General features: G+C 63.9%; 98 protein-coding genes (1 of these 98 running past the window's edge). 33 read left to right on the forward strand and 65 right to left on the reverse strand.

Features of this window, described 5'->3' with window-relative positions:
* Positions 1 to 547 precede the first annotated feature (547 nt).
* Genes HUS66_RS10505 through HUS66_RS10515 form a run of 3 tightly spaced genes read left to right on the forward strand, consistent with a single transcriptional unit; the run spans position 548 to position 2,455 of the window.
* Positions 548 to 1,339, forward strand: coding sequence for a pseudouridine synthase (locus tag HUS66_RS10505; RefSeq protein ID WP_175070869.1), 792 nt, complete (start codon positions 548 to 550; stop codon positions 1,337 to 1,339).
* Positions 1,336 to 2,229 carry a tRNA cyclic N6-threonylcarbamoyladenosine(37) synthase TcdA gene (gene tcdA, locus HUS66_RS10510; RefSeq protein ID WP_175070870.1) on the forward strand — a complete coding sequence of 298 codons (894 nt, stop codon included), beginning with the start codon at positions 1,336 to 1,338 and terminating at the stop codon, positions 2,227 to 2,229. The genes HUS66_RS10505 and tcdA overlap by 4 nt, the downstream gene beginning before the upstream one ends.
* The gene (locus tag HUS66_RS10515) at positions 2,219 to 2,455 is read left to right on the forward strand and encodes a DUF1653 domain-containing protein (protein ID WP_175070871.1); all 237 of its coding nucleotides are present in this window, start codon (positions 2,219 to 2,221) and stop codon (positions 2,453 to 2,455) included. Before tcdA ends, HUS66_RS10515 begins: the two co-directional genes overlap by 11 nt.
* 109 nt (positions 2,456 to 2,564) lie before the next feature.
* Here HUS66_RS10515 and bfr read toward each other — a convergent pair whose 3' ends face one another.
* The 5 genes from bfr to lptF form a co-directional block, all read right to left on the reverse strand.
* Positions 2,565 to 3,041 (reverse strand): bacterioferritin, encoded by a 477-nt coding sequence (gene bfr / locus HUS66_RS10520; protein WP_175070872.1) that lies wholly within the window; start codon positions 3,039 to 3,041, stop codon positions 2,565 to 2,567.
* A 217-nt stretch (positions 3,042 to 3,258) separates the two neighbouring features.
* The gene (locus HUS66_RS10525; protein WP_175070873.1) at positions 3,259 to 3,459 is read right to left on the reverse strand and encodes a (2Fe-2S)-binding protein; all 201 of its coding nucleotides are present in this window, start codon (positions 3,457 to 3,459) and stop codon (positions 3,259 to 3,261) included.
* Positions 3,460 to 3,595: 136 nt separating this feature from the next.
* Complete coding sequence (locus HUS66_RS10530) at positions 3,596 to 4,075, reverse strand: RDD family protein (RefSeq protein ID WP_175070874.1); 480 nt, start codon at positions 4,073 to 4,075, stop codon at positions 3,596 to 3,598.
* 60 nt (positions 4,076 to 4,135) lie between these two features.
* Positions 4,136 to 5,200 carry an LPS export ABC transporter permease LptG gene (gene lptG, locus HUS66_RS10535; protein ID WP_175070875.1) on the reverse strand — a complete coding sequence of 355 codons (1,065 nt, stop codon included), beginning with the start codon at positions 5,198 to 5,200 and terminating at the stop codon, positions 4,136 to 4,138.
* The gene (gene lptF / locus HUS66_RS10540) at positions 5,200 to 6,279 is read right to left on the reverse strand and encodes an LPS export ABC transporter permease LptF (RefSeq protein ID WP_175070876.1); all 1,080 of its coding nucleotides are present in this window, start codon (positions 6,277 to 6,279) and stop codon (positions 5,200 to 5,202) included. Before lptF ends, lptG begins: the two co-directional genes overlap by 1 nt.
* A 209-nt stretch (positions 6,280 to 6,488) precedes the next feature.
* Between lptF and HUS66_RS10545 the strand changes: the two genes are divergently transcribed.
* The 5 genes from HUS66_RS10545 (at position 6,489) to HUS66_RS10565 (ending at position 14,329) form a co-directional block, all read left to right on the forward strand.
* Positions 6,489 to 8,012 carry a leucyl aminopeptidase gene (locus tag HUS66_RS10545; protein WP_175070877.1) on the forward strand — a complete coding sequence of 508 codons (1,524 nt, stop codon included), beginning with the start codon at positions 6,489 to 6,491 and terminating at the stop codon, positions 8,010 to 8,012.
* A gap of 141 nt (positions 8,013 to 8,153) precedes the next feature.
* Positions 8,154 to 9,254, forward strand: a complete 1,101-nt coding sequence (locus HUS66_RS10550; RefSeq protein ID WP_175070878.1) for a branched-chain amino acid aminotransferase — start codon at positions 8,154 to 8,156, stop codon at positions 9,252 to 9,254.
* Positions 9,255 to 9,620: 366 nt separating this feature from the next.
* Positions 9,621 to 10,073 (forward strand): DNA polymerase III subunit chi, encoded by a 453-nt coding sequence (locus HUS66_RS10555; RefSeq protein WP_175070879.1) that lies wholly within the window; start codon positions 9,621 to 9,623, stop codon positions 10,071 to 10,073.
* Positions 10,074 to 10,284: 211 nt separating this feature from the next.
* Entirely contained in the window at positions 10,285 to 13,134 is a 2,850-nt protein-coding gene (locus HUS66_RS10560; protein ID WP_175070880.1) for a valine--tRNA ligase, read from the forward strand.
* A 298-nt stretch (positions 13,135 to 13,432) separates the two neighbouring features.
* Positions 13,433 to 14,329: a phosphatase PAP2 family protein gene (locus HUS66_RS10565; RefSeq protein WP_217487988.1), complete on the forward strand. Its 897-nt coding sequence runs from the start codon at positions 13,433 to 13,435 to the stop codon at positions 14,327 to 14,329.
* A gap of 80 nt (positions 14,330 to 14,409) precedes the next feature.
* On the opposite strand, the gene HUS66_RS10570 is transcribed toward HUS66_RS10565, so the two are convergent.
* Positions 14,410 to 14,859 carry an META domain-containing protein gene (locus tag HUS66_RS10570; protein ID WP_175070881.1) on the reverse strand — a complete coding sequence of 150 codons (450 nt, stop codon included), beginning with the start codon at positions 14,857 to 14,859 and terminating at the stop codon, positions 14,410 to 14,412.
* Between the two features lie 197 nt (positions 14,860 to 15,056).
* On the opposite strand from HUS66_RS10570, the gene HUS66_RS10575 reads away from it, so the two are divergent.
* Positions 15,057 to 15,461 carry a DoxX family protein gene (locus HUS66_RS10575; protein WP_175070882.1) on the forward strand — a complete coding sequence of 135 codons (405 nt, stop codon included), beginning with the start codon at positions 15,057 to 15,059 and terminating at the stop codon, positions 15,459 to 15,461.
* A 23-nt stretch (positions 15,462 to 15,484) separates the two neighbouring features.
* Here the strand turns inward: HUS66_RS10575 and gloA are convergent, their stop codons facing one another.
* Positions 15,485 to 15,925, reverse strand: a complete 441-nt coding sequence (gene gloA / locus HUS66_RS10580) for a lactoylglutathione lyase (RefSeq protein WP_175070883.1) — start codon at positions 15,923 to 15,925, stop codon at positions 15,485 to 15,487.
* Between the two features lie 216 nt (positions 15,926 to 16,141).
* Between gloA and HUS66_RS10585 the strand changes: the two genes are divergently transcribed.
* A complete protein-coding gene (locus HUS66_RS10585) occupies positions 16,142 to 16,675 on the forward strand; it encodes a DNA-3-methyladenine glycosylase I (RefSeq protein ID WP_175070884.1) in 534 nt (177 codons plus the stop codon).
* An 84-nt stretch (positions 16,676 to 16,759) separates the two neighbouring features.
* Positions 16,760 to 17,860, forward strand: a complete 1,101-nt coding sequence (locus HUS66_RS10590; RefSeq protein ID WP_175070885.1) for a metal-dependent hydrolase — start codon at positions 16,760 to 16,762, stop codon at positions 17,858 to 17,860.
* 150 nt (positions 17,861 to 18,010) lie between these two features.
* Here HUS66_RS10590 and HUS66_RS10595 read toward each other — a convergent pair whose 3' ends face one another.
* From HUS66_RS10595 to metE, 3 genes are all read right to left on the reverse strand, one after another.
* Complete coding sequence (locus HUS66_RS10595; protein ID WP_175070886.1) at positions 18,011 to 18,628, reverse strand: FMN-dependent NADH-azoreductase; 618 nt, start codon at positions 18,626 to 18,628, stop codon at positions 18,011 to 18,013.
* A 281-nt stretch (positions 18,629 to 18,909) separates the two neighbouring features.
* Positions 18,910 to 19,740 carry an MliC family protein gene (locus HUS66_RS10600; protein WP_175070887.1) on the reverse strand — a complete coding sequence of 277 codons (831 nt, stop codon included), beginning with the start codon at positions 19,738 to 19,740 and terminating at the stop codon, positions 18,910 to 18,912.
* A gap of 135 nt (positions 19,741 to 19,875) precedes the next feature.
* Positions 19,876 to 22,185 carry a 5-methyltetrahydropteroyltriglutamate--homocysteine S-methyltransferase gene (gene metE / locus HUS66_RS10605; RefSeq protein WP_175070888.1) on the reverse strand — a complete coding sequence of 770 codons (2,310 nt, stop codon included), beginning with the start codon at positions 22,183 to 22,185 and terminating at the stop codon, positions 19,876 to 19,878.
* 133 nt (positions 22,186 to 22,318) lie between these two features.
* Here metE and HUS66_RS10610 point away from each other — a divergent pair, with 133 nt between their 5' ends.
* Positions 22,319 to 23,233: a LysR family transcriptional regulator gene (locus HUS66_RS10610; RefSeq protein WP_175070889.1), complete on the forward strand. Its 915-nt coding sequence runs from the start codon at positions 22,319 to 22,321 to the stop codon at positions 23,231 to 23,233.
* Here HUS66_RS10610 and HUS66_RS10615 read toward each other — a convergent pair.
* Together HUS66_RS10615 and HUS66_RS10620 are read right to left on the reverse strand one after the other, a co-directional pair.
* Complete coding sequence (locus tag HUS66_RS10615) at positions 23,220 to 24,869, reverse strand: ATP-binding protein (RefSeq protein ID WP_175070890.1); 1,650 nt, start codon at positions 24,867 to 24,869, stop codon at positions 23,220 to 23,222. The two genes, HUS66_RS10610 and HUS66_RS10615, sit on opposite strands and share 14 nt — an antisense overlap.
* On the reverse strand, positions 24,869 to 25,615 hold the full coding sequence (locus HUS66_RS10620; protein WP_175070891.1) for a response regulator: 747 nt from the start codon (positions 25,613 to 25,615) through the stop codon (positions 24,869 to 24,871). Before HUS66_RS10620 ends, HUS66_RS10615 begins: the two co-directional genes overlap by 1 nt.
* 388 nt (positions 25,616 to 26,003) lie before the next feature.
* Between HUS66_RS10620 and HUS66_RS10625 the strand changes: the two genes are divergently transcribed.
* Positions 26,004 to 28,907 carry a ribonucleoside-diphosphate reductase subunit alpha gene (locus HUS66_RS10625; protein ID WP_175070892.1) on the forward strand — a complete coding sequence of 968 codons (2,904 nt, stop codon included), beginning with the start codon at positions 26,004 to 26,006 and terminating at the stop codon, positions 28,905 to 28,907.
* 162 nt (positions 28,908 to 29,069) lie between these two features.
* Entirely contained in the window at positions 29,070 to 30,320 is a 1,251-nt protein-coding gene (locus HUS66_RS10630; protein WP_175070893.1) for a ribonucleotide-diphosphate reductase subunit beta, read from the forward strand.
* A 112-nt stretch (positions 30,321 to 30,432) separates the two neighbouring features.
* On the opposite strand, the gene HUS66_RS10635 is transcribed toward HUS66_RS10630, so the two are convergent.
* Positions 30,433 to 33,180: a putative bifunctional diguanylate cyclase/phosphodiesterase gene (locus tag HUS66_RS10635; protein WP_175070894.1), complete on the reverse strand. Its 2,748-nt coding sequence runs from the start codon at positions 33,178 to 33,180 to the stop codon at positions 30,433 to 30,435.
* Between the two features lie 828 nt (positions 33,181 to 34,008).
* Between HUS66_RS10635 and HUS66_RS10640 the strand changes: the two genes are divergently transcribed.
* On the forward strand, positions 34,009 to 35,829 hold the full coding sequence (locus tag HUS66_RS10640) for a monovalent cation:proton antiporter-2 (CPA2) family protein (RefSeq protein WP_175070895.1): 1,821 nt from the start codon (positions 34,009 to 34,011) through the stop codon (positions 35,827 to 35,829).
* A gap of 180 nt (positions 35,830 to 36,009) precedes the next feature.
* Here HUS66_RS10640 and HUS66_RS10645 read toward each other — a convergent pair whose 3' ends face one another.
* From HUS66_RS10645 to HUS66_RS10690, 10 genes are all read right to left on the reverse strand, one after another.
* Positions 36,010 to 38,343: an ATP-dependent DNA helicase gene (locus HUS66_RS10645; RefSeq protein WP_175071000.1), complete on the reverse strand. Its 2,334-nt coding sequence runs from the start codon at positions 38,341 to 38,343 to the stop codon at positions 36,010 to 36,012.
* Between the two features lie 58 nt (positions 38,344 to 38,401).
* Complete coding sequence (locus HUS66_RS10650; protein ID WP_175070896.1) at positions 38,402 to 40,144, reverse strand: VRR-NUC domain-containing protein; 1,743 nt, start codon at positions 40,142 to 40,144, stop codon at positions 38,402 to 38,404.
* A 44-nt stretch (positions 40,145 to 40,188) separates the two neighbouring features.
* Positions 40,189 to 42,069, reverse strand: coding sequence for a putative bifunctional diguanylate cyclase/phosphodiesterase (locus HUS66_RS10655; protein ID WP_175070897.1), 1,881 nt, complete (start codon positions 42,067 to 42,069; stop codon positions 40,189 to 40,191).
* Between the two features lie 155 nt (positions 42,070 to 42,224).
* Positions 42,225 to 43,619 (reverse strand): MFS transporter, encoded by a 1,395-nt coding sequence (locus HUS66_RS10660; RefSeq protein WP_254628793.1) that lies wholly within the window; start codon positions 43,617 to 43,619, stop codon positions 42,225 to 42,227.
* A complete protein-coding gene (locus HUS66_RS10665; RefSeq protein WP_175070898.1) occupies positions 43,616 to 45,253 on the reverse strand; it encodes a sensor domain-containing diguanylate cyclase in 1,638 nt (545 codons plus the stop codon). The genes HUS66_RS10660 and HUS66_RS10665 overlap by 4 nt, the downstream gene beginning before the upstream one ends.
* 271 nt (positions 45,254 to 45,524) lie before the next feature.
* The gene (locus tag HUS66_RS10670; protein WP_175070899.1) at positions 45,525 to 47,657 is read right to left on the reverse strand and encodes a CocE/NonD family hydrolase; all 2,133 of its coding nucleotides are present in this window, start codon (positions 47,655 to 47,657) and stop codon (positions 45,525 to 45,527) included.
* A gap of 214 nt (positions 47,658 to 47,871) precedes the next feature.
* Complete coding sequence (locus HUS66_RS10675; protein WP_175070900.1) at positions 47,872 to 49,176, reverse strand: ATP-grasp domain-containing protein; 1,305 nt, start codon at positions 49,174 to 49,176, stop codon at positions 47,872 to 47,874.
* Between the two features lie 238 nt (positions 49,177 to 49,414).
* Positions 49,415 to 50,740, reverse strand: coding sequence for a toxic anion resistance protein (locus HUS66_RS10680; RefSeq protein WP_175070901.1), 1,326 nt, complete (start codon positions 50,738 to 50,740; stop codon positions 49,415 to 49,417).
* Positions 50,741 to 50,839: 99 nt separating this feature from the next.
* Positions 50,840 to 51,772: a cobyrinic acid a,c-diamide synthase gene (locus tag HUS66_RS10685; RefSeq protein WP_175070902.1), complete on the reverse strand. Its 933-nt coding sequence runs from the start codon at positions 51,770 to 51,772 to the stop codon at positions 50,840 to 50,842.
* Between the two features lie 118 nt (positions 51,773 to 51,890).
* The gene (locus HUS66_RS10690; RefSeq protein WP_175070903.1) at positions 51,891 to 53,330 is read right to left on the reverse strand and encodes a PLP-dependent aminotransferase family protein; all 1,440 of its coding nucleotides are present in this window, start codon (positions 53,328 to 53,330) and stop codon (positions 51,891 to 51,893) included.
* 225 nt (positions 53,331 to 53,555) lie between these two features.
* Between HUS66_RS10690 and HUS66_RS10695 the strand changes: the two genes are divergently transcribed.
* Together HUS66_RS10695 and HUS66_RS10700 are read left to right on the forward strand one after the other, a co-directional pair.
* Entirely contained in the window at positions 53,556 to 53,780 is a 225-nt protein-coding gene (locus tag HUS66_RS10695) for a DUF1127 domain-containing protein (RefSeq protein ID WP_175070904.1), read from the forward strand.
* A 58-nt stretch (positions 53,781 to 53,838) separates the two neighbouring features.
* The gene (locus tag HUS66_RS10700; RefSeq protein ID WP_175070905.1) at positions 53,839 to 54,708 is read left to right on the forward strand and encodes a PhzF family phenazine biosynthesis protein; all 870 of its coding nucleotides are present in this window, start codon (positions 53,839 to 53,841) and stop codon (positions 54,706 to 54,708) included.
* Between the two features lie 40 nt (positions 54,709 to 54,748).
* Here HUS66_RS10700 and HUS66_RS10705 read toward each other — a convergent pair whose 3' ends face one another.
* A complete protein-coding gene (locus HUS66_RS10705; protein ID WP_175070906.1) occupies positions 54,749 to 54,952 on the reverse strand; it encodes a hypothetical protein in 204 nt (67 codons plus the stop codon).
* Between the two features lie 97 nt (positions 54,953 to 55,049).
* Between HUS66_RS10705 and HUS66_RS10710 the strand changes: the two genes are divergently transcribed.
* Both HUS66_RS10710 and HUS66_RS10715 read left to right on the forward strand, forming a co-directional pair.
* Positions 55,050 to 55,637, forward strand: coding sequence for a YqaA family protein (locus HUS66_RS10710; RefSeq protein WP_175070907.1), 588 nt, complete (start codon positions 55,050 to 55,052; stop codon positions 55,635 to 55,637).
* A gap of 158 nt (positions 55,638 to 55,795) precedes the next feature.
* The gene (locus tag HUS66_RS10715) at positions 55,796 to 56,806 is read left to right on the forward strand and encodes an LLM class flavin-dependent oxidoreductase (RefSeq protein WP_175070908.1); all 1,011 of its coding nucleotides are present in this window, start codon (positions 55,796 to 55,798) and stop codon (positions 56,804 to 56,806) included.
* 65 nt (positions 56,807 to 56,871) lie between these two features.
* Here HUS66_RS10715 and xylB read toward each other — a convergent pair whose 3' ends face one another.
* The 10 genes from xylB to HUS66_RS10765 all read right to left on the reverse strand — a co-directional run bounded on the left by xylB (position 56,872) and on the right by HUS66_RS10765 (position 68,075).
* Positions 56,872 to 58,359, reverse strand: coding sequence for a xylulokinase (xylB, locus tag HUS66_RS10720; protein WP_175071002.1), 1,488 nt, complete (start codon positions 58,357 to 58,359; stop codon positions 56,872 to 56,874).
* A 24-nt stretch (positions 58,360 to 58,383) separates the two neighbouring features.
* The gene (locus tag HUS66_RS10725) at positions 58,384 to 59,859 is read right to left on the reverse strand and encodes a mannitol dehydrogenase family protein (protein ID WP_175070909.1); all 1,476 of its coding nucleotides are present in this window, start codon (positions 59,857 to 59,859) and stop codon (positions 58,384 to 58,386) included.
* Between the two features lie 112 nt (positions 59,860 to 59,971).
* Positions 59,972 to 60,604, reverse strand: a complete 633-nt coding sequence (locus HUS66_RS10730) for a nucleoside triphosphate hydrolase (RefSeq protein WP_175070910.1) — start codon at positions 60,602 to 60,604, stop codon at positions 59,972 to 59,974.
* 155 nt (positions 60,605 to 60,759) lie between these two features.
* Positions 60,760 to 61,551 (reverse strand): L-iditol 2-dehydrogenase, encoded by a 792-nt coding sequence (locus HUS66_RS10735; protein WP_175070911.1) that lies wholly within the window; start codon positions 61,549 to 61,551, stop codon positions 60,760 to 60,762.
* A gap of 73 nt (positions 61,552 to 61,624) precedes the next feature.
* The gene (locus tag HUS66_RS10740) at positions 61,625 to 62,320 is read right to left on the reverse strand and encodes an HAD family hydrolase (protein ID WP_175070912.1); all 696 of its coding nucleotides are present in this window, start codon (positions 62,318 to 62,320) and stop codon (positions 61,625 to 61,627) included.
* Positions 62,321 to 62,330: 10 nt separating this feature from the next.
* A complete protein-coding gene (locus tag HUS66_RS10745; RefSeq protein ID WP_175070913.1) occupies positions 62,331 to 63,476 on the reverse strand; it encodes an ABC transporter ATP-binding protein in 1,146 nt (381 codons plus the stop codon).
* A gap of 108 nt (positions 63,477 to 63,584) precedes the next feature.
* Positions 63,585 to 64,469: a carbohydrate ABC transporter permease gene (locus tag HUS66_RS10750; protein WP_175070914.1), complete on the reverse strand. Its 885-nt coding sequence runs from the start codon at positions 64,467 to 64,469 to the stop codon at positions 63,585 to 63,587.
* A gap of 16 nt (positions 64,470 to 64,485) precedes the next feature.
* Positions 64,486 to 65,376, reverse strand: a complete 891-nt coding sequence (locus HUS66_RS10755; protein WP_092525970.1) for a carbohydrate ABC transporter permease — start codon at positions 65,374 to 65,376, stop codon at positions 64,486 to 64,488.
* A 63-nt stretch (positions 65,377 to 65,439) separates the two neighbouring features.
* Positions 65,440 to 66,750, reverse strand: coding sequence for an ABC transporter substrate-binding protein (locus tag HUS66_RS10760; protein WP_175070915.1), 1,311 nt, complete (start codon positions 66,748 to 66,750; stop codon positions 65,440 to 65,442).
* Between the two features lie 371 nt (positions 66,751 to 67,121).
* Positions 67,122 to 68,075, reverse strand: coding sequence for a sugar-binding transcriptional regulator (locus HUS66_RS10765; protein WP_175070916.1), 954 nt, complete (start codon positions 68,073 to 68,075; stop codon positions 67,122 to 67,124).
* A gap of 243 nt (positions 68,076 to 68,318) precedes the next feature.
* On the opposite strand from HUS66_RS10765, the gene HUS66_RS10770 reads away from it, so the two are divergent.
* Positions 68,319 to 68,684 (forward strand): hypothetical protein, encoded by a 366-nt coding sequence (locus HUS66_RS10770; RefSeq protein WP_175070917.1) that lies wholly within the window; start codon positions 68,319 to 68,321, stop codon positions 68,682 to 68,684.
* Positions 68,685 to 68,720: 36 nt separating this feature from the next.
* Here HUS66_RS10770 and HUS66_RS10775 read toward each other — a convergent pair whose 3' ends face one another.
* The 10 genes from HUS66_RS10775 to HUS66_RS10820 all read right to left on the reverse strand — a co-directional run bounded on the left by HUS66_RS10775 (position 68,721) and on the right by HUS66_RS10820 (position 78,647).
* Positions 68,721 to 69,824, reverse strand: a complete 1,104-nt coding sequence (locus HUS66_RS10775; RefSeq protein WP_175070918.1) for an ion channel — start codon at positions 69,822 to 69,824, stop codon at positions 68,721 to 68,723.
* Positions 69,825 to 70,133: 309 nt separating this feature from the next.
* On the reverse strand, positions 70,134 to 70,289 hold the full coding sequence (locus HUS66_RS10780) for a hypothetical protein (RefSeq protein WP_175070919.1): 156 nt from the start codon (positions 70,287 to 70,289) through the stop codon (positions 70,134 to 70,136).
* Between the two features lie 170 nt (positions 70,290 to 70,459).
* Positions 70,460 to 71,092 carry a protocatechuate 3,4-dioxygenase subunit alpha gene (gene pcaG, locus HUS66_RS10785; protein WP_175070920.1) on the reverse strand — a complete coding sequence of 211 codons (633 nt, stop codon included), beginning with the start codon at positions 71,090 to 71,092 and terminating at the stop codon, positions 70,460 to 70,462.
* Between the two features lie 40 nt (positions 71,093 to 71,132).
* Positions 71,133 to 71,873, reverse strand: coding sequence for a protocatechuate 3,4-dioxygenase subunit beta (pcaH, locus tag HUS66_RS10790; RefSeq protein WP_175070921.1), 741 nt, complete (start codon positions 71,871 to 71,873; stop codon positions 71,133 to 71,135).
* A gap of 143 nt (positions 71,874 to 72,016) precedes the next feature.
* Positions 72,017 to 72,940, reverse strand: a complete 924-nt coding sequence (gene pcaQ / locus HUS66_RS10795) for a pca operon transcription factor PcaQ (protein WP_175070922.1) — start codon at positions 72,938 to 72,940, stop codon at positions 72,017 to 72,019.
* A 16-nt stretch (positions 72,941 to 72,956) separates the two neighbouring features.
* Positions 72,957 to 74,141, reverse strand: coding sequence for an alpha/beta fold hydrolase (locus tag HUS66_RS10800; protein WP_175070923.1), 1,185 nt, complete (start codon positions 74,139 to 74,141; stop codon positions 72,957 to 72,959).
* 59 nt (positions 74,142 to 74,200) lie between these two features.
* The gene (gene pcaF / locus HUS66_RS10805) at positions 74,201 to 75,409 is read right to left on the reverse strand and encodes a 3-oxoadipyl-CoA thiolase (protein WP_175070924.1); all 1,209 of its coding nucleotides are present in this window, start codon (positions 75,407 to 75,409) and stop codon (positions 74,201 to 74,203) included.
* A 60-nt stretch (positions 75,410 to 75,469) separates the two neighbouring features.
* Entirely contained in the window at positions 75,470 to 76,258 is a 789-nt protein-coding gene (locus HUS66_RS10810) for a CoA-transferase subunit beta (RefSeq protein ID WP_175070925.1), read from the reverse strand.
* Positions 76,258 to 77,076, reverse strand: coding sequence for a CoA transferase subunit A (locus tag HUS66_RS10815; protein WP_175070926.1), 819 nt, complete (start codon positions 77,074 to 77,076; stop codon positions 76,258 to 76,260). Before HUS66_RS10815 ends, HUS66_RS10810 begins: the two co-directional genes overlap by 1 nt.
* 230 nt (positions 77,077 to 77,306) lie before the next feature.
* On the reverse strand, positions 77,307 to 78,647 hold the full coding sequence (locus tag HUS66_RS10820; protein WP_175070927.1) for a class-II fumarase/aspartase family protein: 1,341 nt from the start codon (positions 78,645 to 78,647) through the stop codon (positions 77,307 to 77,309).
* Positions 78,648 to 78,799: 152 nt separating this feature from the next.
* Between HUS66_RS10820 and HUS66_RS10825 the strand changes: the two genes are divergently transcribed.
* Positions 78,800 to 79,579 (forward strand): IclR family transcriptional regulator domain-containing protein, encoded by a 780-nt coding sequence (locus HUS66_RS10825; protein ID WP_175070928.1) that lies wholly within the window; start codon positions 78,800 to 78,802, stop codon positions 79,577 to 79,579.
* A 167-nt stretch (positions 79,580 to 79,746) separates the two neighbouring features.
* Here the strand turns inward: HUS66_RS10825 and aroQ are convergent, their stop codons facing one another.
* The 6 genes from aroQ to HUS66_RS10855 all read right to left on the reverse strand — a co-directional run bounded on the left by aroQ (position 79,747) and on the right by HUS66_RS10855 (position 86,285).
* Positions 79,747 to 80,187, reverse strand: a complete 441-nt coding sequence (aroQ, locus tag HUS66_RS10830) for a type II 3-dehydroquinate dehydratase (RefSeq protein WP_175070929.1) — start codon at positions 80,185 to 80,187, stop codon at positions 79,747 to 79,749.
* The gene (gene glnE, locus HUS66_RS10835; RefSeq protein WP_175070930.1) at positions 80,184 to 83,192 is read right to left on the reverse strand and encodes a bifunctional [glutamate--ammonia ligase]-adenylyl-L-tyrosine phosphorylase/[glutamate--ammonia-ligase] adenylyltransferase; all 3,009 of its coding nucleotides are present in this window, start codon (positions 83,190 to 83,192) and stop codon (positions 80,184 to 80,186) included. Before glnE ends, aroQ begins: the two co-directional genes overlap by 4 nt.
* 190 nt (positions 83,193 to 83,382) lie before the next feature.
* Positions 83,383 to 83,754: a diacylglycerol kinase gene (locus HUS66_RS10840; protein WP_175070931.1), complete on the reverse strand. Its 372-nt coding sequence runs from the start codon at positions 83,752 to 83,754 to the stop codon at positions 83,383 to 83,385.
* A gap of 124 nt (positions 83,755 to 83,878) precedes the next feature.
* A complete protein-coding gene (gene dacB / locus HUS66_RS10845) occupies positions 83,879 to 85,327 on the reverse strand; it encodes a D-alanyl-D-alanine carboxypeptidase/D-alanyl-D-alanine endopeptidase (protein WP_175070932.1) in 1,449 nt (482 codons plus the stop codon).
* A gap of 212 nt (positions 85,328 to 85,539) precedes the next feature.
* Positions 85,540 to 85,869, reverse strand: coding sequence for a DMT family transporter (locus tag HUS66_RS10850; protein WP_175070933.1), 330 nt, complete (start codon positions 85,867 to 85,869; stop codon positions 85,540 to 85,542).
* Positions 85,866 to 86,285 carry a PACE efflux transporter gene (locus HUS66_RS10855; RefSeq protein ID WP_175070934.1) on the reverse strand — a complete coding sequence of 140 codons (420 nt, stop codon included), beginning with the start codon at positions 86,283 to 86,285 and terminating at the stop codon, positions 85,866 to 85,868. The genes HUS66_RS10850 and HUS66_RS10855 overlap by 4 nt, the downstream gene beginning before the upstream one ends.
* 204 nt (positions 86,286 to 86,489) lie before the next feature.
* Here HUS66_RS10855 and HUS66_RS10860 point away from each other — a divergent pair, with 204 nt between their 5' ends.
* Complete coding sequence (locus HUS66_RS10860) at positions 86,490 to 87,383, forward strand: LysR family transcriptional regulator (RefSeq protein WP_175070935.1); 894 nt, start codon at positions 86,490 to 86,492, stop codon at positions 87,381 to 87,383.
* 12 nt (positions 87,384 to 87,395) lie between these two features.
* Here the strand turns inward: HUS66_RS10860 and trmB are convergent, their stop codons facing one another.
* Positions 87,396 to 88,082, reverse strand: coding sequence for a tRNA (guanine(46)-N(7))-methyltransferase TrmB (trmB, locus tag HUS66_RS10865; protein ID WP_175070936.1), 687 nt, complete (start codon positions 88,080 to 88,082; stop codon positions 87,396 to 87,398).
* A gap of 243 nt (positions 88,083 to 88,325) precedes the next feature.
* On the opposite strand from trmB, the gene HUS66_RS10870 reads away from it, so the two are divergent.
* From HUS66_RS10870 to HUS66_RS10880, 3 genes are all read left to right on the forward strand, one after another.
* Positions 88,326 to 90,242 (forward strand): beta-ketoacyl synthase, encoded by a 1,917-nt coding sequence (locus tag HUS66_RS10870; protein WP_175071003.1) that lies wholly within the window; start codon positions 88,326 to 88,328, stop codon positions 90,240 to 90,242.
* A gap of 7 nt (positions 90,243 to 90,249) precedes the next feature.
* Entirely contained in the window at positions 90,250 to 90,729 is a 480-nt protein-coding gene (coaD, locus tag HUS66_RS10875; protein WP_175070937.1) for a pantetheine-phosphate adenylyltransferase, read from the forward strand.
* Between the two features lie 63 nt (positions 90,730 to 90,792).
* A complete protein-coding gene (locus HUS66_RS10880; RefSeq protein WP_092525949.1) occupies positions 90,793 to 91,041 on the forward strand; it encodes a YfhL family 4Fe-4S dicluster ferredoxin in 249 nt (82 codons plus the stop codon).
* A 98-nt stretch (positions 91,042 to 91,139) separates the two neighbouring features.
* Here the strand turns inward: HUS66_RS10880 and HUS66_RS10885 are convergent, their stop codons facing one another.
* Positions 91,140 to 91,472 carry a hypothetical protein gene (locus tag HUS66_RS10885; protein WP_254628794.1) on the reverse strand — a complete coding sequence of 111 codons (333 nt, stop codon included), beginning with the start codon at positions 91,470 to 91,472 and terminating at the stop codon, positions 91,140 to 91,142.
* A 172-nt stretch (positions 91,473 to 91,644) separates the two neighbouring features.
* Between HUS66_RS10885 and HUS66_RS10890 the strand changes: the two genes are divergently transcribed.
* From HUS66_RS10890 to HUS66_RS10905, 4 genes are all read left to right on the forward strand, one after another.
* Entirely contained in the window at positions 91,645 to 92,256 is a 612-nt protein-coding gene (locus HUS66_RS10890) for a porin family protein (RefSeq protein ID WP_175070939.1), read from the forward strand.
* Between the two features lie 119 nt (positions 92,257 to 92,375).
* Positions 92,376 to 93,710, forward strand: coding sequence for an MATE family efflux transporter (locus HUS66_RS10895; protein ID WP_175070940.1), 1,335 nt, complete (start codon positions 92,376 to 92,378; stop codon positions 93,708 to 93,710).
* An 84-nt stretch (positions 93,711 to 93,794) separates the two neighbouring features.
* Complete coding sequence (locus HUS66_RS10900; RefSeq protein WP_175070941.1) at positions 93,795 to 95,105, forward strand: short-chain fatty acid transporter; 1,311 nt, start codon at positions 93,795 to 93,797, stop codon at positions 95,103 to 95,105.
* A 217-nt stretch (positions 95,106 to 95,322) separates the two neighbouring features.
* A complete protein-coding gene (locus tag HUS66_RS10905) occupies positions 95,323 to 95,826 on the forward strand; it encodes an acyl-CoA thioesterase (protein ID WP_175071004.1) in 504 nt (167 codons plus the stop codon).
* Positions 95,827 to 95,946: 120 nt separating this feature from the next.
* On the opposite strand, the gene HUS66_RS10910 is transcribed toward HUS66_RS10905, so the two are convergent.
* The 3 genes from HUS66_RS10910 to putA all read right to left on the reverse strand — a co-directional run bounded on the left by HUS66_RS10910 (position 95,947) and on the right by putA (position 100,919).
* On the reverse strand, positions 95,947 to 96,081 hold the full coding sequence (locus HUS66_RS10910; RefSeq protein WP_175070942.1) for an entericidin A/B family lipoprotein: 135 nt from the start codon (positions 96,079 to 96,081) through the stop codon (positions 95,947 to 95,949).
* Positions 96,082 to 96,226: 145 nt separating this feature from the next.
* Positions 96,227 to 96,985, reverse strand: coding sequence for a sulfite exporter TauE/SafE family protein (locus HUS66_RS10915; protein WP_175070943.1), 759 nt, complete (start codon positions 96,983 to 96,985; stop codon positions 96,227 to 96,229).
* 268 nt (positions 96,986 to 97,253) lie between these two features.
* Positions 97,254 to 100,919 (reverse strand): bifunctional proline dehydrogenase/L-glutamate gamma-semialdehyde dehydrogenase PutA, encoded by a 3,666-nt coding sequence (putA, locus tag HUS66_RS10920; protein ID WP_175070944.1) that lies wholly within the window; start codon positions 100,917 to 100,919, stop codon positions 97,254 to 97,256.
* A 537-nt stretch (positions 100,920 to 101,456) separates the two neighbouring features.
* On the opposite strand from putA, the gene HUS66_RS10930 reads away from it, so the two are divergent.
* Positions 101,457 to 101,879: an HIT domain-containing protein gene (locus HUS66_RS10930; protein WP_175070946.1), complete on the forward strand. Its 423-nt coding sequence runs from the start codon at positions 101,457 to 101,459 to the stop codon at positions 101,877 to 101,879.
* Positions 101,880 to 101,912: 33 nt separating this feature from the next.
* Here HUS66_RS10930 and HUS66_RS10935 read toward each other — a convergent pair whose 3' ends face one another.
* The 4 genes from HUS66_RS10935 to HUS66_RS10950 all read right to left on the reverse strand — a co-directional run bounded on the left by HUS66_RS10935 (position 101,913) and on the right by HUS66_RS10950 (position 104,741).
* Positions 101,913 to 102,917: a nickel/cobalt transporter gene (locus HUS66_RS10935; protein ID WP_175070947.1), complete on the reverse strand. Its 1,005-nt coding sequence runs from the start codon at positions 102,915 to 102,917 to the stop codon at positions 101,913 to 101,915.
* The gene (locus HUS66_RS10940; protein WP_175070948.1) at positions 102,905 to 103,570 is read right to left on the reverse strand and encodes a DUF1007 family protein; all 666 of its coding nucleotides are present in this window, start codon (positions 103,568 to 103,570) and stop codon (positions 102,905 to 102,907) included. Before HUS66_RS10940 ends, HUS66_RS10935 begins: the two co-directional genes overlap by 13 nt.
* 128 nt (positions 103,571 to 103,698) lie before the next feature.
* Positions 103,699 to 104,124 carry a hypothetical protein gene (locus tag HUS66_RS10945; protein WP_175070949.1) on the reverse strand — a complete coding sequence of 142 codons (426 nt, stop codon included), beginning with the start codon at positions 104,122 to 104,124 and terminating at the stop codon, positions 103,699 to 103,701.
* Positions 104,121 to 104,741, reverse strand: coding sequence for an HPF/RaiA family ribosome-associated protein (locus HUS66_RS10950; protein WP_175070950.1), 621 nt, complete (start codon positions 104,739 to 104,741; stop codon positions 104,121 to 104,123). Before HUS66_RS10950 ends, HUS66_RS10945 begins: the two co-directional genes overlap by 4 nt.
* A gap of 171 nt (positions 104,742 to 104,912) precedes the next feature.
* Between HUS66_RS10950 and HUS66_RS10955 the strand changes: the two genes are divergently transcribed.
* Together HUS66_RS10955 and HUS66_RS10960 are read left to right on the forward strand one after the other, a co-directional pair.
* Complete coding sequence (locus tag HUS66_RS10955; RefSeq protein WP_175070951.1) at positions 104,913 to 106,082, forward strand: glycerate kinase; 1,170 nt, start codon at positions 104,913 to 104,915, stop codon at positions 106,080 to 106,082.
* A gap of 201 nt (positions 106,083 to 106,283) precedes the next feature.
* Complete coding sequence (locus tag HUS66_RS10960) at positions 106,284 to 106,757, forward strand: Dps family protein (RefSeq protein WP_175070952.1); 474 nt, start codon at positions 106,284 to 106,286, stop codon at positions 106,755 to 106,757.
* 231 nt (positions 106,758 to 106,988) lie between these two features.
* Here the strand turns inward: HUS66_RS10960 and HUS66_RS10965 are convergent, their stop codons facing one another.
* The 6 genes from HUS66_RS10965 to HUS66_RS10990 form a co-directional block, all read right to left on the reverse strand.
* Positions 106,989 to 109,472: a tRNA(Met) cytidine acetyltransferase TmcA gene (locus HUS66_RS10965; protein ID WP_282848677.1), complete on the reverse strand. Its 2,484-nt coding sequence runs from the start codon at positions 109,470 to 109,472 to the stop codon at positions 106,989 to 106,991.
* Between the two features lie 97 nt (positions 109,473 to 109,569).
* Entirely contained in the window at positions 109,570 to 110,148 is a 579-nt protein-coding gene (locus tag HUS66_RS10970; RefSeq protein ID WP_175070953.1) for a Rossmann fold domain-containing protein, read from the reverse strand.
* A 61-nt stretch (positions 110,149 to 110,209) separates the two neighbouring features.
* On the reverse strand, positions 110,210 to 111,562 hold the full coding sequence (locus tag HUS66_RS10975) for a TRAP transporter large permease (RefSeq protein WP_175070954.1): 1,353 nt from the start codon (positions 111,560 to 111,562) through the stop codon (positions 110,210 to 110,212).
* Entirely contained in the window at positions 111,555 to 112,193 is a 639-nt protein-coding gene (locus tag HUS66_RS10980; protein WP_175070955.1) for a TRAP transporter small permease subunit, read from the reverse strand. The genes HUS66_RS10975 and HUS66_RS10980 overlap by 8 nt, the downstream gene beginning before the upstream one ends.
* Positions 112,193 to 113,278, reverse strand: coding sequence for a TRAP transporter substrate-binding protein (locus HUS66_RS10985; RefSeq protein ID WP_175070956.1), 1,086 nt, complete (start codon positions 113,276 to 113,278; stop codon positions 112,193 to 112,195). Before HUS66_RS10985 ends, HUS66_RS10980 begins: the two co-directional genes overlap by 1 nt.
* 286 nt (positions 113,279 to 113,564) lie before the next feature.
* Positions 113,565 to 114,959, reverse strand: a complete 1,395-nt coding sequence (locus HUS66_RS10990; RefSeq protein WP_175070957.1) for a sigma-54 interaction domain-containing protein — start codon at positions 114,957 to 114,959, stop codon at positions 113,565 to 113,567.
* 304 nt (positions 114,960 to 115,263) lie between these two features.
* Between HUS66_RS10990 and dauA the strand changes: the two genes are divergently transcribed.
* Positions 115,264 to 115,343, forward strand: the 5' portion of a protein-coding gene (dauA, locus tag HUS66_RS10995; RefSeq protein WP_175070958.1) for a C4-dicarboxylic acid transporter DauA. Its footprint extends 1,669 nt past the window's final position; 80 of the gene's 1,749 nt are visible here — the first part of the coding sequence; the start codon lies at positions 115,264 to 115,266; its stop codon lies beyond the right edge, outside the window.

Below are 115,343 nucleotides of genomic sequence, written 5' to 3' on the forward strand. Positions count from 1 at the left end.
GTCAAGGAACAGTGTGGTTCGATGAGGCGAAAGACAGGATTCGACGACAGCTACCGCGAAGCGGTTTAGTTCAACAGGTATTAGACAGCGCGCTCGTTTATTGACTTGAACGAATACGCGCGTTCAATATTCTTATACCGCCACAACAAATTATTGCTTTTTATATGAATTTTCGTTGGCGTGGCTATATAACACCACTCCGCTTCGGCCATACCACCAATCGAGACGCACGCGGCACGGCTAATGTCAGCGAGCAAGGTGATGCAATGCGCGGAGCAAGCCGTTGCCATGTGAGGCTCCCTGCGTATGGGGGGTGTCATTAGGCTGTTCTTGGTTTTCTAATGTTCAGCCTAACACCGAGGCATGATTTTCTCCTGCGCTGGATCAACGCTAGGCATGATTCCTTGGTCGTGGATAGGCCATGAATAAAGGCATATGGAGGCAGACAAGACGTCGGGCCTTACTCCCCGGTCAGAACCCACCCGGCGGATGACATCCCCACGCCAAGCGGCGACAATGGGCGCCCTTTTTCGGCCGCAGTCGTTTCATGTCTACACCGCTTCCCATTCTGTATCAGGACGATGCCCTGGTCGTCATCGCCAAGCCTTCGGGGCTCTTGGTGCATCGCACGGCGCTTGCTCGCGGCGAAACGCGCTTCGCGCTGCAGATGCTGCGCGACCAGCTCGGCCGCCACGTTTACCCGGTGCACCGCCTCGACCGACCGACCTCCGGGGTGCTGGTGTTTGCGCTTTCTTCGGAGATCGCGCGCCCCCTCGGCGAGGCCTTCGCCGAACAGCGGATCAGCAAGCGCTACCTGGCGGTGGTCCGCGGCCAGGGGCCGGAGGCCGAGTGCATCGACTATGCGCTGCGTGAGGAAGACGGCCGCCGGCCCAAGGCGGAAATGCCGGCAATGGAGGCGGCCACCGAGGTGCGGCGCCTGGACAGCGTCGAACTGCCGGTGCGGGTCGACCGTTACCCCAGCGCGCGCTATTCGCTGATGGAGGCGCGGCCACTGACCGGGCGCCGCCACCAGATCCGTCGCCACCTGTCGCGGCGCGGCTATCCGATCATCGGCGATGCCAGGCACGGCAAGGGCAACCATAACCGCTTCTTCAGCGAGAACCTGGACACCCACCGGCTCTTGTTGGCGGCGGTGGAGCTGAGCTTCGAGCATCCCGTGCTCGGCGAACGCCTGACCGTGAGCGCCGGCCTGGAGGACGACATGACGCAGCTATTCGAACGCTTCGGCTGGAGCGCCCACCTGCCCCGCCATGGCCACCGCTTCGACAAGGCCGATACCGTACCGTCAACGACTCAAGCAGCGATGCCGACGCCATGACCGACACCGACCCGACTCTTGCTGATGCCGACTACGACTTCCGCTTCGGCGGCATTCGGCGCCTCTATGGCCAGCGCGCCGCCGCCCACTTCCGCCACGCCCATGTGGTGGTGGTCGGCGTCGGTGGCGTGGGTAGCTGGACGGTGGAAGCCCTGGCCCGCTCCGGCATCGGAAAGCTGACGCTGATCGACCTCGACGATGTCTGCGTGTCCAACGTCAACCGCCAGCTACATGCGCTGGACGGCACCATCGGACGACCCAAGGTCGAGGTGCTGGCCGAGCGCTGCCGGGCGATCTCACCGGGCATCGAGGTGGTCGCCGACACGGCCTTTGTCACCCCGACCAACCTGGCCGAGCGCATTCCCGCCGACGCCGATCATGTGGTCGATGCCATCGACAGCGTGATCGCCAAGGCGGCGCTGATCGCCTGGTGCAAGCGACGCAAGCTGGGCCTGACCGTGACCGGCGCCGCCGGCGGCCAGCTCGACCCGACCCGCATCCGCATCGCCGACCTGACTCGCACCGAGCATGACCCGCTGCTCGCCAAGGTGCGCGCCCGGCTGCGCCGCGACTACGGCTTCTCGCGCAACCCCAAGCGTCGCTTCAGCGTCGAGTGTGTGTATTCCGACGAACAACTGGTCTATCCCGGCGCCGACGGCGAGGTCTGCCACACCAAGCCATCCGACGGCGAGAGCACCCGCCTGGATTGCGCCAGCGGGTTCGGCGCTGCCACCTTCGTGACCGGCGCCTTCGGCTTTGCCGCCGCCGCCCGGGTGATGGAGCGTCTGGCGCGCCAGGCCAAGCGTGACGCGGCAAGCCCCTCGGCAGGCACCACCAGCCCAGATCCAGCCACGGCCACAACCCTCGAGGAGTCTTCCGATGATCGCTAATGAATCCCCGCGCCCGGTACCGGGCATCTATGTCCACTACAAGGGCGCCCGCTACGAGGTGATGGGCGTGGCCCAGCACAGCGAGAGCGAGGAAGCGCTGGTGGTCTATCGGGCGCTCTACGGAGATTACGGCCTGTGGGTCCGCCCGCTCGGGATGTTCTGCGAGAGCGTCGAGGTGCAGGGCGAGCCGGTGCCACGCTTCGCGCTGGAGAAGGCCTTCGACTGAGTCGGCGCTCGGCCTCGCTCCTGGGGCTCTCACCGACTCTATCCCCGAAGAGCTCTCCCCTAAAACACGAAAGGCGCCCCGCGGGGCGCCTTTCGTGTTTTAGGGCGAATCAATCCGCCTTGTGCATCTGCTTCTGCAGGTAGTTCTGGATGCCTACCGCATCGATCAGGCCAAGCTCGGTCTCGAGGTGATCGATGTGCTCCTCCTCGTCGTCGAGGATCTTCTGGAACAGGTCACGGCTGGTGTAATCACGCACCTGCTCGCAATGCGCGATGGCGTCCTTGAGATCAGTGTGGGCCTTGTGCTCGAGCTTGAGATCGCACTCGAGCATTTCGCGAGTGTTCTCGCCGATCATCAGCTTGCCGTAGTCCTGCAGGTTGGGCAGGCCCTCGAGGAAGAGGATACGCTCGATCAGGGTATCGGCGTGCTTCATCTCTTCGATGGATTCCTCGTACTCCCACTTGCCCAGCGCGGCCAAGCCCCAGTCCTGATACATCTTGGCATGCAGGTAGTACTGGTTGATGGCTACCAGCTCGTTGCCGAGCACGGTGTTGAGATACTGGATGACCTTAGCATCACCTTTCATTGCCACTCTCCCGAAGTCGGGTTCGCCAGGGGCCGGCGAACGCTGAAACATTGGGACAGCCTTGGCTGGCCCGCAAAGAGGGAAGTATCCATTAGAAAATGGAAAAAGTCGAATCAGGACAGGATGTTAAAGGGGAATGGCTGACAACTGAGAAGGCGATGCGAACGCGGACGAAAGCGTTTAACAGCGAGGAGTTACCGGGCAACGCCAGACTTTGCTAGACCGCGTAGGCCAGATCAGGCGACAGCATTTCTTCGGTGATAGCTTCACGCGTAATCGTCTTGGCCATGCAGGCGCACTTGCCGCATTGGGTAGCGCACTCGGTACGCTCGCGCACCTCACTCCAGCTGCGGGCACCGTCGCTGACGGCATTGCGGATCATCCGGTCAGACACGCCCTTGCAAAGACACACGTACATCACACCACCTCGCTATCGGCATTGAGGTGAATGTAAATGATTCGCATGGGGAATTGCAAGACGTTGCCAGCCACAAAATCGACAACCTGCTTAGAGGCCTTCCAGAACGCCGTCTGAGCGACTGCCGGTCAGGCCGCTAGCCCTGCTTGCCGGGCTCGTTCTTATTGGGCTTATTCTTGCCGGACTGGGGCACCACCACTACCCGCGAACCCGAGGCGATATCCGACCAACCACGGCGCTCGCCGTCGATGAGCACCCACCAGTACCCCAAACCAAGCGCCGCAAAGGAGATGCCCGCAACGAGGAAGCGCATCAGGCACTGAGGCAGCGTCAGCGAGAGGCCTTCCGGCGTCTCGACGCGCAGCCGCCAGGCCTGCATGCCAAGCGTCATGCCGCCGCGCATCCAGAAGAAGGCAAAGAAGGCGAAGGTGGCCACGAACAGCAGGCTGTGGAACAGCGGCGAGGTGTTGGCTTCGCCGTCGTTGATGGCCACCGCCACGAAGCCCAGCAGCATCCAGACCGCCATCAGAATCAGCGCATCATAGATCATGGCACCGAGTCGGCGGCCCAGGCCCGCAGGCCAGGTCTGATCCAGGTCGGCAAAGCGTTTGCGCATGGGCACTCCTGGCACGAGGACAACAGAAAAAGCGACGGCCGAGACGCCGGGACTGTTTGCCTAGCCACTACGTCGCAGCATATAGAGCCCCAGCACGGCACACACCAGCGTCGGCCCCAGCACCGCCCAGACCGGCGAGAAGCCGAACACCGTGGAGGCCGGCGCCAGTAGGTCCTGCAGATACTTGAAGGAGAGCCCGGTGATGACACCGTAAAAAACTCGCGTTCCCGCAGCCACGCTACGCAGTGGGCCGAACACGAACGAGGCGGCGATCAGTACCAGCGAGCCCAGCGTCAACGGCAGCAACAGTTTCTGCCAGAAGTACAGCAGCGGCTGGGTGGCCTCCTGGCCCTGGCTCTCGAGATAGCGCGCGTAGGCCCATAGCTCGCTGGGCGCCTGACTATCAACATCCCGCAACAGACGGTTGAGCTGATCGGGGGTCAGGTCGGTCTGCCATTGCAGACGCGCGTGACGCTCGACCTCGGTACGATCCTCGAAGAAGCGGGTGATATCGACATTATTGAGCACCCAGTGATCTTCTTCCCAGGCAGCCTGGGAGGCATGGGTCGCCGAGATGAGTTCGCGGTTGTCGAAGCGGTAGCGCGTCAGGTCAAGGACGGTGTCATCGGAGCGGATGGCGCCAAAGCGATAGACGCTGTCGCCCTCTCGCTGCCAGCCTCCTCGCTCGGTCACCAGGGCTCCCTCGCCCTGCGCCTGCTCAAGACGCCAGGCCGAGGCGAATTGCTCGGTGCGTGGGCTGACGAACTCGGCGATCACCAACAGAATCAGCACGATAAGGATTACCGGCTTCATCACTCCCCACAGAATGCGAGTCAGCGAGCGCCCCGCGGCACGCATCACGGTCAGCTCATTGCTGGTCGCCATGCTGCCAAGACCGATCAGCGAGCCGATCAGTACCCCCACCGGAGCATACTGATAGAAGCGATGAGGCAGCCGCATGATCAGGTAGATCAGCACGTCGAAAGCGCCATAGCCGCCTTCGACGTCACCCAAATCATTGATGTAGGTGATGACCAGGTCGAGGCCCAGCAGCACCACCTGCACCACAAAAATTGCCGCCAACACATTGCGGGCAATGTAACGGTCGAGACGATCGAGCAGCATCAGTTCACTCCCGCCCGCCGCGAGCGACGCAGCAACCACAGCCCAAGCACCAGAAATGTCAGATGAATCGGCCACATGCCCACGGCCATCGGCAGACTACCTTGAGCGATGGCGTCCTTGGCGGTCAGCAACAGGCTCAGGTAGGCGATGTGCAGAAAAATAGCCGGCAACAGCTTGCCGAAGCGGCCCTGACGCGGATTGACCTTCGACAGCGGCTGGGCGATCAGGGTCAGTACCAGCACCATCAGCGGCATCGACAGCCGCCACTGCAACTGCGCCGCGGCCGGTGGCGTGCCGCGCTCGAGTAGCTCGGGCGTGCTGGCGAGTTCGGGGTCGTCATCGGCGCGTGGGGCCTGATTCGACGACAGGCGCACTGCGTAGGTCTCAAAAGCCAGCCGTTCGGCCACCGGGTTACCGGGGTCGACGCTATAGCGCAGGCCATCACTGAGTACCAGAAAGCGACTGTCGGTTTCCTCGTCGCGGGCCTGGTAGCCCTCGGCCGCTCGCGTCACCACGTTGCTGGGCGTGCCGTCACTGCGCCGCTGACGCTCGCTGATAAACACTTCCTGCATGCGAGTCTGGTCCTGATTGAAGGACTCGGTATAGGCAGTGCGGCCATTGCCGAAGTCCTGAAAACGCCCCGGTGCCAGGGCACCGAAATCGAGCCGGCTCTTCTGCTCTTCGATCAGCGTCTCGTTGTGGTCCGCACCGGCCGGCGTCAGCCAAAGGCTGCACACGCCCACCATCACCGCCACCAGAGTGGCCGGCAGCAAGCTGATCTTGAGCAGCCGGTTGGGACTCATGCCACAGGCCACCAGCACGGTGATCTCGCTGTTGAGATAGAGCTGTCCATAGGCCAGCAATATGCCCAGGAAGAAGGCCAGCGGCAGGATCAGCTCCAGGAAACCCGGCAGATGATATATCATCAAGGTGCCGAGAATGCTGGCCGGGATCTCGCCGTCGGCGGCACTGGTAAAGTAGCGAATGAAGCGACTGCCCATGATCACTAGCAGCAGCACCCCGGCCACTGCGGCCATGGTCTGCAGGATCTCGCGGGTCAGGTAACGAAAAATGATCAAGACGGTCTCCCGTGTCTCCCGGCAGGCCGCATCGACTGGCGACACATGCCCTGTGCTGGTGCCGGCTTCCCGTTCAGCGTGGCGGGATGTCCTGGTGTCGCCCCCATGCAATGCGCCACTGCATTGCGTACACTGGGATATCGGTCACGGCGCACCCTGTCGTGCCGGCATTATCCAGAATCCCCCTTCGCTTGTCTTGTGGAGACGCCATGGAATTCCCTGTTCAGACGGCCAACCCGGCCAAGGTCGAAACGGCCTGCCTCGCCCTTCCGGTGTTCAAGGACGGCGACCTGCTGCCGGCGGCCGCCAAGCTAAACGATGCCAGCGAGCGCCTGATCGGCCAGCTGATCGAGCGCGGCGACTTCAGCGCCGATCTTGGCAAGGTGCAGATGATTCCCTTCGCTCCCGGCCTCAATGCCGACCGGCTGCTGCTGGTAGGCCTCGGTGAGCGCGACAAGTGCAACGAAGGCAGCTTTCGCAAGGCACTGGACGCCACCTTTGCGGCCCTGTCGGAGTTGCCGGCCAGTGAGGCTAGTGTCGCCCTGACCGACGTGCCGGTGCCGCATCGCGATACCCAGTGGAAGGCGCGCATGATCAGTGAGGCCGCCACCCGCAGCATCTATCGCTTCACCGAGTTCAAGTCTTCCCCCGCCCCGGCCCCGCGCCTCGAGCAAGTGACCCTGCTGGTCAGCGAGAGCGACGACTCAGCCAAGGCCAAGGAAGGCGCCCGTGTCGGTGCCGCCATCGGCGAAGGCATGAACTATACCCGCACCCTGGGCAACCTGCCGGGCAATATCTGCACGCCGCGCTACCTCGCTGGCCAGGCCGAGCAGCTGGCAGCGGACTCCAAAGGCGCGCTTACCGCCGAGATTCTCGACGAAGAGGCCCTGGAAGCACTCGGCGCTCATTCGCTGCTCTCAGTCGGCCACGGCAGCGAAGAGCCCTCGCGACTGATCGTGATGAAGTACCAGGGCGCCGACGACCCGGATGAGGCCCCCCATGTGCTGGTCGGCAAGGGCATCACCTTCGATTCCGGCGGCATCTCGCTGAAGCCCGGCGCCGGCATGGACGAGATGAAGTTCGACATGTGCGGTGCGGCCAGCGTGTTCGGCACCGTCAAGTCGACGCTTGCCATCAAGCCCAAGATCAACCTGGTGGCGATCGTCGCCTCCGCCGAGAACATGCCCGATGGCCGCGCCACCAAGCCCGGCGACATCATCAAGACCCTCAAGGGGCTGACGGTCGAGGTGCTCAACACCGACGCCGAGGGCCGTCTGGTGCTGTGCGATGCTCTGACCTACGCCGAGCGCTTCGAACCGGCCAGCGTGCTCGACATCGCCACCCTGACCGGCGCCGTCATCATCGGGCTTGGCCACCATGCCACCGGCCTGCTGTCCAATGACGACGATCTGGCGCTCGATATACTGGATGCTGGCGAGACCGCCTGGGACCGCGCCTGGCACCTGCCGCTGTGGGACGAGTATCAGGAACAGCTCGATTCCAACTTCGCCGACCTGGCCAATATCGGCGGCCGCCCGGCAGGCACCATCACCGCGGGCTGCTTCCTGTCACGCTTCACGGACAAGTATCCCTGGGCGCACCTGGACATCGCCGGCACCGCCTGGGACTCCGGCAAGCAGAAAGGCGCCAGCGGCCGCCCGGTGGGCCTGCTGACTCAGTATCTGCTCGACCGCGAGACCGAACTCGTCGAGGCCATGGCCAGCAACGACTGAGGCTTCGCATCGCCCTAGCGGCGTGCTAGCGTTTAGGTATGGCGGGCCGGGATCTCCCGGCCCGCTGCCTTATACGATAGAACCCCGTTCCTCGAACACGATCAGGCCCCGCATGCCTACTGCTGCTATGGAGAACCTCCTGTGACCCCTTCAGGCTTCGACGTTCGGCCGACTGCCCACCCGACGGCCCCTCAAATCCGCGACACCATCCTCGAGAGCCCCGGGTTCGGTCAGTACTTCTCCGACCACATGGCCCACGTGCGCTGGACAGAAAGCGCCGGCTGGCACGGCAATGAAGTGCGCCCCTACGGCCCTCTGACCCTGGACCCAGCCGCCGCCGTGCTGCATTACGCCCAGGAAATTTTCGAAGGCATCAAGGCCTATCGTCATGCCGACGGCTCGGTGTGGACCTTCCGACCGGAGAAGAACGCCGAGCGCTTCCGTCGCAGCGCGCGCCGCCTGGCCCTGCCGGAACTCGACGACGAGACCTTCATCGGCTCGCTGAAGGCCCTGCTCGAGCAGGACAGCGACTGGGTGCCGACACCGGCCCATGAGGGTGAAGAATCAAGCCTCTACCTGCGCCCCTTCATGATCGCCAGCGAGAGCTTCCTCGGCGTGCGCCCGTCCAAGGAAGTCGACTACTACGTGATCGCCTCTCCGGCCGCCGCCTATTTCAAGGGCGGCGTGGCGCCGGTGTCGATCTGGCTGTCCTCGCACTACAAGCGCGCCGCCCCCGGCGGCACCGGCTTCGCCAAGTGCGGTGGCAACTACGCCGCCTCGTTGGCCGCCCAGAAGGAAGCCGCCAGCCATGAGTGCAGCCAGGTGGCCTTCCTGGATGCCGTCGAGAACAAGTGGATCGAAGAGCTCGGCGGCATGAACCTGTTCTTCGTTTACAAGGACGGTCGCATCGTCACGCCGCGCCTCACCGATACTATCCTCGAGGGCGTGACCCGCGGCTCCATTCTCGAGATGGCCGCCGACGAGGGTCTGACCCCGGAAGAGCGCGCCATCAGCATCGACGAATGGCGCGAGGGCGCGGCGTCCGGCGAGATCACCGAGGTGTTCGCCTGCGGTACCGCCGCTGTCATTACGCCGGTGGGCGAGCTGGTCACCGAGGACGGCAGCATCCGTCTGGCCGGTGATAACGGCAACCCGATCGCCAAGCGCCTGCGCAGCCAGCTGCTCGACCTGCAGTACGGTCGTCGCGAGGATACCCGCGGCTGGATGACCCGCCTGGCCTGAGCCACACCTCACCACCCCCTCGAGGCCCGATGAGGGTGGTGACCTGCCCGACGGCAGGGCTCGGTGAGAGCTCCGTGAGGGCGCGGTGAACCCGTCCCTGGGCGCTACTTTTGCCATCCATGGCAAAAGACCCTCACATCGCCCTCCCCCGAGCCCGCCTCGCCGCCCAGGCTGCTCCTTTACCTCCCAAGACTCCGAGATAAAACGCCGACGAGCGAAGGCCAGAAAAGGCAAAAATCGGCGAAAGAGCGGACCGGGCTGGCGCACCAGTTTACAGCTTGTTAAATGAGTATCTTGACCGGGCTCGCGTGCGAGCCGATTTTTAACGCCGTATGGCCAAGCGCAGTCCGTTTTAGACGGAGTCTCATGACCCAGATCGATTTCTACATTCTCCCCGATACCACCCTCGACGCCCGGCTCGGCTTCGCCTGCCGGCTCGCCGAGACCATCCATCGCAAGGGCTTCCGGCTGCACCTGCACGCCGAGGACGAGGCCATGGCCAAGCTCATCGATGAGCGGCTGTGGACCTTCAAGCCCGAGAGCTACCTGCCCCATGCGGTGATCGGCAGCGAGATGGCGGCCACGGTACCGGTGACCATCGGCTGGCAGGGCCCGCCGGATCCGGCTCGGGAGATGGACCCCGACATGGCGATGCTCAACCTGCACCCGGAGATCCCCGAGTGGTTCTCGCGCTTCTCTCGGGTCGCCGAGATCATCAACCAGCATCAGGACGTGCTCACCGCCAAGCGCGAGTGCTGGCGCATCTACAAGCAGCGCGGCTATCCGGTGACGCCTCACCACCTGCCAGCCCAAGGCTAACGTGCCCCGGACTGAGCGCGCCCCGGACTGAAACACACCAGGCGTCATCATGTCGCTCGCCCCCTTCTCCGCCCGCGGTGCGCCCAGCGGTCATGACGCGCGCGCCCCGGCAAGCTATAATCGGGCCCATTTTTCGCGCTTTCCACGCCGATCGAACACGGTCCGGCGTCGCTCCTCCTTTCAGGCAGCACTTCTTCAGGCAGAGTTTGCAATGGACAAGACCTACCAACCCGAACAGATCGAAACCCGCTGGTACCAGCGCTGGGAAGCCGACAACCGCTTCGCGCCGTCCGGCGAGGGCAAGCCCTTCTCGATCATGATTCCGCCGCCCAACGTGACCGGTAGCCTGCACATGGGCCATGCCTTCCAGGACACCATCATGGACACCCTGACGCGCTGGAAGCGGATGCAGGGCAACAACACCCTGTGGCAGGTAGGCACCGACCACGCCGGTATCGCCACCCAGATGCTGGTGGAGCGCAAGGTCGCCGCCGAGGAAGGCAAGAGCCGCCACGACCTCGGGCGCGAAGCCTTCACCGACAAGATTTGGGAATGGAAGCAGGAATCCGGCGGGCACATCACCCGCCAACTACGCCGCATGGGCGCCAGCGTCGACTGGAGCCGCGAGCGCTTCACCATGGACGATGGCTTCTACAAGGCGGTGCAGGAAGTCTTCGTGCGTCTCTATGAAGAAAACCTGATCTATCGCGGCAAGCGCCTGGTCAACTGGGACCCGACCCTACACACCGCTATTTCCGATCTCGAGGTCGAAAACCGCGAGCAGCAGGGCCAGTTCTGGCATTTCCGCTACCCGCTGGCCGACGGCGTGACCACCGATGACGGCCGCGATCACCTGATCGTCGCCACCACCCGTCCCGAGACCCTGCTCGGCGACACCGGCGTGGCGGTCAACCCCAAGGATCCGCGCTTCGCCTCGCTGATCGGCAAGTTCATCACGCTGCCGCTGGTAGGCCGGCGCATCCCTATCGTCGCCGACGAGCATGCCGACATGGACAAGGGCTCGGGCTGTGTGAAGATCACCCCGGCCCACGACTTCAATGACTATGAGGTCGGCAAGCGCCAGGGACACCTGCTGATCAACGTGATGACTCAGGACGCCAAGATCCGCGAGCGCGCCGAGATCTTCGACCTGCAGGGCCGTCCACAGCCTGACGAAGACGCCAGCCTACCGGCCGCCTACTCAGGGCTCGACCGCTTCGCTGCCCGCGAGGCGCTGGTCGCCGACATGGAAGCCGCGGGCCTGCTCGAGAAAGTCGAGGCCGTTACCAACACCCTGCCCTACGGCGACCGTTCCGGTGATGTCATCGAGCCGCTGCTCACCGATCAGTGGTTCGTCGCCGTCGAGGAACTGGCCAAGCCGGCCATCGCCGCGGTCGAGAACGGCGACATCGAGTTCGTGCCCAAGAACTACGAAAACATGTACTTCGCCTGGATGCGCGACCTGCAGGACTGGTGTATCTCCCGCCAGCTGTGGTGGGGCCACCGCATCCCGGCCTGGTACGACGCCGAGGGCAAGGTCTACGTCGGCCGCACCGAGGCGGAAGTGCGCGACAAGCACGGCCTCGATGCCGACATCGCGCTCACTCAGGACGAAGACGTGCTGGACACCTGGTTCAGCTCCGGACTGTGGACCTTCGGCACCCTGGGCTGGCCCGAACAGACGCCGGAACTGGCCACCTTCCACCCGTCGAGCGTGCTGGTCACCGGCTTCGACATCATCTTCTTCTGGGTCGCCCGGATGATCATGATGACGCTGAAGTTCACCGGCGAGGTGCCCTTCAAGCAGGTCTACGTCCACGGCCTGGTACGCGACGCTCAGGGCCAGAAGATGTCCAAGTCGAAGGGCAACGTGCTGGATCCCATCGACCTGATCGACGGCATCAGCCTCGACGACCTGGTCGAGAAGCGCACCGGCAACATGATGCAGCCGCAGAAGGCCAAGGCGATCGCCAAGGCCACCCGAGGCGAGTTCAGCGAGGGCATCGAGCCCCACGGCACCGACGCGCTGCGCTTCACCTTCCTGTCCCAGGCCACCACCGGGCGCGACATCAAGTTCGACATGGGTCGCCTGGACGGCTACCGCAACTTCTGCAACAAGCTGTGGAACGCCTCGCGCTACGTGCTGATGAACGCCGAGGGCCAGGACACGGGGCTCGATTCTCAGGCAGAGATAGAACTGTCGCTGGCCGACCGTTTCATCATCTCGCGTCTGCAGCAGACCGAGTCCCAGGTCACCAAGGCGCTGGAAGAATTCCGCTTCGACCACGCCTCCCAGGCGCTTTATGACTTCGTCTGGAACGAGTACTGCGACTGGTACCTGGAGCTCTCCAAGCCGGTGCTGTGGGACGAAGCGGCCAGCGATGCCGCCAAGCGCGGCACCCGCCGCACCCTGGTGCGGGTGCTGGAAGCCATCCTGCGCCTGGCGCACCCGATGATGCCCTACATCTCCGAGGAGATCTGGCAGAGGGTGGCACCGCTGGCGGGCATAGACACCTCCGCCTCGCCCTCGATCATGACCCAGCCCTGGCCCCAGGCCGAGCAGGACAAGATCGACGAGCAGGCGACCCGCGATATCGAGTGGCTGAAGGGCGTGATCGTCGCCGTGCGTAATATCCGAGCCGAGATGAACATCGCACCGGGCAAGGCTCTCGAGGTGCTGCTGACCAAGGGCGAGGCCGGCGACCGGGAGCGCCTGGAGGCCAACCGCCGCTTCCTGGCGAAGCTCGCCAAGCTCGAGAGCGTGACCTGGCTCGACGATCCGGCTACCGCCCCGCTGTGCGCCACCCAACTGGTCGGCGAGATGGAAGTGCTGGTGCCGATGGCCGATTTGATCGACAAGGACGTGGAACTCGCGCGGCTCAGCAAGGAGATCGAAAAGCAGGACAAGCTGATCACCGGCACCGAGAAGAAGCTCGGCAACGAGAGCTTCACCGCCAAGGCGCCGGAGGCCGTGGTGCAGAAGGAGCGCGACAAGCTGGCTGACTTCAAGGCCGCCCGCGCCCTACTCACCGAGCAACGCGACAAGATCGCCGCTCTTTGAGCAGCGCGAAAGGCGCCCGCTTCACCTAGCTAAGGCGTCATCTCACCCTTGATCACTCAGCCCCGTCACCTCGATGGGGCTGAGTCGTTTGCGTTTCTCCACCACGTGCAATGACTCGGATGCAACGACAGGGACATGGCGTGAATCGTCAGCCCGAGCGATTACGAACACTGTTACCTATTCCTGCCTTGCCCTATAATCTCGGGCTAACAATTATTCGGCTAACAAATTGTGCCACTATACCCACCATCTCCTTAACGCGGACTGATTGCCGTGCCAACCGCCTGCGCCATGTCTGATGGTTGGCGCCCACGCGGTCAACGGTATCCATCTCGGGTCACTCAGCATCGCCTCGGCCCAAGAGACGCTATGCAATACCGGCCTCTCGAACCGCCTCTCGAACAAGGGCGCTTGGCTGCATAGCTCACCGACGCCTACCCACCACGGCATCGCCATTACTCTTGAGGGAGTTAACGTGTCACCCGACAGCATTAACCTGAAACGCATCCTGGCCTTCAACTTGGCCGGCGTCTTGCTTCTTGCCAGCTGGGCCATTTGGCCTCTCAGCACCCTGTGGAGTGCGCTCGACGCGCGGCTTTTCTGGCTGTTCAATGGCTGGCTAACCCCCGAGAACATGCGCTGGAACCAGATACTGGCTCTCATCAACACCCGCTACTTCGACGTGGTATCGCTGGGCGTGCTGGGCCTGTTGTTCACCATGGCGATACGCGCCGACCGACGCACCAACCGTTTATTCCACTGGGTCGCCATCGGCGTCGTCATGCTAGTGGTTGCGGGCCTTGTGTCAGTAGCCATCAACGAGGCGATCACTTACGGCCATCCCAGCCCGACGCTTTATTTCGAGCAGGCCACTCGCCTGACCGATCTCGTTACCATCCCCACCAAGGATGAGGCCGGTAACAGTTTTCCCGGCGATCACGGGCTGATGGTGATGATCTTCGCCGCCTTCATGATGCGTTTCGCCAAACGCCGCTTAGCTCTTTGGAGCATCGCCTCCGTGGTACTCCTCAGCGCACCACGCATCCTGGTAGGTGCCCACTGGTTCAGCGACGTTTACGTCGGCGCACTGAGCATTGCCCTGCTGGTACTCCCCTGGATACTCTGCACGTCTGTCGTCTCGGGTATGACGCAGCTCGCCGAAAAGGCGATGCGGCTCTTTTTCCGAGGCAATTGAACGGCAGCTTTAAAGAACGGCAGCTGAAATCGACGAGGCCGGCTGTTCAGCCGGCCTCGTCATCATGGCAGCGCCAAGTCTCAATCGGCGCGCCTGAAGCCGCCCAATACCCGACTATCGCGGCCAAACAGCACCAGTCGATCATGGTCGATCAGGTAACGATAGGCGCCGTTGAGCATCGCCTCGACTCGCTGTGCATCATTACCGTTGGCGCACGCCATCCGCGTCGAGGCCAGATCCTCGACGCTGAAGCGGTTGCCGCTCTCGAGACGCAGTGCGCCGCTTATGCGGTTGCAGCCGTTGCTGCCCACCAGGCGTAGCTGGCCGCCCTGACGCTCCACTTCGAAATAGGGAGTGTCGGGATGCGTCCAGCGCTCACTGGTTCCCAGCAGCAGTAGGTTCCAGCGCGGCCCCACTACAGGCGAGGCGGTTGTCGTCGCACTGCTTTGATCATGCGTCGGTGTTGGAGCACTGCTGCAGCCCGCCAACAGGCCTGCTAGCAGGATCCCCGTCAACCATCCCTTATGCATCTTGGTTCCTTTTGGTCGTTCGCCGAGTCGTTTTGTTACGCGTCGTTCATTAAGTTGTGCGAGCGTCGCGGTCGCGTCACAGGGACTCTTGTATACTGGCCACTGCTGCCTCGCAAGCTGCCATCAGCACGCGTCGAACGCGCAATGCCAAGGCACGATTCCCAAGGAACGACCGATGCACCACAAGGAGAGACATCATGCTGCAAGCTCTGCATAACGACGCCCTTGGCAAGCTGATCCTGCGCATCGCCGTTGGCGGCCTGATGCTGCTGCACGGCTTCGCCAAGCTGACTCACCCGGAAACCATGAGTTGGATCAGCGGCCTGCTCGATGGCTACGGACTACCGCGCTTCTTCGCCTATGGCGTACTGATCGGGGAGATCGTCGCCCCGGTCATGGCCATTGTTGGCTGGCAGACCCGCTTGGCTGGCCTGTTGATGACCGGCAACATGCTGGTGGCTTTCGTACTGGTACACACCGGCGAGCTGTTCGAACTCGGCGGTAGCGGTGGCTGGGCGCTGGAGCTGCAGGGGCTCTTCCTGGCCGGCAGCCTGGCGCTGGTCTTCCTGGGCAGCGGGCGCATGGCCATGCGCCCTGACTGAGGACGACTAGACCGGTCGCGTTCTTACCAACTGCCGGTGTTTTCCATCGACGCCCAGGGCTCCTTGGGCGCCAGCGCATCGCCCGCCTGCAGGAGCTCGACGGAGATGCCGTCCGGGCTCTTCACGAACGCCATATGGCCGTCGCGGGGCGGACGATTGATGGTCACCCCGTTGGCCTGCAGGTGCTCGCACAGGGCATAGATGTCGTCGACGCGATAGGCCAGATGACCGAAGTTGCGACCGCCAGTGTATTCTTCCGGGTCCCAGTTATGGGTCAGCTCGATCATCGGCGCTCGGTCCTCCCGAGCCCGAGCCTCGTCGCCCGGAGCGGCCAGGAATACCAGCGTGAAGCGTCCCTTCTCGCTGTCCTTGCGGCTGATCTCGGTAAGGCCGAGCAAGTCGCAGTAGAAATGCAGCGAGGCATCAAGGTCGCTGACCCGCACCATGGTGTGAAGATATTGCATCGGTGTCTCTCCTGATAATGCATGCACGAATGAATGGACACGTGAATGAACCCGTGCGTTAAGGAATGCCGCGCACCGTGCCATGATGCGTGGAACGAACACGGATCGCGAGGATCATTAAGGTGCGTATCATAAGACGGCGCGCCCCCTGACGCGACGGCAGGCTGATGACAGCGAGCCGCAGGACCACGAGTGTGAATACGATGAGGAGCCCCCTTGGCTGACTACTGCGACCTGGCGCCTGGACATCCGTTCCACGGCCCCTATCATGACCACGATTACGGCTTTCCGGTCGAAGACGACGCCACCCTGTTCGAGCGACTGGTGCTCGAGATCAACCAGGCCGGGCTTTCATGGTTGACCGTGCTCAAGAAACGCGAGGCCTTCTGCGAGGCCTTCCGAGGCTTCGATGTCGATGTTGTTGCCGCTTTCGATGACGATGACAAAACGCGGCTCTTGGGCGATGCCCGGATCATCCGCAATCGCCTGAAGGTCGAGGCCGCCATTCACAACGCCCAGGTGATTCAGCAGCTCAGGCAGGAACACGCAAGCTTTCGTGGCTGGCTCGAGGCTCACCATCCCCTGCCTCACGGCGACTGGGTGAAGCTCTTCAAGCGCACCTTCCGCTTCACCGGCCCGGAGATCGTCAATGAGTTTCTGATGAGCACCGGCTACCTGCCCGGCGCCCACCGAGACGACTGCCCAGTACAGGCCCGCGTGCTGGCGGCGGCGCCTCCCTGGGCACGCTGAGCGGTCTCTTTCCTCAACACAGAACGCACAGCCCCCTCACAGCTTATCCACAGGCTCTTGGTGAGCCCTCGCGAGGTGTCTTGAATGGACTCCATTACTCAGGTACTGCTCGGCGGTGTGGTCGGCGGGGCGGTGCTGGGGCGCCGACTCGGCCGCAAAGCCGTTGTCGGTGGCGCGATTCTCGGCACCCTGCCCGACCTCGATGTGATGATCGACTACGGCGATGCCGTGGCCGACTACACCTATCATCGCGGTTTCAGCCATTCACTCTGGGTACTGGCGGGGCTTTCCACGCTGCTGGCAACCCTTACCGTGCGGCTGACGCGCTGGCGTCGCCGCAGCAACCCGACACGTCATGAATCCAGCGGCGTCATCGACACGATCACGCCCGGCCACTGGTGGCTGTATTTCACCCTTTGCCTGCTGACGCATCCACTGCTGGATGCCTTCACCACTTACGGCACCCAGCTCTGGTGGCCGCTTGCCACCCCGCCGGTCAGTTGGGCCTCGATCTTCATCATCGATCCCCTGTACTCACTGCCCCTGCTGGCAGCAGCGCTGGTGGGTCTGATCAGCGGCCGGGTGGTAAGGGCGAGCCAGGTCGGCCTGGCGCTGTCCTGTGCCTACCTGGCCTTCGGCCTCGGCGCCAAGGCAGTGATTGATGATCGGCTGGCCCCGGTGCTGGCCGAACGCGGCCTCGAGTCAGCCCCACGACTGATCCAGCCCACGCCCTTCAACACCCTGCTGTGGCGGGCCACCATCATCGACGACGATGTCTATCACGAGACGCTTGTCAGCCTGCTCGACGACGCACCGCCCGGCCTCGAGACCTTCAGGCGCGGCGAGGCGCTCGAGGACGCGGCCCTAGCGACTGCCGATGGGGCGCGGCTGACCTGGTTCGCGGGCCCCTTTCTGCGCTATACCAGCCGCGAGCTGGATGGCGAGACCCTGCTGATCGCCACCGACCTGCGCCTCGGCTTCCCCGGCTACCACCCCTTCAGCTTCACCCTGGCCAAGCGGGCGGGCAACGACTGGCAGCCCGTGGCGAGCCAACAGCTCGCCCCCGGCGCTCGCGACACCGGAAAGGCGCTCGGTCAGTTGGCGCGCCGCGCCCTCAACCAGGCGCCGCTGTGCCTAGGGGACTTCGTGTCCCAGCGCTTGGCAGTTGAGGCGCAACGCTGTTGAGTACGCTGTTGAGCTTGCTATTGGCAACGAGAGCTCACCGCTACGCCCCCGAATAAAAACAGCACGGCCCCGGTAACCGAGGCCGTGCTGCTCTATCAACCCTATATCGCTTAGGCGTCGCGGCAACGCAGTGCGCTGCTGGGCGAGCCGTTACAGGCGTTCGAGGTAACCATCGATGGCCTTGCGCGCCTCTTCCATGGTCTCGGCGGCCTGCTTGTCGCCCATCGCCAGACCCTCGGCGAACACCATGTCCACATCAGTGATGCCCATCAGACCCAGCATCGACTTGAGGTGCGGCGTCTGCGAGTCCATTTCAGTGCCGGCATACTGACCGCCACGGGTGGTCAGCACCAGGGCACGCTTGCCCTCGACCAGCCCCTGCGGGCCGTTTTCGGTATAGCGGAAGGTCTGGCCGGCACGCAGGATGCGGTCGAACCATGCCTTGAGCTGTGACGGTATGGCCAGGTTGTAGAGCGGTGCCGCCAGCACCAGCACGTCGTGATCGAGCATTTCCTGGATCAGCGAGTCGGAGCGCTCGGCAAGTTTGGACTGCTCGTCGCTGCGCTCGGCAGGATCCACGCCCCAACTGGACAGTTCATTGATGCCCAGGTGCGGAAGCTCGTGCTTGATCAGGTCACGCTCGGTGATCGTGACGTCGTCGCGCCCTTCTAGGCCCTTCATGAGATGAGCGGTCAGAGCACGGGACTGGCTGTTCTCGCCGAGGATGGAAGACGAAACGACAAGTACCTTGGTGGACGAAGCAGTCATGAACATCTCCTTTGAAAGCGGGGTATCAAGCAATGGTATCCATTTTAGGTGCATGCCGTGATATGAAAAGCGCAAAAATCCGCGCCTTCCATGCGACAAAATAGAAAGAAACACCAGCAGACCGGGACTAGGCTTTGCCTGAAAAGTCGACGAGCGAAGGCCAGACAAGGCAAAAATTGGCGAAAGAGCGGAGTTTACGGGGTGTAAATGAGCATCTTGAGCCGATTTTTAACGCCGTATGGGCGAGCGCAGTACTTTTCAGACATTGCCTAAAGGTCGTATCAGGGCGCGATCCCCTGACCACAACCCCGATAGGTCTTGCCATCGACATCGAGGGTCACCCGCACCGGGAAGGGCTCGCCGCTCATGCTGTCGAAGCAGGCGCGAGCCTCGAGCTCCAGGCTAAAGGGCGTGTCGGCGCGTCCGCTGGCCAGCGTCACCCGCCCCCGCTCGTTGTCCAGTGAGGTCACCCGGTATGGCGACTCGATCTCGCGCTCGCCGTTGTCGAGCAGCAGCGACAGGTGCGGCGCATCGTGATCCAGACGCACCGTCCAGCCAGGCTCGTTGCCGCGGCCATGGAACATCACCCCAGGACGCTGGGCACGGGTCAGTGCCGACCGAGTCTGGTCCCGCTGGCATTTGAGCCGCCCGCGATCGCTTTCCACCATCGCCTCGCCACCCTTCTCCCAAAAGCTCAGGTCGTTCTTCACGTAACGGCTGCCGGAGGCCACCACTGCGGGCGTCAGCCGATAGGCATCGTAGGCCGACCACAGCCGCAGCTCGCCTTGCGAAAACGCCGCGACCAGATCCTGAGCGGGCGTGCAGCGCCAGGCCTCGAAGCGCTCAGCATCGCCGGCGAAGAAAGCCGACGGCATCAGCGGTGCCTGGGTCGCATCGCTCGGCTCGGTTGCATCGCCTTTTTCAACGTCCGAGGACGTAGTGACATCGCTGACGATGGGGGCCGAACTGTCGGACTGGGGAGCCCCGGCACAGCCTGCAAGCAACACGCTCAGGCCGAGCGCGGCCACCCGCAGGGAGGACGGCACGCCATCGGATGACGTCTGGGCAGAGATGGCGGCGCCGCAAGACGCCGTGCAAGACAACAGGGACATGCAACCTCCTTGTCGGTGGAAATATCCTGGCCGATTGAAGAATCTTGGTCGGCAAGAGTGCCTGATGTGCCCAAGCATAACAGGGGGCGGCGCCCTTGGCGCCGCCCCCTGAATGGGTTTCCCTGCCACCGCGTCTCAGCCGTGGCGACCTCGCAGCACCCGAGCCGCCTCGACCATGTGGGTGAGTGCCGGCTCGACTTCGGCCCAGCCACGGGTCTTGAGGCCGCAGTCCGGGTTCACCCACAGCCGCTCGGCAGGAATCCTGTCGAGCGCTTTCTCCATCAGCGCCACCATCCAGTCGACCTCGGGAATGTTCGGGGTGTGGATATCATAGACCCCCGGGCCGATCTCGTTGGGATAGGCGAACTCCTGGAAGGCATCCAGCAGCTCCATGTCAGACCGGGAGGTTTCGATGGTGATGACATCGGCATCCAGGGCGGCGATCGCGCCGATGATGTCGTTGAACTCCGAGTAGCACATATGGGTGTGGATCTGGGTCTCGTCACCCACCCCGGCCGCCGAAAGCTTGAAAGCATTCACCGCCCAGTCGAGATAGCCCTGCCAGTCGCCCTGGCGCAGCGGCAGCCCTTCGCGCAGCGCCGGTTCGTCGATCTGGATCACCGCAATGCCGGCGGCCTCCAGATCCGTGACCTCGTCGCGCAGCGCCAGTGCGATCTGGCGACAGGTAGTGGCCCTGGGCTGATCGTCGCGCACGAAGGACCACTGCAGGATGGTCACCGGCCCGGTGAGCATGCCCTTCATCGGCTTGTCGGTGAGCGACTGGGCATATTCGCTCCAGCGCACCGTCATCGCTGCCGGGCGGGTGATATCGCCAAAGATCACCGGCGGCTTGACGCAGCGCGACCCGTAGCTCTGCACCCAACCGAAACGGGAGAAGGCCACGCCATCGAGCTGCTCGCCGAAGTACTCGACCATGTCGTTGCGCTCGGCCTCGCCGTGCACCGGCACATCCAGGCCCAGCGCCTCCTGACGAGCGACGACATGAGCGATTTCCTCGCGCATACGGGCTTCATAGTCCTCTCGAGTGATCTCACCGGCCTTGAAGGCACGCCGTGTAGCACGAATATCGCCGGTCTGCGGGAAGGACCCGATGGTGGTGGTAGGAAACAGCGGTAGCTGCAGTCGCCGCGCCTGTTGAGGTGCGCGTTCCGGATAGGCGCTGGCCCGTTCGGCATCGGCAGCCGTGGTGGCGGCGAGACGCGCGGCAACGTCCGGGCGATGGATGCGCGTCGAGGCGCGCCGGGCCTCCAGAGCCTCGCTGGCCTCTGCCAGCCGCACCCGATCTTCTGGCGTCGCGCGCTGGTCCAACAGCCGCGAAAGACTCACCACCTCGTCGAGCTTCTGGCGGGCAAAGGCCAGCCAGCCGCGCAGCTCCGGGTCCAGAGTCGCGCCCTCGCCGGCCTCCCGGGCAAGATCCACCGGCACATGCAGCAAGGAGCAGCTCGGCGCCAGCCACAGCCGTTCGCCGAGGCGAAGCCGTGCCTCGCCGAGTCGCTCACGCAGCAGGGCGAGATCAGCACGCCAGATGTTGCGACCGTCGATGGCGCCGACCGACAGCACCTTGTAGCTCGGCAGATTGTCGAGCACCGTGGTGAGCTGCTCGGGCGCGCGCACCACATCGATATGCAGGCCTTCTACCGGCAGCCCCACCGCCAGGCGAAGATTGTCCCCCAGGGCGCCGAAGTAGGTCGCCAGCAGCAGTTTGACCGGAGCACTGCCGAGCTGGTTATAGGCAGTTTCATAGGCTTCTTTCCACTCTTGGGGAAGATCCTGAACCAGCGCGGGCTCATCCAACTGCACCCATTCCACCCCCTGGTCGGCGAGACGCGACAGCACCTGGCCATAGACCGGCAGAATGGCCTCCAGCAGCTCGAGACGCGAGAAGCCTTCGCGACCGCTCTTCTCCTTGCCGAGCCATAGCCAGGTCAGCGGACCGGTCAGGGTGACCTTGACCCGGTGCCCGGCGGCCTTGGCCTCCTCGACCTCGTCGAAGAGGCGTTCGCTCGACAGCCGAAAGGTCTGGCCCTCGTGCAGCTCCGGGACCAGATAGTGATAATTGGTATCGAAGTATTTGGTCATCTCGCAGGCGGCGGCCGGCGTGCCGCTGGGAGCGCGACCGCGGGCCATGCGAAAATAGGTGTCCAGGTCGGCAGCAGCCGGAGCATCTTGCTCGTTGAAGCGCTTGGGTACCGCACCGAGCAACGCCGAGACATTGAGCACTTGATCGTAGAAGGCGAAGTCGCCAACGGTGATGAGGTCGAGACCGGCGGCCTGCTGATCCTGCCAATGGCGAGCGCGCAGCGCGCGGCCCTCGGCTTCCAGCGCCGCCTGGTCGATGTCGCCCTTCCAGTAGGCTTCGGTGGCTTTCTTCAGTTCGCGATCGGCACCGATGCGCGGATAGCCGAGAATGTGAGCCAGCGTCATGGTTATTCCTTTGCGTAATTAAGAGATACACTTGGCAATGAATTCGCCATAAGCGATGGAGGCAGTTTCGCTGGCCGACCAGAGTGAATCAAACTAAATTATTTAATCTACAACATGAAAAGCGCTCAACCACATGCTGGAACTCCGTCACCTCCGTACCCTTATTGCCCTGCGTGATGCCGGCTCGCTGGTGGAAGCCGCCGAGCGCGTCCACTTGACCCAGTCCGCTCTATCTCACCAGCTCAAGGATCTCGAGGAGCGCCTGGGCAACCCGCTGTTCCTGCGCAAGACCCGACCGGTGGAGTTCACCCGTGCCGGCCAGCGCCTGCTGGCGCTGGCCGAACAGATCCTGCCCGAGGTGCGCATGGCCGAACGGGACCTGGCGAGACTCGCCGGCGACGAACGAGGCCGGCTGCACATGGCCATCGAGTGCCACAGCTGCTTCCAGTGGTTGATGCCCACCATCGACTACTTCCGCGACCACTGGCCCGAGGTCGAAGTCGATATTCCCAGCGGCCACAACTTCGACCCGCTGCCGGCGCTGGCCCGGGAGCAGCTCGACCTGGTGATCACCGCCGACCCTCAGCCATTGCCCGGTGTGCACTATGAGCCACTGTTTCGCTACCAGGGACTGCTGGCGGTCGCCAAGCAGCATCACCTGGCCGGCAAGGCCTGGATCGGGCCCGCTGAGCTGGCCGACGAGACCCTGATCACCTATCCGGTGGAGCACGCGCGGCTGGATATCTTCACTCAGTTCCTCGACCCGGCTGGAGTGCGGCCCCAGGAGATTCGCACCGCCGAGCTGACCATCATGATGATGCAGCTGGTGGCCAGCGGGCGCGGCGTCTGTGCGCTGCCGAGCTGGGCGCTGACGGAATACCTGGAGCGGGACTATGTGCGCGGCGTGGCGCTGGGCGAACAGGGCATGTGGAGTACGCTGTTCGCGGCCATCCGCGAGGACAGCCGCGATGCCCCCTGGATGGAGGACTTTCTGCGCACCGCTCGCGAGACCTCGTTCGCGGTGCTGGAGGGCATCAAGCCGGCGTGACGCCGGCTTGTTTGAGGGGCAGCAGCAGGCTGAAGCGCGCGCCGCCGAGAGAAGGGCTATCGTCGACCATCACGCTGCCACCGTGCCAGAGCATCACCTTGTGCACGATCGACAGGCCCAGGCCATAGCCCCCGGAGCGCCGGGTGCGGCTGTCGTCGAGCCGGGCGAAGGGCTTGAAGATCTCCTCGCGCTCGGCGACCGGTACGCCGGGCCCGTCATCCTCGACGTCCAGCCGCGCCACCTGACCATCGTCACTCAGGGCCAACCTGACTTGGCTAGAAGCATGCCGACAGGCGTTGGCGACCAGGTTCTGCAGCGCCCGCTGCAGATAGCGAGGGTCTGCCACCACCTCGACAGGCGGCCCCGGCATCACCTGCAGCGTGAGTTTGGCATGCAGCGGCGCGAGTGCCTCGACCACGTTATCGGCAAGATCCCGGCAGTCGACCAGCTCGGCCTCCTGCAGCACACCCTGGGCGTGGTCATTGCCCAGCTTGGCATAGGTCAGGATCTCGTCAATCAGGCCGTCTAGCTCCTCGATATCGCCGTCGATGCCGGAGAGCTGTCGCCGCACGGGCCCGCTGTCGGTCATGTCCTCGACCATCTGCACGGCAAAACGAATCCTCGCCACCGGGGTCCGCAGTTCATGGGACACCGCTCGAATCATTTCCTGCTGCGCCCTCAAAAGCGCCTGCACCTGGGACGCCATGCCGTTGAACGCCATGCCGACCCGCCCCAGAAAGTCGCCGCTCTCGACCTTGACCCGGGTGTTCAGGTGGCCACAGGCGATCCGCGTGGCGGCCTGCTCGAGACGCGCCATTCGCGATTCCACACCCCTCACGATCATGTAGATGATACCGGCCAGCACGCCCAGCATGGCGACCAGCAGCGAAAGCGATAGCGACAGCGACATCGGTTCGAAAGCCGCCAACGGCCCCACCTCGACCCACTGGATACCACCGCCTGCCGTGGGAAGGCGCAGATACAGCGTCATCGCCCAGCGCTGGGGCAGCAGTTGAATGACCACCTCGGTATCGCGCAGCCGGGCAATCTGGGCGGGGGGGAGATCTTCGGGAGGCGTATCGGTGAGTTGCGCCTGTATCACCGAGCTCTGTAGGCGTTCGAGACGCTCGAGACGCGCCTCGCCATTGACCTCGGCCAGCCACTCCCCAAGCTGGCGGGCCAGACCCAGCAACTGCTGCTCAGAGAGACTCTCGAGCTCGGCACGCAGCATCCATGTCTCGCCAGGCAATTGGCGATACAGTGTCCAGCCTTGGCCATCGGCTTCACCGACCTCATCAACCAGGGTACGGTCATTCTCGAGGCTGGTGCGCTGAAAGAAGTTGAGCGGATAATTGCGGGTATCGTGCAGGCTCAACGCCATCGACAGCTGTTCGCTCTTGCGGGCCAGCCAGGCATCACGGCGAGACAACGGCAGGGCCGCCAACTGGAGCGAAAGCAGCGTCATCGGAGCTTCTGCCAGTTGCTCTCGGTAGTGATCATGGCGGACCTTGTCAACCAGAGCAAAGGTCGACAGGGCGAGAACAAAAGTCAGCACCAGTGCCAGCGCCAACCATACATAGACCCGCAGGAAGGCGCTGTCGGCCAGTGGCCGTGGCAACAGGCGAGAAAGCACCATCAACTATCCTTGACGAACAGGTAACCCTTGCTGCGGACGGTCTTGATGCGGTGTGGCTGGTTGGGGTCGTCCCCGACCTTGGGCCGAATGCGCGACACTCTCACGTCAATGGAACGATCCTGGCCGTCATACTTGATGCCGCGCAGCTGCGAGAAGATCTCCTCCCGGGTCAGCACCCGGCCGGCATTGCTCGCCAACAGCCACAGCAAATCGAACTCGGCGCTGGTCAAATCGATGCGCTCGCCTTCGAGCCAGGCCTCGCGAGTGGCGCTATCGATTTCCAGGTTGCTAAAGGTCAATCGCCCTTCACCAGCCGGCATGCTGACATCGGCGCGGCGCATCAATGCCCGCATACGCGCCAACAGCACCCTGGGTTGCACGGGCTTGGGCACGTAGTCATCGGCACCCATCTCCAGCCCCAGCACCTGATCCATGTCATCGGTGCGGGCGGTCAGCATCAATATCGGGCCATCATAGTCTGGCCGTGCTCGGCGACAGATCGACAAACCATCTTCACCTGGCAGCATCAGATCGAGGATCACCAGATCCGGCTGCAATTCGACGATCTTTTCGACCCCCTTGGCTCCATCGGCCTCTACCGTCACGGTGAAGCCATTGGCCTCGAGATAGTCTCGCGTGAGCTCCGCGAGTCGCTCGTCGTCCTCGATGATCAGGACATGATCGTGGTCATTGCTTAGCACGCTCTCGCTCGCTCCTCGTTGACGTCCAGTTACTGCAATTGTCATTGGATAGCATATACCAGTCTGCATGATACCCCAGCAGAGCTGTTTTGGCTGTTATTGAGACTCATTAGACTATGAGCAGCACCTGATACAAAAGTCCTCAACCGCTCTAGGATGCGGACTCCACGCAGCCGCTCCCTCGCCCCCAAGTCAGGCACAAGATACCCACAGGTTATCCACTTGATGAAAGCTCCCGAGCACACTATCTTGTGCTGCATATCAGAAACGACACAAGATAGTGTGCTCCTAGCAATTCAGAGCACTACTGTCAAACCACGCTGTCCAACCAGCGTGGCCCCCGGTTTCGCCCAGATGTGATCGTTGTCCAGGCCCCCGTTCAACGTCCTGGGCTCCTCTCATCCATCAATCACCGCTAGGAAGACACGGCGCCATGGATACTACGCTTTCCCCCGGCAACTCGTCCGTCAACGTGACCGCCCCACAGCAACTGCGGGTGATCAAGCGCAACGGCGATGTTGCACCCTTCGATGCCAGCAAGATCGCCGTCGCCATGTCCAAGGCGTTCATCGCCGTGGAAGGCGACAACGCCGAGGCCTCCTCGCGCATCCGCGACTTCGTCACTCAGGCCTCCGACGCCATCTGCGAGGCCTTCCTGCGTCGCATGCCCGATGGCGGCACCCTGCACATCGAAGATATCCAGGACCAGGTCGAACTGGCGCTGATGCGCGCCGGCGAGCAAAAGGTCGCCCGCGCCTACGTGCTTTATCGCGAGGAGCACGCCCGGGCACGCGCCGCTGCCGGCGATGAAATCCAGAAGCCCCACCCCAGCCTCAACGTCACCCTGCCCGATGGCAGCCTGCGTCCGCTGGATCTGGGCCGCATCGAGACCCTGGTCTATGAGGCCTGCTCGGACCTGCCCAACACCGAGCCGCAGAAGATCGTCGATGACTCGGTGCGCAACCTCTATGACGGCGTGAGCGCCGACGGTGTCTCCCAGGCGCTGACTATGACCGCGCGCACTCTGGTCGAAAAGGACCCAAGCTACACCTACGTCACCGCGCGCCTGTTGCAGGACAATATCCGCCGCGAGGCGCTGTCCTTCCTGGGCGTGGCCGAGGAAGCCACCTACAGCGACATGGCCGAGCTCTATGCGCCGGCCTTCAAGGCCTACATCGAGAAAGGCATCGAATTCGAACAGCTCGACGAGGCGCTGGCCGAGTTCGACCTGGAGCGCCTGGCTGCGGCGCTCGACCATACCCGCGACAATGCGTTTACCTATCTGGGTCTGCAGACCCTCTACGACCGCTACTTCATTCACCGTGACGAGGTGCGCTACGAGCTGCCTCAGGTGATGTTCATGCGCGTCGCCATGGGCCTGTCGCTCAACGAGGACGACCGCGAAGCGCGCGCCATCGAGTTCTACGAGCTGCTCTCTAGCTTCGACTACATGGCTTCCACGCCGACCCTGTTCAACTCCGGCACTCAGCGCAGCCAGCTCTCCAGCTGTTACCTGACCACCGTGCCCGACAACCTGGACGGCATCTACAGCGCGATCCGCGACAACGCCATGCTCTCCAAGTGGGCCGGCGGTCTCGGCAACGACTGGACGCCGGTGCGCGCCCTGGGCTCCTACATCAAGGGCACCAACGGCAAGTCCCAGGGCGTCGTGCCCTTCCTCAAGGTAGTCAACGACACCGCCGTGGCCGTCAACCAGGGCGGCAAGCGCAAGGGCGCGGTCTGTGCCTACCTCGAGTCCTGGCACCTGGACGTCGAGGAATTCCTCGAACTGCGCAAGAACACCGGTGACGACCGTCGCCGTACCCACGACATGAACACCGCCAACTGGGTGCCGGACCTGTTCATGAAGCGGGTCTTCGACGACCAGGAGTGGACACTGTTCTCACCGGCCACCTGCCCGGACCTGCACGACCTGTACGGCGCGGCCTTCGAGAAGCGCTACCAGGAATACGAAGAGATGACCCGCAACGGTCAACTCAAGCTCTTCAAGCGGGTCAAGGCCAAGGACCTGTGGCGCAAGATGCTCTCGATGCTGTTCGAGACAGGCCACCCGTGGATCACCTTCAAGGATCCCTGCAACCTGCGCAGCCCGCAGCAGCATGCCGGCGTGGTGCATAGCTCCAACCTGTGCACCGAGATCACCCTGAACACCTCGGTCGACGAGATCGCGGTATGCAACCTGGGCTCGGTCAACCTCGCGCAGCACATGACCGACGGCGAGCTCGATAACGAGAAGCTCAAGAAGACCGTGCGCACCGCCGTGCGGATGCTCGATAACGTCATCGACATCAACTACTACGCGGTGCCGCAGGCCAAGAATTCGAACTTCAAGCATCGCCCGGTGGGCCTTGGCATCATGGGCTTCCAGGATGCGCTGTACGCCCACGGCATCGCCTATGCCAGCGACGAAGCCGTCGAGTTCGCCGACCGTTCCATGGAGCTGGTCAGCTACCACGCCATCGAAGCCTCCTCTGATCTCGCCGCCGAGCGTGGCCAGTATCAAAGCTATGAAGGCTCGCTGTGGAGCCAGGGCATTCTGCCGATCGATTCCATCGAGAAGCTCAAGGCCGAGCGCGGCGAGAAGTACATCGAGGTCGACACCTCCACCACCCAGGACTGGGACCGCATCCGCGAGAAGCTGGCCGAACAGGGCATGCGCAACTCCAACGTCATGGCCATCGCTCCGACCGCGACCATCTCCAACATCTGCGGCGTGTCGCAGTCGATCGAGCCGACCTATCAGAACCTGTTCGTGAAATCGAACCTGTCCGGCGAGTTCACGGTGGTCAACTCCTACATGGTCAACGACCTCAAGGAGCGCGGCCTGTGGGACGAGGTGATGATCAACGACCTCAAGTACTACGACGGCAGCGTGCAGCCGATCGACCGCGTACCGGACGATCTCAAGGCCAAGTACGCCACCGCCTTCGAGGTCGAACCCAAGTGGCTGGTGGAAGCCGCCTCGCGTCGCCAGAAGTGGATCGACCAGGCACAGTCGCTGAACCTCTACATTCAGGGCGTATCCGGCAAGAAGCTCGACGTGACCTATCGCATGGCCTGGTTCCGCGGTCTCAAGACCACCTACTACCTGCGTGCGCTGGGTGCCACCTCGGTCGAGAAATCCACCGTCGATCGCGGCAATCTCAACGCCGTCGGTAACGGCAGCGAGCCGGCGCCCAAGCCGGAGGCAGCCCCGGCGCCAACGCCCAGCGAGCCCCGCGGTATCGAGGACTTCCTGAGCGGCAAGAGCGGCAGCGGTTCGCGCGCCCCCTCGGCCGGCGAGATCGATGAGCTGGGCTGCGAAGCCTGCCAGTAATCCGGTCAAGGGCCACGAGCTTCGGGCAGCGAGCCGCTCGAAGCTCGAAGCTCGAAGCTCGAAGCTCGAAGCTCGAAGCTCGAAGCTCGAAGCTCGAAGCTCACAGAGTCTAGTCACCGGCGTCACACGCTGACGCCGCCAGCGAGAGAACAGGACAGACACATGCTGAACTGGGACGAATTTCACGAAGACACGATTGACGACAATAGCGCGGTCGCCGACAAGCCGGCCGAGGCCAAACCTGCGCCGGCCGCCGCCCCCGAGCCCGCTCCTGAGGCAGTCGCGGAAAGTGCCGGCGCCTACAAGGTCGCCGATCAGGACCGCCAGACTCGCGCCAAGCAGTCTCTCGAAGAGCTCGACGTGGCCGCCGGCCTCGAAGAACTCGAGATGGGCGCCAAGCGCATCGAGGTCGATCAGAAGCGCATGATCAACGCCCGCGCCGACCTCAACCAGCTGGTGCCCTTCAAGTACGAGTGGGCCTGGCAGAAGTACCTGGACGGCAGCGCCAACCACTGGATGCCCCAGGAAGTGAACATGAACGCCGACATCGCGCTGTGGAAGAGCGCGGACGGTCTCACCGCCGACGAGCGCCGCATCGTCGAGCGTTCACTGGGCTACTTCTCCACCGCCGACTCCCTGGTCGCCAATAACCTGGTGCTGGCCGTGTATCGCCTGATCACCAACCCCGAATGCCGCCAGTACCTGCTGCGCCAGGCCTTCGAGGAAGCGATCCACACCCACGCCTACCAGTATTGCGTGGAGTCGCTGGGCATGGACGAAGGCGAAGTCTTCAACATGTACCGCGAGGTGCCTTCTGTTGCCGCCAAGTCAGCCTGGAGCCTCAAGCACACCCAGTCGCTGTCGCGCCCTGACTTCAACACCGGTACCCCGGAAACCGACCAGGAACTGCTGCGCAACCTGATCGCCTTCTACTGCGTGACCGAAGGCATCTTCTTCTACTGCGGCTTCAGCCAGATCCTGTCCATGGGCCGTCGCAACAAGATGACCGGCGTTGCCGAGCAGTTCCAGTACATCCTGCGCGACGAGTCCATGCACCTGAACTTCGGCGTCGACATGATCAACCAGATCAAGATCGAGAACCCGCACCTGTGGACGCCGGAATTCCAGGACGAGGTCACCCAGATGATCCTCGAGGGCACCGAACTCGAGATCGCCTATGCCCGTGACACCATGCCCCGCGGCGTGCTGGGCATGAACGCGGCGATCATGGAGGAATACCTGCACTTCATCTGCAACCGTCGCCTGGCGCAGATCGGCTTGAAGGAGCAGTTCCCGGGCGCCAAGAACCCCTTCCCGTGGATGAGCGAGATCATCGACCTGCGCAAGGAGAAGAACTTCTTCGAGACCCGCGTGACCGAGTACCAGGTCGGCGGCGCGCTGAGCTGGGACTGAGCTCACCACAAGGATGGCGTAACGCCTGCTGTCACCAACACCCGCCACTCGGCGGGTGTTTTTGTGCCGGGATACCAGGCTCTTGCGCGCATGTGGTAGGCAACACAGCGACTCAGGCCGAGCCCGTGCGCGCGCTCAGCCAAGGCATCAGGCGCTCAAGTGACATGGGCCTGGCCAGTAGATAGCCCTGGTAGAGATCGCAGCATTGCGCTTTCAGATAATCGAGCTGGGCCTGGGTTTCCACCCCTTCGGCGACCACCTGAAGTTCCAGCTCCTTGGCCAGAGTGATGATCCCTTTGCAGATGGCAGCATCCTTGGTGTTGTGGCCCAGGTTACTGACGAAACTTCGATCGACCTTGATCTTCTTGATGGGCAGGTAGCGAAGATAGCTCAGGCTCGAGAAACCAGTTCCGAAGTCATCGATGGCGGTGCTTACACCGAGGTTTTCCAGCTCATGTATTCGTTCGATAGCACTGTCGGTGTTTCGCATCAGGATGCCCTCGGTGAGTTCAAGCTCCAGATGCTCGTGACAGAATTCGGCCGTCTCCAGCGTCTGTTTGAGGCCAGCCAGAAAGTCGGCGCGGTGAAACGCCATCGGCGACAGGTTGATGGACACCCGCCCATTGAATAACCCTTGCGCCAGCAGATCCTTAACATCTCGGCAGGCGCGTGCCATTACCCACTGGTTCAGGGCAACGATCTGTCCGGTCTCTTCGGCAAGGGGAATGAAGTCACAGGGCGGAATGGCACCCTTGGTGGGGTGTTGCCAACGCACCAGCGCTTCGAGCCCATCCAGTCGGCCATCAGCGTCCAGCAGCGGCTGATAATGCAGCGCCAGACGCTCCTGAGTGATCGCTTCCTGAAGCTCATTGCGCAGGGTTAACCGCTGAGAATGACGGCTGTCGAGGTCGGCACTGAACTGATGATAGGTATTGCGCCCCTCCTGTTTGGCCTCATACATGGCCATGTCGGCCTGTTGAATAAGCTTGCCGTTCTGTTCATCACTCGTGGTACCACTCGCATGACTGATGGCGATACCGATGCTCGCTGAGAGGTACAACTCGTGACCGCCCACTCGATGTGGAGCCACGAGCTCATGCAATACCCGACTGGCCACCTCGCTGGCTTCGCTGCTCTCATGCAGATCCGGCAACACCAGCACGAATTCATCGCCCCCTAGTCGAGCCAGCGTGTCGCTGGGCCTTAGCCCGCGGCTCAGGCAGCGCGTCACGCTGATCAGGAGTTGATCGCCGATCTCGTGCCCTAGGGTGTCGTTGATCGGCTTGAATTCATCAAGATCGATGAACAGCACTGCCAGCACATGGCCGTGTCGTCGAGCCAGTGCCAGGCCTTGTTGCAGCCGGTCGTTGAGCAATGCTCGATTGGGGAGCCCAGTCAGGACATCGTGGCTAGCATGGTAGGCCAGCCTCGCTTCCTGATCCTTGCGTTCGGTGATGTCATTCATGATGCCGACGAAGTGCGTAGCTCGGCCTTTAACATCGCGTACCGGAGAAATGAACAGCTGATTCCAGAACGGCGTGCCATCGAAGCGATAGTTCCGCAAGGTGAGTGCCAGTTCCTGCCCCTGATCGAGGGAAGCCTGTATCCGTGCGGCCTGCTTGGGATCGGTCTCCGGGCCCTCAAGGAAGCTACCGCTATACCCCAGGACCTGATCCGCGCGATAGCCCGTGATGCGAGTAAAGGCAGGGTTGACGTAGATGACCGGATGCTCGGGTTGGGTGGCATCGGTGATGATCACGGCATTGCTGCTGGCCTCAATGCTGCGTTCGAGCACATTAAGGCGCTCCAGGTCGCGCTGGAGCTGTGTAATGTCTTCGACGATGCCATACACGCCCTGCACCCGATCATCTATCAGGATCGGCAGCAGCCTCACATCGAGGGTCTTAGGCGCCTGGCTTGGCGGCGTGAAATAAAGCTCATACTGCTGAATCTGACCGCTCTTCACGGCCTCGAAGGCCGCCACCACTCGTTCGAGAGCCTGATGGCTCACGACCTCTGGCGTTAGCACCTGCTGGAGGGAGCGTCCCAGAAGCGCGGCGGCATCGATACCGATGACGGCCTCTGCCGCCGGATTAATACTGCGATGTACGCCATCAAGATCTATCGAGATCACGGCATCCGGATTTTGAGTGAACAGCGAACGAAATCGCTGCTCGCTGATATGGAGCTCCCGCGTCTGGGACGAGCGAATGGACATCAGCGACAAGCTGACGATCAGTTGATGCGTAAGGCCGATGCCCAACAGCCCGACGCCCAGCCCCAAGCTAGCGACCAGCATGCCGGCCCGCCCTGTCAGCCCCTGAGGCAGCACTCCACTGATCAGCCACCAGGCCGTAACGCTCAGTGTAGTACCCAGAGCCCCGGTGATAAGCATTGTGCGTGAGAGCGGAGGCAGCGACTCGTCTTGAGCCGGGCTACTCAGCAGCAGCGCTGCCCCCAGCAGCATCACGTCAAGACTCGAGGCCAGGGTCATGGGCGTAAAGAGGGCCGCGGTGGCGGCGCCCTCGGCGGGCCACAACCACAGCGTCAACGACAGGCTACCCAGCATGACCGCAAGCCAGCCGCCTCTGCGCGATAGGCGCGAGTGTAGCCCCGCACGCCAGTGCCGCTGATGATAAACGATCCACATCAGCCCAAGTGTCAGCAGTAGCAACAGGACGCTGACTAATGGCGCAGCCATCCGCCAAGGCGGTATTGGCGTATAAGGCAGAAGCATGTGAGGTAGCGCTGCTTGAGGGAGAAACACCACGAGGATGTTGATCAGAGCGAGAACCAGACTGGTAATCAGCAGGACCAACAGGCTCGCTTGGCGCATCAACGCTCGATTATTCAAATCCATTTGAATGTAACCTAGGCAATCCAGCGGACTGCTGTTGCTATCGAGTCTTTTAAAGCGAATCCAGCAATCGAATCTGGAGCGCAATTGAATGAGGGGCGTGTCGGCATAGCCAAAAGCCGAGGTGGGTGGTTAATTATTGTTAATGAAACGTAATGATATAGTACCTATCTGTGCATCGAAATATTAGCCGCTTCCCATAAAAATGAGTCGGCTTCCAACAACGGTACTAAGCGGCACTCGCCCGCTGATAGACTAGGCTCCGTTGTTGGCCAAGCACGACCACTAAAAAGACAAAAACAGACATGAACAAGGCAGGCCACTGGCTTGCATGCAGAACCGTCCCCCTCTCGCGCCCTCAGCGCTGATCGTTGCCCGTCGGGGCACGCTTCCTGCCAGTGATCATGGCGCACACCAGGTTGTGTCGGGCAGACAGCTGGAGGCGATCCCCCCGACCAGCTGCAGGCCACCACCAGATTGCCCGCCACCGCGTGAACCTCCTGCACTCAGCCAACGCCCCAGAAACGGTCGAGGGTCGATAGCCAGCCGGAGCAGGTCAGCACCGCGAGAGACGACAGCAAGACGATTATCCTCCTCGTTCAGTCTCGGAATGAATGCCACTCGGGTGGCCTCACTCATTCTCCGCTCCGTGACTGAAGTCAACCTTAGCGGCAACGGGATGCGCAGCAGGCAGCCCTCGATCACAAAATCTCCTCACCTCCCCAATGTGATCTGGCGCAAGACGCGCCGGGCTCCTGTTGCCGCGTCGTGTAGAATCAACATCTCAAGGCGTCTAGAACGTGCCTCCACACCTATGACAGGGAGACGAAGGTGGCCATTGCGCTATTGATCAACGTGCTGATCTTTCTCGCCGCGGCGGTGCTCATCGTGCCGCTGTTCAAGCGTCTCGGGCTCGGCGAAGTGCTCGGCTACCTGGCCGCCGGGGTCGTGATCGGCCCTTCGGCGTTGGCGCTGGTGCCCGACGCCGATGCCGTGTTGCAGTTTTCTCAGGTGGGCATCGTTTTCCTGCTGTTCGTGATTGGCCTGGAACTCAAGCCTTCCCGGCTCAAGCTGATGCACCGGGCGATCTTTCGCTTCGGTAGCCTGCAGGTGGCCATCACCACGTTGGGGCTATCGGCGGCGGCCTGGGGGCTGGGCCTGCCCCCGGTGTCGGCCCTGGTGGTGGGTTTCAGCCTGGGGCTGTGCTCGACCCCGCTGGTGCTGCAACTGCTGGGGGAGCGTCACGAGTTGCAGACTCGCCACGGTCGCAATGCCTTCTCGCTGCTGCTGTTTCAGGATCTGGCGGCGATTCCGGTGCTGGCGGCGATTCCCATTCTTGCCGCCGGCTCACTGCTTTCCGACGGCGTCACGCCGCTGCTTACCGAGGTGGCCGTCGCCTTCGGCGCCTTCGCCGGGCTGATCATTGGCGGTCGGCTGCTGCTGCGCCCATTATTTCGCTTTGCCGCCGGCACCGAGAGCCGCGAAGTCTTCTCCGGCACCGTGCTGCTGGTGGTGATCGGCGCGGCATTGCTGATGGAACTGGCCGGCCTGTCGATGGCACTGGGGGCTTTTATCGCCGGAGTGCTGCTGGCCGACTCCGAATTCCGCCACAATATCGAAGCCGATATCGAGCCTTTCCGCGGCCTGCTGCTGGGGCTGTTTTTCATGGCCGTGGGCATGACCGCTCAGATCGGCCTGCTCGCCGACATGCCGCTGATCATCGCTGGCCTGACCGCGACCCTGCTGCTGACCAAAGGGCTCTCGTTACTGGCGGCTTCGAGGCTCTACGGCACTGGCTGGAAAGAGGCCACGACACTCGCCGTGCTGCTCTCACAGGGCGGTGAATTCGGCTTCGTGCTGCTCACGGCGGCCGGCAGTGCCGCGCTGCTGGATCGCGAGCTGGTCAATCTGCTGGTGCTGGTGGTCTCGCTGTCGATGGCGACCACACCACTGCTGTATCTGGTCCACGTGCGCGGCATTCGTCCGCTGTTCAAGGGCAAGCGCAAGAAGCCCAGTTTCGATCAGCCGGTGGATGACTCGCCACAGATCATCATCGCCGGCTTCGGCCGCTTTGGGCAGATCATGGGCCGCGCTCTACAGGGGCTGAAGATTCCCTATACGGTCCTCGACATCAACGCCGAACAGGTCGAGTTCGTGCGTCGCTATGGCAACAAGGTCTACTATGGCGACGCCTCGCGCATCGACCTGCTGGAGGCCGCCGGCGCCGACAAGGCAAGGGTGATGGTAGTGGCGGTAGGCGATACCGAGGCTTCGATGCGCATCGTCACCCAGGTGCAGCGCCAGTTCCCGCATCTGCGCCTCTACGCTCGGGCCCGCAATCGCTATCATGCGCACCTGCTGATGCGTGCAGGCGTCGAGCATCTGGTGCGCGAACTGTTACCAGCGAGCCTGGAATTGACCCGCGAAGTACTGATCGAGCTGGGCGTCAGCCGCGACCAGGCCCAACACACCATCGACACCTTCCGTCCCCACGACGAGCAGGCGCTGCGCCGTCAGCTCGAGGTCTTTGGTAACGAGAAGAAGCAGATTCAGACCGTGCAGGAAGCCGCCCGCGAACTCGAGGCACTCTACGAGGCCGACGAAGACATCGACACCTCGCTAACGCCGCTCTCACGCCCACCACAAGGATGACGCCATGGCCGGCGCGAGCCTACTGACGCTGATCGGACATCGCCACCCTGCGCGGTGGTCTTGACTAAGCGCCGGCGCGGTACATGGAAAAGGTTCACAGGCAGGTGTTACCGACGCGCCTCTCAGGAGGCTGCCTTGGTTGCCTTTCGCACAGTGCGCTGCCAGCAGCGTTGGTTAGGGTCAGGGCAGTTGCCACCAGCCCGGCAACAGGGCCCTGACCTCGGGTCGGGCGAAGCGGTCATCCAACAGTACGACCACGCCGCGGTCCTCGGGCGTGCGAATCACCCGCCCGGCAGCCTGAATCACCTTGTTGAGGCCAGGGTACTGATAGGCGTAGTCGAAACCGCGTCCGAAGCGCGCCTCGAGCCGTTCGCGCAGGGTCTCCTGCCGTGCGCTCAGCGGTGGCAACCCCAAGGTGGCAATGAAGGCGCCGATCAGTCGGTCGCCAGGCAAATCGATGCCCTCGGCGAAGGCACCGCCCAGTACCGCAAAACCGATGCCCTGCCCGCCCGATACGAAGCGAGCGAGAAAGGCATCCCGGGCCGTTTCATCCATCCCCCTCGCCTGCCGCCAGACGGGAATCTCGCCGTGGGCCTCGCCAAAGCGTGCCACGACCGCCTCCAGATAGGCGAAGCTGCTGAAGAAGGCCAGATAGTTGCCCGGCGCACGCTGAAACTGCTCGGCGAGTGTCGCCACGATCGGCTCGATGGAGGCTTGGCGATGGGCGTAGCGGGTCGAGATATCGCGGCGAATACGCACCTCGAGCTGCTCGCCGGCGAAGGGCGAGGCCACCTCGAGGCAGGGCGTCTGCGCGGGAAGGCCTAACAGGTCACGAAAATAGTCGCCCGGCGATAGGGTCGCCGAGAACAGCACCGCACTATGGCTCGCGGCGAAGCGCGGTGCCAGAAAGGGCGCCGGAATCAGGTTGCGCAGCGCCAGGCGAGCTCGCCCACGGCCGGTTCGGGTCAGTTCATATAGGGAGTGATCATCGAAGGACTCGGCGAGCCGGGTGAAGGCCAGCGCCTCGAAGAGAAATTCCTGCAGGGCTGGATCGACCTCACCGGGGTGCTCGGCCAGGTAGTCGGTGATCGCCGTCGCCGCCTGGCCAAGCGCCCGGAGCATCCCGCCGGGCGGTGCGGACAGTACCTGATACTCGGCATCTCGTCCTGACTGGCCGCGCTCCTTATTGCCCTGGTTATCGCCCTTCTTATCGCCCTCCTGGTCACCCAGCGACGCCCACTGGCGGCCGAGCCGCGCCAACGGCTTGGCAAGGGCCGGCGGCGCCTGGCGGCGCAGCCCCGCCAGGCGCCGCTGGTCGAGCTCGGCGCTGTACATACCGCGCGCCCTGTCGATCAGGTTGTGGGCCTCGTCGACCAGCACCCCGACCCGCCAGTCATGGGCCTGGGTCAGCGCATGAAGCAGGGCGTGAACGTCGAAGTAGTGATTGACGTCGCCCACCACCACATCAGACCAGCGGGCCAGTTCTTGGCCTAGGTAATAGGGGCAGACCTGGTGGGCCAGCGCCACCTCGCGCAGTGCCGCTCGGTCGAGCCGCCCGCGTTCGACGGCGGCCTGGCGCGCGGCGGGCAGGCGGTCGTAGAAGCCTCTGGCCAGCGGACAGGCATCGCCATGGCAGGCAGTGCCTGGGTACTCGCAGGCTTTATCACGGGCGATCAGCTCCAGCACCCGTAGCGCCGGGGCGCCGCCTGGCGGCTCGAGGGTGGCGTCCAAGCGCGCCAAGGCTTCCAGGGCCAGGCGCCGCCCGGGGGTCTTCATGGTCAAGAAGAAGAGTCGATCCAGCCCCTGGCGGGGCATGGCGGTGAGCATCGGAAACAGCGTGCCCAGGGTCTTGCCGATGCCGGTGGGCGCCTGGAGCAGCAGCGCCCGGGAGGTACTCGCCGCCTTGTAGACGGCCTCAGCCAGCGGCCGCTGCCCCGTGCGAAAGTCGGCGAAGGGAAAGCTAAGCTGCCTGAGTGCGACGTCACGGGCCTCACGGTGCTGTCCTTCCTGCTTGGCCCAGGCCATGTAGCGGGCGCAGTGATCCTTGAATATCGCCTCCAGCTCCACTGCCGTACGGGTCTCGTCGAGCCGGGTCTCCCGGCCGCTGCCGAGCTCCAGATAGACGAGCGACAGGGTCAGGCGCTCGAGGCCTCTTGCCCTGCACAGCAAGGCGCCATAGACGAACAGCTGGGCCCAGTGCAGGGCGCGCTGATTGTCCGCCATCCGCGCCAGGTCGCCACGGTGCGTCTTGACCTCCTCGACGCGGCCCTGGGTCGAAGCAACGCCGTCGGCGCGACCGCTGACGCACAGCACCTGGCCCGTCGCGTCGACATACTCGCCTTCAAGAGCCACCTCGGTTTCAAAGGCCGCGTCCGCCGCTCGGCGCCGCTCGGCGATCAGCTCATGGCCGGCGATGCCCTCGCTGGCAGTAGGCGACGGGGTGAAGCGATGATCGAGATCGCCGCGGCGGGCGGTGAAGTCGCACAGGGCGCGTACCGCCACCTTGAGCCTCACGGTGCCGGTGCTCCCACATGGGGGCTCGAGGGCGCTTTCCTGGGCTTTTTCGTAGGGTTCAGCCAAGAGCGCTCTCGCTTGCTTCAACGGAGGCGTCCCAGCGCACCTCGCAGACCGCCGCCGGGACGCCCTGCTCGGCGAAGAAGGCAAGCCAGCGGCGCTGGTTGTCCTGCAGCCGGTCGCCGGGGCCCTTGACCTCGATCAGCCGGTAGCGGGGCTCAGTCTTCTCTTCCGGCGAGAACTGAATCAGGTCCGGCAGTCCCGCGCGATTGGCGCGCGGGCCCTCGAGCAGGCGCTCGAACAACACGCGAAGGTGCCGCGCCGGGATGCAGGCCAGGGCCTGCTCGAGCATCGGCGCATCGAGTACGCCCCAGTGAACGAAGGGCGAAGCCAGGCCCTGCTTCTCCTCAAAGCGCGCGCGCAGGATGTCGAGATAGCGGCCGTCCTCGAGCGTGGCGAGACAGTCATCGAAGTGCCTCCGCCGTCGGGCGACGAAGTCTTCCCGGTTAAGGTCGGCGGGCCCTGTATGGAAGGGGTGGAAGAAGGCACCGGGCAGCGGTGCAAAAATCGCCGGCCAGCACAGCAGACCAAAGAGCCCGGTGACCAGGGTGTTTTCCACATAGTGCACCGGCGCCGTCTCAGTGGTCAGGTGATCGCGCACGGCGTACTCCACTCTGCCTATTGAAGCCGGCAGGACCAGGGAGAAGCGCTCGGGCGCATGGCCACGGCGAGGCGCAGTGGGCCGTCCAAGGCGGCGAGCCAACCGGGTTTCGAGCCGCACCAGCGCCTGCGCCTCGGCGGCATCTCGCGGCGCCGTCAGCGCTTGCCGGACGGCAGCGAGGATCGCTTCGCGGTCGCTATCACTTCCCGCGCGACGCTCGGCCAAACGCAGTGCCCGCACGCGGGCCTCGGGGTGATTGGAATGCGGGTAAAGCTCGGCGGCCAGCGTACTGTCGCCCTGGCGCTCGGCCTCACGGGCGAGCCGGAACACCAGCCGGCCACGGCGCGCCTCTAGCCAGGCATTGGGCGCGCGATCGAGGGAAGCGCCGGAAGCGCCTCCGGGCAACTGCGGCCACAGCGCAGCCGGTGACTCGCCGGCCTCCAGCCGCTCACGCAGCGCTTCCAGGGCCAGGTAGGTATCGACCTCGTGACGCGCCTGGAAGGCCCGGGAATCGTCGCTGAAGGAGACCTGCTCGAAGCGCTGGTGACCAAGCTCCGCCAGCACGAATTCCGAGAAGCCCTGGCGCAGATTGCCAAAGAACATCAGCCGCAGCCGCTCGCAGAGCGCCATACAGGTCAGCTCGACCACGAGCTCTCCCGCCGGCGCGCCCCAATCGGTGAACAAGCGAGGGCCGCTCAACGCCGGGGCCAGCGCCTCCAGAAGCCGCGCCTTGCTGGCGCCTGCCGGCAGGCCCGTAGCGCGGATATCATCGCAAAGCCATTGGCGCAGCTCGCCAAGCGTTGCCAGACCGAACAACTCGGCAAGCTCGAGCCGAGGGGCATCGTCGACGAGCCCCGCCTGTATCAGGGGCGCCAGGGCCAGGCGGGTATCGCCGATCTCGGCATAGCGCAGCTTATCGAGGCGAAAGCGGTGGCCCTTGCGCATGACCATGCGCGTGAGTAGCGAAAGCGAGGTCGACGGCAGGCGGCCAAGATGCGTAAGCGTTGCGTGTTCCTCGTCGCTCAGCAGGTCGCCGTAGCGCGCGACGACCCAGTCGAGCACGAAACGAAAATTGGTCAGGTAATAGCGCGGGTCATCCAGAGAGGCGGTGACCGGCGCCGCCGGCGGGGAACTGTTCATTCATCCATGCTAGCAAGGCAAGCTTGGCCGCGACCAGGCAGTTTTTACGGACTTCCATCCGTGACCGAGCTATCGGGGCAACGGATCGCCCCCTGACCTTTATCACTCATCGCGGCCTTCAGGGCTTGCTGCAGGACGTCCAGCGGCATAGGGCGATGCCATAGGAAGCCCTGCATATGCTCGATGCCAAGACCACACAGCACCGACTGCTGCTCCAGGGTTTCTATGCCCTCAGCCACCACGTCCATCTTCAGGACTTTGCCGATGTTGGCGATACCACGAGTCACCTCTTGAGCGGTCTGGTCGACGGCCAGGTTGTCGAGGAAACTGCGGTCGATCTTGAGGATGTCCAGCGGCATCTGGCGCAGGTAGCTCAGCGACGAATAGCCAGTGCCGAAGTCATCCAAAGCACAGCGAATACCACGCCAACGCAGCTGGTGGAGAGTCCCCACGGCATCATCGATTTGCTGAATCAGGGTCTGCTCGGTGACCTCGATGATCAGCAGGTCCCGTGCTAGCCCAGTTGCCATCAGCGCCTCTTCCACGTCGGCGACGAAACCCTGGCGATAGAACTCGCTGCCGGCGATATTGATGGTGACCGCCACCGGGCTCGGCATACCAAGGTTCCATTCCAGCGCAGCACGGCAAGCCTGGCTCAGCACCCAGCGTGTAAAGGTGCGGCAAAGCTGGGGACTCTCTTCGGTGAGGGGAATGAACTCACCGGGACTGACAAAACCAAATTCCTCGCTATGCCAGCGCGCCAAAGCCTCACAGGCCACAACCCGGCCACTGCGGCCGCTGAGGATCGGCTGATAATGCAACATCAGATCGTTGTTCTCCAGAGCCTTGAGCAGTGCCCGACTCACCTGATCGCGTCGCCTCACCTGCTGTTCAAGACTCGTATCGTAACGGCGCAGCCCCGGACCCAGTGATCCCTCCTTGGCGAGGTTGGCACGTCGTATCAACTCATGGGCACTGGCGACATCGCCTGCGAACTCGCAGACGCCGATGGCCACCAACGCCGAGCGATGGCCCTCGCCGACGGAATACGGAACGGTGACGTCTTCATGCACCCGTTGCGCCCATTGCCCGGCTTCTTCCATCGTAAGGAAGTCGGCGCGAGCCACCATCATGCGATCTCTCTCTGGCCGTGACACTAGGCCACCCGGTCCCGCCAGGCGGCGCAGGCGCTCCGCGAAGAGCCATATCGCCTCGCTCAAGGCCTCGCGGCCGTAGGTAGTGTGAAATTCATCGAAGTGCAGGAAATGCACGGCCGCCAGCGCCCCCTTGCGGCCTTCAGCCTGCGCCGCGTCGACCAGTCGCTGGAGTTGTTCCTGACCCAGCAGTTTCTTGGGCAGTGAAGAGTCAGGGTCGTAGAATGCCTGATCAAGAAGATCGTCGCTGGCCCCGCGAAGCCGCTCGGTGATGGTGATCTCATGCTCGACCTGCTGGCCGAAGGCTCGCAGGCGCCGTATCCCTGCTTCGCAAAGCGTTCGTGGCACGGTATCCATCACGCACAGGGTGCCGACAGGCAGGCCGCCCGGACCAAACAACGCCAAACCGGCATAGAAGCGAATGCCCTCAGCCCCGGATACCAAGGGGTTGTCAGCCAGTTCGACCTCCTGAGTGGCATCCTCCACCATCAGTAGCTGCCCTTGCCCCTGGTAGAGCGTCACGTGACACAGGAAGGTGTCGCGTCGATGGCTGGTACCCGCCGGCATGCCGAACGCCGACTTGACCCACACCTGTTCGGCATCCAGCAGGCTAACCAGGCAGATAGGCACTTCCAGTACGTCGGCGATCAACCGGGTTAGGCGGTCGAACCGCTGCTCAGCCTGGGTACCCAACAGCTTGAGGGCCTCGAGCTCGCGCAGGCGCGCTTGCTCAATGCTGGTCGTGGTGACGCCTAGGGTGGAATCGGACAAAGGGCTTGCTCCAGAAAATCATTCGATTGCCGGTGCAGTCTCTACCGCCTCCTTGCGAGACACTCACCAGCACCAGCTGACCGCATCGGTTGAGGGCCAGAAGCCCTGATCCGATGGAGTAGGTAAGGCGTGAGTTAAGAAGTATCGGCCGGCAGTCAAGATTCTTTAGTCGAAGCAAGAACCGCAAGCTCGCAGGCCTCCCATTGCTGAGCGGCGCGACACCCGCGAGCCTGATCGACGGCCAGACATATCAGAATGGCCATCACGAATAGCGCCGCGCAGAGCAAGATCGAGGCCTTCAGTCCCACTACCGACTGCAGCAGGCCCAAGCCAATGATGCCGATTACCCCGGCCAGCTTGTTGGCCAAGCCCCAGAACCCAAAGAACTCGGCGGCCTTGTGCGACGGTGACAAGAGCCCTACCAGGGCGCGGCTTGCCGACTGACTCGACCCCAGGCTGAGCCCTGCCAGACAGCCCACCACCAGGAACAGCTGCTGAGGCTGCCAGCCAAGGCCCAGATAGGTATTTGACCAGGCGGTCAGCTCCGGCGTGGCCCAGATGGCGAGAATCGCCAGCACCCAGAGACAAAGCGTCAGCAGATAGGTGCGCTTAGCGCCGAGCCGGTCCTGAACCACCCCGAATCCCAGAGCCCCGACGGCGGCAGTGATCTGCACGATGATGAACATCAGATTGCGCGTGGTGGTGTCCCAACCGATTACTTGAGCACCGTAGATGAAGGCGAAGGCAATGATGATGTAGACACCCGCCATCGAGAACACCAGCGAGACCAGGAAGGTACCCAGGTCACGAAAGCGCCTGAGTTCATGAAAGGTGGTACCGACCCTCGCCCAGGCGATGCCGGCATAGCCGCGCCCCGGTGGCAGGCGCTGGGGCGTGCCACGTTCCCGAAGCCACAGGAAGGTTGGAATGGCGGTGATCAGAAAGAAGCCGGCAGCGAAGGGCCCGACCCAACGGATGCGATCGAAATTCTCGGCAGTGGCCTCGCCCAGCACGACCAGCGTAAAACCGGCAGCGAACAGACCGCCGACATAGCCCAGCGCCCAGCCAAAGCCGGAAATCCGGCCCAGCGCTTCCGGCGGGCCGAGCTCCGGCAAAAAGGCCGCAATAAAGGATTCGCCCATCGAGTAGGCGTAATTGGAGAGCACGATCAACACGACGCCGAGCCATACAAACCCCGGCGCCACAAAGTAAAGCAGTGCAGTGGTGACGACGGTGACCAGGTAGCTGACGAAAAGGAAGCGCTTCTTGGCCGCCGAGACGTCCATGGCGGCACCGCAGATAGGCCCGCTGGCCACTACCATCAGATAGCTCAGCGCCAGCGCTGCACTCCACAGCAGGTTGGCAAAGCGATAATCATCGCCATGATCGCCGACAATAACGGTAGTGAATAGCTCGCCAAACACCACCGTGATGATCAGAAGCGTATAGGCCTGATTGGCGAAGTCGAACATCGCCCAGCCGAATACCTCCTTCCGGGATGCATAGGCCGTCGTCGCCATCGGACGCGTGGCCACGGCGGCCAAGGTCATGCGTCCTCCTTGCCGGACGCCGGTTCCCTGGCGACCTTAACTTGGTTGCGGCCACCGTGCTTGGCCGCATATAACGCCCGATCGGCGCGACGCATGCACTGTTCGTGGGACACGTCTCCCTTTGCCATGGCAGAAATGCCGAAACTGGCCGTCATGCGCAGCGAGATATCGTCAAAGGGCACTTCCAGAACCTCCAAGGCGTGACGAATACGTTCGGCGAGGGCGCACCCGCCATCTTCGCCAGTATCGGTGAGCAACAAGGCAAACTCCTCGCCGCCAATGCGTGCCGGAATATCCAGGTTGCGACACCAATCCGTCAACACATCGGCAGTATATTGGATGACACAATCGCCGGCCGCATGACCGTGGATGTCATTGACTTTCTTGAAGTGATCGATATCGAGCAGGATCACTGCGGCGGACTGGCCATAGCGTTGATAGCGTTCGAAGGCCTGCTCCAGCTGCTGCATGAAATAACGCCGGTTCCACAGCCCGGTGAGACAATCCGTGGTCGCCAGTCGCCGCAAAGCGGCCTCGGCATCCTTGCGGTCACCTATCTCCTGGTGGATGCCGGCCATCATCAGCGGCCGACGATCCGAGGTCCAGCGAAATACCTTGCCATGTGCCAGCACCCACACCCACTGTCCGTCTCGATGCCGCATGCGAAACTCAAGAGAATAGAACTCGTGCTTGCCATTAAAATGGGCATTCAAGCACTCGAACGCTCTGGCCAGATCATCGGGATGTACTAGCCGTTCCCAGCTAGCAAAGCTGATCGGCTCTAGTTCAGCGAGAGAATAGCCGACGATCTCCGCCCACCGTGCGTTAATCACCAGCTCGCCAGTCTGAACGTTCCATTCCCAGGACCCGGCGTGGGTGCCCTCAAGGATATTAGAGAGTCGCAGACGCTCTTCTTCGAGGGCCCGTTCCAGTACATGCCGTTCGGTGATGTCACTGATGTAGCCGTAATACAGCCTACTGCCATCGATTTGATGAGTGAGGGTGGCGTTGCCTTCATGCCAGCGCAGCCGGCCATCAGGCAGGTAATAGCGATACTGGCAGTGCCAGGGCTGCTGACTGTGAGAAGCCCGCTCGATGCTGTCCATGATATGCGGCAGGTCATCGGGATGAGCGCGAGCGAACACCGGCGATGCATCATCCTTGACCATGGAGGGAGGCAAGCCGAAGAGTTCTTCGAAGCGCTTGCTGACATAGGGAAAATGCGAGCTGCCATCAGCACGGATACGATATTGATAGATGACCCCAGGCACATGGCGCGCCAGTTGTGCGAGCAGCACGCTAGTGGCCTGTGACGATTCGAGCACCGACGGTGAAACGCACAGTCGACAACCATCAACCCAAGGGGTCAGGCGCCAGGCAAGGCGGACCGTCGCGCCAGCTTGCAACCTGGCCAAGAATGAGCAAGCCCCTGGGGTCGCCAGCGCCTCACGGCATTGCACTGCATCATCTGGATGAAGCAAGTCTGCGAATGGAGCCCCCACCAGGGTGCCATCATCACTGCCGAGTGCCGCCATGAACGCAGCGTTTGCCTCGAGTACTTGCCCCTCGGCGCCCAGCGCACATGTCAGGTCAGTCGACTGCGCCAGCAGCGCGGCGTAATCGATCTCGCTCATGTCCATCCTGCCTTGTTTATTATCTTCTCACTCTTGGGCACCAAGCTCTTAATGTTAACTTTTGTGAGCAACAACCCTGCATGGTGTCAGAACAAGATGGCACCACTATGACGTTCACGCCACTACGATATTCCAACAACTTAGTCGCTCCAGCCATGCGGGTGAGCCCCTCGACGATCAGCTGCCCCCGGAACTGCATGGGCAAAATGTTACGATAGGTTATTTTTGGCGACACCCCAGGGCGACGTCAGGTGCAAGGTCGACAAAAAGACTAGACCAAATCCCGGGGTATCGTCTCGTCCCAACTCTTGGCAAAGACGCGCGTATCGCCCTCGTAGGCATCGAGAGTGGCCCGCAAGCGGAAATTGTCGGCGTCACTGGTCATCAGGGTGCGCGTCAGGGTACGCACCTGCCAGTCACCGCGACGAAAGCTGCGCTCCCATTCCGTCCAGCCGCTGACGCTGTCGTAACTGCCATAGGCGTAACGGTAGCGCTCGGTGACCCGTGCCGAAATTTCCATGTCGATATCATCGAGACGATAGGTCCCCTCGTCGTTGATGACCTCAAGCGTCGTCGTGTCGTTGGCCAGGTCACGGATCACCCGCCAGTGCTCCTGGGTCGGCTGGATCAACGTCTTGGCAATGGCCGGCGCGCCTTCTGGTTCGGCAAACGCCGGAAGAGCCGCTTCTTCGGCCGGGCGTGGTACCCGCATGGGCAGCAGCAGGCGGCTCGCCGCAGGATAGACGGTCACCCGCACCGGCTGCGGTGACGGCCAGGCCAGCGGCCAGTAGCTGGTCGACAGCGACAGGCGGATGGCATGCCCGACTGGAAACTGCTGGGCGATGTGCTTGAGCAACACGCGCACCCGATAGCGCCGCCCAGGGGTAAGCGGCTCGGGAGACTCATTGCTGTCCCGGTGGGTCAGGTTGAGCAGCCCGTAGGAGACCCGTGTGGCCTTGTCATCGTCGGCCACATCGATCAGGCGCAGCGCCAGCATGGCCACCGGCTGGTCGGCCGAGATCTCCAGCTCGACCACCGGCTGGCCGCAGATCTCAAGCGGCGCCGCGAGCCGCTCGGTCTGGAAGATCAAGGCTCCGCCATCCTCATCGCGCTGATCATGGGGCAGATCGGGGGGCGCATTGTAGGAGCACCACTTGCCAGCATAGAGGCCCACCGACAGTGGCGAGCGAATCGTCAGCGGCGTATCGTCGACGCCCTGTCCCTGGTCTAGCCCCTGTGCGGAACGCTCTTGTAAGGCCGGGCCTTGCTCAGCCGGCACCTCTGCCGGTACTTCTGCCGGTACTTCTGCCGGTACTTCTGCCGGTACTTCTGCAGGCAAGAGATCGTGGCCCGAGGTTAGCCGGAAGGGCGTCTCGACGATATTCGGCGACGGCCAAACGGGCTCGGCGATCCAGCACCCCGGGCGCTGCTGGTAGCGAGCCGAAGGCGGCGTCGACTCCTGCATCCAGACTCGCAGCATCGGCTCGTCCATGATCCCGGTATCTTTGCCCTTGAGCCAGTGGTCCCACCAACGCAGGCCGTCCTGAAGAAATCCAATCGCAGGCCCGGGAATGCCGAGATGGGGATACTTGTGCGCCCAAGGCCCAACCAGGCCTTTACGGGGCACCGTCAGCCCGGCCAAGAGACGAAACACCGCATTGCAGTAGCCGTCGGCCCAGCCACTGATGGCATAGACCGGGCACTGGATGGCGGAAAAGTCCTCGCACACCGAGCCGTGACGCCAGTAGTCATCGCGGCGTTGATGCTCAAGCCAGGTGGCAAGCCACAGCCCGCTGCCATCGAGGCGCTGATGCCACATCTCGCGCCAGCGTTCACCGACCAGGGCCGGGTCCGGCGGGCAGGCATTGCCGTCGAACATGGTCGAGGCCCAGGACAGGTTATCACCGAGCAAACAGCCGCCCATGTGATGAACGTCATCGGCGAAGCGGTCATCGGTGGAACATAGCGTAATCACCGCCTTGAGCTGGGGCGGGCGCAGGGCGGCGATCTGCAAGCCGTTGAAGCCGCCCCAGGAGATGCCCACCATGCCAACCTTGCCGGTGCACCAGGGCTGGCGCTCGAGCCAGTCGAGAATCTCGAGGCCGTCGTCCAACTCCTGCTGAAGATACTCGTCGGTCAGCACGCCGTCAGACTCGCCGCTGCCGCGAATATCCACCCGCACGCCGGCATAGCCATGCCCCGCCCAGTAGGGATGCGTCTGCACATCGCGAGCCGCGGTGAGATCGCGCTTGCGGTACGGCAAGTACTCGAGAATCGCCGGCACCGGGTCGCTATCGGCATCCACCGGCCGCCAGATCCGGGCTGCCAGCCGGGTGCCATCGGCAAGACCAATCCAGGTCTCCTCTTCGAAGACCTCCCGCGCGTACTGGGTCACGATGTGCATAAACGCCCCTCTCTATTTTTCTATTATTTTGCCCACCTAGATTGTTGCCACCTTGTTGTTGCCACCTTGTTGTTGCTATTTCTGTTGTTGCTACTGCTGTTGCTGCCTTCTCTGTGCTCGCCATTGAGGAATGCGCCCGGCTCGGGCCTGGCGTGCCCCCAAGAGGCGTTGCCGAGAAATGGATACTGACCCAGCCCCGGTGGGTCGCAACGGCTCAGCCGACGACATCATCGAAGGCGAAGTTAAGCCGTGATGACAGGCTCTCATAGTTCGCCAGCAGCGCTTCGGCGTTCTGGCCGCCCATCCAGATACAGGCCAGCGCAAAGCTGTAGGCATCCTGCTCGGGCATGCTCGAGAGCTGCTGGCCGGGTGCTACCTGCAGGGTAATCAAGGTGCCGGGGAACTCGGCTTCTAGCGCGGCTAGCTCTTCCTCGCTGGGCACCTGCGTCACCCGCGCATCGACGAAGAAGACGCGATAGAAAAACAGCGCCGCGATCGGGAATTCCCCCTGGCGATACGGCATTGCCGGGCGCCGGCCTAGCCCCAGGTCCAAACTCACCTGCTGGTTACTGATGCCATCGACTTTCTCGAACAGATCGCAATGGGACTGTGAGATGCGCGTATTGATCTCCAGGAGCCACACCCGGTTCTGCACCTCGTCCCAGAAATACTCGATGTTGAAGGCGGCATTGTCGTAGCCGATGTGGGTCATCACCCGCTCAGTCAGGTCCTTCATCTGTGCCTGTACATCCGAGGGCAGCAGAGACGGGTAGCGGTAATGGAAGAAGCTCAGCACCTGGGGATAGCGCAACGAATCGACGATGCCGTAACTGACGACCTCGCCCTCGAAGACATAGCCCTCTACGGTGCACTGCCAACCGCCAATGATCTCCTCGGCCATGCAGAAGTGGCCTTCTACCGCGGCGATCTCCGGGGGCAGCAGAGCGTGGTCGAGCACGGTATTGAAGGGCGTGGCGATCAGGCCGATGTCCTCGCGTAGCCGCTCGATGGCGTGAGCGAAGTCTTCGGGGCTGTCGATGCGAAAGCCGAGCCGTGACCCGGAGGACTTGATCGGTTTGAGAAAGAAAGGGAAGTAGAGCCCTGCCGCGCGGATGACATCCAGTGCCTGATCATCGAACGGATCAATGGCAGTGAAGGCGGGAATGGCATCGGGAATCACCTGGCGTTGCACCAGCCGACTCCAGAACTTGTGTTCGCACTTGAGCAGGCTCTCGAGGCTGGTGGTGCGGGTGCCGAAGCGCCGACACAGAATCGGCAGCATGGTCGATACCGGAAAATCCATGTAGCCAATGATGGCGTCGATAGGCCCATCGAAGGCGTCCAACTCGTCACCGGCCCGCGACAGCATGTCGGCTATATCGAAGACTTCGGTGTCATACACGTCCGCTGGTGGGATGATGCCGTGGAACTCGCAGCCCTCTGCTCCCGGCAACTGCTCGAGCCGGGCACGATTGAAGTCGTTGAGCCCTACCACGAAGATCTGCTTGTGGGTGAGCATGGCGTGCGCCTCTCTTGGGCACTAGGCCCGGGACGTCCTGGGCGCCGCGCCGCAATGGCGCCGGCCATGACCCATACAGTCCGTCACAGAGCAGCATAGCCCACCCCGCAGCAGATGGTGGGCCTGTTCATGGCGGTGCTGTGTTTTCCGCGCACGACTCCACCTACTGTGCCGCTCACCCTATCCTGCTCTGCCCTCCTCTACCTCCTCTTGACGACTCATTCTGCGGCGGCAACCATCAGCGCTGCTGGCGATCTTGCTCGCTACCGCCCATATCACGCGCCCCATCGCCTGAGTCGGCGGCGAACAAATCCGGCTCGCCTCGCTCCAGGCGCTCGATGGCCGCCTCGCCGTCGCGGGCCAGGCCATCCAGACGTTCGATCTGGGCTGAAAGTTCGGGCAAGGCTTCCTGCCGGTAGCGGGCAAGATCATCGAGCGCGGCCATCACATCGCCGAAGGCCTGTTCGAGCGAGCCCATGTCCAGTGTCGCCGAGGCGGCCCGCTTCTGGACGTCGACACCCTGCTGGCGCAGCGCCCGGGCGGTGCCGGCGATGGTTTCAGAGGTAGTGGCATTGAGGGACTCGATGCGATCCAGCACCAGCCGCTGATTGGCCAGCGCCAGCGCCACCGTGGCGGCTACGCTGAGCGCCGAGACGGTGACATTGATGGCCCGGTCGACGCCGCGCATCAGCTCGCGGTTGTTGCGGATGATCACCTCGAGGGCCAGCACGCCCTGCTGGCTGACCGCCAACTGCTGCTGCAGGTCGAGAATGCGCTGACGCAGCGGAAACAGCAGCTCTTCCTCGATAAAGCGGCGCTGTTGATCGTCGCTGGCATTGGGCAAGGCATTCTGAAGGCGCTGATCGATCAGCCGCCCGAGCGTCACCTGGCGAGCCAGTTGGTGATGGATCTGGCGCAGGCTGGCCTGATCATCGCCAAGGGTCAGGTTATCGCGCTGTAGCCGATCGCGGCCCGCCTCGAGCTCGCCGATGATGGCGTCGATGGCCTGCTGGGCGGTCTCGAACTTGTGAAAGTAACGCTGCAGGCGATTGCCGACCCCGGGCAGGGCCCCGAGCAGGCGATCGAAGCGGCCAGGGCTCAGCCGGTGCTGGTGCGGGTCGAGGCGGCCCATGCGGTCCCGCAGGTCGCTCAGCGCCCGCGCCACCGGTCCGCCGTCCTCGCCTTGCTCAGCGAGCTGGCGCAGCGGCGCATTGAGCATACTGCTGTAATGGGCCGCCTGCCGCTGCAGCGAGAGGCCCATCTCGTCGACGGCTCGGCGCTGACGGCTAGCTGCGCCCTCATCGGCGAGCACCTCTTCCACGAAATCAGCCGCCAGCGAGGCGAGCTCCGGGTCGACACCGGCATCAGCATCGAATTCACCGCTGGACTCGTCGCCAGACGCTTCACTGAATGTGCCTGCGGGCCTTCTGTCAGATGCTCGCTCAGCTTCTTTATCCGTTTCACCTTGGTGCTGGCCGGTGCGGGGATGGCGAAGCTCGGCTTCGATCACTTCGACCGGCGGCAGCGACAGACGCGAGAAGCCGACCTCAGGTTCGTCGCTCATCGTTGCGTTCCTCGGGTTGGGATGCTCTTCACCCTAGCCCAGTTCGTGACCGCGGCCCACTGGGGAAGCCGCGGTCGCGCTGGGCCTGACGTATCTTGTTCAACGGCTGCGGTCATAACGCTCGGCGCCCTCTACGAAGCGCTTGAGCTCAGCGCAAGCCTGCTCGGCGGCCAGGCTCGCCTGCGGCTTGTCGGTCCGCAGCCGGGCCACCGCCACGGCGGCGTCATCCAGCGCCGTCAGAGCCGCCTCATTGCGCGCGGCCAGCTGGCGCAGCTGGCGCTCGGTGTCTTCGACCAGCGCTAGGCGCCGCTTGAGCGCGATGCGCTCCTCGACGGTCAGGTTGGCGCCGTCACGAGTCAGCCGCCGCTTGACGTAGGCGGCATCCACCCCCGATACGCCGCTGGCCTGATGGGCCATGGCCGTCAGGTTATCGATGGCCCCCAAGCAGACCTGCGTGACCAGGCCACGGGCGCGCTCATAGGCCAGCTCGCCGACCTCGAAGCGGCTACCCAGCACGCCGAGCACATGGCGATAGCGGCTGTAGAGGCGGTCGGCCTGGGGGGCATGATCGCCGCGATCCACCTCGAGCAGCGCCTGCTTGGCACGACACAGGGACAGCACCAGGTCGTCGGCATCCGCCGGAGGGTGCTCGGGGTCGAGGGCCTGAACGCCGGTTTCCTGGCGCTCGCTGGCCTGACGTCGGGCGGTCTCGGCGCTTCGCTGCTGTGCTTCCCGGTCCTGGCGACGACGGGCCAACCAGCCGCGCCAGCGTCGCTCCATGGGCACCTCGGCGGCAATCGCTACGAGGCCGGCAAGCCAGCCACCCAGGCTTGGTGAGAAACCGCCCCATAGCGACGTCAGCCACAGAAACACCGCAAGGCTCGGCGCGACGAATGCATAGCGCACTACCACCGTCCAGCGCCGCGGCGGTGTGGCAGGATCACCGAGTTCAGGCCGGATCACCCCCAGCATCAGCCATACCAGGCTGGTGAGAAAGAGCCCATAGGAAAACCCCTGCAGGAAACCCAGCATTGGCCACACTACTCCGCGTTAAAGAAAAACGGTATGCGTATATGAGAGATGAGTGTAGAGGAAGGTTCCGACCAGCATAAGCCCCACGCAACCGGCCGCCACCTGCCGGTGCGGTTGGTCAGACCCGCTCTCTGTCTTGGGCACCGACATAGAGCTTGGCCACCTCGTCACCGACGCGGCGCATAGCCGCCTCGATGGTCGGCGTCAGGGCCGTGGCATAATTGAGGCGCAAGCAATCGCGATACTTCCCCGACGCCGAAAAAAGCGCCCCGGGGGCGATACGCAGCCGGGCCGGCACTAGACGCTCGTTCAGGCGCAGCGAGTCGATCCCGCCAGGCAGTTCGAGCCACAAAAGGAAGCCGCCTTGAGGATAGCTGATGCCGGTATCGGCGGGAAAATAGCGCCTCACCCAAGCAATCATCAGGTCCCGTTGGCGGCGATATTGAGCCACCACCGCACGCAGGTGGCGCTCGTAGTACCCCTTGGCAACGAAGTCGGCAATGGCAAGTTGCGGCAGGGTCGCCGAGGCACCGGTAGAGACGTACTTCATGTGCTGGACGCGGTCGCGATAGCGCCCCGGCGCGATCCAGCCCACCCGCAGCCCAGGCATCAGGGTCTTCGAAAAGCCGCTGCACAGCAGCACCCGACCATCGTCGTCGAAGGCCTTGAGCGTCCTTGGGCGCGGCGTTTCGAAGGCCAGGTCGCCATAGATATCGTCCTCGATGATCGCCACATCGAAGCGTTGCGCCAGCGCCAGCAGGGCCCGCTTGCGCTCCTCGGGCATGGTATAGCCGAGCGGGTTGTTGCAGGTCGGGGTTAGCTGGATGGCACGAATCGGCCATTGTTCAAGCGCTAGCTCCAGGGCCTCGAGGCTGATGCCGGTGCGAGGATCGGTGGGAATTTCCAGCGCCTTGAGGCCATTGGCCTGCAGAATCTGCATGGTGCCGTAGAAGCTCGGCGAATCCACCGCCACCACATCTCCGGGTGCGGTCAGTGTCCGAATGGCGATCGACAGCGCCTCCTGGCAGCCAGTGGTGACCAGGACATCATCGGGGTGCAGCAGGCTACCCGCGCCCGCCATCAGCCGCACGATCTGCCGTCGCAGGGCGAGACTGCCGGCCAGGGCATCGTAGTTCAGGTCCTGGCCACTGGCATGCCGGTAGCGGTCGGCCAACAGGCGCTGCAGCGGCTTCAAGGTCGGGCAGGCGAGATCGGGGATACCGCGCCCCAACAGCAGCACTGCGTCGTCGGGCGGATGGCGCTCCACCAGTTCCAGGACCTGGTCCCAGCGCGAGACATCCAGCGGCCGCTGCGCAGGGCGCGTCACCGCCGGCAGGTCCGTTGGGGCCGGCTGCAAGCGAACGAAAAACCCCGATTTGGGCCTTGCCTCGACCAGCCCGGCATCCTCTAGCCGGGCGTAGGCGGTTTGCGCCGTGGAGATGCTGACCGCGAATTCGCGACACAGGGCGCGGATCGACGGCAGCCGATCTCCCCCGCGATAGATGCCGCCGTCGATGCGTCGACGAAGCTCGTCGGCCAGCTGCGCATAGCGGGTCATGACAGTTACCTCCATATCACCAGGCTCTGTACGCAAACTATCTGCGCTCGCTGACTTGTCGCACCCCCAGGCCATCGATACAGATAGACCCATCCCGGGCCATACAGAGGGCTTACTCTCGGCATCTGTATGGTTAACTTTTAAACCCTCTATATCTGTATGGCAAGTCGCGCCGATCATAAGCTGGTGGTGGTCAACATCGACAAGCGACTTCGGAGATTTGCCATGCGTCTCGCCCACCGCCCCAGGCTTCTGGAAAGGCTTCCGCTTTTATCGCTGACGCGGCTCGCCGAAGGGTATGACCGGTTGCGCCAGCGGCTTTGCTATCTCCGCCAGCGCCAGGCCTCGCGGCGCGCGCTGCTCGGGCTGGATGCTCACCAGCTCGACGATATCGGCAAGTCCCGTCGCCAGGCCGAACGGGAAGGCCACAAGCACTTCTGGCAGGACTGAGCCCGCCGCCATGACCGACAAAAAAGTGACCCAAGCGACTGGCCCAAGGAGCTCAAGCATGTCCCATCCCTACCATCTACTCGATGTCTTTACCGACCGTCCCTTTACCGGCAATCCACTGGCGGTGTTTCCCGCATCTGAGGGTCTGCGCTCTCAGCAGATGCAGGCCATCGCCAACGAGCTGAACCTGTCGGAGACGGTCTTCATCGGAGCGCCGTTAGCGCCTAATCACTTCCCGATCCGCATCTTCACGCCGACGCTGGAGCTGCCCTTTGCCGGCCACCCGACCGTGGGGACCGCGCACCTGCTGGCCGCCACGGCAATGGCCGAGCGTGGCCGCCCGCTGACCCTTTCCGCCGCTGTCGGCAACCTCGAGGTCAGCTTCGACGGTGACCTGGCCTGGTTTACCACGGCGGGCTCACCGGAAAGACGGCAAAGCTCGCTAGACCGAGCCAAAGCAGCCGAGCTGCTCGGCCTGTCGCCTTCGCAAGTCGTCAACGAACCGGTCATCGCGTCGCGTGGCTTACCTTTCCACCTGATCGAGCTCGATTCACTGAACGCCCTGCAACAGGCGATACCCTCGGCAGCAGCCTGGGCGCGGCATGTCTCGTCAAGCGGTGTCGAACAGCTGTATCTGTATGTGGCGATGAACGACGAGGGCGGAATACGCTCACGCATGTTCTCGATGGAAAGCGACATCCGCGAAGACCCGGCAACCGGAAGCGCAGCCGCCGCGCTTACCGGCATGCTGGCGGATATGCTGGAAGGCCAAGCGCCGAACGTCCGTCGGTGGCGAGTCGAGCAAGGGGTTGAGATGGGGCGGGCGAGCCGCATCCTTTCAGAAACCGACGCTCGAACAGACGGCCAGCAGCGCGTGCGCATCGGTGGCCAGGCAGTCCTTATCGGTAATGGCGCTATTAGCGTGTAGTCCTCGAAACGGGACGACTAACAGCTCTTCAAGGCAAGATTCACGGCACGAACAGTTTCGCTGCCAGGGCTAGGCCGACCATGAACAAGGCGGCCATCATGGCGATATCCACCAGCAGGTTGAGGCGGGGTTCGGTCAGCCAGCCATTGAGGCGAGCTCGCCAACGACGTGGCGAAACAGATGATGACGAACGGCGAGTGGCGCCATGTCGGAGCTTTTGGTGACGATGCTTTTGGGTAGTCATCGGCGCCTCCTGCCCAGACCGGGCTGCCGACCTTTTATCATAGCCGGCTCGCCGTCGCTGGTATACTGGTCTCCCGACACGCCGTTGCCGAGATGCCATGCTCCGTTCCCTGACCTCTGCCCGTCTCTGGCTTTCCCACTTGAGCGCCTCACGCCATGCCCTGTGGCTGCTGGGCCTTGCCTCGGTGCTGGAAACGCTGCTGGTGCCGGTCCCCATCGAAGTGATCCTGATTCCCTGGATGATCGCCGAGCCGCAGCGCCGCTGGCGCCTCGCCGGGGTGGCGCTCGCCGGCAATCTGCTCGCTGCCCTGATCGGCTATGGCCTCGGAAACCTGGCCATGGCCCAGTGGGGCGATGTCTTGCTGCCACTCTTTGGCGGCGAGGCGGCCTACCAGACCTTTCAGGCGCGCTTCCTGGACAACGGCTTCGTCGCCATCTTGGCCGTCGGTGTCATTCCCATTCCCTTCCAGACCGCCATGCTGGTGGCTGGCGCCAGCGACTACCCACTGCCGCTATTTTTGCTGGCGGCGCTGATCGGCCGCGGGTTGCGCTACTTTGGCCTGGCGCTGCTAGTGGCGCTGACCGGCGAGGCGGCGCTGGGCCTGTGGAAGCGCCATGCTCGCCCGCTGGGTGCCGGTCTGACCGCGATGGCCGGTTTTTGGCTGGCCTGGGAACTGATCGCCTAGCCTGCCGGGCGCCAGTGAAGCCGCCGTGACAGGGTGCGCAATCGCGAATCAATCATGCAGGGGACCGTCCCCCTTGTTATTGTCGAGCCAGACCTCCATGCTGCAATCATGAGGATGCTAACAATCCTCCCTTTGTCTGATTCCAGTCAGGAGTCCCCATGTCACATCTTGCCGATTCTCGTCTCTCGAACACGGCCCTATCGGTGCTCGACCTGGCACCGATTCGCCAAGGCGGCAGCGCCGCCGATACCTTCAAGGAAACCGTCGCCCTCGCCCAGCAAGCGGAGCGGCTGGGATTCAGCCGCTACTGGCTCGCCGAGCACCACAACATCGAGGGCATCGCCAGCGCCGCCACCTCGGTATTGATCGGCCATGTGGCAGGCCAGACCGAGCGCATTCGCGTGGGCAGCGGGGGCATCATGCTGCCCAACCATCCGCCGCTGGTGATCGCCGAGCAGTTCGGCACCCTGGCGACCCTCTATCCGAACCGCATCGACCTGGGCCTGGGCCGCGCGCCGGGCTCCGACGGCGCGACCATGGCCGCCATGCGTCGCAATCCCCAGGCCGGCGTCAACGACTTCCCCGAACGGCTCGAGGAGCTACGCGGCTATCTCGATGAGGCCCGGCCCGGCCAGCGGGTCAAGGCGGTTCCCGGCCAGGGCACCCATGTCCCCACCTGGCTGCTCGGCTCCAGCGACTACAGCGCTAGGCTCGCCGCCAAGCTCGGCCTGCCCTTCGCCTTCGCCGCCCAGTTCGCGCCCGCCCAATTGCTCGAGGCGCTCAGGCTCTATCGCGACAACTTCCAGCCCTCGGCGGTGCTGGACGCCCCCTACGCGATGGTCGGCCTGCCGGTGATCGCCGCCGAGAGCGATCTGCACGCACAATATCTGGCGACCACCGCCCAACAGAAGTTTCTTAATCTGATCCGCGGTCGGCCGACCCGCTCGCTGCCGCCGGTCGAGGCGCTGGACTGGAATGCCCGTGAACGGGCGCAGGTCGAGCAATTCCTGGGGGCAGCGGTGATCGGTGGGCCCGAGTCGGTCAAACAACAGCTCGAAAGGGTCATCGAGGTCACCGGCGCCGATGAGCTGATGCTGCATACGGATGTCTTCGCCCAGCAGGACCGGCTGCAAAGCTATGATATCGTCGCCGGCATTTGGCGGGACTGAGCCAGGACACGCGGGGCAGCCCGCGCGGCTGGCTCAAGCACTCAGCTAAAGCCAGGTTATTGCACTCAGGCCGGGATAGCGTGCCGCTCGGCCAGGGCCTGACGATAGCGGGCGTAAACCGCCTCATAGGCCATGACGCGTGCCGGCGCCGGCTCGGCACGCGTCGCCTCATCGAGTACCACCAGCCGTTCGCAAAGCGCATCCAACGAGATGTCGCCCCGACGTTCACACCAGGCCGCCTGCAGCGCCGCCCCCAGCGCCGCGGCATCGGTGACCCGCAGGCTGATCACCGGTATGCCGGTGATATCGGCCACCATCTGGCGCCACACCGGGCTCTTCGCCCCACCACCGATAAGACGAATCTGCCGTGCGTAGGCAGCCAGTGAGCCGAGCTGCTCCAGGCCGTAGCGCATCCCGAAGGTCGCCCCCTCCATCACCGCCCGACACAGGTTGGCCCGCTTGAGGTTGGTGCCAGTCAGCCCTAGCAGGCTGGCAGAGGCGTGCGGCAGCGCGGGCACCCGCTCACCATCGAAGAACGGCAGCATCAGCACGCCCTCGGCACCAATCGGGGCAGAGGCGATGTGCTCGCCAAAGTCATCGAGTTCCAGTCCGAACAGCTCGCGAATCCGCGTCGTCGCCGAGGTGACGTTCATGGTGCAGATCAGCGGCAGCCAGCCGCCGTCGCTTGAACAGAAGTTGGCGACCATGTCGCTTTCGGCCTGCACAGGCTCGCTGGAATGCGCACAGATCGTGCCGGAGGTGCCAAGGCTCATGGTGATTTCGCCCGGGCGGATGTTGCCGGTGCCGATGGCGCCGAGCATGTTGTCGCCACCGCCGCTCGAGACCACCACACCCTCGGCAAGCCCCAACTCCCGCGCCAGCGCCGGGCGCACGACCCCCGCCGGCTGGTGGGCATCGATCAGCCTTGGCAGCACCGACCGTGCCTCGAGCTCGGGGGCGATCTCGGCGAAGACATCGAGGCGCCATTCGCGGCGCCGCGTATCGAAATAGCCGGTGCCGGAGGCATCACCGGCCTCGCTGACCTGCTCGCCGGTCAACCAGAAGTTGAGATAGTCGTGAGGCAACAGCAGGCTGTCGATACGCCGATAGGCCTCGGGATGGCTGTCACGCAGCCAAGCGAGCTTCGAGGCGGTGTAACCGGTCTGCAGGACCAGGCCCAGCCGCTCGAGACAGCCGGCCTCACCGCCCAGGCGCTCAACCAGTGCGGCATTATGATCGGCGGTTTCGGTATCACACCACAGCTTGGCCGGATAGACGGGTTCACCGTCGCGATCCAGCGCTACCATGCCGTGCTGTTGCCCCGAAATACCGATGGCGCGAATCGCACGGGGGTCGATATTCGCCTTGGCCACGGCGTCCTGAAAGGCGCCGCGAAACGCCTCGAGCCAATCGCCAGGATGCTGTTCGCGCCGGCCATTGGCCCCCTCGATCAGGCGATGCGGCCGGCTCGCCTCGCCGAGAATGGCGGCGGCGTCGATATCGACCACCACCACCTTGGTACTCTGGGTGCCGCAATCCACGCCGAGATACATGGCTAACTCCTCATTCATCCCCGTTCAGTCCTTGACCAGCGCTTCCAGCGTAGCCCGGGAACCCAGGCGATGCAGACTGTCGAGCGCGGCGAGATAGGCCTCGCGGAAGCGCGCGTTCTCGGCGAGGTCACCGAACAGCTCACGGTTCTCGATAAAGACAGTGGGATGGTCGCGGTTTTTGGCCGCGATCGCCATCAGCTCGTCCTTAAGGCGGTCGACCACGGTGATCGCCTCGCCCTGCTCATCGACGCCCTCGGCATAGCGCGCCCAGCTTGCCACCACCGCGGCGCAACGATGGATATCGCCCCCCTGGTCGAGCTGGGCGCGGACCACCGGCAGCATCCACTTGGGAATACGATCCGAACTCTCGGCGCAGAGCCTCGCCAGGGTGTCCTTGACCTCGGGGTTGGCGAAACGGGCGATCAGGGTGCGGCGATAGTCGTCCAGGTCGACGCCCGGCAGCGGCGCCAGGGTCGGGGTCGCCTCTTGGGTCATGTAATCGAGCAGGAAGGTCTCGAACAGCGGGTCGGCGCTGGCCTCGTGGGCATAGCGGTAGCCGGCCAGATAACCGAAGTAGGCCAACGCCTGATGGCTGGCGTTGAGCAGGCGCAGCTTCATCAACTCATAGGGTTCGACGTCGTCGACCACCTGTACGCCGACATGCTCGAGGGCGGGACGCCCGGCCACGAAGCGATCCTCGAGTACCCACTGGGTGAAGGGTTCGCAGACCACCGGCCAGGCATCCTCGACGCCGAACCGGCTGCCCAGCTCGGCGATATCCTCGGGGGTGGTGACCGGCGTGATGCGATCGACCATCGAATTGGGAAAAGGCACCTCGGCCTCGACCCAGGCACCGAGCTCGCCGTCCCTCGCATGGGCGAAGGCCGTGAACATCTGGCGGGCGACGTCGCCGTTGCCCTGAATGTTATCGCAGGACATCACGGTGAAAGGCGTAATCCCCCGCTCACGGCGGCGACGCAGGGCCTCAACGACCAGGCCAAACGAGGTCTTCGGGGCGGCCTCTGGTGCCAGATCGTGCTGGACGTCAGGGTTGTCGATATCGAACTCGCCGCTGACCGGATGGAAGTTGTAGCCGCCCTCGGTGACGGTCAGCGAGACGATGCGGATCGCCGGGTCGGCCATCCGTTCGACGACGGCTTCCGGGTCCTCCGGGGCGAACAGATAGTCGAGCATGGCGCCGATCACCCGCGCCTCGCGACGGCCATCGGGATGTTTCACCACCAGGGTATAGAGATGGTCCTGGGCGGCCAGCGCCTCTTTCATGCGGCGATCGCCGGGCATTACGCCGACCCCGACGATGCCCCAGTCCAGTGCCTCGCCGCGATTCATCAGCGCATCCAGGTACATGGCCTGATGGGCGCGGTGAAAGCCCCCAACGCCAACATGAACGATACCCGCGGTGACGGATCCTCGGTCGTAGTCCGGCGTGGCGATATCGGCTCCAAGACTCTCCAGATGGGCGTTATCGAGATGGATCATGTCACTGCTCCTGTCGACGCGTCGATCTGGCGAGAGATCGCGCAAAAGATAGAAAACCGTACCGAGGTCAGCGCACTGCCTCGGGCGGACGTGATTCGTGCGGTGCTGACATTCAGACGGTCGCGGCCCAATTGACATCGGCGGGCACCGACGCGGCTTTGATCAGCCGCGCGTTGAGCAAGTCCTTGTTATGGGTCCGTTCTAGGGCGCCGGCCTGGTCCTGCCCCATGCCCAGCCAGCGCTGGATCAGCCGGGCCTCGAGCACTTCATCCGGGACATCGAGAAACAGCGTCAGGTCATATAGCGGCCGCAGCGCCGACCAGTCTCCCTGGTCGAGCAGCAGATAGTTGCCCTCGACGATGATCAGCCGATGTTCGAGGGTGATGATCCGTCCACCCGCCCGGGCCAGATCCAGCGGCCTGTCGAAGACCGGCACCGCCACGCGGCGATCGGCACGCCGAATGCGGGTCAGGTCCTGGCGGAGACCATCGATATCGAAGGTTTCCGGCGCACCTTTCACCGGCACCAGCCCTTCGGGTTCGAGCACCGCGTTGTCGAAGTGGTAGCCATCCATGGGCACCACCGCGGCAATGCCGGGCTGTCGCAGGTTGATCTCGCGACACAGCCACTCCGAGAGAAACGACTTGCCGGCAGCAGGCGGGCCGGCGAGGGCCACGATGAAACGCTGGCGATGCATCGAGGCCTCGAGCAGCCGTGCGGCCATGTCATGAATATTCGGATTCATCGTTGTTCCCGCATGGTCAAAAAATAGCCGATCGGGATGAAGCGCTAGGCGCAAGGCGCGCAGGAGCCCGAGCATATGGGGGATATGTGAAGGACTCCGACCGGGCTGGCGCGCCAGCACCGCGCAACGCAGCGATTCGCCCGCGCAGGCATTTTTCAGCTCATCCAGTTGCCGCCATCGACGTTCAGGGTCTGGGCCACCACATAGTTGCTGTCGTCACTGGCCAGGAAGACGGCCGCACCGGCGTGATCCTCTGGCCGGCCCATGCGCCCGTAGGGCACCGCTTCGCCGACCAGGCGCTTCTTCTCGCCCAGGGGCCGGCCTTCGTAACGGGCGAACAGCGCATCGACTTCCTCCCACATCGGCGTATCGACCACGCCCGGGGCGATGCCGTTGACGTTGATGCCGTGCTCGATCAGTGCCAGGCCACAGGACTGGGTCAGGCTGATCACCGCCGCCTTGCTGGCGCAATACATGCTGACCAGCGGCTCACCCCGGCGACCGGCCTGAGAGGCCATGTTGATGACCTTGCCGCCCTGCCCCCGCTCGACCATGGAGCGCGCCACGGCTTGCAGGGTGAAGAAGGCGCCCTTGACGTTGACGTTGAACTGCTTGTCATAGCTTGCTTCGGTTACCTCGAGCACCGGCGCCATATCGAACACCGCGGCGTTGTTGACGAGGATGTCGATACCGCCGAGATGACGCTGGGTTTCCTCGATCAGCGCCGCGACCGACGCCGGGTCACAGACGTCCAGACGAATCCCCAGCACACGGTCGCCGGTCTCAACGTTGGACTGCTGCAAATGGGCCACCGCCGAGTCGACGGCATCGCGATCGATGTCGGCCACCACCACCTTGGCCCCCTCGGACAGATAGCGCTCGACGATGGCCAGGCCAATGCCCCGTGCGCCGCCGGTCACCACCGCGACCTTGTCATTGAGCTTCATGTATTCCTCCTGTGAACGGCATGGCGTTGAAGGGTGGGAAGTTGAGTGGGTCGACCTTGAGTGGCAGGCCGGCCTAGGCATCGGCCTCCAGCCGGCGCGAGTCGAGCCACTGCTGAACCAGCGCCTCGAGACCGCGCATGTGAGGCAGGATTTGCCAGGCCCCGGCGTCACGCAGCCGCGTGTCCTGCCCAGCCGGCACATGGCTGGCACCGGTAAAACCAATCACCGTCATGCCGGCGCCATGGGCCGCCGTCACACCGGCGACGCTGTCTTCCACCACCAGGCAATCGCCAGGCTCATAGCCCAGCTGTGCGGCGGCCAGACGATAGAGCGCCGGGTCCGGCTTGGGTTGCGTCACCTGGTCGGCGGTGAAGATCGGCACCTCGCCCAAAAGGGCATCGAGCCCGGTGGTCGCAAGGGATGCCAACACCCGCTGGCGACGGCTGTTGGACACCACCGCCAGAGGCAGCGCTCGCGAACCGACGGCCTTGATGGCTTCGGCGACACCATCGATGGCATCGAGCTCATCGGCCAGGCGCGCCTCGATGGTGGCATCGACCCTTGCCGTGGCATCTACCGGCAGACGATGGGCGCTGCGCGCTTCGAGATGGCCAAGGATATTCGCCGTGGTCATGCCCAGCGCCGCCGACAGTTCCTCTTCGGTGGCAAGATCCGGCAGCCAGGCCGCCAGCAGCTCGATCAGGGTGGCCTCGGCGATGGCCTCGCTGTCCACCAGCACGCCGTCGCAGTCGAAGATCAGGCTGTCCATGACCTTCTCCTCATTGATCGACGGCATCGGAAGGCGCGCGATTATCCTGGCGACGCAGGCCGGCCAAGGGATGACGATGCAACTTGGCAAGTGACAGCCCATCGGCGTCAAACAGATGGGCTCGATCCGACGAAAAGCCGAAGCGCACGCTGTCGTTGACCCGGTAGGCCACGTCGCCGTCGGCCATGATGGTCAACAGGCTGTCGCCCATCTGCACATACAGCGAGGTCTGACCGCCGAGGCGCTCGAGCACCTGGATACACCCCTCCATCGGGCCCTGCTCGTCGAGTACGAGGTGTTCCGGGCGCACGCCCAGCTCGAGGGCGGCGCCGCTGGAAAGGCCCGCCCCATCGATCGGCACCTGGCGGGTCTCGCCCCCCGGCAGCTTGATGGTGACGCCTTCGCCATCACTGGACACCCGTTCGACAGCGATGAAGTTCATCTTCGGCGAGCCGATGAAGCCGGCCACGAAGCGGTTGCGGGGGTGATGGTAGAGCTCCATCGGCGAGCCGACCTGCTCGACCTCGCCGCCCTGCAGCACCACGATCTTGTCGGCCATGGTCATGGCCTCGATCTGGTCATGGGTGACGTAAATCATGGTGGCATCGAGCTCCTCGTGGAGCCTGGCCAGTTCGATGCGCATCTGCACGCGCAGGGCGGCATCGAGGTTGGAGAGCGGCTCATCGAACAGGAAGATGCTGGGGTTGCGCACGATGGCTCGGCCGATCGCCACACGCTGACGCTGGCCACCGGACAGCGCCTTGGGCTTGCGGTCCAGCAGCGGCTCGAGCTGCAGGATCTTGGCTGCTTCGAGCACCTTCTCGCGGCGTTTATCCTTCGAGATCCCGGCCAGGCGCATGCTGAAGCCCATGTTGTCTTCGACAGTCATGTGCGGATAGAGCGCGTAGCTCTGGAAGACCATCGCCAGGCCGCGATCGGCCGGGCCCACTTCGTTCATACGTTGGCCATCGATGAGGATGTCACCGCTAGTGGCGCTCTCGAGCCCGGCGATCATGCGCATCAGGGTCGACTTGCCACAGCCGGAAGGACCGACGAAGACCACGAATTCACGGTCGTTGACCTCGAGATCGACCCCCTTGATGACGTGGGTGTCGTCGAAGCTCTTGGTGATCTGTTTGAGTTCTAGCGTTGCCATATCAGAATTCCTTTACTTGACGGCGCCGAAGGTCAGGCCGCGAACCATTTGCTTCGCGGGCTGTGCGAGAGTGCCAACCGAAGATCGGCGGCTCGGTATCGTCGTCATCTATTTCACTGCGCCGAAGGTCAGGCCGCGGACCATCTGTTTCTGGGTCAACCAACCGAATATAACGATGGGCGCGATGGCCATCGTCGAGGCGGCGGAGAGCTTGGCCCAGAACAGCCCTTCGGGACTCGAGAAGGAGGCGATATAAGCGGTCAGCGGCGCCGCCTGGGACGAGGTGAGGTTGAGACTCCAGAAGGCCTCGTTCCAGCTCAGGATCACCGCCAGCAGGCCAGTGGAGGCAATGCCCGGCAGGGTCAGCGGCAGCAGCAGATAGATCACCTCCTGCAGGGTGCCGGCACCGTCCATGCGACCCGCCTCGAGGATGTCCTTGGGCATGTCCTTGAAGAAGGTGTAAAGCATCCAGACCACGATCGGCAGGTTCATCAGGGTGTAGACGATGACCAGACCGGTGCGGGTATCCAAGAGCCCGGTATCGCGGAACAACAGATAAATCGGCACCAGCACGCCAACCGGCGGCAGCATCTTGGTGGACAGCATCCACAACAGGGTGCCCTTGGTGCGCTTGGTCGGCAGGAAAGCCATCGAATAGGCCGCCGGAATGGCGATCAGCAGCGCCAGCAGCGTCGAGCCGAAGGCCACCACCACGCTGTTGAGGGCGAACTTGGCATAGCCCGCGCGGCTCTGCACCTCGGCGTAGTTCTCAAGCGTCGGCGAGAAGATCAGGCTCGGGTCGGCGATGGCCTCGGCCTCGGTCTTGAAGCCGGTCACGATCATCCAGAAGATCGGGAAAAAGATCACCAGGGCCAAGATCCAGCCCAGCACGCCGAGCCACAGGCGTCGGTTGAGCAGCGCACTGGTCAGCGCTGAGCGCTCGAGCGGCGCGGCTGAGGTGCTGGGCACGGATGAGTGTTTTGCAGTTGTCATGTGTCGCGCTCCCACGTCAGCTTTCCAGGTTCTTGGCCACCATGCGGACCAGGAAGATGGCAACGATATTGGCAAGGATGATGGCGACCACCCCGCCGGCGGAGGCCATGCCGACATCGAAATCGAGCAGGGCGCGGATGTAGATCAGATAGGCCAGGTTGGTGGTGGCAAGCCCCGGGCCACCAGAGGTGGTGACGAAGATCTCGGCGAAGATGGTCAGCAGGAAGATCATCTCGATCATGATCACCACGCTGATCGCCCGCTTGAGGTGTGGCAGGGTGATGAAGAAGAAGATCGCAATCGGGCCGGCGCCATCCATGCGGGCGGCTTCGACCTGGTCCTCATCCAGCGACTGCATGGCGGTGAGCAGAATCAGCAGAGCGAACGGTAGCCACTGCCAGGCCACGATGATGATGACCGAGGTCAGCGGTAGCGACGAGAACCAGTCCACCGCCGGCAGGCCCAGGGACTCCGCTACCCAGGAAAGTACCCCGTTGGCCGGGTGCATCATCATGTTCTTCCACACCAGGGCGCTGACGGTGGGCATGACGAAAAAAGGTGAGATCGCCAGCACTCGGGCGATGCCTCGGCCCATGAAATCCTGCTGAAACAGCACGGCCAGCAGCGTACCGCCGACCACGGTAATCACCAGCACCCAGCCGACCATCAGCAGGGTCGTGCCCATGGCCGACCACAGGGCCGGGTCGGTGAACAGGTATTCGTAATTCTCGAGACCGGCAAAGCCGGTCATGCCGGGCATCAGCAGGTTGTAGCGCTGCAGGGAAAACCAGACGGTCATCGCCAGCGGCACGATCATCCACAGAAAAAGCAGGGTGACGGCGGGCGCCTGTAGCGAGAGGGTGCGCAGCCCTCCGATGGTGCGCCCGGAAGTTCTGGTCTTGTTCATGTCGGTAACCATGAAGGTCGCAGGGAATAAGCCGGCCGGGATCATCCGGCCGGCGGACACGGCTCAGTCCAGGTAACCGGCGCGCTGCATGGTGCGCTCGGTGGCACGCTGCGACGCTTGCAGTGCCTGCTCGACGGAGGTCTCGCCGGTCAGGGCGGCGGCCACCATCTGCCCGACCTGGGTACCGATCGACTGGAACTCGGGAATACCCACGAACTGCACACCGGTGTAGGGGCTCGGTTCCAGGGTCGAATCGGTGGGATCGGCGCCCTGGATGGCGTCCAGCACGAAACCGGCGAAGGGCGCGGACTGCTGGTAGCTGGGGTTCTCGTAGGTGGAGGTGCGGGTGCCCGGGGGCACGCTGGTCCAGCCCTCACGCTCGCCTACCAGTGAGATGTAGTCCTTGGAGGTTGCCCAGGTAATGAACTGACGCGCCGCGTCCTTGGAATCAGACGAGGCCGGAACTGCCAGGGCCCAGGACCACAGCCAGTGGGAACCCTTGGGGGTCTTGGCGACAGGCGCCGGGGCAAAGCCGAGCTTGTCGGCGACGCTGGACTGGTCGGCATCGAAGAGCTTGCCCGCCGCCGAGGTAGCATCGACCCACATGGCACAGTTGCCACGGGAGAACAGCGCCAGGTTCTCGTTGAAGCCGTTGGAGCTGGCGCCGGGAGGACCGAAATCGCTGAGTAGGTCGACATAGAAACTGACCGCTTCCTGCCAGGCCGGCGAATCGATCTGCGGCTGCCAGTCCATATCAAACCAGCGGCCACCGAAGCTGTTGACCATGGTGGAGACCAGCGCCATGTTCTCGCCCCAGCCCGGCTTGCCACGCAGGCAGATGCCATATTGCTCCTGATCGGCGTCATGCAGCTTGCCGGCCCATTCGCGCACCTGCTGCCAGGTCGGCTGGTCGGGCATGGTGATGCCGGCATCGTCGAACAGGTCCTGGCGGTAGTACATCATCGAGCTTTCGGCATAGAACGGCAGCGCTTGCAGGGTATCGTCATGGCTCAGGCCGTCGCGGACCGACTTCAGCAGATCGTCGACCTGGTAGTCCTCGGGAAGATTATCCAGAGGCGTCAGCCAGCCGCGTTCGGCCCAGATCGGCACCTCGTAGGTGCCGATGGTCATCACGTCGAACTGCCCACCTCCGGTGGCGATATCGGTGGTCAGGCGCTGGCGCAGCACGTTCTCTTCGAGTACCACCCAGTCCAGCTTGATATCCGGATGCGACTGTTCGAAGGCATCGGTCAGACTCTGCATGACCACCATGTCATTGTTGTTGACGGTGGCCACGGTGATGGTTTCTGCATTGGCAACCGTCGCACCGACGGCCGCCAGGCCGGCGATCGGAAGCACACGTGACAGCTTCATGGCTTGCTCCTTCGTAAGGGAGTTATCTGTTGTTGTGTTTTGATCATTCACTCACTTGACGATCAAATGATCGGACAGCACCCTAAAAAAAGCAAAGCCGCAGGGCCTATACTTTAGGGGTAGTGGGCAAGAGAGAGTGGGTAAGAGAGAGTGAGCAAGGGTTGGCGGGGCAAGCGGGGCGCAGCGAGGTCCAAAGCCACGGCGCAAGATGCAGCGTGGCTTTTTCAGACCGATGATCGCGCCATGATACTGACGTTTGACCTGACCAGCTCGTCAACGGCGAACCACCGGGTAGGGCGGCACGGCCGTCTGTATCGTCGCGAGAGAGGCGAAAGCCCCGGGAAGGAAAGGCAATAAAAGCCGAGTTCGGATCACCTACCGGCGTCGAGAATGAAGCGCGCCGCGGTTTCATCGGTGACCAGGCCCTTCAGCCAACCCCCGCGCAACGCCGCGAGAATCGCCGGCGCCTTCTCACGGCCACCGGCAAGCGCGACCAGCTGTTGATCACGCAGCAACTCGAGCGGGAGGCTGGTGACGCGACGGGTAATCGAACAGTCGATGACGTCGCCATCCTGATTCATCGGCCAACCCAGCAACTCGCCCACCGCCTGCATGGCGAGCAGTTCATCGAGCTCGCCCTCGTTGATGAAGTGATCCTGGAACAGCGGAGCTTGGCGATCGATGCGCCCTACTCCAATGAAGGCCGCCTCGGCTTTCAAGGCCACATCGGTCACCGCATGAAAGAGGCGCTGGCCGAGCATGGCTTCCTTCTCTTCCACCGAGCCGGCCACTACCGGCGCGGGGAGCAGGAAGCGTTCGCCGCCGGTCTTGTCGGCCAGCACCATGATCCCATCGTAGCGGTTCGAGGAGCCGTCACGGGCGACATTGCCGACCAGCGAGACGAAGCGATGCTGGGGGCGATCGAGACGGCTCAGGGCCTCGACCATGGCCCTCACCGTTCGACCCGACCCCAGCGAGAGAGTCAGCGGCGCCATGCGCTCGATATAGCGCTCCAGTCGCTCGGCACCGGCAACGGCCAAGTACTGGTAGCTGCTGTCGGCGGCACCGGTATCCATGGGCACCACGTCGCAAAAATCCAGATCAAAACGCTCGGAAATCTGCTGGGACAACATCATGCAGGTGGCAATGGGATGATCGATACGCACCTTGACCAGTCCCTCCTGGCGCGCCAAGGCTAACAGGCGTTGCACCCCGGGGCGCGAGACACCGAGCTGGCTGGCGATTTCATCCTGAGTGCGACCGCCTACATAGGAAAGCCAGGCTGCGCGCGCGGCCTGGTCCAATCGTTGCTCAAACTTGTCCACGTAATCGCATCGTTCCCGTCTGTCATCTTTGCCAAGGATCATCGCAAGCCTGTCGGCAATGCACAACGCCCCCTTCGCGACCGGCATGCTCGCCTGGGTGACGACAGTGCCGCAGCGTGCCAAGCTTGCCTGTAATCCCACGCCGCATCATGATCGCCAAGATCACGGAACCAGACCTTCCATTTACCATCGAAGTCACTAGCGTCCACGCAATCACCACCCACCTCCCCTCGGGAGCAGTTCATGAATGATCAAGATCGCCAACGCAATGCCGCCTGGGAGGCTGCCCAGCAATGGAAGGAACGCGCTCGCCAGGCGCATCCGCGCCAAGGCATGAGCGGACCCCGCCTCGTGCTGACCTGGCTGATGTTCGGCGTGCTGATGATCGTCGGCACCATCCTCGGGCTTTTCTTCCTGCTGGTCGGCTGGGCCATGCTGCCCTTTCTGCGCCATCGTATGAAAAAGCGCATGGAGCAAATGCGTGCCCAGCAGGCCCAGGATATCGGCGGCGGCTATTACCAGCATGGCACCCAATCTCGCCAGTCCCGCTCCAGCGGCCACCTCGAAGAGCACGAGGTGCTGGAAGGCGAGTATCGGGAGAAAAAATAGCACCGACAAGCGGATGCCATCGAGAGCGGTGGCCCGCTATCCTTTCTCCAGACATGCCTTGATGTCTGCCGTGCTTGGCACGAACTCTTCCCGCACCATAAGAATCAGGGCGGTGGCATTGAAGCGGTGATCGTGCGCCGGATGGCAGACGATTTCACCGTCCTCGCCCACATAGGCCATCAGGGTGCCCATGCCGGCGACCATCAGACGGCAGGTCACGTCGGACCAGACGGCGCCCTCCAGCGAGACCGGATAGCGCATGGCGTGGTCGTCGTGATGGGTAAAGAGGTTTTCGAGAATCTTCTCGGCCCCGGGCGCCACCAGCGAGCGCACCAGCATCTCCGGATAGGCGCGAATCGGCCGCAGACTCGTGCTGGCACCGGCCAGCACCAGGCGTCGCCGGCTGTCCTCGTGCACGCACTCGGCGACGGTATAGGGCAGCGAGTCTCCGCACAGGTCTCGCAGCTGAGTCAACACATCCAGCGTGATGCTGTCGGAGACGCGGCTGTATTCGTCGCTTGCCAGCACAATGATCACCCGGGCGCTTTCCGGCGTCACGGCGGCCAACGCCTGAGGATCGGAAGGCTCGCCGTGGTGATGCACCACGCCCTGCTCGCGAAGATGGTCGGGCAGCCCATCCGGAAAGGCCTCGGTGAGAATCTGCACCGGTGTGTCGTGAAGCTCCCGGGTTGCCCGCAGCTGTTGTACCAGCCGGTCGAAGTAGACCGCGACGTTATTGGCAGGGCTGTTGATGATCAGCACGTGGTCGTTCATCTGCCACCTCCAGCGGCCCTTGATCATGGATTCTTTCCGCTTGAGGCGGTAGTCGATGTAGTCGCTTGCCAGCTGCGCAAGCAGGGTAATGCCAGCGACGTAAAGCAGCAGCACCGTCGCGCCCCGCCCCAGCGGCGTCACCGCCGAGAGATCGCCATAGCCCACCGTGGTCATGGTGGTCAGCGTCAGCCACAGGGCATCGCCCCCGCCCATTGACTCGAAGACAACCATCGCCAGGGTATGCAAGCCGGTGAGCAGCAACAGCCACAGGAAGGCACGCTTCAGCCGCGCACGCATGTCGATGTTGAGCTGCTGCGTTAGCTGCCGGCAGGTCGAGCGCCGGCGCAGCATATGAATCAGTCGCATCACGATTCTCCCCAGCGGCGAGAGCTCCCTGTCAGTCAGCATGACGATGCGCGGGCATGGGACACCGACGCATTGAATATCAGCGCATGCTACGACACGCGGCCAGGCGACGCGAATGGACCTGCGCAGCGGTCAGCATCGATTCCACTGGGCGCAACAACTTATAGAACAGCGGAGAGACGGGGAACGGAGGCTTCTCGGTGGACGAGAGGGACGTACGTTAAAGAAGAGCGAAGAGCGAAGAGCGAAGAGCGAACAAAGTCTGCAGGGCTGGGGCGGGTAAGCGCACCATGCCCTGCCACCAACCGATCAGATGTAGGCGTAACGATAGCCCTGGCGAGCGATGAAGCCCTGGTAGGAGCTCTCGGTCATGGCTTCCAGCGCGCGGTAAGCCAGTTGGCCGATGCGCTTGATCAGCGGAAGCTGTTGGGTAGAACGAGCAGTAGTTGAGGTAGAAGTATTCATGGGATAGCGTCCTATACGACTAAAGGATAATAACCCCATGATACCCAGAATTTAGACCTTAGTCTAACCACAAGGTCTCAATACCCGCCGAGGCACTGCCGCCCGGCCAACGTAAAGCCCCACCCTCTTGCCAAGAGAGGGCGGGGCCATACGCGCGAGCCACGGGGCGGTCAGAAGTCGAAGAACACCGTCTCGTTGTCGCCCTGCAGGCGGATGTCGAGGCGATAACGCACCTTGCCGTCGGCCTCCTCGCGCCTGGCAATCAGCGTCTGGCGGCGGGCCGGAGACTCGACGGCGTTCAGCACCGGGCAGGCGGCATTGGCCTCGGTCTCGTCCTCGAAGTAGAGCCGCGTCTGCAGATGGATATTCACGCCGCGGGCGAAGATCGCCAGGTTGATGTGCGGCGCCATCACCCGCCCGTCGCCGCGGGTGACGGCGCCTGGCTTGATGGTCTCGAGGCGCCACTCGCTGGCGCCCTCGGCGGTGGTGGCGGTGCGGCCGAAGCCGTTGAACGGCTGCTCGAGGTCGAACTCGGGCCGGTACTCGCCCCGGGCGTCGGCCTGCCAGGCCTCGAGCAGGGCATCGCGCACCGGGTCGCCATTGCCGTCGATGACGGTGCCGACCACCTCGATATGCTCGCCCTCGGCCTCGGGCCAGGCCATACGGTTCCAGATTTCCTCGTCGCGCTCGGGCAGGCCGGCCACGTCCAGGGCCAGGCCGATATGCACATACGGGCCGGCGGTCTGGGACGCGGTCTCGCGCAGCATCAGCTCGGCGGTAGGGGTCGAATTGGGCTGTCTCATGTTGGTCACCTGATCCTGTGTCACTGATTCCCGAACCCGCTCATTGATTTTCGAAGTAGGTCTGCAGCTCGCCGCGCACCACCAGGTCGAAGCGGTAGGCCAGGCAGTCCATGGGACGGCTGCGTGCCATATCGAGCCGACCGATCATGGTCTCGACGGCCTCGGGGTCCTTGAGGGTCTGCACGATGGGGCAGATCGGAATCAGCGGGTCGCCCTCGAAATACATCTGGGTGACCAGGCGCGTGGAGATCGAAGGTCCCATCACCGAGACGTGGATATGGGCCGGGCGCCAGGTATTGATGCCGTTGCCCCAGGGATAGGGGCCGGGCTTGATGGTGCGGAAGCGATACCAGCCCTGCTCGTCGGTGAGGCAGCGCCCCACCCCGCCGAAGTTGGGGTCGAGCGGCGCCAGGTAGCCGTCCTTCTTGTGGCGGTAACGGCCGCCGGCGTTGGCCTGCCACATTTCCACCAGGGTATGCGGCACCGGCTTGCCGAACTGGTCGACCACGCGGCCGAACATGATGATCCGCTCGCCCACCGGCAGGCCGGCGCTGCCCGCCAGGGCGGGATCCTCGCGGAAGTTCATCAGCAGGTCGTTGTCATGGCGCCCCATGCGCAGCTGGCGGAAGTCCGGACCGGTCAGCTCGGAGGCGCTGGGCGCCTGCAGGCTGACCAGGGCCTGACTCGGCGAGCGTGCGACGCTGGTCTTGTAGCCGGGGGCATAGGCCGGAGGGTGCCAGTCACGGTCGCGCTCCACGAAGCGCTTGTTGGCGTTCTGCATCTCGAGTTCTCTTGCTGGCGTGAAGTAGGACGACGCACCTCGGGCGCGCCGGACCGATATCGGCAGTGTGCCGCCCTGTCGCAGGGCTGCCAATTGACGTCTCGCCGGGTCTTCATAACCCTATGGTTATGGCCAAGACCTCATCACGCGCAGCGTTTGGAGGCCGTCTCGCGCAGCGCCTCGCAGAAGGCCTCCAGCGCCAGCGAGGGCTGCATGCTGGCGTTGATGCACAGCCCCACCGAACCGCCCTGCCCCTCCAGCGGCAGCGACAGTTCAACCAGTCGGCCGGCCTCGAGCTCCTCGAGCACCGCTTCCCGGGGCGCCACCCAGATCGCCTCGCTGTCCCGCGTGTAGCCCGCGCTGACCGGCAGCGACAGGGTCTCCAGCAGCCGGCCGGGCAGCTCCAACGCATGGCGCACGAAGAAGCTGTCGACCTGCTGGCGCAGCGTGGTCTGCGGCGGCGGCAGCACCCAGGGGAACTCGACCAGCCGGCCAGGCACCAGGGGGTCGACGCTGGCCAGAGGATGGCCGGCGCGCACCACCAGCACCAGCGGCTCGTAGTAGAGATGCTCAAAGGTCAGGTCGCGGATCTCGCGCGCCTCGGTCATGCGCCCCACCACCAGGTCGAGCTCGCCGAGGCGCAGCTGCGAGAGCAGGAAGGCGCTGCGCCCCGTCACCACATCGACACCCACCGACTCCAAGGGCTGAGCGGCCTGCCAGTGCCGAATGGCCCGGGGCAGCAGGCGGCTCTCCACGGTGGACAGCGCTCCCACGTGCAGCCAGCGCGCGCCCTGATGGGCATCGCCGACCGCGTCGATGCCCTCCTCCAGCGCCCGGATCGCCGGCCCGGCGTGGCGCAGGAAGGTCAGGCCGGCCTGGGTCAGCGCCACGCCCTGGGTGCCGCGCTCGAACAGCTCGGCGCCGAGGATCTCCTCGAGCTCGCGGATGGTCTTGGACACCCCTGGCTGGCTGATCGCCAGGCGCTCGGCGGCGCGGGCGAAGCTGCGCTGCCGCGCCACCTCGAGAAAGGCCTGCAAATGGCGCAGCTTGATGCGTGAGCTCAGCATCGGGCTCCTCCGGCGATCAATCCCGCGCCTCGCCCCAGCCCAACTGCTTGGCCAGGGCAAAGGCATGATTGGCCGCCGGCACGCCGCCGTAGACGGCCACGTGCATCAGCACCTGGCGCAGCTGCGCCTCGCTGAGACCGATGCGCTTGGCGGTCTTGAGGTGTAGCTCCAGCTCCTCGCGCCCCAGGGCGGCCAGAATGCCGGTGGTGATCATGCTGCGCTCGGCACGGGTGAGATCCTCGTTCCCCCACAGCTCACCCCAGGCCAGACGGGTGATCATCTGCTGGAAGGGCGCATCGAGGCTGTTGGCGTTCTCGGTGGAGCGCGCCACGTGCGCCTCGCCCAGCACCTGCTTGCGGGTCTCGAGGCCCTCAGCATAAGCCACGCCCTGCTCGCTGACCCGCGAGCGATCCGGGGCCATCCACTTGAGCAGCCGCTTGGCGACCATCTCGGGGGCTTCCACCGAGGGCACATGGGCGATGCGCTCGATGACTTCGAGCGGCGCGCCGTCGCACTCGGCGGCCAGGATCTGCAGCGTCTCCGGCGGCGTCGCCATGTCCTCGCTGCCGCCCAGCAGGTGCACGTCGACTCCGTGGCCCTTCAATTGGCCGCGGAAGTCGCTGCGACCGAGCATCTCGCACAGCAGCGCGTAGCTCTCGTCGTCGGTGCGGCCCATCTGCACGCGCCAGCCCCGGTCCAGCGACGGCACGCGCGCCACCAGATCGGGCGCGAACCAGCGCGGCACGATCTCGCCAGCCATCGCCGCCAGGCCTTCCTCGCGCACGCGCCCGGCCCGGGTGGCCCACAGCTCGGCGTTGCCGATCACCGCGCCGGTATTGGTCAGGGTCGCCGACAGCAGGCGCTCGGCGTGGGCCTTGAGCAGCTGCTGGCCGATCACGCCGCCGATGGAGGTGCCGATGAAGTGGAAGTGCGCCGCGCCGGCCTGTTCGGCCAGGGCCAGCGCCTCGGCAGCCAGCGCCTCGGGGGTGATCTCACCGCCGTCGGCCGGCCATGCCTCGCTGGCGCCGTGACCGGGCAGATCCCAGGTCAGCACCCGATAGCGCGGCAGCAGCGCCGCCAGCACATCGTCCCAGACCAGCTGGGTCATGCCCAGCGGATGAGCCAGGACCACCAGCGGATTGGCCTCGGCACCCAGCAGGCGATAGGCCACACTGCGACCGTCGATGTTCAGAAATGCCATGAAAAATTCTCCCGCTCCCAGGCGTCGAAACACGGCCCGGCGCCCAATTGGAAATAGTGTTACGCCCTTTCGATCAGCGTCGCGATGCCCTGCCCCACGCCGACACACATGGTGCACAGCGCGTAGCGCTTGCGGGTTTTCTGGAGCTCATGGGCGGCGGTCATCAGCAGCCGCGCACCGGACATGCCCAGCGGATGACCCAGGGCGATGGCGCCGCCGTTGGGGTTGACCCGCGGGTCGTCGTCCTCAAGACCCAGGTCGCGCATGCAGGCCAGCGCCTGGGCGGCGAAGGCCTCATTGAGTTCGATGACATCGATCTCGTCCAGCGACACGCCGGTACGCTCGAGCAGGCGGCGCACGGCCGGCACCGGGCCATAGCCCATGATGCGCGGCTCGACACCGGCGGTGGCCATGCCGACGATCCGCGCCATCGGCGTCAGGCCATGCTGCTCGACCGCCGCCTGGCTGGCCACCAGCATCGCCGCGGCGCCGTCGTTGACACCGGAGGCGTTACCCGCGGTGACACTGCCGCCTTCGGCCTTGAAGGGCGTGGGTAGCTTGGCGAGCTTCTCGACGGTGGTACCGGCACGCGGGTGCTCGTCGGTATCGAAGATCAGCGGCGCCTGCTTGCGGCGCGGAATCTCGATGGCGACGATCTCCTCGGCAAAGCGCCCGGCCTGCTGGGCCTCGGCGACCTTGGCCTGGGAGCGTACGGCGAAGGCGTCCTGGTCCTCGCGGGAGATGCCGAACTGCTCGGCGACATTCTCCGCGGTCTCGGGCATCGAGTGGGTCTCATAGACCTTCTTCATCAGCGGGTTGACGAAGCGCCAGCCGATGGTGGTGTCTTCGATCCGCTGGCCGCGAGAATAGGCGCCCTCGGCCTTGCCCATCACGTAGGGCGCCCGGGACATGGACTCCACGCCGCCGGCCAGCGCCAGGTCCATCTCGCCGGCCTTGATGGCGCGGAAGGCGGTGCCCACGGCGTCCATCCCCGAACCGCACAGGCGGTTCATGGTGGTGCCGGGCACCGAGGGCGGCAGGCCCGCCAGCAGCGACGACATGCGCGCCACGTTGCGGTTGTCTTCGCCGGCCTGGTTGGCGCAGCCCATAAAGACTTCCTCGATCGCCGCGGCCTCGAGCTTGGGCGCCTCGGCCAGCACCGCCTTGAAGATGTCGGCGGCCAGGTCGTCCGGGCGCACGCTTGCCAGGGTGCCGCCGAAGCGACCAATGGCGCTGCGGCGAGGATGGCAGAGATAGACGTCGGTCATGTTCGATACTCTCCTAAAATTCGCCTCTAGAACGAGACAACATAGATCGCTAGGGCAAATTTACTGGCCGGCATGGGCTTGAGCGGTACGCTCTTTCAGCCCGCGCAACACCTCGAGTTCGCGGGCGCTGGGCTCCGGGGTACTCTCCAAGGTCTCGGTGAAGCGGATCTCCCAACCAGTGGCCTCCTGGACCTGTTCGGCGCTTACGCCCGGATGCAGCGACACCACGACTAGCTCCTTGGTCTCGGGATCCGGTTTCATCACGCACAGGTCGGTGATCACCCGGGTCGGCCCCTTGCCGATGTTGGGCACGCCGTCGCGGCCCTTGCCGTCACGGCCGAAGCCCAGGGTGGTGATGAAGTCGACCTGGTCGACGAAGGCCCGCTTGGAGTGCTTGAGAGTGATGAACACCTCACCCGCATTGGTGGCGATCTCGGGCGCGCCCCCACCGCCCGGCAGGCGCACCTTGGGCGCGGTGTAATCGCCGATCAGGGTGGTGTTGAGGTTGCAGTAGCGGTCGATCTGGGCGGTGCCGAGGAAACCCAGGTTGATCTTGCCGCCCTGCAGCCAGTAGCGAAACATCTCCGGCACCGAGACGGTGGTCAGCGCGGTCTCGGCGAGCTCGCCATCGCCGATCGACAGCGGCAGCACCTCGGGCTTGGTCTGCAGAGTGCCGGATTCATAGATCAGCACCACGTCCGGGGCGTGGGTCAGGCGCGCCAGGTTGGCGGCCTCGCTGGGTAGGCCGATGCCGACGAAGCAGGTGGTGCCGTTCTCCAGCGCTCGCGCGGCGGTCACTGTCATCATCTCGCCGGCGGTATAGTCCAGGTTCTTCTCGACGTGGCTCATCAGGCGGTCTCCCCGGCGTTCATGACGTTCTCTTCGATCCACTGAGTGAAGGTATCGCGGTCGCGAGCGATGGCGTCCCACTCCTTGTAGAAGCGGTTGTTGCGCGGGTAATAACCATGCGCATAGGACGGCAACGAGCCCTGCTCGGCCACCGCGATGGCATCGATGGCCCAACCCGGGATCACGCAGGCGTTGGGATGCGTATCGAGATCGTCGACGATCTCCTCCACCGTGACGATGCTGTGCGTGGCGGCCAGTACCGCCTCCTTCTGCACGCCGACGATGCCTTCGACCAGCACGTTGCCGGCGCGATCCGCCTTCTGGGCGTGGACGATGGACACGTCCGGGCGCACGGATGGCACCGCGGCCAGGCGCTCGCCGGTGAAGGGGCACTCGATGAACTTGATCTGGTCGTTGACGTTGGGCAGCTCGCTGCCGACATAGCCACGCAGCACGGCCAGCGGCAGGCCGGCGGCCCCCGCCTCGAAGGCGCAGGCCATGGCGGCGTGGCTGTGCTCGAGGATCTCGACCCTGTGCGGCCAGCCCTTCTCCACCGCATCGCGCAGGCGATGCAGCGAGCCCACCCCGGGATTGCCGCCCCAGGAGAAGATCACCTTCTTCGCGCAGCCGGCACCGATCAGCTGGTCATAGATCAAGTCGGGCGTCATGCGGACCAGCGTCAGGTCGCGTTTGCCCTGGCGGATGACTTCGTGCCCGGCGGCAAAGGGAATCAGGTGGGTGAAGCCCTCCATGGCCACGGTGGTGCCGTCTTCGACGTAGCGTGTCACCGCGTCATGCAGGCTGAGGATCTCGGCCATGATAGTCGCCTCTGATGGGAACGCCCGGATCGAAGAGTGTGCAGGGATCGCCGGCGTTCATGGTTTCTGGTCGGATTGCCATATGCGCCACAAGTTCGCTATACGCACATAGTTTTGCAATGCGAACAAATTAATCCGCTTGCCTGGCGGCGTCAAACCCCAGAAACGCCAGGAGCCGGCATAGCCGGCTCCTGTCATTGATCGTTTCCTCATGTCTTTCAGCTAGTTACTCAGCCTTCCAGCCAGGCGATCGCGCGTGCGACCTGGGCCTTACTGCTACCAAGGTATAAGGCCGGATCCGTGGCGGCATCGAGCTCATCGCGCGCGATCGCACCCGCCAGCTCGGGGTGCCGCTCGCCTAGCAGCGCCTCCAAGGCCTGGGCATAGGGGCAGGATGCCTGCCGGGCTCGCTCGGCCGCGTCCGCCGCCAGCGCCTTGGCCGCATCCGGCCCCAGGTGTGGCGTCAGTCGCCGCGCCACCGGCTCGGCCATGATCGCGCCACCGGTCACCGCGAGGTTGCGACGCATGGCCTCGCTGTTGACCTCCAGCCCCTCGAGCAGCACGGTGGCCTGCTCGAGCGCGCCCTCCAGCAGCAGCACGCCATCGACCAGCGGCGTCCATTCGGCGTGCCACTCGCCGAGCCCGCGCTCGAGCGGCTGCGCAGTGGCGTTGATGATCACCGCGGCATGCCCGTGGATGCGGCGGCAGGCACCGCGGATCATCGCCGAGCGCACCGGGTTGCGCTTGTGGGGCATCGACGACGATTCACCCATGCCCTCGCCTGCTGGCTCGGCCACCTCGCCGAGCTCGGTCTGAGTCAGCAGCGAGACATCCAGCGCAAGCTTCTCGGCGGCACCGGCGAGTGCATCGACGGCGCTGGCCAGGGCATGAATCGGCTGACGATCGGTGTGCCAGGGAAGCACAGGCACCGCCAGTCCGAGTCGCTCGGCGAGGCCGTCCATGACCTCGAGGCCCTGTTCGCCCCAACCCGAGTGCACGCCTACAGCACCACCGAACTGCACCGGCAATGCCAGCTCGGCCAGACGCCGCCGACCCTGTTCGAAGCCCAGTGCCCAGTGGGCGACCTTGACGCCGAAGGTGATCGGCAGCGCCTGCTGCATCAGCGTGCGGCCCACCATCACCGTCTCGGCGTGATCTTCCATCAGGCCGATGGCGGCGGTGCGGCAACGCCCAAGCAGATCGTCGAGACGTGCCAATCGGGGAGTGAGCAGCAGCATCAGGGCGCTATCGACGATATCCTGGCTGGTCGCTCCAAGATGCCAGTAGCGCCTGAGGTCGTTTGGCAGCGCGACGCGGCCGGCCTTGACGAATGGAATAGCGGCATTGCCGCCAGTGGCGATGCCTGTGGTGATGGCGGACACATCGAAGACATGGCTTTCCAACGCCGCGCGCATGCGCCCGGCGCTACCAGAGGGGATGATGCCCAGCGACTCCTGAGTCTCGGCCAGGGCTAGCTCGACAGCCAGCATGGCCTTAACAAAGTCCTCGTCGCGACTGGCCATCAGGGCTGGCTGGCTCATGAAAGGGGTCTGGAGCATATCGACGGGCATGGCAGAATCTCCGCAGTGATCAGGAAGTGACAATCAGAGCGGCTATAGCGACCCCGACTAAAGTCGCACAAGTGTTCGCAGTTCGAACATTATGCTAGATTGTTGGCGGATTCCCCATCAACTCGATACGGATAACCTACGATGATGCGCCCATGCAAGACGACACTCTAACCCCGGACGACCGCGACTTCGTCACCGCCCTGGCCAGCGGCCTGGAGGTGATCCAGGCTTTCGATGCCGAGACCCCGCGCATGACGCTGAGCGAGGTCGCGGCCAAGACAGACATGAACCGCGCCCGCGCCCGCCGCTTCCTGCTGACGCTCCATGCCCTGGGCTACGTGCGCAAGCAGCAGCGCCACTTCGAGCTGACGCCCAAGGTGTTGCAGCTCGGCTATTCGTATCTGTCGGCCAACCAGTATCGCTCAGTGATCCAGCAGTACCTGGAGGACATCACCTCCGAGATCGGCGAATCCTCATCGTTGGGCGTGCTGAACGGCGACGAGGTGATCTACGTGTGCCGCTCCTCGGCCCGACACCGCCTGATGGCCATCACCCTGTCGGTCGGCACGCGTCTGCCTGCAGCTTACACGTCCATGGGGCGGGTGCTGCTGGCCCAGCTGCCAGACGACGAACTGGAGGACTATCTCGAGCGGGTGACGCTCAGGGCCCATACCGAGCGCTCCATCGTCGACAAGGCCCAGCTTCGCAACTGCCTCGAGCAGGTACGCCAGTTGGGCTACAGCATCGTCGACCAGGAGTTGGACCCCGGGTTGCGCTCCCTGGCGGTGCCGGCCCATGATGCCAACGGCAAGCTGCTCGGCGCCATCAACGTCAGCACCAACGCAGCCCGTGTCGACTTCGACATCCTGACCCACACCTTCCTGCCACTGCTGCAGGAAAAGTTACGACTGATTCGTACCCATGTCAGCTGAGCATCGATCCTGACCAAGGGGTGCGCCCCTGCCACCCAGAGGACATGTCCATGGCATCAAGCCTAATCGAGCGCGCCCTCGGTGTGATCGCTGGGCACCTGGGCGAGAGTCGGCACCAACGGAGGGCCCCCTGACGGCGGGCCCGAGCGGCGAAATGGCGACGGCGCTCATCCGGTCGTGATCAGCACGTCCAGCGCCGCCCGATAGCCATGGCTGCCGAATCCGGCGATGACGCCGTCGGCACGCAACGAGATGTAGGAGTGGTGCCGGAAGGACTCGCGCTTATGGACGTTCGACAGGTGCACTTCTATCACCTTACCTTCGAAGGCATTCAAGGCGTCGAGAATGGCCACCGAGGTGTGGGTATAAGCCGCGGGATTGATGATGATCGCAGTGGTGCCATCGAGCCGCGCGCCCTGGATCGCATCGATCAGAGCGCCCTCATGGTTGCTCTGGTGACAGGCGATATCCCAATCATTCAGCGTGGCCCGCTCATAGAGAGCGTTATTGATGTCGTCGAGGGTCTCTCGCCCGTAGATTTCCGGCTGGCGAGTGCCGAGCAGGTTGAGATTGGGACCATGCAGCACGAGTACCTTGCCTTGGCTCACTTGGGCGTCTCCTGATGTGAAGTGTCGGGGGTAGTGGACGCATCGCCGTCCTCCAGCAGGCGCTGCCACAGCCGGCTGACCAGCTCGCGCTGGGCGCTGAAATCGGCATCTACTTCCTGCTTGGTCAGCGCTGAGCGATGGAAGGCGTTGCGGTAGGCCAGATAGGCCTCACGCAACGCGCTGGCATCCTCGGCGGGCAGCAGCTCGACCTCCTCGAGGGTCTCGAGGATGCGCATGTTGTCGCTGTAAACCAGCAGCGTCGGACAGTCGTGTCCCATGGCCAGCACCGCGAACTGGCACAGAAACTCGATATCGACCATGCCACCGGCATCCTGCTTGAGGTCGAAAGCGCCGGCCTGCCTGGCCACCGCCGAGCTACCCAGGTGATCACGCATCTTGTGACGCATCCTGATCACCTCTTCGCGAAGCGCCGGGAGGTCGCGTGCCTGGCCGAGCACCTCGCGGCGCACCGCGTCGAAGCGCTGCGCCAGTTCGGTATCGCCGGCCACGGCCCGGGCCCGCACCAGGGCCTGATGCTCCCAGGTCCAGGCCTCGCGGTGCTGGTAGTCGGCAAAGGCCTCGAGGGTGGTCACCAACAGCCCGGCGTTACCGGAAGGCCGCAGGCGCATGTCGACCTCATACAGGGCACCGGCGGGCGTCATCGCGGTCAGCAGGTGGATGATGCGCTGACCGAGACGGGTGAAGAACACCGGATTGTCGATCGGGCGTTCGCCGTCGGTGCTGCCCTGGGAGGCGGCGTCGTGGATGAACACCAGATCCAGGTCGGAGCTGTAGCCAAGCTCGATGCCACCCAGCTTGCCATAGCCGACGATGATGAAGTCGGTCTCGCCGTGGCTACCGTCCCGGCGCTTGGGGTAGCCATGCTTGCGGGTCAGATGCTTCCAGGCCATCGCCAGCACCTGTTCCAGCACCACTTCGGCGATGAAGGTCAGGTAGTCGCTGACCTTCATCAGCGCCCGGGTACCGACGATATCGGACGCTGCCACGTGCAGTACCTGGGCATGCTTGAACACCCGCAGCGCCTCGAGCTGGGCTTCCTCGTCATCCTCGGGAATCCGCCCCAGGGCCTGGCGCAGTTCGTCGGCCAAGCGCGATTTGTCGGCGGGGGTATACAGCGTCGAGGGGGTCAGCAGCTCGTCGAGCAGGATGGGATGGCGAGCGATCTGGTCGGCGATCCAGGGGCTGGCCCCGCACAGCCGCATCAGGTGGCCGAGCGCATCGCGATTCTCACGCAGCAGCGCCAGATAGGCGGTACGTCGCAGCACCGATTCGATCAGGGGGAGTACCCGCTCGAGCACCGTGTCCGGGGCGTCACTTGCCATCACCGCTTCGAGCAGCAGCGGCATCAGGGCGTCGAGACGCTCGAAACCGATGCGCTGCATGCCCTGCACCGCTCGGGACTGACGCAACGCCTTGAGGCGTCGGTCACCGCGGCCGGGGTCCGCGAAGCCGGCATTTTCCAGCAGCGTCGCCGCTTCCTGCTCGGACAACTCGCCGCGCCATAGGGCACGCAGCTCTGTGTAGGCCGTGCCGTCATCCTCATCGCTGCCCTCGGCCTCTTCTTCGGGGTCGGCGATCACCGCATCGAAATGACCGCGCACCCGCTCGCGAAGCTCCGAGAGGCGCGCCACCAGGGCCGGCCAGTCTTCCACGTCCATCGCCAAGGCGATGCGTTCGCGCTGAGCCTCATCGTGGGGCAGCGCCTGGGTCTGGCGATCCTCCAGGGCCTGAATGGCGTGCTCCAGGTCGCGCAGAAAGACATAATCCGGCGTCAGCTCATCGACCACGCCTTGCGGCAGCAGACCAAGCTCGGGCAGTCGTTCGAGGGCCGTCTTCAGCGAAGTGACCTGCAGCTCGGTGTCACGGCCACCGCGAATCAACTGGAAGGCCTGAACGACGAACTCGACCTCTCGGATGCCGCCGCGGCCGAGCTTGATGTTGTCGTCCATGCCGCGGCGCTTGACCTCGCGATTGATCATGGCCTTCATCTCGCGCAGCGATTCGATGGCGCCAAAGTCGAGGTACTTGCGATAGACGAAGGGACTGAGGCTCGCCAGCAACTCGCGGCCGCCGTCGATATCGCCGGCCACAGGGCGCGCCTTGAGCATCGCGTAGCGTTCCCACTCGCGGCCCTGGTCCTGGTAATAGCTCGACAACATAGAGAAGCTGCCGGCCAGCGGGCCACCATCGCCCAACGGGCGCAAGCGCATGTCGACGCGGAAGGCAAAGCCATCTGCGGTGATTGCGTCCAGGGCGGCGATCAGTTTCTGGCCTAGCTTGGTGAAGTATTCCTGATGCTCGAACTCGCGCTTGCCGCCTTGAGTCACGCCCTTCTCGGGGAAGGCGAAAATCAGATCGATATCCGACGACAGGTTGAGCTCACCGGCGCCGAGCTTGCCCATGCCCAGCACCACCAGGCGCTGGGGGCTGCCATCGCCCCTTGGTGCCGGACGGCCCCAGCGTGCCTCGAAATGCGCTTCGAGCCAGCCAAGGGCACCTTCAAGGCAAGCCTCGGCGAGGCGCGAGACGGCGCTAGCGGTTTGCCACATGGTGGTGCCGTTGGGGCGGGTCAGGTCGCGCCAGACGATGCCCAGCATGCGCTCGCGGCGAAAACGCCGAATCGCCGACTGCATGGATGCCTCGTCGGTAGCCTCGCCAAGGGCCTCACTCAGCCACTGATCAAGCAGGCGTGTCGAAGGCGCACTCTCGAGCTCGCCGTTGGCGTCCAGGCTCGTCAGCCAGTCGGGATAGTGGACCAGCGTATCGGCGGCGAACGTCGAGACCGCAAGTACCTTCGCCAACTGCTCGCGACGCGATTCGCCGAGCGCTCGCCAGGTCTCGCTCAGCGGGTCGCTTTGCTGCTGGCGCGCGCGAACATCGGCGCGCGCCAGCGCCTCATCCAGACGCCGTGCGGTCTCGCCAAGCGAGGCGTGCAGGCAATGGGGAATCTCGGTCAGCGGCAGGAAGCCGTCGGGCAGCGCCATGGGCGTCTCCTTGTCATTTCCCCAAGCATAGCGAAGCCGCCGCCCTACTGTCTGCGCCCTGCGGCTAACTCAGCCCAACCACCCGAGCAGGACCAGGCTCTGAGCGAAAAAATGAGCATTTTGATCGGACTCGCGCCCGAGCTGATTGTTAACGCCGTATGGTCGAGCGCAGCCAGTTTTCGGACAGGGCCTAGCCAAAGAAGCGCTGCCAGGCCAGCAATCCCCAAGTCATCCCGGCGATCATCAGCGCCAGCATCACGGCCGCCGAGCCGATATCCTTGGCCCGCCCGGAAAGCTCATGGCGTTCAGGCCCGATGCGGTCGACCACCGCCTCCACGGCGGTATTCAGCAGTTCGACGATCAACACCAGCAGGCAGCTGCCGATCAGCAAGATCCATTCAACGGGTGAGTGCCCAAGCCAGACCGCCAGCGGCACCATCACCAGGCAAAGCCCCAGTTCCTGACGGAAGGCGGCTTCGTTGTGAAAGGCGGCATTAAGGCCCTTGATGGAGTAGCGGGTAGAATGGATCAGGTGGCGCCAGCCGGTGTGCCCAGGCTTCATCGAGTCGTTCCTGCGTATCGGAGGATAAGTGATGGCCATCGCCAGAGGTGGCCGTGATGGCGAGTGATCGCCGACTTTTTCGGACAGAGCCTAGCAGCAGACGATGACAATCCCTGGAAATGCCTCAGTGGCTCAGGATCATCGACTCAAGGTCATCGGCGAGCGGTTCAAGCACCTGCCGCCAGGCCAGGTAGGGCGTGCTGGCCGTGCCATTGACCAGCACCGAGAACACCCCCCAGCGACCGCTCTGGGTGCGAAAGTAGCCACCGGTAGAGCGCACCGAGAAGGGTTGGTTGAGCGTGCCCGTCTTGAGCATCACGTTTTCCTGGAAGGTGTCGCTGCCTCGGCGCAGGAAGCGCATGGCGCCGTTGGTGGGCGACTGCAGGCCGGCGATAAAGCTCGGGAACAGCGCCGGGCGCTGGTACATGCGTTCGAGCAGCACCGTAACGCCGCGCGCCGTGGTGCGATTGCCGGTGGTCAGGCCGCTGCCGCTCTCTAGGGTCAGCGGGCCATGGCCGGGGATCGCCAGGGCGAAGGCCTCCACCGCATCGCCGGCTTGGGGGAGCGTCGCTCGGGACGAACCGACCAGATCGAGGGCCAGCACATCGGCCATGAAGTTGTTCGAGTAGTTGAGGGTGCGCTGCAAGAGCTCCTGCAGTGGCTTGCCCTGTACGGAAGCCAACTCAGTGGCTGCAGCCGGGGGCGCCGAGCTGACCACCCGTGCGCCACCGGTCACGGCGATGCCGGCCTGCTCGAGAAGCGATGCCAGGGTGCTGGCCGTCTGCTCGGCAGGATCGGAGCTGGCGCGGTAAACGTAGCGCGGCCCATCACCCATGGCGATGGCACCCTCTAGCACCATGCGATCGCCTTGGGCGTCGGTCAGGCGCTCGGCTTCCAGGCGGGTTCGGCCATCGGCCCGGACGGTCTGGACCTGATTATCGAGACGCGTCAGCAGCGCGCCGCTCGAGCAGCTGGCAACATGGGCCGGCTCGCCAAGAACTGGCCCGGGGCGAACCACTAGGCACCAGCTGCCGTAATCGACGCCCGCCGCCGACAGAAGCGCGCTATAGGCGTTGGTACCTCGACGACGCGCCTCGCAGCGATCGGTGGTGATGCACTGTACCGGGCCATAGCGCCACTGATTGATCTCGAGCGCCCCATCGACTCGAGTCACCCCCTGCTGACGCAGCTGCTGCACCAGCCGCCAGAGATCCTCCGAGACCAGCGCCGGATCACCGCCGCCCTCGAAGACCAGATCGCCTGACACCACACCATCGTTGGAAAGCGTGCCAGCTGTCACCAGCCGAGTGGTGAAGCGGTGCTGGGGCCCCCAACGATCGAGGGCCGCAGCGGCCATGTAGAGCTTGGAGACCGAGGCCGGCGACAGCTCGAGATCGGGCGTGATCTCGCCGAGCACCTCGCCGCTGTCGAGCAGACGCGCCTCGGCACCGATCAGAAAGCCCTGATCTTCCAAGGCGGAAAGGCGCTCGAAACCCGCCGCCGATGCCATCGGCGCCCCCAAAGCACAGCACAGCAGCACAACCAGCAATAAACGCAGCGACAAAGGAGGCATGGACAGTCCGACAGCAAAGGAAGCCGAGCAGGCCTCTGGTTTCATGGCTCGCCTTATTGGGCGAGATCGTATGGCGAAATAGCGTTGGACCGCTTCGTGCGAGGCGGCATCGGGCCTCGATAAAGAGGCGGCATCGGGCCTCGATAAAGAGGCGGCACCGGGCCTCGATAAAGAGGCGGCATCGGGCCTCGATAAAGAGACGTGTACCGGCCTCAGTGAGACGCCACGCTGGAAAATACCTGAATCACCACCACGCCGCCAATGATCATCCCTAGCCCCAATACCGCCGGCAGGTCGGGGCGCTCACCATAGACCAAGATGCCGATCAAGGTGACCAGCACGATGCCGAGCCCCGCCCAGAAGGCATAGGCGATCCCCACCGGCAGGGTGCGCAGCGCCAGCGACAGTAAATAGAAGGCGAGCCCATAGCAGACGACCACCAGTACACTCGGCCAAAACCGCGAGAACTCCTCGGACGCTTTGAGAGCGGTGGTGCCAACGACTTCGGCAATGATGGCCAACGCCAGGAATACATAGGTCATGAGCTACCTCCCCGCGCCAGGTGACGGCGCACCGCTCGATCAAAAAGGGTATTGAAAATCAGGCCGTAAGCCAGGAAAAAAAGCACGTAACCGATATCGAGCCACAGAGCCTCGACAAATCCGATCGCGAGCCACCAGGCCACGCCGGGTAGCGTCAACGCGACAAGTCCGATCTCGAGCCCCAGGGCCTGGGCGAGACGCTGCAGAAAGCTGCGCTTCCGGCTTGGCACCCAGTGATCGAAGATGCGGTTCCAGATCAGATTCCAGAGCATCGCCATGGTGGCCATTGCGACCCCCAGCGCCCCCAACTGCCCCATGCCATGGCCGCTGAAAACGTTGGCAAGCGGAGTCACCACCATAAGGCCACCGGCCTCGAACAGCGCGCTGTGCAGGAGCCTTTCCTTTACCGAACGCATGCCCCCTCCAATGAGACCTTCTCGCATCGAGATGTCCGAGCCATGAAGCTTGTGACCGATGCAACGGTGAACACGACGACGAATACCTAAAAACTTCCGGCCATTCTAACCACAGGAGAGATAGCATCTAGTTAGATTCCATCTGATATCCTGATAGATTAGCCAATCGATCTGCTGCCACTCCCCGTTTCGCAGGAGACCTCTATGCGCTGGACACTGGATCAGTTGGAATGCCTGACCGCCGCCGCCGAGCAGGGCTCGTTTTCTGCCGCGGCGCGCCGACTGGGGCGCGCCCAGTCGGCAATCAGCACCGCCATCGGCCACCTGGAGGACGACCTGGGCTGCATGCTCTTCGACCGCCAGGGACGCCTGCCGCAGTTGACCCCTGCCGGCGAGGCCGTGCTGCACGAGGCCCGGGCGGTGCTGCACCAGTGCCAGCGACTGGATGCCAGGGCCCGAGCCATCGCCGAGGGTGAGGAAGCAAGCCTGGTCATGGCCATCGACGAAGCCCTGGTCGAAATGCCGCCGGTGGATTCCACCCTCGAGGCGCTGGCCCATCGCTACCCGGCACTGCAGCTGACGTTGCTCTACGGCGCCCAGGGCGACATCGCCGGCTGGGTCGAGGACCGCACCGCCGACATCGGAATTCTGCTCAGTCAGCAGGCCCGCGGCCCGCTATTGGAAGGACAGCGCATCGCTCACCTTAAGCAGCTACTGGTGGTCGCCCAGGACCACCCGCTGGCCAAGCTGCCGGCGCCGGATCTCTCTGATTTGGCAAGCCATCGTCAGCTGGTGATCGCCTCGCGTACCGGTAGCGCAGGGAGACAGGTCATCAGCGCGAGATTCTGGCGCCTGAACAGCTTCTACTCGATGGCGGAACTGGCCACGCGCGGCCTAGGCTGGGCGCTGGTGCCGCAGCATATCGCCAGCTACCCGCCCTTTCGCGATCACCTGACTACCTTGACTGGTGAGGCGCTTGGGGTAGCGCCACGCATCGAGGTGGAAATGATCGCCCGCCGCGACAGTGCTCAGGGACCGGTGGCGCGCTGGCTTCGTCAATCGCTGGGCCAGGGGTTTCGCGGTCGCCAGGAGCGCTAAATCAGTGGCACTTCAGGGTGTGGGCAGCAGTTCGGGAGCCGGCGGCAGGTCGACCTGAAGCCGCCAAAGCGACTGTCCACTGGCGTGATACTTGCGCTCGAACGGCGTCAGAAAGTCACCGCCCGGCCGATAAATCTCGGCGTGCACGACCTCACCGGTGGCCTGCTGGATGGCCAGCGCGAACTCCTCGACGTATAGCCGCCAGTTGGAGCGCAGCTCGAACCGTCCGCCGAGGGCGAGAATGGCCGGAAACACCGGATGACCGTGCCAGCGCATCTTGAGGTGGGCGGCCTTCGGGTAGGGGTTCGGGTAGAGCAAGTAATGGCGGGCCGGCTGCCATCCCGATGCCAGCGCCAGTCGCCAGAAGTCCACCAGGTCGGCCCGCACCAACAGTGCGTTGTCCGGGAGTTCGCCATGATCCCGGGACAGCCGGTCGGCGCTGCGATCGACACCGATCACTACATGGCCAGGAAAATATTCGGCCAGTTGACGAGTCGAGAGTCCAACGCCACAGCCTGCATCGAGAATCAGCGGTTGATCTCGCGCTGAGCGCCATGCGTCGGCCTCGGCGAAAGCGCTGCGCGTGTGCTCGGCAATCGGCTTCTTGAGCGGATGGGCAAGCGCCCGGGAAACGCGTCGGGCAAGTTCCTGATGAGGGCCAGGCTGATTGGTAACGATGGCTCGAGAATTGGCGTGCATGGGCGTCCGGTGGCCGGGTAAAGAAAGGAGCCCGCTATTCTAGCAGGGCCGGTCGGCCAGGCGCAGATTCAAACATCTGTTCATGACAAGAAGATGAAAACCACCGCCTGCGGGGCCAAGGCCCGCATGACGGGGTAGCGACCACAGTGATATTATCGACTGCAAATGAAGGAAACATGAGCGCCCAGGCGCCATCAGCACAATGAGGTAAGCGGCTTGTCACAGTTACCGGTGATCGTCGGCATGGGGGGAGTGAATGCTGCCGGCAGAACCTCGGGCCATCAGGCGTTTCGGCGCACGGTCCTTTCGGCCCTCGACGCGGACACCCAGGCCAGCACCCTGACCGGCTTGGCGGCGATGATGCGTCTGGTGAATACCGACGGCAGCACGCCCTGGCAGGATTCAAGCGGCCAGGCACTGGACGCCGATCAGATCGTCACCCGCTACCAACAGCAGGTTCTCGACCATACCCTGATCCGCCGCATCGAGGACCCGATGTTCGGTGCCGATGGGATCCCTGCCAATCGCCCGGCCCAGCTGTCCATCGAGGCACCGCTGGTGTTCCACGTGCGTCGCCGCCAGCTTCCCGAGCAGCTACCAGAGACCTGGCAGGTGCGTGAGCTGGATCGCCGTCATGTCGAGGTCACGGTGCCGCCGGGGCAGTTCGACGTCATGCTGCCCGAACGCCGCAGCGCTCAGGTACGTGCCGCCGGCCAGCTGCCCAGCGGCTTCGAGCCCAGCAGCCTGTATCGCAGCGTCCACCACCCCCGCGGGCTATCGATGGCAATCTTCGGCGCCTCGGACTGCCTCGGCCAGAGTGGCCTCGACTGGGAGGCACTGCGCGACCGCCTCGACCCGGATGCGATCGCCGTCTACGCCGGCAACTCCATCGGCCAGCTCGACGATGCCGGCTGGGGCGGCCTTTTGAAAAGCTATGCCTCGGGCAATCGCGCCACCTCCAAGCAGATGCCGCTGGGCTATGGCCAGATGCCGGCCGACTTCCTCAATGCCTATGTACTGGGCAGCGTCGGCGCCACCGGTGCCGTCCAGGGCGCCTGCGCGACCTTCCTTTACAACTTGCGTCTGGGCATCGAGGAAATCAAAAGCGGTCGCCGTCGCGTGGTGATGGTCGGCACCGCCGATGCGCCGATTACACCCGAGATCATCGAGGGCTTTCGTACCATGGGCGCGCTTGCCGACGATGACAGCCTCAAGGCGCTGGACGCCCTCAGCCTGCTCACCGATGCCGACTACCAGCGCGCCTGTCGCCCCTTTGCCCGCAACTGTGGCTTCACCATCGCCGAGGCCAGTCAGTTCGTGCTGCTGATGGACGACGGCCTGGCGCTGGAAACCGGTGCTCAGATACTCGGTAGCGTGCCCGGCGTCTTCACCAATGCCGACGGTTGGAAGCGCTCGATTTCCGCCCCCGGCATCGGCAACTACATCACCCTTGGCAAGGCCGTCAGCCTGGCGCGCGACATGCTCGGCGAACAATCCCTGCGCACGCGCACCTTCCTGCATGCCCATGGCACCAGCACGCCAAAAAACCGCACCACCGAGTCCCACGTCTTTCACCAGGTGGCCTCGGCCCACGGCATCACCTCCTGGCCGGTGGTCGCGGTCAAGGCCTTCGTCGGCCATTCTCAAGGCAGTGCCGCCGGCGACCAGTTGGTCAGCGCCCTCGGCAGCTTCGCCTACGGCTGGCTGCCGGGCATTCCCACGCTCGATGCCGTGGCCGACGACGTGCATGCCGAGCGCCTGCACTTCTTCGCCGAACCGCAGGCCTTCGAGGCCGATGCCGCCTTCATCAACGCCAAGGGCTTTGGTGGCAACAATGCGACAGGCCTGGTGCTGTCGCCTGCGGTAACGGAACGGCTGCTGGTCAAGCGCCACGGCCAGGCCGCGATAGATGCTTGGAAGGATCGCCGCGCGGCTATCCTCGAGGCCTCCCGAGACTACGAAGCGGGCGCCGACCGAGGCCACTTCCAGGCCCTGTACCGCTTCGGCCAAGGCGTACTGGAAGGCCCCGAGCTTTCGGTCGATGCCGATCAGATCGGCATCCCCGGCTATGCTCAGAAGGTGTCGCTTTCCGTCGACAACCCTTTCGGCTCTCTCGACGACGCCCATCGAGACAGTGACCACACCAACGACCCACAATAGGCGCGCTATGAACATCGTGGTCTATCCCGGCACCTTCGACCCCATCACCAACGGTCACTTTGACCTGATCGAACGTGGCGCCAGGATGTTCGACAAGGTGATCATCGCCATCGCAGCCAGCCCCGGCAAACAGCCGGCGCTGGACCTGGACACCCGAGTGGCGCTGACCCAGGAGGTGGTGTCAAAGCTGCCCAACGTCGAGGTCACCGGATTCTCAGGCCTGCTCACCGAGTTCCTGGCCCACCACCAGGCGCGAATCATCCTGCGCGGGCTGCGTGCCGTCTCGGATTTCGAATACGAGCTGCAGTTGGCCAACATGAACCGCGCCATGGCGCCGGATGTGGAGAGCGTCTTCCTGACGCCGGCACTCGAGAACTCCTACATCTCCTCGACGATGGTGCGCGAGATCGCCAAGCTCGGCGGCGATGTCTCGAAACTCGTTCACCCCAGGGTCGTCGAAGCCCTGAATGCTCGTTATAATAGCTGAGCGTTTTACTCGGATATTAGCCGGCTCCCGCTCGAGCAGCCCCTTTCCTGGAGTAACCTTAATATGTCCCTGATGATCACCGACGAGTGCATCAACTGCGACGTCTGCGAACCCGAATGCCCCAACGGCGCTATCTCGCCGGGGGAAGAAATTTATGTCATCGACCCAGGCCTGTGCACCGAGTGCGTTGGCCACTTCGATGAACCGCAGTGCCAGCAGGTCTGTCCGGTCGACTGCATTCCACTGGACCCACAGCGCAAGGAAACCCGCGAGCAGCTGATGGACAAGTACCACGCCATCACCGCCGCCTGAACGGGCATAAGTTTCCTTAGCCAAGTATCAGCGCCCCACCATGGGGGAATTCACTCGTGGGGCGTTTATGTCTTCGGCTGGCTAATCATGGGATGAAATTAAAACTCGTCGCCACGCCTGCTGACGCTGCACCCCAGACAACGCCGGAAAGTCGCCTCGGCAGGCGTTTTGATCAGCGTGTCGGCCGCTTCGCCGACGTTGCCACCCAGCGCCGAGAACGGCAATGTCACTAGGAATATTGCCGTACCACCTACCGTTGCCACAGCCAGCAGCGGCCGAGCCACCAGCGCATCCGCGACCATTGCCCCGCCGCTAGGCCCTTCCTCCAGGCCAGACTCTGCTGCTAAAGCCGGACCGCTTGCCAGCCCGCTACCGAACATGATGGCCAGAGCCATCATCATGCTTACTACCACCGAACTCATCCTGACCATTTTCTTGCTCCCTGGCTCATGCGCTTTGCTTCTTTTGCATTAGATACTGCATGCCTCACTATAGCCTGTCAGCACTTCCTTATGTTGCAATGCAAACTCAGTTTGTAAAGCCTATTTACACGACAACTATCCCCCTAAGAACACTTCCTCATTACACGCTAAGGAGAGCTGTATGAAACGTTTCATCGCCACTACCGCGCTGGCCACGCTGGTCGCCTCCCCCGTCTTTGCCCAGAGCAACCAGTACAATCCGGCCGAAGGGCCTTATCTCGGGGCAGGCATCGGTCAGGCCAAAGTGGATAACGATACCCTCGACTCGCTCGAACAAGCTGGCGCCAATACTGACGATAGCGATACAGCCACTAAATTATTTGCTGGCTACCGCTTCAACCCCAATTTCGCCGTGGAAGCCAGCTATCTGGACTTTGGCGATTCGACTGCGAGTGCTTCAAGCGGCAGCGACAGTGCCAACCTCAAGCTCGGAATCGATGGCTTCGGGGCCGCCTTGGTCGGTCGTCTGCCGATCCAAGGGGGACTCAGCATTCATGGCAAGCTGGGCATGATTGCCTGGGATGCCGATCTAAGCGGCAATGCTGTCATCAATGGTCAGCTGTACCAAGATTCTGCCGGCGAAGACGGCACCGATCCTTTCTACGGTGTTGGCGCCGAGTACGTGATCGATCGTGTCATGATTCGCGGCGAATACGAGCGCTATGACCTCAGCAATAATGGCGAGGACTACACCATCGACCTGGCCTCGGTCAGCCTGGGCTACCGCTTCTAAGGCAAGCGCCTACCGATCCTGCACACAGCCCCGCGCCATGGGGCTGTGTCGTTTCCGGGCTGTGCCTCCGGAACGCCTAGGGTATCCTGCCGACCCACTGGCTCGATCGAGGAAACGGTTTGTCCACTCAACGCACCGCTGCGCCGCGCATCTGGCCCCTGGCCTGGCCGATCATCCTCTCCAATATCACCGTCCCGTTGCTGGGGCTGGTCGATACCGCGGTGGTCGGCCACCTGCCGGACTCCCGCTATCTGGCGGCGGTGACGCTGGGCGCTACCCTGTTCAGCTTCCTTTACTGGGGCTTTGGTTTCCTGCGCATGGGCACCACCGGCATGACCTCCCAGGCGGTCGGCCGGGAAGACGATACCGAGGTGCGCACCCTGCTCGGCCAGTCGCTGGTGATGGCCGCCGTGATCGGCGCCGGGCTGATTCTGTTCTCGACGCCGCTGATCGAGCTGGGCCTCATGCTGCTCGACGGCAGCGATGAGGCCACCGCCCTCGCCCACGAATATGCCGGCATTCGTATCCTCTCCGCGCCAGCGGTGCTTGCCAACTACGCGATTCTCGGCTGGTTTCTCGGCCAGCAGAATTCCCGGGTCACCCTGATCCTGATGGTACTGACCAACAGCGTAAATATCGCCCTCGATCTATGGTTCGTGGTGGGGCTAGGCATGACCAGCGACGGCGTGGCCTGGGCCACGGTGATCGCCGACTACACGGCGCTGACCGCGGGCCTGTGGCTGGTGAGACGCCAGCTTGGCGTCTTGGGCGGGCAACTCGACCGTGCGCGGCTGATCGCCCTCAATGCCTATCAAGCGCTGTTCGCGGTCAATGCTCAGCTGTTCCTGCGCACCCTGGGCCTGCTGTTCGCGATGGCGTTCTTTACCGCCCAGGGCGCCAGCCAGGGAGATACCGTGCTGGCGGCCAATGCGGTCCTCTTGCAGTTCATCATGCTCACCTCCTACGGCCTGGATGGCTTCGCCCATGCCGCCGAGGCGCTGACCGGCCGTGCCGTGGGCCGGGCGCGTTGGGACGAGTTCGCCGCCGCGGTACGCAGCGCCGGGGGCTTCTCGCTGGCCATCGCCGCCGCGGCCATGCTGGCTTTCGCGCTGGGCGGCGAGGCTCTGGTCGCACTCCTCACCGACCTGCCCGAGGTGCGCGCCACGGCGGCCACCTACCTGCCCTGGATGGTGCTGATGCCGTTGCTCGCGGTATGGAGCTATCTGCTGGATGGCGTCTTCATCGGCGCCACCGCCACCCGCGAGATGCGTAACAGCATCTTCGTCGGGCTCGCTGTCTACCTGCCGCTGTGGTGGCTCACCCAGCCAATGGGCAATCACGGGCTATGGCTCGCCTTCAGTGCCTTCATGCTGGTGCGCTCGGCCACGCTGGGCGCCTACTACCTCCATTACCGGCGCCATGTATGGATCGCCGGGGGCGACCATGGTCGATAGTCGTTTCACGGCACAATCCGCTAACGTGGTGGGTCGGATATTCGTCATTCGCTGACTTCACTCATACACGAGAAGACCACGATCATGCTCAAGTTTCTCTCGCGGCCAGCCGTCAAGCTGGTCGAGCGCTACCTGCCGGATCCGTATATCTTCGTGCTGCTGCTGACACTGGTCGCCGCCGTAGCGGCCATCGCGGTCGAGCGACAAACACCTCTGGAGGTGCTGCGCTTCTGGGGCGACGGCTTCTGGAACCTGCTGACCTTCTCGATGCAGATGCTGCTGGTACTGATTACCGGCTTCATGCTCGCCAACACGCCGCCGGTCAAGCGCGCACTGTCAGGACTCGCCGGCAAGGCCAAGAACGCCGGTGGCGCCATCGTGCTGGTGACCGTGGTGTCGCTGCTGGCCAGTTGGATCAACTGGGGGTTCGGCCTGGTGGTAGGGGCGCTGTTCGCCAAGGAACTGGCTCGCCAGGTCCGCGTCGACTACCGCCTGCTGGTGGCCAGTGCCTATTCGGGCTTTCTGATCTGGCACGCCGGGCTCGCCGGCTCGATCCCGCTGACCATCGCCACCGAAGGTCACTTCACCGTCGAACAGATCGGCGTGGTCCCCACCTCCGAGACCATCTTCTCCTGGTTCAACCTGATCATCGTCGGCGTGCTGCTGGTCAGCGTACCGCTGGTCAACCGACTGATGCTGCCAAGCGAAGACGAGAGCGTTTACGTCGACCCGGCACTGTTGGAGGAAGAACAGGAAACCCGCGTGCGCATCACTCGCCCCGCCGAGCGCCTCGAGAACAGCCGCGCCCTGGCTTGGTTGGTCGGCATACCCGGCCTGCTGTTCCTGCTCGATCACTTCGTGCTGCGCGGCGGCGGGCTCAACCTCAACGTGATCAACTTCCTGTTCCTGTTCCTGGCCATCGTGCTACACCGCACGCCGCGCCGGCTGCTCGCCAGTCTTCAGGAAGCCATCAAGGGTGGCGCCGGTATCGTCATCCAGTTCCCCTTCTATGCGGGCATCATGGCGATCATGGTGCAGTCAGGCCTGGCCCAGACGCTGTCGGAGGCCTTCGTCTCCTTCGCCAGCGCCGAAACGCTGCCCTTCTGGTCGTTCATCAGCGCCGGCGTGGTCAACCTGTTCGTGCCCTCCGGCGGCGGCCAGTGGGCGGTGCAAGCACCGGTGATGCTGCCAGCAGCGGCGGCGCTGGGTGCCGATGTACCGCGCATCGCCATGGCGGTCGCCTGGGGCGATGCCTGGACCAACCTGCTGCAACCCTTCTGGGCGCTGCCGGTGCTGGCCATCGCTGGCCTCAAGGCCAAGGACATCATGGGCTACTGCCTGATTCAGCTGTTCATCAGCGGTGCCATCATCGCGCTGGGCCTCACCTACCTGTAGGTGCCGTCCGCACACTCTCGCCAAGGCCCTACGCACTCGCTAGGGCCTCCCCACTCTTGCGAAGGGCCAGGCTCTGTCGCCAGGAGTCACTGCCAGGGTTATCTATCTGTGAACGCGGTCAGCACGCTATGATGGGAAGCAGAATAAGCATTCTGCCTCCCATCCCCTGGAGCCCACCGTGAGTCACAACGACCTACCCCGCCAGCACGAGCTCTCGATGACCGTGCTGATGACCCCCGACATGGCCAACTTCAGCGGCAAGGTGCACGGCGGCGCCATCCTCAAGAAGCTCGACGAGGTCGCCTACGCCTGCGCCAGCCGCTATTCCGGCCACTATGTGGTGACCCTGTCGGTAGATCAGGTGAAGTTTTCCCAGCCGATCCACGTCGGCGAACTGGTGACCTTCCTGGCGTCGGTCAACCACGTCGGCCGTTCCTCGATGGAGGTCGGCATCAAGGTGGTCGCCGAATCGATCAAGGAACGGCTGATCCGTCATACCAACAGCTGCTACCTGACCATGGTGGCCGTCGATGGTGACGGCAAGCCGGCCGAGGTGCCGCCGCTACCGCTGGAAACGCCGCTCCAGCAGCTGCGTTTCGAGAAGGCCGCACTGCGCAAGAAGCTGCGCAAGCAGGCAGAAGAAGAGGCACGCCAAACCCAGGAAAGCTATTACGCCGAGCGTCAGGCGGCCCTGGAAGCCTCGCGCACGTCCTCTCCGTAACCAGGCTGCCGGTCCCCGCAACCCAGCGGGGCAGGCCAATGGCCTGCCCCGCTGGGTTATCGCTCACCATGACGGCCTCGCTCACCGTCAGCGTCATGGCGTCCGCTATCGATAGAGGGCCTAGCTTTCGGCCGCTTCCTCGATCGCCTGGCCACCCTGCTGGATGTCCTCGCCGGCACCGCGCATGGTGTTACAGCCTGCCAGCAGCGACACGGAAAACAGGGTCAGGAACGTCAGGGCGATCAGTCGTGTCATGGTGATATCCTCATCGAGTGGCATGGGTAGATTCGCAAGCTATCACTACTACATTAGCACTCTTTACAGCGCACACCCCATTTTACAGCGCCCCCATCCGGCAGTGCTAGTACGCTAGAGCGAGCGCTCTCGACAAGAGACAGCGCTAGCCAACCACCAGGCGCACGATGATGGCCCCGATCATCACAAGCGTCAGCCAGCGTACCCATAGCGCCCCGCGAGGCCCCATGTTGACCCGCACCGCTAGCCAGGCACCGCTCATGCTTCCCACCGCCAACAGCAGACCATAGCTCCAGCGCACCTGGTCGTGATAGAGAAACAGCGCCAGCGCCGGCAAGGTGTAAATCAGAATGATAAAGACCTTGAAGACGTTGACCTGGGCCAGGTCGATCTTCAATAACCGATAGAGTACGACGATGAACAACACTCCCACGCCGACCTGAATGAAGCCGCCATATACGCCAATCGCGAACATCGCCAGATAGACCAGCGGCGTCAGGCGTTCGCGGGTCAAGGGCCGAGTTTCGAGCCGCGGCTGAGGCAGCAGCATCATCAGCGCACTGGCCGCCATCACCGTGACCAGCACCGCCTCGAAGAGGGCATCGCTGACCTGGAGTGCCAGCCAGACGCCGAGCAGCGAGCCTATCACCGCCGGCACCGCCAGGCGCAGGCTTAGCCCTATCTGGCTGGCCCCGGCACGGCGAAAGTTGCCTACCGCCGACAGACTCTGGAAGACGATCGACACCCGATTGGTGCCGTTGGCGACCTGCGCAGGCAGCCCCAGGAACATCAGCAGCGGCAGGGTCAGCATCGAGCCGCCCGCCGAGAGCACATTGATGAAACCGGCTAAACCGCCAAGAGCAATCAGGGCCAGGGCATCGTAAAGACTTGGGAATGCCGTCATGTCACCTCCGCTGTGACGAACGCAATGCGGTTAGGGAGTGTCCTGGGTAAATGCCGCGTCGGGGAAACCTGTAGGCAAATCATGACACGAATCGACACAGGAGCGTATCGCCTCCAGGCGGGACCGAGCGCAGTAGGAACACAAAAATGCCCGTATGCGCCTTGGCGACATACGGGCGAGTTTGGAAGGGAGAAAAGCGTTGGAGGGAGCCGGGATACCCGCGTGGGATAACCCTGCGGGGCGACCCAGTGGGTCGCCCCTGAGGTGGTTACTCGGCGGTTGCCAGCAGGCTGGCGTTACCGCCCGCCGCGGTAGTATCGATGCACAGATGGCGCTCCACCGCATAACGCTCCGGCGCAATGGTCTGCGTCTCGAGCGTTACGATGGCGCCTTCGCGCTGGGCAAGCGCGAGGCGCAGCTCGCGGTTCCAGTCGCCGGCACCGGTGGCGGCCACGACGGCGATGCCCTTGACCTTGGTCAGGGTCTCGGCCGCGATGCTGCCGTCGAGCTCAGCGACGGGGGCGCCGGCCTGTTTAAGCGCCTGCACGGCCTGGGTCGCACCGGGTACCACGATCACTGCCGGGCAGCCGACGCCGAGTGCTTGCACCGCCTGAGCGATGGCGATGTCGAGGGTCGGTCCCAGACACAGCACCGGACCCTTCGGATACATCGCCAGCCGGTTGCTCTCGCCTGTCGGCCCCGGCAGCGTCTGCGGGGTCATGTCCAGGGCGGCGGTCTCGGAAAGCGCCTTGCGAATCACGCCGCCCTTGCCGGAGAGCACCTTGCGCAGCACTTCGACCCGGTCGGGTCGCGCCGCCCAGTTGCGGGCATCCAGGCCGTCGAGGGCCGACTGCAGCGCCTCGAGAGAGACCGCCTCCCCCTTGGGTGCCTCAAGCTGCTCGACAGCCTCCGTGCGGCGGAAGCGATTGACGTAGAGCGGGCCGCCGGCCTTGGGCCCGGTTCCCGAGAGGCCTTCGCCCCCGAAGGGCTGGGAGCCGACGATGGCGCCGATCTGGTTGCGATTGACGTAGACGTTACCGACCCGGATGCGACCGACGATCTGCTGAACGCGGTCATCGATACGGGTATGCAGACCGAAGGTCAGCCCGTATCCCCGGTCGTTGATATCATCGACGACCTTGTCGATATCCCGTGCCTTGAAGGTGGCCACGTGCAGGATCGGGCCGAAGATTTCGCGTTCGAGATCCTCGATGCCGCCGACTTCGACGACCGCCGGACTGACGAAGGTGCCTTCGCTCGGCACCGGCAGCTTCTTGAGCACCTTGCCGGCCTTTTCCTGCGCCGCCAGGTAGTCAGAAATCTCGGCCTGGGCATCGGCATCGATCACCGGCGAGACGTCGGTGTCGGTGTTCCACGGATCGCCGATCACCAGCGCGTCCATGGCGCCGTCGAGCATCGTCAGCAGCCGCTCGCGCGCCTCTTCCTGGACATAGAGCATCCTGAGGGCCGAACACCGCTGGCCCGCAGACTGGAAGGACGAAATCAGGATGTCGCGCACCGCCTGCTCGGTCAGTGCCGTCGAATCCACGATCATCGCATTCAGGCCGCCGGTCTCAGCGATCAGTACCGCATCCGGTCCTGCATTTTCCACCAGCGCCTTGTGGATGATCTGCGCCACTTCGGTCGAGCCGGTAAAGCACACGCCAGCGATCCGCGAATCGCTGGTCAGCGGACCGCCGACGGTCGGCCCATCGCCCGGCAGCAGCTGAAGCGCCGCCTCCGGCAGGCCGGCCTCGCGCATCAACTCGACAGCGCGGGCGGCAATCAGGGGCGTCTGCTCGGCGGGTTTGGCCAGCACCGCATTGCCCGCCGCCAGCGCTGCGGCGATCTGGCCGGTAAAGATCGCCAGCGGGAAGTTCCAGGGGCTGATGCAAACGAAGATGCCACGCGCCTTGCCGGGCTCTTCCGTCTCCAGCCGCTCGCAGTCGTTGGCATAGTAGCGCAGGAAGTCCACCGCTTCGCGGACCTCGGCGATGCCATCGAACATCATCTTGCCGGCTTCGCGGGTGGTGATGACGGTCAGCTCGGCGAAGTTTTCCTCGTAGAGATCGGCGATACGGCGCAGCACGGCGGCGCGCTCAGAGGCCGGCCGGCCAGACCAGTCGCGGAAGCCGTCTTCAGCGGCATCGAGCGCCGATGCCACTTCTTCCGGCGTGGCTTCATACACCTTGCCCACCACGCGAGAGCCGTCGGCGGGAGACAGCGCATCGCGGCCAGGTCCCTGCGGCGCCGGACTGCCGGCGAGCATCGGCGCGGCGGTCCAGGTGGTATCGGCGAACGCCTCACGGCCCGCAATCAGCGACTGGATCGAGGCCGGCTCATTGATGCGATAGCCCCTGGAGTTCTTGCGCTCCGGCGCGAAGAGTTCGCCGGGTTGGCGAATCGACGGGCTGGCGATGGACTCGCCCAGGCCCTGCATCTCGGCCACGGGGTCATTCGACACCTCGCTGGCGGGAATCGACTCATCGACCACCTGGTTGACGAACGAAGAGTTGGCCCCGTTCTCGAGCAGGCGGCGTACCAGGTAGGCCAGCAGGTCACGGTGCGCACCGACCGGGGCATAGATCCGGCAGTGCGTGCCTTCCGACTGCTTGACGATGTGGTGCAGCGATTCACCCATGCCATGCAGGCGCTGGAACTCGTAGCTGTCCTTGTCGTCGCCCGCCATGGCGACGATGGCGGCACAGGTATGGGCGTTATGGGTGGCAAACTGCGGATAGATGCGGTCACGATAATCGAGCAGCAACTGCGCGCAGGCCATGTAGCTGACGTCGGTGTTGACCTTGCGGGTGAAGACCGGGAAGGTGTCGACGCCCAACTCCTGCGCCAGTTTGATCTCGGTATCCCAGTAGGCGCCCTTGACCAGACGCACCATGATCTTGCGGTCGTAGCGCTCGGCCATTTCGTAGAGGGCTTCGATCGCCGGCGCGGCGCGGCGCCCATAGGCCTGGATCACGACCCCGAAGCCGTTCCAGTCTTCAAGGCTCGGGTCGGCCAACAGCGCCTCGATCACATCCAGCGACAGGTCCAGGCGATCCTGTTCCTCGGCGTCGATATTGAAGCCGATATTGGCCTTGGCGGCTTGCCTCACTAGCTCCTGCGCGCGGGGCAGCAGCTCGGTCATCACCGTTTCACGGTGGGTGTATTCATAGCGCGGATGCAGCGCCGAGAGCTTGACCGAGATGCCGGGGCTCCCTCGCACATCGCCCTTGGCCTGCTTGGCGATTGCCGCAATGGCATTGGCGTAGGCATCGTAATAGCGTACCGCGTCCTCGTCGGTACGCGCCGCCTCGCCCAGCATGTCATAGGAATAGGTGTAGCCCTGCTTCTCGAGCTCGCGGGCATTCTTCATGCCCTCCTCGATAGTCTGACCGAGCACGAACTGACGGCCAAGAATCTTCATCGACTGGCCGACCGCCGTGCGGACCACCGGCTCCCCCATCCGGCGAACCAGGCCGCGCAGCGCCCGAACCGGCCCCTTGGGATCATTTTCCAGCACCTTGCCGGTCAGCATCAGCGCCCAGGTAGAGGCGTTGACCATCGATGAAGAGGACTTGCCCAGGTGAGCGCCCCAATCGGACGGTTCGATCTTGTCGTGGATCAGGTCATCGATCGTCTCCGCATCGGGCACGCGCAACAAGGCCTCGGCCAGACACATCAGGCCGACGCCTTCTTCTGTCGAGAGGCCGTATTCGGCGAGGAACGCCTCCATCATCGAGGGCGACGTTTCCTTGCGGACCCGCTCCACATAGTTGGCACCAACGGCGGCCACCTTGCGGCGATCATCCTCCGACAACCTGATGCGTTCGACCAGCCCGCCCAGCACGGCCGCCTCGTCGGCCGCATAGTGGGCACGGATGCGCGAGCGCAACTCGCTCACACTACCGTCTTGGGGCGTTGTCACTTCATTCATCGTCGTTCTCCCATATCAGCCGCTGCGCAACGTCGACACGACAGCTCTGTTGTTGTCATTTCTCAAAAGACCGTTAATCAGCTTAGGCGCCCCGACTCGGGTTGCGCACGCCGTTTACGCCATAGAGTCGTGACATGCTCTTATTAGGTTACGGCCTTATACGGGCAGAACGCCAGTCAAGTCTGTTCCACTCACCGCCATCGGAAGCGGCTCACTTGGTAGCGAGCAAGGCCCATGGTCAGGGGTCATCGGCACTTAAAGAGGCCGCTGGCTGCTTTATAAGCCGTGACGGCAAGGCAGGGGCAGGCGCTGATGTAAAGCGCGTGCTGGCGTCGAGCGACGTCGTGATCCAAAGCTTCCCCATCGGCGTGACAAGCAGCACCTGGCTCACTTGATCGACCTCGGGATACATGACAATCTCCAGCCGGTTGCGCGGCAGCCGCCCCTGGCCGCATTTCCCATCATTGACCGCGAATTACGACCTTGCGCCCTGCCACGAATCGAGAGCACTAATCGAGAGAGCACATCGAGAAAGCAATGAGCGACTTCACCCTGCACCCGCGGCTTGCCGCCGACACCCTACTCATCACCGACCTGCCACTCTGCCAGGTGCGGCTGATGAATGACGCCCGCTACGCCTGGCTGGTACTGGTGCCGCGACGCGACGATATCCGCGAGGTCTATGAGCTATCGGCGGCGGATCAGGCCCAGCTATGGAAGGAAGCGACGGCGCTGGGCAAGGCGCTGATGGCCGCCCGGGAAGGCGACAAGCTCAACCTGGCGACACTCGGCAATATGGTGCCCCAGCTGCATCTACATGTAATCGTGCGCCACGCAGGAGATGCTGCCTGGCCAGGGCCGGTGTGGGGACAGGGCAGCGCCCTTGCCTACGATGCCAATCAGGAAGCGGCAATGCGAGCGTGTTTGGAAGAGTGCCTGACGCAAAGCGGGCTAGGCTAAGCCGACACCTCAGGCTGCGCCGACGCATTGGGCTCAGCCGCCGAAGGGCGAAGCCGTTTTAGCGCTGGTGCCCTCGAGCAGCGGCGCGCCATTTGGCGCAGTGCCGCCGCCCACCACCAGCGTCACACCAAGAATACTGATCACCAGCCCTCCAACCAACGATGCCCAAGCCAGTCCGGGGCTCAGCCTGTTCAGCGACTGGCCGGACAGACGCCGCTCGGCCCAGCCGCGTGCCATGACGCTGAGCAAGGCCAGTGAAGACACCGCCAGGGCCGTGCCGGCCGCCATCACCAGCACCGCTGCCACACCGACCCAGAACTGCCCGAGCAGCGACGCCGCGCCCAATAACAACACGCCGCCGCTGCAGGGGCGAATGCCGATCGCCACCACAGTGCCCAGCGCCATGCGCCAGTCGCCGACCCCCTCGGGCGCCAGATGATGCTCGTGTCCGCAGCCGCAGGCGTCGCCATCATGAAGATGATCACCGGTTGGAGGACGCCTCGGGTCATGGCTTCTGCTGGTCTGGCGCAACTGCCGAAAACCGTTCAGGCAAAGCCATACCCCCAGCCCGATGACCATCAGAAAGCTGAGCTGCTCGACCCAGGCAACGGAACCCATGGCTTGGCGAGTCAGCCAGCCAAGTCCATGCACCAGCACCGCGACCAACAGGATCGCGACCAGCCCCTGCATAAGCGAGGCCGCGGCGGAAAGTGCCAGCGCTCGTTTCCAAGCGCCGCCCTGAGAGAGCAGATAGGTACTGAGCACTGCCTTGCCATGACCTGGGCCAGCGGCATGAAAGACGCCATAGCCAAAGCTAACGCTCAACAACGCGGCCCAGGTGGCCGGTGACGGCGCCCCGGAAAGTGCGGTGATGGCAAGCGTCAACTGCCGGTGCAGATCCCGCTGCCAGGCCACGATTTCGAGCAGCATGCCCTGCACACCGCCCTGCCAGCTCCAAAAAACGGCGCCAACCAGCAGCGCCAGCATGCTGACCACAGCGAACCAGCGGGCCGGGGCGCGCCTGATCAGGTCTCGCATACGACCTCCCCGGTCTCGGCAAAGAAGCGCCCCAATCCCGGCTCAGAGGTCTCATCAACATCCAACTGTGCGGCCATCGCCACCTTGGCCGGATCCGGGTCGGCCGGAAGGATATGCCCACTGCAGCCCTCGGGCGCACCACGCAGCGTCAGGGCTTCCGCACTGGGCACCTCGTCCTTGGCCTCGTGCAGCACCTCAATGTAATAGCTGGGATCGAAGACCCGATAGCGCAGCGCAGCACCGGCCAGCTCTAACGGCTTGGCCAGCGGTAACAGGAAACTGAAGACCAACCGTCCCCCCTGGCGCCTAATGCTGTAGTCGTTGACCTCAGCGACCGGGACCGACTGGCTGTCGTAGGAAAGTTCGGTGAAATACTGCTGAGCGGCCAGGTTATCGCGAATCTCGAGCCCCAACTGGTCGAGGCGCTCCTCCATACTGTCCGCACTCTCCACGGCGGCCAATTCCTCCATCAAGACCAGACTGTAGAAGGGGTCCATGCGCCAGCGCTGCTCGAGTGACACGACCCGGCCCTGGTCGTCGAACTGCACCGTCATGCCAAGATCGATCCAGCCATGGGGGTGAGCATAGGCATTTGGCGCCGGCCCCAGCAGCAGCGCTATCAGTGGCAGCACGAAAAGGGATGGTCTGTTCACCGGTAGATCTCCGCGACGTAGTGGCGCAAGGATCAAGGATCGCGCTTCGCCAAGCAACTATCAGCTGGCCCAGCGAGCCCTCCTGGTAGGTAAGGCGTGCTGGCAATGCAGCGTTGGCATGCAATCGCTCAGCGCTCTGCCGGCTGCTGCGCCTGCAGCCTTCTCAGCAGATCGGCCAGCAAGGTCTCGAGGCTCTCGGGCGCCAGCGGCTGGCGGCCGCGATAGCCACTGATCGACAGCCGGGTCGCGCCGTCGCCATTGGCCAATGCATCCAGGCGCAGCCGGTAGCCCGGCCAGGTCGCCAGCATCGCATCCAGCCGGCCAAGATCCAGGTCCGCATGGCGAATCACGAAGCCTCGCTCGATCAGCACCGTCAGTCCCTCGGCCATCACCTGTCGAGGAGAAGCGTCCACCACCGCGTCGCGGGCCTCGGGTGGACCGGGATAGCTGGCACAACCGGCGATCCCCGCCATTACCATAATGGCAATCAGCAGCCAGCAGGACCTTACTCGATGCCTTGAGCCGCGATTTTTCGCCTTTTGGTCAAGGCTCATAGCGCACGCTCCTCCTGTGTGAGGCCTGGCGACTGGAGGCCTAGCGGCTGAAGGTCCGACAGGCGGTCGATGGCCTCATGCAGGGTGCGGCAGAACTCCTCGCTGGCGACCACCCGGCCACTGCGCAAGCGCCCGTCGGCCTCGACGATCTGAAGATCTCGCGTGAGGCTAACCTGGGTGTCACGGGCGAGCACGGAGACACGCTCCACCTGGGTGGGGTCGTCGCCGAAACTGCGATTCAGACTGATCGCCATCCCCGTGCTGCGATGCCCACCCAGCCCGAAGAAGCCCGACAGCCCGAACAGCGGCTGGTAACCGGGCATTCCATAACCGGCCAGTATCCGGCTGCGCTGGGCGGTGACCAGCCCAAGCCGAACCTCGGATTCGACGATCACGAAATCATCCGCCTCGAGGGCAGCAATCACTCGACGCAGATAGCGAAGCGACCCTGCTTCGGGAGCTGTCCACTGACAGGCCGCAGCGGCCGGGTCAGAGTGGTCGGGTAGTCGTGGCGGGCCGCTCGCGCAGCCGGCAAGCAACACTCCTGCTACCCCGAGCGTCCCTATCAGTCTTTTGAATATATCCGGCCACCGTTTGAATACATCTTGTCGTTCCATGCTCCGCGCCTGCTCCGCCTTGTCCACTACATCGTCTTTCTCCTTACAGTGTATGTCGCCATGGAGATCACGGAGACAGCGCAAGCGGTTGGCCGTCAACGGCTGGAGGCTGGCCTTTTACGCAAGCGTCGAGGATGATCAGGAGACCGTTCCGCCACTGCGAGAGCCTCGATGAAGATCCTGATCGCGCCCGACAGCTACAAGGATGCCCTGCCCGCCCGCGACGCCGCCGAGGCCATGGCCCAGGGCATTCTCAAGGCCCTGCCTGACGCCGAGACCCACTGTTGCCCGATGGGCGATGGCGGCGAAGGCACCCTGGATGCCCTGCTCGTCGCCACCGGCGCCGAGCGCCACCTGACCTGGGTACAGGATGCCCTTGGCCGGCCGCGAGAAGCGGCCTGGGGCTACCAGGCCGAGCGCCGTACCGCCTTCATCGAACTGGCCGAAGCCAGCGGCCTCCAGCATCTGGAACCCCAGGAACGCACCGCCCTGCACAGCACCACCTTCGGGGTCGGCGAGCTGATTCTCGCGTCCCTCGATGCCGGCGCCGAGCGGCTGCTGCTGACCATCGGTGGCAGCGCCACCAACGACGCCGGTGCCGGCATGCTGGCCGCGCTCGGCGCGCGCCCGCTGGACGCGCAGGGCCAGCCCCTTCCTCCTGGCGGTGCCGCACTCGCCGAACTCGCCACTCTCGACCTAAGCAGCCTGGATCCTCGACTGGCCGGGCTCGTGGTCGAGACTGCGGTGGACGTCGACAACCCGCTGCTCGGCCCGCGGGGAGCCAGCGCCGTATTCGGGCCACAGAAGGGCGCCAGCGACGCTGACGTACAAACGCTGGATGCGGCACTTGGCCACTTCGCCGACCTCACCGCCCACCAGCTCGGCGATGATCATCGCCAGTTGCCAGGCGCCGGCGCCGCCGGCGGCATGGGCTTCGCTGCCCGCGCCTTCCTCGGCGCCGAGCTGCGCCCGGGCATCACGCTGGTGATGGAGCAGGTGGGCTTCGACGCCCTGCTCGACAGCGCCGACCTGGTGATCACCGGTGAAGGCCAGCTCGACGGCCAGAGCCTCGCCGGCAAGACACCGGTCGGCATCGCCCGTGCCGCCCGCGCCAAGGGCGTCCCGGTCGTCGCGCTGGTAGGGCGACTCGGCGACGGCTGGCAAGCCGCCCATGAAGAGGGCATCAGTGCCGCCTTCGCCCTGGCCGACGGCCCGATGTCCCTCGATGAAGCCCTCGAGCGCACGCCGGCGCTACTCGCCGACCGCGCCGGCAGCCTGGTGCGCCTGCTCGCGGCCTGGCCAACGCCTCCGGCCAACGGCTCTCTGGGCGGCAATAAATAAGAAGGTACTTCAGACAGTGCTGTGACAGATGCAAGAAAGGACGCACCGACGACTACATCAGCAAGACCTTGAAAAAGATCGCCGTCGCCGGCATGTCATAGGACAGCACTATGGTGATGATGGCGAGATTTCGTTATCACGATACAGCGCAACATCATACGATGAAGCCAGACAAACTCATTTGAGATCAAGGAGGTATCCATGACCGATACCAATGTCATCGGGCTACACGAGAGCAGCGCCAACCAGCTTGCCGAGCGCCTCAACGCCCTGCTGGCCAACTATCAGATCTTCTACATGAATGTGCGTGGCTACCATTGGAACGTGAAGGGTAACCAATTCTTCGAGCTGCACACCAAGTTCGAGGAGTACTACACCGACCTGCTGCTCAAGGTCGATGAAGTTGCCGAGCGTATCCTGACCCTGGGCTACACGCCGGTACACGCCTACAGCGATTACGTTAAGATGTCAGACATCGCCGAAGACAAGGACATCCACGATGGCCCGTCTTGCGTGCGTGGCATCCTGCAAGGCTATCAGTCGCTGATCGGCCTACAGCGCGAGATCCTCTCCCTGGCCTCTGACGCCGATGATGAAGGCACCGCCGCTCAGGTGGGTGATTACATCCGCGAGCAGGAAAAGACCGTCTGGATGCTCAACGCCTACCTTGGCTGATCCCTGCCACCAGATAGTCGGATTGCACGATAAAATGAACGCCGTCCTTTATTGGGCGGCGTTTTTTATGTGCCGCTTTTTGTGGCTACGAATTTGTGGATACCAAGAAGCGCCGACCCCGTTGGTCGGTCACTGAGCAGCTGACAGCCCTTCCCACTCACGTCGCCACCGCCAGATCACCTCAATCCTGGGCGTCGGAGAGCTCCGCGTCTCTTATGGATGGCACGAATATCAGGGCGGCGCGAACAGCAGGCGCCAACGCCTCAGCGTCTCGCGCAGGCGGGCTTCGACCTGGCGCCGACCGGGCAGACCGAGGCGTCGAGCCAGCCAGGCAGCATCTCGCCCCTGAAAGAGCACGGCGACCAGCATCCAGGCATCCTCATCAGACGCCTCGGCAACGCCTTTCTCATCGAGCACGCCTGCCGGTCGGCGCGCGACCGCATCGCCGCCTTGATATCGCAGCGCCAGCCCGCGACGCACCAAGGCCTGAAGGGCCGGGCGAGCCAGCGCCGGCGCTCTGTGACCCTGCGCCACGTCGTCGATGTCTCTGAGCATGGCGCCATCCAGCTCGTCCACCGGCCCTTCACCCAGCAAGCCTGCCGCCAGGGTCGGGTCGAAATCCTTGAGCTCGAAGGCCAACAGGCTCGGCAGCAGCGCCTGGAAACCCGTGGCGAGACCCGCGAGCAGCTTATCGCCATGGGCGCTGGTCGCACGTGCGACCATCAGCGCGTGCTCGCCGCTGGACGCCTCACGCGTCAGGCCCAGGCGCAACGCACGAAAACCACTTTGCTGCCAGAAGGCCATCAGCCCCGGCTCGGCACCAAAGCTGGCACCGAACAGATCGATGCCCTCCTCGTGTGCCTTGGCAAGCTCTGCCGCCAGCAATGCTCGGCCATGACCGAGACGCCGCGCGCCTGGGGCGACGGCGATGCGCATCACGCGACGGACCCGCGAGGTCAGCGCCTCGCGGCTGCCGGCGTGGGCCGCCAGAGATTGCGCCAGCAGATGACCGCGAGGTCGCCGCTCGCCGCGGGCCACTTGCTCAGCCAAATCAGGGGCAAAGCCGCCTTCATCCACGGTCAGTGCCACGGCCCTTGGGTGTAGCTCACCCAGGCACACCACCCGGCCGCCGGGACCGTCAAGCAGCCGGCGCAGATCGCTTGGCTGGGTGCGGTAATGGGCCTGGACCAGCAGGCCGAACAGCGCTCTGAGCCGCGACTCGTCGGCCGCCAGGGCGTCCCGGGAGCACTCGATGATCGAGGCTTCAGCTGTTGCTCTCAAGCTGGCGTCAGGCTCGGCCTGTTGATCCGCCTCGGCTTTTGGCTCTACCTCGTCAGGCTCGGCTCTTGGGTCTGCCTTGTCAGGCTCGGCTCTTGGTTCTGCCTCGTCAGGCTCGGCGTCGAGCATCAGCAGCCTGCCGGTGATCCGCTCCAGGGGATCATCCGCGGACCAGCGGACCGGAGTGGCCAGATGCAGGCCCTGCCAGCCGGGAGTCTGACGATCCAGATGCTCACGAAAACGCAGCGCGAAACCACGCCCCGAGCCCTCGTAGCCGTGAACGGTGGTGGCGAAGGCGATACGTGGGAAGGCGACCAGCATTCGCGACAGCAGCGGCGCGGGAATCGCTGCCGCCTCGTCGACCAGCAGCAAGGCTCCGGCCCCGCCCTGCTCGCCGGTCAGGGTCGATTCCACCAGGGCATCCGGGGCAATGAAGCGCACACAGGGCGAATCCCCGGCCTCACGTGCCGCTTCAAGGGCGAAGACGTTGGCCTGCCGCTGCCCACTAGGGCAAAGCACCGCCAAGCGCTCGAATAGCGCCTCCACCGCCGCCGGGCGCGGTGCGGTGACCAGCACCTGCGTTTCACCACCGGCGAGCAGCCGGGCACAGGCAATGCCCAGCGCCGCGCTCTTGCCCCGGCCCCGGTCAGCGGTGAGCACCAGTGGACGCCGGCGCTTCAACCGCACGAGACGCTCAACCGCTCTCGCCTGGTCCGCAGTGGCGCAGTCGGCATCCTCGGGTAGCACCTGCCTGACGTCATCGTTCGACACGTCCGACGCCTTCCGTGCGGCTATCGCTTGAGCCAGCGGCTCAGCCAATTGCAGATTGCCATCACACGGCCAGATCGCGACCTCCGGTGAAGCCAAAAGCAGCCGAGCGAGACGCGCCAAATAGCGCGAGCTCAGATTCTCGGCGCGATAGGGGTGCTCGGCGAGGCGGGTGTAGTCACCATCCGGCCGGGTGCCCCAGTCAGGCGGCGTCAGCAGCACCAATACGCCGCCCGCCCGCAGGGTGCCGGATACCGCGCCGAAGGCCTCGGGATCGAAGCCGGTCTGGGCGGAGACGGCATCGACCACCGCCAGGTCGTGTTCGCCGCCCAGCCGAGTGCGCGCCTTGGCAGCAGGCAGTGGGTCGATGCCTGCCGCCTCGAGGCTCGCCTGGGGCGTGCCCAGCCACAAGGGCTTGGCCCAACCGGCGGCCTGCCAAAGCGAGAGGGCACGGGAGATGGCGAGGGCCTGGGGGGCGGCTATCCACAGCAGGCCCCGGTGGCGCCGGGCCGCAAGGTGGCCAAGCAGCGCCGAAAACGTCTCACGGCTTGGCGGATCGATAGGCGTCATGGAATCAGAGATGTCGAGCGGGATGGTCATGGCGCACAGCATGCGACAAGCGTCATCGCGGGGCCAGCCCTGGATGCGCTCGACGTAACCTACCTTCACGCCACGGAACTCGCCGGCACCCTGGAGGCAGCCGTTAGTTTTCAAGATGCGATTGGCAAGGCATTGGTTAAAGCCGCAACACTGGCAGTAGCGGCGCTCAGGTATCCGACAGGCGCAGAACCTGGCCGGTAATGGCCCGCCCTGCGCCCCCCGCCAGGAAGCGAGTACAGTCGGCCACCGAGGCACTCGAGGCGCCTCTCGGGCAAAGCAGGTTGACGCGGATCGCCGGGCCGCCGCCATCGGCGAGACGCCGCACCAGTGCCCCTAGGGCCTCACGCACCATGCTGGCCGCCTGGCTGTCGCCGTCCGGGGCCACGGCGACCAGCCGCCCGCCCCCACGGCTCTGCATCCAGGCCCTGGCGACCTGCAAAAGCCCCGAGGGCCCGACCACCTGCTCGTCGAGCTTGCGGGCCAGGGGCTCACCGGGGGGCAGCATGCGCGGGGCACAGACCAGCACATCGAGTCTCCCCAGCCGCCCCAACAGCTCATCGAGGGCCCCCTCCCCGGCCACCAGACCGAAGCGGTCGGCCTGCTCGCCACCCAGGCCGTCCAGTACCGACTCGAGGCTTGCCGCATCAGGCGTTAGCAGTGCCACGGTGGCGCCTTCTTCGAGGAAGACCCGCGCCAGGGCCTCAAGCATCTCATCGGCGCCGGCGATCAGTACCCGCTTGCGCATGCCTTGTTCCTCACAACCGCCTTCGGGTCGTGCCCATACCCGCCCACACTCATCTGTGAGCTCAGGGCATCAGCCCCGGCAACCACAACACCAGCGCCGGGAAGACCATGCACAGCACCAGCCCGGTCACCTGCAGCAGCACGAAGGGAATGATCGAGCGATAGATGGTCAGGATGCTCACCTGGCCCTCGGTGATGCCCTTGAGATAGAAGAGCGCGTAGCCGAAGGGTGGCGTCAGGAAACTGGTCTGCAAATTGATCGCCACCAGAATCGCGAACCACACCAAAAGCCCCTGACCGGAGAGCCCATAACCGAAGTCCAGCACCTCGACTACCGGGGCGACCAGCGGCAGCACCACGAAGCTGATCTCGATCCACTCGAGGAAGAAGCCGAGCACGAAGATAAGCCCCATGATCAGCAGCATCAGGCCGTAGGGCCCCAGGCCAGTGCCGGTGATCAGCTCTTCGATCATGTAGTCACCGCCCAGGCGCTTGAAGACCACCGAGAAACAGGTGGCACCAATGACCACGAACAGGATCATCGCCGAGGTACGCGAGGTCTCGCGCACCGCCTCACGCAGGGTGGCGAAGTCCAGGCTGCGCATGGCCAGCGCCAGCAACAGGCTGCCCAGTGCCCCGATGGCCGCGGCCTCGGTGGGAGTGGCGATGCCGGCCATGATCGAGCCCAGCACCACAAAGATCAGCACGAAGGGGCCCAGCAGGTCGCGCAGCAGCGCCAGCGGCAGCGGCGTCGGGTCGACGTCGGCCATATCGGCAAGCGGTGCCCAATCCGGGCGAATCCGCGCGGTGATCAGCAGATAGGCGATGTAGAGTCCACCGAGCAGCAGCCCTGGCAGCAGAGCGGCCTTGAACAGCGCACCCACCGAGATCTGCAGGATCGAACCCATCAGCACCAGCATGATCGAGGGTGGGATCAGGATGCCCAGGGTACCCGAGGCGGCGATGACCCCGCAGGCCATCTCGGCCCGATAGCCCTGCTTCATCATTACCGGCAGCGCCAGCAGCCCCAGCATCACCACCGAGGCACCGATGATGCCGGTACTGGCGGCCATGATCACGCCAAGGATCGCCACCGACACGGCGAGTCCGCCGTGGGTGCGCCCGAAGAGTCGCTGCAGGGTCAGCAGCAGGCGCTTGGCCACTCCGGATCGCTCGAGCATCAGGCCCATGAACACGAACAGCGGAATAGCGATCATCAGCCAGTTTTCGATCACCCCGCCGAAGATCCGTGAGCCGACGGTGCCCAGGAATGGCACGGGAATGTCACCGATGAAGGCAAAAACGATGCCCAGGCCGCCGAGCAGGAAGGCCACCGGATAGCCGCTAAAGATACCCGCCAGCAGGGTCACGACCATCAGCAGAGCGAGGGCATATTCACTCAGGAATTCAGCCATGGGTCGCCCCTTCGTCGACGCTGGAACCAGAGGCGCCGCTGCGCGGGTCGAGGATCACAGCAAGCTTGGCGAAGACCTGACCCAGTGCGCCCACCGCCAGAAAGACGAGCCCGATCGGCAGCATGGCCTTGATCAGATAACGGTCAGTGAGACCGCCATAGTTGGATTGTTCGTTAGAGATATAGGACATGGTCACAAAATGCTTGGAGAGCCAGGCAATCAGCAGGCAGAAGGGAATCAGCAGCAGCAAATGCCCGATCACATCGACGATTGCGCGCCCCTGTAGAGACAGGCGGTGATAAACCAGGTCGACTCGCACATGAGTATCGTGGTGCAGGGCATAGGTGCCGCCGAGCAGCGTCAGGATGCCAAAGAGATGCCATTGCAGCTCGGTGATGCTGTTGATGGTCAGGGCATCGCCGAACAGCAGGATCTTGGTATCCCAGCGGCCGATTTCATTGACGCCCAGGGCGTTGAGCAGCACGGTCGTGAGCACGGCCAGCATCACCAGCAAGAGCAGCCAGCTGGAGATGCGACCCACCACCAGCCCCAGGCCGACCAGCGGTCGGCCCAGGGCGGCGCACACGGCCGCGCCACGCTCACGCCAGGGCGCGAGAGTGGCGCGTGACATCAGCTATCCCCTTCGTCGAGCGGAATGATCGGCGGCATGGCCTGCAGCTCATACCATTCGTCGATCAGGCCGGCGTGCTCCATCAGCGAGCGATACGCCTTGGCGAAGGCCGGGTTGTTTTCCATCTCTTCCCGACGCACCTCGACCCAAGACTGCTGCAGGGCGTCTAGCACCTCGTCCGGGAAGCGACGCACTTCCACGCCCTTCTCTTCCAGCTCATGGATGGTCCGCACCTGCTCAGGCGGCGCTTCGGCCATGGCCCACTGCAGGGTCGAGCGACAGGCGGTTTCGAACTGCGCCTTGCGTTCATCGCTGTACTCATCCCAGACCGCCTGGTTGATCAGCAGCGAGAACCAGCTGGCGCTCTGGTGCCAGCCAGGGAAGTAGTAGTACTTGGCGACTTCGTCGAAGCCCATGGCGGCATCGACCTGCGGTACCGAGAACTCAGTGGCGTCGACGCGGCCACGTTCGAGCGCCAGGTAGATCTCGCCGCCCGGCACCAGCTGGGTAGAGGCACCTAGCCGGTTGAGCACCTTGGCGCCGAGGCCGGAGATACGCATCGACAAGCCATCGAAATCTTCGGGGCTATTGATCTCCTTGTTGTACCAGCCGCCGGTTTCCTGGGGCGAGATGAAGCAGGGCAAGACCTTCACGCCGTACTTGTCGTACTCGGTCTGCAAAAGTTCGGTGCCTTCGCCAGACCACATCCACGACATGAAGGCTTCCGGCGATGGACCAAACGGCAGCGCACCATAGAGGTTGGTGATCGGCACGGTGCCGGCCCAGTAGCCCATCCAGTCCCAGCCGGCTTGGATGGCGCCCGAGGACACGGAGTTGAAGACTTCGAAGGCGGGTACCAGGTCGCCCGGTTCGTGAACGCGCAGGCTGACGGCGCCGCCGGTGGCGGTTTGCAGTTCCTTGGACAGGTGCTCGGCACCGGCACCCAGGAAGTTCTTCGTCGAGAAGGTACTGGCGACATCGAGGCGCTTGGGCCCGTCAGCCATGGCCGGCAGGACGACCCCAGCGGTCATGGCTGCGGCAATGCCGGCAGCGAGCAGCGTACGCGGGAAGTTGGGGCTTGGCATGAATGACTCCTTGCGTTGTTCTTATTACAGACTGTTATTCCAGCGGTGTCGCATGGAACCTTGGCGTCGGAACCAAGCGCAAGATCGGCGCCATTGAAAAAAAACCTCTTTATCTTCATGGCTTTATATAATGCATCGGGCGCCTGGCATGGCCATGAGTGGCCGGAAGTCGTCACATGATGACCTGAGGACGTCCGGTATCTCGGACGCCGCCAGGTTCCACCTCACGTAAAGGGCAGCTAACAGGCGTCCGAAAAACCGGACGATGTCCGAAAAACCGGATGCCTCAACCTGCCAGCAGGCCGTGTCGGGTCAGCTTTTCATAGAAGGAAGACTTGGCGATGCCCAGTCGCTTGGCAGCACGGGTGCGATTGCCGTCGCATTCGGCTAGTGCCGCCTGCAAGGCCTCGCGCTCGGCCTGAGCCAGGGTCGCCTTGAGCGAGGCGCCGAGCCTGGGTGGCTCGCCGTGGCGCTGGCGCAACGCTTCGGGCAGGTCGGCCACATCGAGATGATTGCCGCCCAAATAGAAGGCCGCCTCCAGGACATTCTCCAGTTCGCGCACATTTCCGGGCCAGCTATGGCAGGTAAGGCAGTCCAGCGCCGCCTGACTGAGACTTGGACAGCGCCGCTTTCGACGCTCGGCGAGCCTCGCCAGCAGATGACGGGCCAGCAGCGGGATATCGTCACGCCGCTCGCGCAGCGGCGGAATCACCAGCGGCACGACATTGATACGATAGAACAGATCCTCGCGGAATTCGCCGCGCTCGATCAGACTCTCCAACGGCCGGTGGGTGGCGGCAATGACTCGCACATCCACCGGCACGAGACTGGTCGCCCCCACCGCTTCGACCTCACGGTCCTGCAGCACCCGCAGCAGCTTCACCTGCATGGCCGGCGGCATGTCGCCGATCTCATCGAGAAACAGCGTGCCGCCATCGGCAAGCTGGAACTTGCCGGGCTTGCCGCCCTTGCGGGCACCGGTAAAGGCGCCCTCCTCGTAGCCGAACAGCTCGGCCTCGAGCAGCGCCTCGGGAATCGCCGCGCAGTTGAGTTTGATGAAGGGGCCTTTGGCTCGCTCGGAGAGGCGGTGCAGAGCATGGGCATAAAGCTCCTTGCCGGTGCCTGACTCACCGCGAATCAGCACCGAGGCATCCCCTGGAGCCACCTTACGGACTCGCGCGTTGAGTGCCTGGACGCCATCGCTGTCGCCGATCACATCCGCCAGCTGCCAGCGCGTGCCCGGCGTCGCGCCCAGGGCGGCCGATCGGTAGTAATCGACTTCGGCTTCCAACGCCTCTACCTGCGCATTCATCTGCCGCCATTCCCAGGTGTCGTGATAGAGCACCGTGCCGATCGCGCCTACCACTTTGCCGTCGACGCGCACCGGATAGCGGTGGGCAATCATGTGATGACCGCGCACCATCTGCAGCTGTGCAAGCTCAGCCTGGCCGGATGTCACCACTTCCGGCATGCGGGTGTTCTCGATGACCTCACGCACCGGCTTGCCGTACGCCGCCAGTGGATCGATCTCCAGGAAGGCAGCATAGGGGGCATTCAGATAGGCGATGCGCGACTCGGCATCCACCACCACCAGCCACTCGCCCATGGCATCGAGGCCACGCAGTAAAAGCGGCGAGACGAGCGGCCCTGCCAGTGCCTGGGGGAAGATGTCAGAGCCCATGAACGTCATTCCCTTGCGAAGAATATCCACCCAGCATTGACGCTGAGGCACCACCCAACAAGAGGACCTTGGACGTAGACGCTCCCGCGCCATCAGCCGCCAAGCTGCGCGAATCATGCGTATCAAGAGCCGGGGTGATGTGTCCGGGCTGGAAACCCGGCAACTGAGACGGCACTGTGGCAAAAGACCACTTTTCTTCCATCGCCTATTTTCGGGATCATATACAAGAAAATCGTCTTGCCGCCCGCTCTTCAGGCGCACAATCTATCGGGTAACCCTCACACATCTAATTGAAGGATCTCTCATGGCGCACTCCTCTTCGCCCGCGCATCGCCCTCGCCTCGGCACCGGCCTGCTCAACGCCTGGAAGGCGGGCTATGGGAT

Origin of the sequence: Onishia taeanensis (genome assembly GCF_013349955.1) — a bacterium.
GTDB lineage: Bacteria > Pseudomonadota > Gammaproteobacteria > Pseudomonadales > Halomonadaceae > Onishia > Onishia taeanensis_B.

Bases quoted from the DNA above. Each gene is read 5' to 3' on its own strand.
- HUS66_RS10740 (WP_175070912.1), bottom strand. From the start codon at position 62,320: ATGGACAGCCTGATCTTCGACTGCGACGGCGTGCTGGTGGACAGCGAG.
- HUS66_RS10700 (WP_175070905.1), top strand. From the start codon at position 53,839: ATGTCCCATCCCTACCATCTACTCGATGTCTTTACCGACCGTCCCTTT.
- gloA (WP_175070883.1), bottom strand. From the start codon at position 15,925: ATGCAATATCTTCACACCATGGTGCGGGTCAGCGACCTTGATGCCTCG.
- HUS66_RS10615 (WP_175070890.1), bottom strand. From the start codon at position 24,869: ATGGTGCTTTCTCGCCTGTTGCCACGGCCACTGGCCGACAGCGCCTTC.
- pcaH (WP_175070921.1), bottom strand. From the start codon at position 71,873: ATGCAGAACGCCAACAAGCGCTTCGTGGAGCGCGACCGTGACTGGCAC.
- HUS66_RS10735 (WP_175070911.1), bottom strand. From the start codon at position 61,551: ATGAAGCTCAATGACAAGGTCGCGGTGGTGACCGGCGGCGCACGGGGC.
- HUS66_RS10990 (WP_175070957.1), bottom strand. From the start codon at position 114,959: ATGGGCTCTGACATCTTCCCCCAGGCACTGGCAGGGCCGCTCGTCTCG.
- HUS66_RS10555 (WP_175070879.1), top strand. From the start codon at position 9,621: ATGACCCAGATCGATTTCTACATTCTCCCCGATACCACCCTCGACGCC.
- HUS66_RS10970 (WP_175070953.1), bottom strand. From the start codon at position 110,148: ATGCGCAAGCGGGTACTGATCGCCGGCGCCGATGAGATGCTTGAGGCC.
- HUS66_RS10595 (WP_175070886.1), bottom strand. From the start codon at position 18,628: ATGACTGCTTCGTCCACCAAGGTACTTGTCGTTTCGTCTTCCATCCTC.
- HUS66_RS10915 (WP_175070943.1), bottom strand. From the start codon at position 96,985: ATGACGGCATTCCCAAGTCTTTACGATGCCCTGGCCCTGATTGCTCTT.
- HUS66_RS10685 (WP_175070902.1), bottom strand. From the start codon at position 51,772: ATGCTGGGTTTCCTGCAGGGGTTTTCCTATGGGCTCTTTCTCACCAGC.
- HUS66_RS10725 (WP_175070909.1), bottom strand. From the start codon at position 59,859: ATGATCCATCTCGATAACGCCCATCTGGAGAGTCTTGGAGCCGATATC.
- HUS66_RS10930 (WP_175070946.1), top strand. From the start codon at position 101,457: ATGAGCGACTTCACCCTGCACCCGCGGCTTGCCGCCGACACCCTACTC.
- HUS66_RS10910 (WP_175070942.1), bottom strand. From the start codon at position 96,081: ATGACACGACTGATCGCCCTGACGTTCCTGACCCTGTTTTCCGTGTCG.
- HUS66_RS10770 (WP_175070917.1), top strand. From the start codon at position 68,319: ATGAATGATCAAGATCGCCAACGCAATGCCGCCTGGGAGGCTGCCCAG.
- HUS66_RS10715 (WP_175070908.1), top strand. From the start codon at position 55,796: ATGTCACATCTTGCCGATTCTCGTCTCTCGAACACGGCCCTATCGGTG.
- HUS66_RS10670 (WP_175070899.1), bottom strand. From the start codon at position 47,657: ATGCACATCGTGACCCAGTACGCGCGGGAGGTCTTCGAAGAGGAGACC.
- HUS66_RS10695 (WP_175070904.1), top strand. From the start codon at position 53,556: ATGCGTCTCGCCCACCGCCCCAGGCTTCTGGAAAGGCTTCCGCTTTTA.
- HUS66_RS10660 (WP_254628793.1), bottom strand. From the start codon at position 43,619: ATGACCTTGGCCGCCGTGGCCACGCGTCCGATGGCGACGACGGCCTAT.
- HUS66_RS10960 (WP_175070952.1), top strand. From the start codon at position 106,284: ATGACCGATACCAATGTCATCGGGCTACACGAGAGCAGCGCCAACCAG.
- bfr (WP_175070872.1), bottom strand. From the start codon at position 3,041: ATGAAAGGTGATGCTAAGGTCATCCAGTATCTCAACACCGTGCTCGGC.
- HUS66_RS10945 (WP_175070949.1), bottom strand. From the start codon at position 104,124: ATGAGCCTTGACCAAAAGGCGAAAAATCGCGGCTCAAGGCATCGAGTA.
- HUS66_RS10810 (WP_175070925.1), bottom strand. From the start codon at position 76,258: ATGAGCCACGTCGAGAAGAACCTGGACTATACCGCCGGCGAGATGATG.
- coaD (WP_175070937.1), top strand. From the start codon at position 90,250: ATGAACATCGTGGTCTATCCCGGCACCTTCGACCCCATCACCAACGGT.
- xylB (WP_175071002.1), bottom strand. From the start codon at position 58,359: ATGTATCTCGGCGTGGATTGCGGCACCCAGAGTACCAAGGTGGTGGTG.
- HUS66_RS10575 (WP_175070882.1), top strand. From the start codon at position 15,057: ATGCTGCAAGCTCTGCATAACGACGCCCTTGGCAAGCTGATCCTGCGC.
- HUS66_RS10855 (WP_175070934.1), bottom strand. From the start codon at position 86,285: ATGCGTTCGGTAAAGGAAAGGCTCCTGCACAGCGCGCTGTTCGAGGCC.
- HUS66_RS10600 (WP_175070887.1), bottom strand. From the start codon at position 19,740: ATGTCCCTGTTGTCTTGCACGGCGTCTTGCGGCGCCGCCATCTCTGCC.
- HUS66_RS10980 (WP_175070955.1), bottom strand. From the start codon at position 112,193: ATGTCACGCGCCACTCTCGCGCCCTGGCGTGAGCGTGGCGCGGCCGTG.
- HUS66_RS10905 (WP_175071004.1), top strand. From the start codon at position 95,323: ATGACCGTGCTGATGACCCCCGACATGGCCAACTTCAGCGGCAAGGTG.
- glnE (WP_175070930.1), bottom strand. From the start codon at position 83,192: ATGGCGCTGCCCGACGGCTTCCTGCCGCTGACCGAGATTCCCCATTGC.
- HUS66_RS10815 (WP_175070926.1), bottom strand. From the start codon at position 77,076: ATGGCCGAGATCCTCAGCCTGCATGACGCGGTGACACGCTACGTCGAA.
- HUS66_RS10565 (WP_217487988.1), top strand. From the start codon at position 13,433: ATGGTTGGCGCCCACGCGGTCAACGGTATCCATCTCGGGTCACTCAGC.
- HUS66_RS10525 (WP_175070873.1), bottom strand. From the start codon at position 3,459: ATGTACGTGTGTCTTTGCAAGGGCGTGTCTGACCGGATGATCCGCAAT.
- HUS66_RS10745 (WP_175070913.1), bottom strand. From the start codon at position 63,476: ATGGCAACGCTAGAACTCAAACAGATCACCAAGAGCTTCGACGACACC.
- HUS66_RS10680 (WP_175070901.1), bottom strand. From the start codon at position 50,740: ATGAGCGACGAACCTGAGGTCGGCTTCTCGCGTCTGTCGCTGCCGCCG.
- HUS66_RS10730 (WP_175070910.1), bottom strand. From the start codon at position 60,604: ATGAATCCGAATATTCATGACATGGCCGCACGGCTGCTCGAGGCCTCG.
- HUS66_RS10560 (WP_175070880.1), top strand. From the start codon at position 10,285: ATGGACAAGACCTACCAACCCGAACAGATCGAAACCCGCTGGTACCAG.
- HUS66_RS10590 (WP_175070885.1), top strand. From the start codon at position 16,760: ATGGACTCCATTACTCAGGTACTGCTCGGCGGTGTGGTCGGCGGGGCG.
- HUS66_RS10545 (WP_175070877.1), top strand. From the start codon at position 6,489: ATGGAATTCCCTGTTCAGACGGCCAACCCGGCCAAGGTCGAAACGGCC.
- HUS66_RS10780 (WP_175070919.1), bottom strand. From the start codon at position 70,289: ATGAATACTTCTACCTCAACTACTGCTCGTTCTACCCAACAGCTTCCG.
- HUS66_RS10950 (WP_175070950.1), bottom strand. From the start codon at position 104,741: ATGGAACGACAAGATGTATTCAAACGGTGGCCGGATATATTCAAAAGA.
- metE (WP_175070888.1), bottom strand. From the start codon at position 22,185: ATGACGCTGGCTCACATTCTCGGCTATCCGCGCATCGGTGCCGATCGC.
- HUS66_RS10665 (WP_175070898.1), bottom strand. From the start codon at position 45,253: ATGAGCGAGATCGATTACGCCGCGCTGCTGGCGCAGTCGACTGACCTG.
- HUS66_RS10705 (WP_175070906.1), bottom strand. From the start codon at position 54,952: ATGACTACCCAAAAGCATCGTCACCAAAAGCTCCGACATGGCGCCACT.
- HUS66_RS10530 (WP_175070874.1), bottom strand. From the start codon at position 4,075: ATGCGCAAACGCTTTGCCGACCTGGATCAGACCTGGCCTGCGGGCCTG.
- HUS66_RS10650 (WP_175070896.1), bottom strand. From the start codon at position 40,144: ATGAACAGTTCCCCGCCGGCGGCGCCGGTCACCGCCTCTCTGGATGAC.
- HUS66_RS10885 (WP_254628794.1), bottom strand. From the start codon at position 91,472: ATGGTCAGGATGAGTTCGGTGGTAGTAAGCATGATGATGGCTCTGGCC.
- HUS66_RS10570 (WP_175070881.1), bottom strand. From the start codon at position 14,859: ATGCATAAGGGATGGTTGACGGGGATCCTGCTAGCAGGCCTGTTGGCG.
- HUS66_RS10880 (WP_092525949.1), top strand. From the start codon at position 90,793: ATGTCCCTGATGATCACCGACGAGTGCATCAACTGCGACGTCTGCGAA.
- HUS66_RS10825 (WP_175070928.1), top strand. From the start codon at position 78,800: ATGCAAGACGACACTCTAACCCCGGACGACCGCGACTTCGTCACCGCC.
- HUS66_RS10900 (WP_175070941.1), top strand. From the start codon at position 93,795: ATGCTCAAGTTTCTCTCGCGGCCAGCCGTCAAGCTGGTCGAGCGCTAC.
- HUS66_RS10935 (WP_175070947.1), bottom strand. From the start codon at position 102,917: ATGCGAGACCTGATCAGGCGCGCCCCGGCCCGCTGGTTCGCTGTGGTC.
- HUS66_RS10860 (WP_175070935.1), top strand. From the start codon at position 86,490: ATGCGCTGGACACTGGATCAGTTGGAATGCCTGACCGCCGCCGCCGAG.
- HUS66_RS10870 (WP_175071003.1), top strand. From the start codon at position 88,326: ATGGGGGGAGTGAATGCTGCCGGCAGAACCTCGGGCCATCAGGCGTTT.
- pcaQ (WP_175070922.1), bottom strand. From the start codon at position 72,940: ATGCTGAGCTCACGCATCAAGCTGCGCCATTTGCAGGCCTTTCTCGAG.
- dacB (WP_175070932.1), bottom strand. From the start codon at position 85,327: ATGCCTCCTTTGTCGCTGCGTTTATTGCTGGTTGTGCTGCTGTGCTGT.
- HUS66_RS10630 (WP_175070893.1), top strand. From the start codon at position 29,070: ATGCTGAACTGGGACGAATTTCACGAAGACACGATTGACGACAATAGC.
- pcaF (WP_175070924.1), bottom strand. From the start codon at position 75,409: ATGACCGACGTCTATCTCTGCCATCCTCGCCGCAGCGCCATTGGTCGC.
- HUS66_RS10620 (WP_175070891.1), bottom strand. From the start codon at position 25,615: ATGACAATTGCAGTAACTGGACGTCAACGAGGAGCGAGCGAGAGCGTG.
- HUS66_RS10760 (WP_175070915.1), bottom strand. From the start codon at position 66,750: ATGAAGCTGTCACGTGTGCTTCCGATCGCCGGCCTGGCGGCCGTCGGT.
- HUS66_RS10690 (WP_175070903.1), bottom strand. From the start codon at position 53,330: ATGACCCGCTATGCGCAGCTGGCCGACGAGCTTCGTCGACGCATCGAC.
- HUS66_RS10710 (WP_175070907.1), top strand. From the start codon at position 55,050: ATGCTCCGTTCCCTGACCTCTGCCCGTCTCTGGCTTTCCCACTTGAGC.
- HUS66_RS10625 (WP_175070892.1), top strand. From the start codon at position 26,004: ATGGATACTACGCTTTCCCCCGGCAACTCGTCCGTCAACGTGACCGCC.
- putA (WP_175070944.1), bottom strand. From the start codon at position 100,919: ATGAATGAAGTGACAACGCCCCAAGACGGTAGTGTGAGCGAGTTGCGC.
- HUS66_RS10985 (WP_175070956.1), bottom strand. From the start codon at position 113,278: ATGCCAAGCCCCAACTTCCCGCGTACGCTGCTCGCTGCCGGCATTGCC.
- HUS66_RS10800 (WP_175070923.1), bottom strand. From the start codon at position 74,141: ATGGCATTTCTGAACATCGACGGTCGCAGTGTGGCCTATCGCCTGCTG.
- HUS66_RS10755 (WP_092525970.1), bottom strand. From the start codon at position 65,376: ATGAACAAGACCAGAACTTCCGGGCGCACCATCGGAGGGCTGCGCACC.
- HUS66_RS10955 (WP_175070951.1), top strand. From the start codon at position 104,913: ATGAAGATCCTGATCGCGCCCGACAGCTACAAGGATGCCCTGCCCGCC.
- HUS66_RS10610 (WP_175070889.1), top strand. From the start codon at position 22,319: ATGCTGGAACTCCGTCACCTCCGTACCCTTATTGCCCTGCGTGATGCC.
- HUS66_RS10850 (WP_175070933.1), bottom strand. From the start codon at position 85,869: ATGACCTATGTATTCCTGGCGTTGGCCATCATTGCCGAAGTCGTTGGC.
- HUS66_RS10515 (WP_175070871.1), top strand. From the start codon at position 2,219: ATGATCGCTAATGAATCCCCGCGCCCGGTACCGGGCATCTATGTCCAC.
- HUS66_RS10635 (WP_175070894.1), bottom strand. From the start codon at position 33,180: ATGGATTTGAATAATCGAGCGTTGATGCGCCAAGCGAGCCTGTTGGTC.
- HUS66_RS10750 (WP_175070914.1), bottom strand. From the start codon at position 64,469: ATGACAACTGCAAAACACTCATCCGTGCCCAGCACCTCAGCCGCGCCG.
- HUS66_RS10820 (WP_175070927.1), bottom strand. From the start codon at position 78,647: ATGCCCGTCGATATGCTCCAGACCCCTTTCATGAGCCAGCCAGCCCTG.
- tcdA (WP_175070870.1), top strand. From the start codon at position 1,336: ATGACCGACACCGACCCGACTCTTGCTGATGCCGACTACGACTTCCGC.
- HUS66_RS10840 (WP_175070931.1), bottom strand. From the start codon at position 83,754: ATGAAGCCTGGGCACACCGGCTGGCGCCACCTGATCCATTCTACCCGC.
- pcaG (WP_175070920.1), bottom strand. From the start codon at position 71,092: ATGAGACAGCCCAATTCGACCCCTACCGCCGAGCTGATGCTGCGCGAG.
- HUS66_RS10775 (WP_175070918.1), bottom strand. From the start codon at position 69,824: ATGCGACTGATTCATATGCTGCGCCGGCGCTCGACCTGCCGGCAGCTA.
- HUS66_RS10975 (WP_175070954.1), bottom strand. From the start codon at position 111,562: ATGGCTGAATTCCTGAGTGAATATGCCCTCGCTCTGCTGATGGTCGTG.
- HUS66_RS10675 (WP_175070900.1), bottom strand. From the start codon at position 49,176: ATGCTCACCCACAAGCAGATCTTCGTGGTAGGGCTCAACGACTTCAAT.
- lptG (WP_175070875.1), bottom strand. From the start codon at position 5,200: ATGCTGCTCGATCGTCTCGACCGTTACATTGCCCGCAATGTGTTGGCG.
- trmB (WP_175070936.1), bottom strand. From the start codon at position 88,082: ATGCACGCCAATTCTCGAGCCATCGTTACCAATCAGCCTGGCCCTCAT.
- HUS66_RS10505 (WP_175070869.1), top strand. From the start codon at position 548: ATGTCTACACCGCTTCCCATTCTGTATCAGGACGATGCCCTGGTCGTC.
- HUS66_RS10890 (WP_175070939.1), top strand. From the start codon at position 91,645: ATGAAACGTTTCATCGCCACTACCGCGCTGGCCACGCTGGTCGCCTCC.